This window comes from Pseudonocardia nematodicida (genome assembly GCF_040105385.1).
GTDB classification, from domain to species: domain Bacteria; phylum Actinomycetota; class Actinomycetes; order Mycobacteriales; family Pseudonocardiaceae; genus Pseudonocardia; species Pseudonocardia nematodicida.
Window position 1 is genome coordinate 1 of sequence record NZ_JBEDNQ010000017.1, and the last position, 97,551, is coordinate 97,551.

84 protein-coding genes and 1 pseudogene are annotated in these 97,551 nt (G+C 74.4%); 55 read left to right on the plus strand and 30 right to left on the minus strand.

All coding sequences use genetic code 11. From position 1 onward, the window contains the following. The first annotated feature begins 805 nt into the window (after positions 1–805). The 6 genes from WIS52_RS30100 (at position 806) to WIS52_RS30125 (ending at position 12,776) form a co-directional block, all read left to right on the plus strand. Entirely contained in the window at positions 806–1,378 is a 573-nt protein-coding gene (locus WIS52_RS30100) for a single-stranded DNA-binding protein (protein ID WP_349301809.1), read from the plus strand. Between the two features lie 19 nt (positions 1,379–1,397). Next, positions 1,398–3,074 (plus strand): energy-dependent translational throttle protein EttA, encoded by a 1,677-nt coding sequence (gene ettA / locus WIS52_RS30105; RefSeq protein WP_349301810.1) that lies wholly within the window; start codon positions 1,398–1,400, stop codon positions 3,072–3,074. A gap of 93 nt (positions 3,075–3,167) precedes the next feature. Then, complete coding sequence (locus tag WIS52_RS30110) at positions 3,168–6,755, plus strand: hypothetical protein (protein WP_349301811.1); 3,588 nt, start codon at positions 3,168–3,170, stop codon at positions 6,753–6,755. 121 nt (positions 6,756–6,876) lie between these two features. Further along, a complete protein-coding gene (locus WIS52_RS30115) occupies positions 6,877–11,682 on the plus strand; it encodes an NAD-glutamate dehydrogenase (RefSeq protein WP_349301812.1) in 4,806 nt (1,601 codons plus the stop codon). A 21-nt stretch (positions 11,683–11,703) separates the two neighbouring features. Beyond that, positions 11,704–12,129 (plus strand): acyl-CoA thioesterase, encoded by a 426-nt coding sequence (locus tag WIS52_RS30120; protein ID WP_349301813.1) that lies wholly within the window; start codon positions 11,704–11,706, stop codon positions 12,127–12,129. Beyond that, positions 12,126–12,776 carry a hypothetical protein gene (locus tag WIS52_RS30125; protein ID WP_349301814.1) on the plus strand — a complete coding sequence of 217 codons (651 nt, stop codon included), beginning with the start codon at positions 12,126–12,128 and terminating at the stop codon, positions 12,774–12,776. The genes WIS52_RS30120 and WIS52_RS30125 overlap by 4 nt, the downstream gene beginning before the upstream one ends. Positions 12,777–12,817: 41 nt before the next feature. Here WIS52_RS30125 and WIS52_RS30130 read toward each other — a convergent pair whose 3' ends face one another. From WIS52_RS30130 to WIS52_RS30150, 5 genes are all read right to left on the minus strand, one after another. Then, entirely contained in the window at positions 12,818–16,651 is a 3,834-nt protein-coding gene (locus tag WIS52_RS30130) for a hypothetical protein (RefSeq protein WP_349301815.1), read from the minus strand. 36 nt (positions 16,652–16,687) lie between these two features. Then, the gene (locus tag WIS52_RS30135) at positions 16,688–18,064 is read right to left on the minus strand and encodes a coiled-coil domain-containing protein (protein ID WP_349301816.1); all 1,377 of its coding nucleotides are present in this window, start codon (positions 18,062–18,064) and stop codon (positions 16,688–16,690) included. 180 nt (positions 18,065–18,244) lie between these two features. After that, complete coding sequence (locus WIS52_RS30140; protein WP_349301817.1) at positions 18,245–18,628, minus strand: globin; 384 nt, start codon at positions 18,626–18,628, stop codon at positions 18,245–18,247. 39 nt (positions 18,629–18,667) lie between these two features. Further along, positions 18,668–19,684, minus strand: coding sequence for a mechanosensitive ion channel family protein (locus WIS52_RS30145; protein ID WP_349301818.1), 1,017 nt, complete (start codon positions 19,682–19,684; stop codon positions 18,668–18,670). A 92-nt stretch (positions 19,685–19,776) separates the two neighbouring features. After that, on the minus strand, positions 19,777–20,442 hold the full coding sequence (locus tag WIS52_RS30150) for a pyridoxamine 5'-phosphate oxidase family protein (RefSeq protein ID WP_349301819.1): 666 nt from the start codon (positions 20,440–20,442) through the stop codon (positions 19,777–19,779). 66 nt (positions 20,443–20,508) lie between these two features. Between WIS52_RS30150 and pdxR the strand changes: the two genes are divergently transcribed. Then, positions 20,509–21,945: a MocR-like pyridoxine biosynthesis transcription factor PdxR gene (gene pdxR, locus WIS52_RS30155; protein WP_349301820.1), complete on the plus strand. Its 1,437-nt coding sequence runs from the start codon at positions 20,509–20,511 to the stop codon at positions 21,943–21,945. Between the two features lie 98 nt (positions 21,946–22,043). Next, positions 22,044–23,126: a D-alanine--D-alanine ligase family protein gene (locus WIS52_RS30160; RefSeq protein WP_349301821.1), complete on the plus strand. Its 1,083-nt coding sequence runs from the start codon at positions 22,044–22,046 to the stop codon at positions 23,124–23,126. A 10-nt stretch (positions 23,127–23,136) separates the two neighbouring features. Here the strand turns inward: WIS52_RS30160 and WIS52_RS30165 are convergent, their stop codons facing one another. Continuing rightward, positions 23,137–23,658: a DUF3515 domain-containing protein gene (locus WIS52_RS30165; RefSeq protein WP_349301822.1), complete on the minus strand. Its 522-nt coding sequence runs from the start codon at positions 23,656–23,658 to the stop codon at positions 23,137–23,139. A 29-nt stretch (positions 23,659–23,687) separates the two neighbouring features. After that, positions 23,688–23,924, minus strand: coding sequence for an Lrp/AsnC family transcriptional regulator (locus WIS52_RS30170; protein ID WP_020627802.1), 237 nt, complete (start codon positions 23,922–23,924; stop codon positions 23,688–23,690). Positions 23,925–24,024: 100 nt separating this feature from the next. Between WIS52_RS30170 and WIS52_RS30175 the strand changes: the two genes are divergently transcribed. Both WIS52_RS30175 and WIS52_RS30180 read left to right on the plus strand, forming a co-directional pair. Continuing rightward, positions 24,025–25,011 (plus strand): thiamine-phosphate kinase, encoded by a 987-nt coding sequence (locus WIS52_RS30175; RefSeq protein ID WP_349301823.1) that lies wholly within the window; start codon positions 24,025–24,027, stop codon positions 25,009–25,011. A 108-nt stretch (positions 25,012–25,119) separates the two neighbouring features. Further along, complete coding sequence (locus WIS52_RS30180; RefSeq protein WP_349301824.1) at positions 25,120–26,898, plus strand: L-lactate permease; 1,779 nt, start codon at positions 25,120–25,122, stop codon at positions 26,896–26,898. 54 nt (positions 26,899–26,952) lie between these two features. Here WIS52_RS30180 and WIS52_RS30185 read toward each other — a convergent pair whose 3' ends face one another. Then, positions 26,953–27,102 (minus strand): hypothetical protein, encoded by a 150-nt coding sequence (locus WIS52_RS30185; protein ID WP_349301825.1) that lies wholly within the window; start codon positions 27,100–27,102, stop codon positions 26,953–26,955. Between the two features lie 445 nt (positions 27,103–27,547). Between WIS52_RS30185 and WIS52_RS30190 the strand changes: the two genes are divergently transcribed. Continuing rightward, positions 27,548–28,129: a hypothetical protein gene (locus WIS52_RS30190; protein ID WP_349301826.1), complete on the plus strand. Its 582-nt coding sequence runs from the start codon at positions 27,548–27,550 to the stop codon at positions 28,127–28,129. Between the two features lie 41 nt (positions 28,130–28,170). Here WIS52_RS30190 and WIS52_RS30195 read toward each other — a convergent pair whose 3' ends face one another. The 5 genes from WIS52_RS30195 to WIS52_RS30215 form a co-directional block, all read right to left on the minus strand. Further along, the gene (locus WIS52_RS30195; protein ID WP_379612062.1) at positions 28,171–29,919 is read right to left on the minus strand and encodes an L-lactate permease; all 1,749 of its coding nucleotides are present in this window, start codon (positions 29,917–29,919) and stop codon (positions 28,171–28,173) included. A 55-nt stretch (positions 29,920–29,974) separates the two neighbouring features. After that, positions 29,975–31,288: a uracil-xanthine permease family protein gene (locus tag WIS52_RS30200; RefSeq protein WP_349301827.1), complete on the minus strand. Its 1,314-nt coding sequence runs from the start codon at positions 31,286–31,288 to the stop codon at positions 29,975–29,977. A gap of 145 nt (positions 31,289–31,433) precedes the next feature. Next, positions 31,434–32,783, minus strand: coding sequence for a (Fe-S)-binding protein (locus WIS52_RS30205; protein WP_379612087.1), 1,350 nt, complete (start codon positions 32,781–32,783; stop codon positions 31,434–31,436). Between the two features lie 70 nt (positions 32,784–32,853). Beyond that, on the minus strand, positions 32,854–34,017 hold the full coding sequence (locus WIS52_RS30210; protein ID WP_349301829.1) for an FAD-binding oxidoreductase: 1,164 nt from the start codon (positions 34,015–34,017) through the stop codon (positions 32,854–32,856). Between the two features lie 35 nt (positions 34,018–34,052). Continuing rightward, the gene (locus WIS52_RS30215) at positions 34,053–35,507 is read right to left on the minus strand and encodes an FAD-binding oxidoreductase (protein WP_349301830.1); all 1,455 of its coding nucleotides are present in this window, start codon (positions 35,505–35,507) and stop codon (positions 34,053–34,055) included. A gap of 183 nt (positions 35,508–35,690) precedes the next feature. Between WIS52_RS30215 and WIS52_RS30220 the strand changes: the two genes are divergently transcribed. The 10 genes from WIS52_RS30220 to mnhG all read left to right on the plus strand — a co-directional run bounded on the left by WIS52_RS30220 (position 35,691) and on the right by mnhG (position 46,651). Continuing rightward, positions 35,691–37,841, plus strand: coding sequence for a malate synthase G (locus tag WIS52_RS30220; protein ID WP_349301831.1), 2,151 nt, complete (start codon positions 35,691–35,693; stop codon positions 37,839–37,841). 193 nt (positions 37,842–38,034) lie between these two features. Beyond that, positions 38,035–39,309, plus strand: coding sequence for a cytochrome P450 (locus WIS52_RS30225; RefSeq protein WP_349301832.1), 1,275 nt, complete (start codon positions 38,035–38,037; stop codon positions 39,307–39,309). A 7-nt stretch (positions 39,310–39,316) separates the two neighbouring features. Then, positions 39,317–39,805 carry a GNAT family N-acetyltransferase gene (locus tag WIS52_RS30230; RefSeq protein ID WP_349301833.1) on the plus strand — a complete coding sequence of 163 codons (489 nt, stop codon included), beginning with the start codon at positions 39,317–39,319 and terminating at the stop codon, positions 39,803–39,805. A 177-nt stretch (positions 39,806–39,982) separates the two neighbouring features. Further along, positions 39,983–42,355 carry a hydrogen gas-evolving membrane-bound hydrogenase subunit E gene (gene mbhE, locus WIS52_RS30235; protein WP_349301834.1) on the plus strand — a complete coding sequence of 791 codons (2,373 nt, stop codon included), beginning with the start codon at positions 39,983–39,985 and terminating at the stop codon, positions 42,353–42,355. Continuing rightward, on the plus strand, positions 42,352–43,092 hold the full coding sequence (locus tag WIS52_RS30240; protein ID WP_349301835.1) for an MnhB domain-containing protein: 741 nt from the start codon (positions 42,352–42,354) through the stop codon (positions 43,090–43,092). The genes mbhE (WIS52_RS30235) and WIS52_RS30240 overlap by 4 nt, the downstream gene beginning before the upstream one ends. Further along, entirely contained in the window at positions 43,089–43,541 is a 453-nt protein-coding gene (locus WIS52_RS30245) for a Na(+)/H(+) antiporter subunit C (RefSeq protein ID WP_349301836.1), read from the plus strand. Before WIS52_RS30240 ends, WIS52_RS30245 begins: the two co-directional genes overlap by 4 nt. After that, positions 43,538–45,256: a Na+/H+ antiporter subunit D gene (locus WIS52_RS30250; protein WP_349301837.1), complete on the plus strand. Its 1,719-nt coding sequence runs from the start codon at positions 43,538–43,540 to the stop codon at positions 45,254–45,256. Before WIS52_RS30245 ends, WIS52_RS30250 begins: the two co-directional genes overlap by 4 nt. Before the next feature lie 17 nt (positions 45,257–45,273). Further along, the gene (locus WIS52_RS30255; RefSeq protein WP_349301838.1) at positions 45,274–45,945 is read left to right on the plus strand and encodes a Na+/H+ antiporter subunit E; all 672 of its coding nucleotides are present in this window, start codon (positions 45,274–45,276) and stop codon (positions 45,943–45,945) included. After that, positions 45,942–46,208 carry a monovalent cation/H+ antiporter complex subunit F gene (locus WIS52_RS30260; RefSeq protein WP_349301839.1) on the plus strand — a complete coding sequence of 89 codons (267 nt, stop codon included), beginning with the start codon at positions 45,942–45,944 and terminating at the stop codon, positions 46,206–46,208. Before WIS52_RS30255 ends, WIS52_RS30260 begins: the two co-directional genes overlap by 4 nt. Further along, positions 46,205–46,651: a monovalent cation/H(+) antiporter subunit G gene (gene mnhG, locus WIS52_RS30265; RefSeq protein WP_349301840.1), complete on the plus strand. Its 447-nt coding sequence runs from the start codon at positions 46,205–46,207 to the stop codon at positions 46,649–46,651. The genes WIS52_RS30260 and mnhG overlap by 4 nt, the downstream gene beginning before the upstream one ends. Here mnhG and WIS52_RS30270 read toward each other — a convergent pair. The 6 genes from WIS52_RS30270 to mbhE (WIS52_RS30295) are packed head-to-tail and all read right to left on the minus strand — an operon-like array spanning position 46,555 to position 52,258. Further along, positions 46,555–46,926, minus strand: coding sequence for a cation:proton antiporter (locus WIS52_RS30270; RefSeq protein ID WP_349301841.1), 372 nt, complete (start codon positions 46,924–46,926; stop codon positions 46,555–46,557). The two genes, mnhG and WIS52_RS30270, sit on opposite strands and share 97 nt — an antisense overlap. Continuing rightward, on the minus strand, positions 46,923–47,186 hold the full coding sequence (locus WIS52_RS30275) for a monovalent cation/H+ antiporter complex subunit F (RefSeq protein WP_349301842.1): 264 nt from the start codon (positions 47,184–47,186) through the stop codon (positions 46,923–46,925). The genes WIS52_RS30270 and WIS52_RS30275 overlap by 4 nt, the downstream gene beginning before the upstream one ends. Further along, positions 47,183–47,560 (minus strand): Na+/H+ antiporter subunit E, encoded by a 378-nt coding sequence (locus tag WIS52_RS30280; RefSeq protein ID WP_349301843.1) that lies wholly within the window; start codon positions 47,558–47,560, stop codon positions 47,183–47,185. Before WIS52_RS30280 ends, WIS52_RS30275 begins: the two co-directional genes overlap by 4 nt. Further along, positions 47,557–49,068 carry a proton-conducting transporter transmembrane domain-containing protein gene (locus WIS52_RS30285; protein WP_349301844.1) on the minus strand — a complete coding sequence of 504 codons (1,512 nt, stop codon included), beginning with the start codon at positions 49,066–49,068 and terminating at the stop codon, positions 47,557–47,559. Before WIS52_RS30285 ends, WIS52_RS30280 begins: the two co-directional genes overlap by 4 nt. After that, entirely contained in the window at positions 49,065–49,469 is a 405-nt protein-coding gene (locus tag WIS52_RS30290; RefSeq protein WP_349301845.1) for a sodium:proton antiporter, read from the minus strand. Before WIS52_RS30290 ends, WIS52_RS30285 begins: the two co-directional genes overlap by 4 nt. Then, positions 49,466–52,258, minus strand: coding sequence for a hydrogen gas-evolving membrane-bound hydrogenase subunit E (gene mbhE, locus WIS52_RS30295; protein ID WP_349301846.1), 2,793 nt, complete (start codon positions 52,256–52,258; stop codon positions 49,466–49,468). Before mbhE (WIS52_RS30295) ends, WIS52_RS30290 begins: the two co-directional genes overlap by 4 nt. A 257-nt stretch (positions 52,259–52,515) precedes the next feature. Between mbhE (WIS52_RS30295) and WIS52_RS30300 the strand changes: the two genes are divergently transcribed. The 7 genes from WIS52_RS30300 (at position 52,516) to WIS52_RS30330 (ending at position 58,573) form a co-directional block, all read left to right on the plus strand. After that, positions 52,516–53,418, plus strand: coding sequence for a dihydrodipicolinate synthase family protein (locus WIS52_RS30300; protein WP_349301847.1), 903 nt, complete (start codon positions 52,516–52,518; stop codon positions 53,416–53,418). 82 nt (positions 53,419–53,500) lie between these two features. Next, complete coding sequence (dctP, locus tag WIS52_RS30305; RefSeq protein WP_349301848.1) at positions 53,501–54,511, plus strand: TRAP transporter substrate-binding protein DctP; 1,011 nt, start codon at positions 53,501–53,503, stop codon at positions 54,509–54,511. Continuing rightward, positions 54,508–55,056, plus strand: coding sequence for a TRAP transporter small permease (locus WIS52_RS30310; protein ID WP_349301849.1), 549 nt, complete (start codon positions 54,508–54,510; stop codon positions 55,054–55,056). The genes dctP and WIS52_RS30310 overlap by 4 nt, the downstream gene beginning before the upstream one ends. Then, a complete protein-coding gene (locus WIS52_RS30315; protein WP_349301850.1) occupies positions 55,053–56,333 on the plus strand; it encodes a TRAP transporter large permease in 1,281 nt (426 codons plus the stop codon). Before WIS52_RS30310 ends, WIS52_RS30315 begins: the two co-directional genes overlap by 4 nt. A 1-nt stretch (position 56,334) precedes the next feature. Beyond that, positions 56,335–57,351 (plus strand): LysR family transcriptional regulator, encoded by a 1,017-nt coding sequence (locus WIS52_RS30320; protein WP_349301851.1) that lies wholly within the window; start codon positions 56,335–56,337, stop codon positions 57,349–57,351. A 20-nt stretch (positions 57,352–57,371) separates the two neighbouring features. Further along, positions 57,372–57,896: a gamma carbonic anhydrase family protein gene (locus tag WIS52_RS30325; RefSeq protein WP_349301852.1), complete on the plus strand. Its 525-nt coding sequence runs from the start codon at positions 57,372–57,374 to the stop codon at positions 57,894–57,896. Next, a complete protein-coding gene (locus WIS52_RS30330; RefSeq protein WP_349301891.1) occupies positions 57,893–58,573 on the plus strand; it encodes a uracil-DNA glycosylase in 681 nt (226 codons plus the stop codon). Before WIS52_RS30325 ends, WIS52_RS30330 begins: the two co-directional genes overlap by 4 nt. Before the next feature lie 3 nt (positions 58,574–58,576). On the opposite strand, the gene WIS52_RS30335 is transcribed toward WIS52_RS30330, so the two are convergent. Beyond that, entirely contained in the window at positions 58,577–60,043 is a 1,467-nt protein-coding gene (locus tag WIS52_RS30335; protein WP_349301853.1) for an alpha/beta fold hydrolase, read from the minus strand. Between the two features lie 169 nt (positions 60,044–60,212). Between WIS52_RS30335 and WIS52_RS30340 the strand changes: the two genes are divergently transcribed. Next, positions 60,213–60,815, plus strand: a complete 603-nt coding sequence (locus WIS52_RS30340; RefSeq protein WP_349301854.1) for a DUF1707 domain-containing protein — start codon at positions 60,213–60,215, stop codon at positions 60,813–60,815. An 88-nt stretch (positions 60,816–60,903) separates the two neighbouring features. Here the strand turns inward: WIS52_RS30340 and rpmB are convergent, their stop codons facing one another. Next, positions 60,904–61,095 carry a 50S ribosomal protein L28 gene (rpmB, locus tag WIS52_RS30345; RefSeq protein ID WP_349301855.1) on the minus strand — a complete coding sequence of 64 codons (192 nt, stop codon included), beginning with the start codon at positions 61,093–61,095 and terminating at the stop codon, positions 60,904–60,906. Between the two features lie 144 nt (positions 61,096–61,239). On the opposite strand from rpmB, the gene WIS52_RS30350 reads away from it, so the two are divergent. Beyond that, positions 61,240–62,973 (plus strand): DAK2 domain-containing protein, encoded by a 1,734-nt coding sequence (locus tag WIS52_RS30350; RefSeq protein WP_349301856.1) that lies wholly within the window; start codon positions 61,240–61,242, stop codon positions 62,971–62,973. Further along, entirely contained in the window at positions 62,974–65,139 is a 2,166-nt protein-coding gene (recG, locus tag WIS52_RS30355) for an ATP-dependent DNA helicase RecG (RefSeq protein WP_349301857.1), read from the plus strand. Between the two features lie 31 nt (positions 65,140–65,170). Here recG and WIS52_RS30360 read toward each other — a convergent pair whose 3' ends face one another. Then, positions 65,171–66,085 (minus strand): hypothetical protein, encoded by a 915-nt coding sequence (locus tag WIS52_RS30360; protein WP_349301858.1) that lies wholly within the window; start codon positions 66,083–66,085, stop codon positions 65,171–65,173. A 210-nt stretch (positions 66,086–66,295) separates the two neighbouring features. Here WIS52_RS30360 and WIS52_RS30365 point away from each other — a divergent pair, with 210 nt between their 5' ends. Beyond that, the gene (locus WIS52_RS30365) at positions 66,296–69,673 is read left to right on the plus strand and encodes a pyruvate carboxylase (protein WP_349301859.1); all 3,378 of its coding nucleotides are present in this window, start codon (positions 66,296–66,298) and stop codon (positions 69,671–69,673) included. Positions 69,674–69,752: 79 nt separating this feature from the next. Further along, positions 69,753–70,343: a 16S rRNA (guanine(966)-N(2))-methyltransferase RsmD gene (gene rsmD / locus WIS52_RS30370; protein ID WP_349301860.1), complete on the plus strand. Its 591-nt coding sequence runs from the start codon at positions 69,753–69,755 to the stop codon at positions 70,341–70,343. A 49-nt stretch (positions 70,344–70,392) separates the two neighbouring features. Here the strand turns inward: rsmD and WIS52_RS30375 are convergent, their stop codons facing one another. Next, on the minus strand, positions 70,393–71,064 hold the full coding sequence (locus WIS52_RS30375; RefSeq protein WP_349301861.1) for an HAD family hydrolase: 672 nt from the start codon (positions 71,062–71,064) through the stop codon (positions 70,393–70,395). A 13-nt stretch (positions 71,065–71,077) separates the two neighbouring features. After that, the gene (locus WIS52_RS30380; RefSeq protein WP_349301862.1) at positions 71,078–71,308 is read right to left on the minus strand and encodes a PTS glucose/sucrose transporter subunit IIB; all 231 of its coding nucleotides are present in this window, start codon (positions 71,306–71,308) and stop codon (positions 71,078–71,080) included. Positions 71,309–71,492: 184 nt separating this feature from the next. Here WIS52_RS30380 and WIS52_RS30385 point away from each other — a divergent pair, with 184 nt between their 5' ends. From WIS52_RS30385 to WIS52_RS30420, 8 genes are all read left to right on the plus strand, one after another. Further along, on the plus strand, positions 71,493–72,872 hold the full coding sequence (locus tag WIS52_RS30385) for a PTS transporter subunit EIIC (protein WP_349301863.1): 1,380 nt from the start codon (positions 71,493–71,495) through the stop codon (positions 72,870–72,872). A gap of 32 nt (positions 72,873–72,904) precedes the next feature. Further along, entirely contained in the window at positions 72,905–73,171 is a 267-nt protein-coding gene (locus WIS52_RS30390) for an HPr family phosphocarrier protein (RefSeq protein WP_349301864.1), read from the plus strand. Beyond that, entirely contained in the window at positions 73,171–73,962 is a 792-nt protein-coding gene (locus tag WIS52_RS30395; protein WP_349301865.1) for a glucosamine-6-phosphate deaminase, read from the plus strand. Before WIS52_RS30390 ends, WIS52_RS30395 begins: the two co-directional genes overlap by 1 nt. Before the next feature lie 41 nt (positions 73,963–74,003). Beyond that, positions 74,004–74,738 carry a GntR family transcriptional regulator gene (locus tag WIS52_RS30400; protein WP_349301866.1) on the plus strand — a complete coding sequence of 245 codons (735 nt, stop codon included), beginning with the start codon at positions 74,004–74,006 and terminating at the stop codon, positions 74,736–74,738. Between the two features lie 24 nt (positions 74,739–74,762). After that, on the plus strand, positions 74,763–75,248 hold the full coding sequence (coaD, locus tag WIS52_RS30405) for a pantetheine-phosphate adenylyltransferase (RefSeq protein WP_349301867.1): 486 nt from the start codon (positions 74,763–74,765) through the stop codon (positions 75,246–75,248). Positions 75,249–75,357: 109 nt separating this feature from the next. Next, positions 75,358–76,140, plus strand: a complete 783-nt coding sequence (locus WIS52_RS30410; RefSeq protein ID WP_349301868.1) for a DivIVA domain-containing protein — start codon at positions 75,358–75,360, stop codon at positions 76,138–76,140. Between the two features lie 101 nt (positions 76,141–76,241). Continuing rightward, a complete protein-coding gene (locus WIS52_RS30415) occupies positions 76,242–76,859 on the plus strand; it encodes an isochorismatase family protein (protein WP_349301869.1) in 618 nt (205 codons plus the stop codon). A 12-nt stretch (positions 76,860–76,871) separates the two neighbouring features. Continuing rightward, positions 76,872–77,954, plus strand: coding sequence for an LLM class flavin-dependent oxidoreductase (locus WIS52_RS30420; protein ID WP_349301870.1), 1,083 nt, complete (start codon positions 76,872–76,874; stop codon positions 77,952–77,954). Positions 77,955–77,961: 7 nt separating this feature from the next. On the opposite strand, the gene WIS52_RS30425 is transcribed toward WIS52_RS30420, so the two are convergent. After that, positions 77,962–78,321: a VOC family protein gene (locus WIS52_RS30425; protein WP_349301871.1), complete on the minus strand. Its 360-nt coding sequence runs from the start codon at positions 78,319–78,321 to the stop codon at positions 77,962–77,964. Between the two features lie 60 nt (positions 78,322–78,381). Between WIS52_RS30425 and WIS52_RS31815 the strand changes: the two are divergent. The 9 genes and pseudogenes from WIS52_RS31815 (at position 78,382) to WIS52_RS30475 (ending at position 85,670) form a co-directional block, all read left to right on the plus strand. Further along, a pseudogene (locus WIS52_RS31815) lies at positions 78,382–79,354 on the plus strand (IS5 family transposase). A gap of 205 nt (positions 79,355–79,559) precedes the next feature. After that, complete coding sequence (locus WIS52_RS30440; RefSeq protein WP_349301872.1) at positions 79,560–80,336, plus strand: helix-turn-helix domain-containing protein; 777 nt, start codon at positions 79,560–79,562, stop codon at positions 80,334–80,336. Positions 80,337–80,555: 219 nt separating this feature from the next. Continuing rightward, positions 80,556–81,512, plus strand: a complete 957-nt coding sequence (locus tag WIS52_RS30445) for a MinD/ParA family ATP-binding protein (protein ID WP_349301873.1) — start codon at positions 80,556–80,558, stop codon at positions 81,510–81,512. Between the two features lie 37 nt (positions 81,513–81,549). Further along, positions 81,550–82,119 carry a YceD family protein gene (locus WIS52_RS30450; RefSeq protein WP_349301874.1) on the plus strand — a complete coding sequence of 190 codons (570 nt, stop codon included), beginning with the start codon at positions 81,550–81,552 and terminating at the stop codon, positions 82,117–82,119. A gap of 59 nt (positions 82,120–82,178) precedes the next feature. Further along, positions 82,179–82,361 carry a 50S ribosomal protein L32 gene (rpmF, locus tag WIS52_RS30455; RefSeq protein ID WP_349301875.1) on the plus strand — a complete coding sequence of 61 codons (183 nt, stop codon included), beginning with the start codon at positions 82,179–82,181 and terminating at the stop codon, positions 82,359–82,361. Between the two features lie 7 nt (positions 82,362–82,368). Then, a complete protein-coding gene (gene rnc, locus WIS52_RS30460; RefSeq protein WP_349301876.1) occupies positions 82,369–83,127 on the plus strand; it encodes a ribonuclease III in 759 nt (252 codons plus the stop codon). A gap of 16 nt (positions 83,128–83,143) precedes the next feature. Further along, positions 83,144–84,025 carry a bifunctional DNA-formamidopyrimidine glycosylase/DNA-(apurinic or apyrimidinic site) lyase gene (gene mutM / locus WIS52_RS30465; RefSeq protein ID WP_349301877.1) on the plus strand — a complete coding sequence of 294 codons (882 nt, stop codon included), beginning with the start codon at positions 83,144–83,146 and terminating at the stop codon, positions 84,023–84,025. 113 nt (positions 84,026–84,138) lie between these two features. Then, complete coding sequence (locus WIS52_RS30470) at positions 84,139–84,459, plus strand: PadR family transcriptional regulator (RefSeq protein ID WP_349301878.1); 321 nt, start codon at positions 84,139–84,141, stop codon at positions 84,457–84,459. 14 nt (positions 84,460–84,473) lie between these two features. After that, positions 84,474–85,670 (plus strand): HAAS signaling domain-containing protein, encoded by a 1,197-nt coding sequence (locus tag WIS52_RS30475; RefSeq protein ID WP_349301879.1) that lies wholly within the window; start codon positions 84,474–84,476, stop codon positions 85,668–85,670. Between the two features lie 58 nt (positions 85,671–85,728). Here WIS52_RS30475 and corA read toward each other — a convergent pair whose 3' ends face one another. Both corA and WIS52_RS30485 read right to left on the minus strand, forming a co-directional pair. After that, positions 85,729–86,787, minus strand: coding sequence for a magnesium/cobalt transporter CorA (gene corA, locus WIS52_RS30480; protein WP_349301880.1), 1,059 nt, complete (start codon positions 86,785–86,787; stop codon positions 85,729–85,731). 91 nt (positions 86,788–86,878) lie between these two features. Continuing rightward, complete coding sequence (locus WIS52_RS30485) at positions 86,879–87,718, minus strand: CAP domain-containing protein (RefSeq protein ID WP_349301881.1); 840 nt, start codon at positions 87,716–87,718, stop codon at positions 86,879–86,881. Positions 87,719–87,740: 22 nt separating this feature from the next. Between WIS52_RS30485 and WIS52_RS30490 the strand changes: the two genes are divergently transcribed. The 3 genes from WIS52_RS30490 to smc all read left to right on the plus strand — a co-directional run bounded on the left by WIS52_RS30490 (position 87,741) and on the right by smc (position 92,175). Beyond that, a complete protein-coding gene (locus WIS52_RS30490) occupies positions 87,741–88,031 on the plus strand; it encodes an acylphosphatase (RefSeq protein WP_349301882.1) in 291 nt (96 codons plus the stop codon). A 65-nt stretch (positions 88,032–88,096) separates the two neighbouring features. After that, positions 88,097–88,498, plus strand: coding sequence for a VOC family protein (locus WIS52_RS30495; protein WP_349301883.1), 402 nt, complete (start codon positions 88,097–88,099; stop codon positions 88,496–88,498). 80 nt (positions 88,499–88,578) lie between these two features. Further along, positions 88,579–92,175: a chromosome segregation protein SMC gene (gene smc, locus WIS52_RS30500; RefSeq protein ID WP_349301884.1), complete on the plus strand. Its 3,597-nt coding sequence runs from the start codon at positions 88,579–88,581 to the stop codon at positions 92,173–92,175. Positions 92,176–92,179: 4 nt separating this feature from the next. Here smc and WIS52_RS30505 read toward each other — a convergent pair whose 3' ends face one another. Then, positions 92,180–93,481 (minus strand): DUF222 domain-containing protein, encoded by a 1,302-nt coding sequence (locus WIS52_RS30505; RefSeq protein ID WP_349301885.1) that lies wholly within the window; start codon positions 93,479–93,481, stop codon positions 92,180–92,182. Between the two features lie 220 nt (positions 93,482–93,701). Here WIS52_RS30505 and ftsY point away from each other — a divergent pair, with 220 nt between their 5' ends. Together ftsY and WIS52_RS30515 are read left to right on the plus strand one after the other, a co-directional pair. After that, complete coding sequence (gene ftsY, locus WIS52_RS30510) at positions 93,702–95,447, plus strand: signal recognition particle-docking protein FtsY (protein ID WP_349301886.1); 1,746 nt, start codon at positions 93,702–93,704, stop codon at positions 95,445–95,447. A gap of 107 nt (positions 95,448–95,554) precedes the next feature. Continuing rightward, on the plus strand, positions 95,555–96,832 hold the full coding sequence (locus tag WIS52_RS30515) for an MFS transporter (RefSeq protein ID WP_349301887.1): 1,278 nt from the start codon (positions 95,555–95,557) through the stop codon (positions 96,830–96,832). Between the two features lie 5 nt (positions 96,833–96,837). On the opposite strand, the gene WIS52_RS30520 is transcribed toward WIS52_RS30515, so the two are convergent. Together WIS52_RS30520 and WIS52_RS30525 are read right to left on the minus strand one after the other, a co-directional pair. Then, a complete protein-coding gene (locus WIS52_RS30520) occupies positions 96,838–96,996 on the minus strand; it encodes a hypothetical protein (protein WP_349301888.1) in 159 nt (52 codons plus the stop codon). 144 nt (positions 96,997–97,140) lie between these two features. Next, positions 97,141–97,431, minus strand: coding sequence for an alpha/beta hydrolase family protein (locus tag WIS52_RS30525; protein WP_349301889.1), 291 nt, complete (start codon positions 97,429–97,431; stop codon positions 97,141–97,143). Positions 97,432–97,551 lie beyond the last annotated feature (120 nt).

Genomic DNA, 97,551 nt, shown 5'->3' on the forward strand with positions numbered 1-97,551 from the left:
CTGCGCCGATGGTACTGCACTCGACAGGGTGTGGGAGAGTAGGTCGCCGCCGACATTCAACGTGAAAGATCAGAGACGCCCCCGGACTTGTAGTCCGGGGGCGTTTTCTGCGTTCGGGGTAGGCGCATGAAGGGTTCACCAGGGCTGTCGGGCGTGCGCGGACAGCGAGGTGGCCGGCAGCTCCCACCAGCGGCACCCGCTGCAGGACCGGCAGAGGGGTGCGCGCGCTCGCAGTGCGGCAGCGTCCCGCTCGAGGGGTACAGGAGAGTTGTCTTTTCATGATCAAACAGCTCTGGGGTGCCCCTCGCCGAAGCCCTCGCGGGCTGCGAGGACCGGCGCACTCGTAGTGAGGAGTACGGCTCACCCGCCGTCGGCTGGCGAGGCGGTCTCGTGGCGGTCTCGTCAGCCGAGGGCTCCGGGATCCCCGGACAGGTGTACACCACCTCGGCGACGGCCACGCCGCACCGTCGATCGTCACGCCGCAGGGCAGGGGGCCGGATGCCGGATCCGCCCGTCAGCGTGTCGATGCCGGCTGCTCGGGCACGAGCGGTGCGAGGCGAGGTGAACCCGAGCCGCGGTCCGCGTACAGGCGTCCGGCAGTGCCCGGGGACGGTGGGCGTCGGGTGCGGAGTTCCGGGGCGCTACCACGACAGCCCGACGATCTGGGCCCGGCGCGTGGCGAGGACGGCGTATTCATCCCCAGGTGCGCGAACGATCCACAGCCGGGAAAGACGGTCCGCCGGACGTCGTCCGCCGCGGGATTCTCGAGAGGACCGCACCGCAGGAGCGACCCCGGGAGGACCCCGTGACCGTCAACCAGATCACCGTCGTCGGCAACCTGACGCGCACGCCGACGCTGCGCTACACCCCGAGCGGCCATGCCGTCACCGAACTGACCGTCGCCGAGAACTACCGCCGCATGGACCCGACCACGCGGGACTGGCGTGACGTCTCCAGGACCTACTACTCGGTGACGTGCTGGCGGAACCTCGCGGAGCACGCCGTGCAGACCCTGCACAAGGGGCACCCCGTCATCGTCGTCGGACGGCTGTACCAGGACGAGTGGATCGGCCGGGACGGTTCGATGCGCCGCACCCTGCGCATCGACGCGGCCAGCGTCGGATACGACCTGAAGTACTCCGCCGCGCTCGTGCCGCAGCGGTCCGCGGCGCTCGTCGAGCGGGAGCAGCCGCCGGTCGGGGTGACGCCCGGGCGTAGCTGGGACGGCCTGCCCGAGGAACCGCCGGCCGAGCCGGTCGACGGCGAGGAGCAGGAAGAGGTCCTCGACGACCTGGACGCCCGGCACGACCTCGACGGGGACGCGACGACCGTCGGGCGCGAGCTCGCAGCCGTACCGGGCTCCGGCGACCGAGGGTGAGCGAACTACCATCGCTATCGTGGCAGACCTGATTTACACGATGCGGAACGTGCGCAAGGCGCACGGCGACAAGGTCATCCTGGAGAACGCGTCGATCAGCTTCCTGCCGGGGGCGAAGATCGGCGTGGTGGGCCCGAACGGGGCCGGGAAGTCGACCGTCCTGAAGATCATGGCCGGGCTGGAGAACGCGAACAACGGCGACGCGTTCCTCAAGCCTGGTGCGACGGTCGGCATCCTCCAGCAGGAGCCGCCGCTCAACGAGGAGAAGACCGTCCTCGGCAACGTCGAGGAGGGTCTCGGCGAGGTCAAGGTCAAGCTCGATCGGTTCAACGCGATCGCCGAGGAGATGGCGACCAACTACACCGACGAGCTGATGGAGGAGATGGGCAAGCTCCAGGAGGAGCTCGACCACGCCGACGCCTGGGAGCTCGACTCCCAGCTCGAGCAGGCCATGGACGCGCTGCGGTGCCCGCCCGGCGACGCCATGGTCACCCAGCTCTCCGGTGGTGAGCGGCGCCGCGTGGCGCTGTGCAAGCTGCTGCTGTCCCAGCCCGACCTGCTGCTGCTCGACGAGCCCACCAACCACCTGGACGCGGAGAGCGTCCTGTGGCTGGAGCAGTTCCTCGCGAACTACGGCGGTGCCGTCCTCGCCGTTACGCACGACCGGTACTTCCTCGACAACGTCGCCGGCTGGATCCTCGAGCTCGACCGTGGCCGGACCTTCCCCTACGAGGGCAACTACTCCACCTACCTGGAGAAGAAGGCCGAGCGGCTGGCCGTCCAGGGCAAGAAGGACGCGAAGCTGCAGAAGCGCCTGAAGGAGGAGCTGGCCTGGGTCCGCTCCAACCCGAAGGCCCGGCAGGCCAAGAGCCGGTCCCGGCTCGACCGCTACGACGAGATGGCGGCCGAGGCCGAGCGGCACCGCAAGCTCGACTTCGAGGAGATCCAGATCCCGCCGGGCCCGCGACTGGGCAACCAGGTCGTCGAGGTCTCGCACCTGGACAAGGGCTTCGAGGAGCGGCAGCTGATCAAGGACCTGTCCTTCACGCTGCCGCGCAACGGCATCGTCGGCGTCATCGGTCCGAACGGGGTCGGCAAGACGACGCTGTTCAAGACGATCGTCGGGCTGGAGAAGCCGGACTCCGGCGACGTGCGGATCGGGGACACGGTCCGGCTGTCCTACGTCGACCAGAACCGCGGCGGGATCGACCCGAAGAAGACCGTCTTCGAGGTCGTCTCGGACGGGCTGGACTTCATCCAGGTCGGCAACGTCGAGATGCCGTCCCGGGCCTACGTCGCCGCGTTCGGTTTCAAGGGCCCGGACCAGCAGAAGCCCGCCGGCGTCCTGTCGGGTGGTGAGCGGAACCGGCTGAACCTGGCCCTGACGCTCAAGCAGGGTGGCAACCTGATCCTGCTCGACGAGCCGACGAACGACCTGGACGTGGAGACCCTCGGCTCGCTGGAGAACGCGCTCGAGCAGTTCCCCGGCTGCGCCGTGGTCATCTCCCACGATCGCTGGTTCCTCGACCGCACCTGCACGCACATCCTGGCGTGGGAGGGCACCGACGAGAACCCGGCGGCCTGGTACTGGTTCGAGGGCAACTTCGAGGCCTACGAGAAGAACAAGGTCGAGCGGCTCGGCGCCGAGGCGGCGCGACCCCACCGGGTCACGCACCGTAAGCTCACCCGCGACTGAGCACCACCCCACCGGGCCACCACCCCAGTGGTCCGAAGTGGCGCGACGACGCGGCGCGGGCGGACCGGGCCCGGCGGTGTCACAGGAGGCGATGTGACGTCCGACCTGGTCCTCCGCGCCGACGGCGCGACCATGGCCGAGCTGCGGACCGCGGCGGCCCTGCGCTGGCAGCGGCCGCTGCTGACCGCAGAGCTCGCGACGCAGGCGTGCGCGCGTGCCGTCGCGGACGGCGACGACCGGCACTGGCTCCGCGCAGCCGGTTGGCTGCTGGACGGGCACGCCGCCGGGGGAGACGGCCGGGACGTCGCTGCGTCGCTGCTGGACGGGCTCACCGGACGGGTACGGGCGGACGAGCCCCCCGTCCCCGTCCCGTCGCGGCCGCCCGGCGGCGCGATGATCTTCGGCGAGGCCGGGGCCCGGCTGCGGGTCGGCCTCGCGGCCGTGGCCCAGGCCGACGGCGAGCTCGACACCGCGCGCGCACTCGTCGCGGACCTGCCGGAGTCGGGTCCCGACGAGGAGCCCGGGCTGCTGTTGCTGGACCGGCTGGCCGTCGAGGTGCGGTGTGCGCTCGCCGAACCACCGGGACCCGAGCTCGAACGGCTGCGTGGCGAGGTCGAGCGGTGCGGGGCACGGCTCGGCGGGGAGGCGTCCGCGCTGGCCGACCTGGTCGTCGGGTCGGTGCACCGGGCCGGCCGGGACCACGATGCCGCGGTCGCCTGCGCCCTGCGCGGGCTGGAACGGCTCGGCTGGTCCCCGGAGCGCACGACGGCGCGCCCGCTGTCGGCGCACCTGGCCGCGTCCCTGCTGAGCCAGTGGATCACCGCCCTGCTGGACGCGGGCCGTGACCCGCTCCGTGCGGTCGCTGCCGCCTCCGCCCACCGGGACACCCCGGGGGCCGGCCGGCAGGGCGTCCTCCTGCGGCTGACCCTGGCCCGCGCCGGAGCCGGCGGCGCGGACCACGCCGCGCGGGCACTGTCCGAGGCCGCCGCCGGAGCCGAGACGGCGGGCGTACCCGCACTCGTCGCCGCGTGCCGGACGGCCCAGTCGGAGCTCTTCGAGGGGTCGGGCCGTTATCGCGAGGCGCTCGGCGCGATGCGCGCCGCCGTCGAGGCCGACCAGCTGGACCGGGGACGCGGACGGCGCTTCCGTCAGGCCGTCGGCGCTCTCGAGCCCGCCGGCGGAACCGGTGCGTTCCGGCGGTCGCCCCGTCCGCGCACGGTCGAGCACCGTCCCGAGGGCGAGGACCACCGTCCCGTGACCGAACACTCCCGCTCGGCTCCGGCGATGACGGCGCTCCCGAGCTCGGCCGACCCCGCCGTCCCCCCGACCGGGACCGCCGTGAACGGAGCGGGACCCGCCGGTGGCGCGTCGGCGGAGCCGGGAGCCGGGAGCCGGAACGGGACGGCACACAGGACCGACGACCGACCCCGCAACGGGACCGGTGAGGTCGCCGTCACCCAGCGCATCGTGCTCGGTGCGAACGGCGCCGAGACCCGGCTGCGCGGCGTCGTCGGGTCGGGAGAGGACGTGGCCACGCAGGGCGGTGCCGGCGCGGACGTCGCCGCGACGGGCCGGATCCTCCGGGGATTCCGTGGGCCGGACGAGTCCGGGGTCGGTCCCGGGGGCTCGGAAGGTGCCCGGGCGGCGATCTCCGACGACGCCGGCACCGGCGGGACGTCCGGTGCGCGAGCGGGGCACGGCGCGCCGGCCGGCGCGAGCGGGATGCGGTCCTCGCGGCCGGGTGGATCGGACATCGACCCGGACGACCCCCTCGGCGTCGCCGGGCTGTTGCCGGCCGGCGGCGGGGCGGAACCACACCGGGACGGCCCGGACCCGGCATCCGGCGACCGGCCCACCGCCGGTGACCCCGGCGCTGCCGACCGTCCGGAGGACGATCTCACCGGTGCGGAGGACGGTGACCGGGACGGCGCCGCCGACCGGCCACCGGCGCGCTGGGACGAGACCGGCACGGGTTCTCCGCTCGCGGACGCACTGGTCGCCGAGCTGCGCGTCCGGGCGGCGGGTGCCGACGACCCGCTCACCGGCCCGCTGTCCGCCGCGCCCGCTCCCGTCCCGGCACCCGGCGCGCCGGTCGAGCGGGGCCCGGGCCGCGCGCACGACGGGGAACCGCCGCCCCGGACCCGTCCGGGCGGCGGGGCCGAGGACTGCGCCCCGGGGCGGGAGCTCGGCTCGACCGGCTCCGCCCGCAGTGCAGATTCCGGCGCGGGCGACGGAGGAACGGACCCCGGCGCCGGCCAGTCCGCCGGGGAGCAGGAGCGGGCGATCGTCGTGGATCTCGTCGACCCGTCGGGGAACCCGGTACCGGCCGACGTGGCCGGCGGAGCCCTGCAGGAGATCGCGGTGCGATCCCGGCGCCTGGTCCCGCCGTCCGGGACGACGGACACCGATTCCGATGCGGTGCGGATCAGCCTCCCCGACGCCGACCGGGTCACCGTCCTCCTGTGGGCCCGGTCGCTGGCCACCCACCTCGCCGACCGGGTGCGGCGCGGCGGCCTGCCCGACGACACGTCCCTGCGACTGCGTGCCGTCGGGCCGCACGGCGCGGAGGGCGACCCGGTCGTGCGCGAGCTGACCGGGCCCGACGAGCCCGCGCCGGTCGCCGGCCCCGCGACCGAGGAGCCGTCATCCGTGGCCACGCTCGCCGACGCCGGGCGCGGGCGGCGACGTCGCGCGACCGGTGAGGATGCCGGCGACCGGACCGGCGGGACGACGTCGGCCCTGGCCGCGGCGGGGGTCACGGTGCGGCCCGGTAGCGGCGGGCGCCGGCGCGCGGCCGATCGCGCGGACGGGGCCGGGCGGGACCTGCCCGGTCCCGACGGGGAGACCGGGGACGGGCGACTCGACGGAACCCGGCCGGACCCGGCGGACGCGCCCGCACGGACCCGGACCGGAACCGAGGAGGCGACGGGGGAGCAGCGGCCGGGCGACGTCCGGCCGGACTCGACGGGTCCGCGGGACGTGCGGTCCGGTGTGGACTCGACCGTATCGATCCGCACCGACGACGCCCGGTCCGGTGTGGACCTGTCCGCATCGATCCGCTCGGGCGCACTGCGCTCCGGTGCCGGCTCGTCCGGATCGGATGGTGCCGCCTCTGATCAGTCCGATGTGGACTCGACCATGAAGATCGCCCGGCGGACCGCGGGGCACGACGCCGAGCAGCGCGAGGACTCGGCCGAGCCGCCCCGGCGACGGGCACGACGGCGCAGTGCCGAACGCGGCGACGAGCGCGGTGCGGAACGCCCCGACGAGCGCGGTGCCGATCGCGGCGATGGGCGCGGTGCGGAACGCGGCGACGAGCGCAGTGCCGACGGTGGGGTGGACGCGACCGGGCGGCTGCCCCGGAGGGCGGGCGTCGCCTCCGTCACCGCCGTGCCGACCGCGGCCGTGCCGCCCGCCGGCGGATCGGCCGGCGGGACGACGCCCGGCGCCGCGACTCCCGATCCGGACGAGCGAGCCGAGCCGGGCACCGCCGCTGCCCCGGAGACCGGGTCGGCGGGCACCTCGGACGCGTCGGGGACCGCCGCGTCCGCGCCGTCGCCGGAGACCGGTGGACCGTCCGACGACGCCACGGGCGCCTCCGACGATCCGACGACGATCCCGGAGGACATGGGGCTGGCGGATCTCCTCGCGGGTGCGCTCGCCGCCTACCGCGAGATCTGACCCCGACCTGCGGACACGGCCGTCGGCGACGATCACGCGGGTCACCCGGCGGTCACCCGATCGTGTCGGACCCGGGCGTTAGGGTGGGATCGTCAACACACGCGTGGGGCCGGGGTGGAACGTGAGCAGCGGTACGAAGGGCGACACACAGGACACCGACGCGCGGGCCGGTGGTGATCCACGTCCGGGCAGCAGCGGCGCCGCCGAGCTGGTCCGCCTCTACACGCGGCACGTGCCGTCGGACGCGGAGCACGCCCCGGGGCCGGAGCTGCCGGGCACCGCGTCGGTCGTCGACTCCCACCTCGCGCTCGGGGCGCACCGGGAACCGGGCCGCGCGGTCGTCGCCGTGACCGGCGGGTCGGGTGACACGGTGACCGTGGAGATCGTCACCGACGACATGCCGTTCCTCGTCGAGTCCGTCCTCGCCGGGATCGGGCGCGCCGGCGGCACCGCCCGTCGCGTCCTGCACCCGATCCTCGTCGTGCGGCGCGACGCCGAGGGCGTGCTGACCGGTGTCGACGTCGACGCCGACCCGGCCCACCCCGGCGACGGGCTCGCCGAGTCCTGGATGCACCTCGACGTCGCCGCCGCGGAGGCCACCGACCCCGAGCAGTTGCGCGCCGAGCTGGAACGCACCCTGTCCGACGTCCGGCAGGTCGTCGACGACACCGCGGCGATGACCCTGCGCGCCCGGGTGCTGGCCGACGAGCTCACCGGCGCGGGGCCCGCGATGCACGCCGGCACCGGGGACGACGTGCAGCTGTCCGAGATCGCCGAGCTGCTGCGCTGGCTGGTCGACGACCACTTCGTGTTCGTCGGCTACCGGCACTACCTGCGCCGCGACGGCCGTCTGGAACCCGACACCGAGACCGGTCTCGGCGTGCTGCGCCCCGGGGACGCCGGCGCGGGCGCCTTCCTGCCCGAGCGGTCCGGCGGCGACACCGCGGGCGGGACGCTGCTGATCACCCGGGCCAGCGAGCGCAGCCGGGTGCTGCGGCCGGTGCACCCGTACTACGTCGGCGTCCGCACCCGGGACGCCGACGGCACCGTCACCGGCGAGCACCGGTTCCTCGGCATGCTCACCGTCCCCGCGCGACACGAGTCGGTGCTCGACATCCCGGTCGTCGCCGGCCGGATCCGCGGTGCCATCCGCCGGGCCGGGCTGCCGCTGGACTCCTACTCCGGGCAGCAGATGCTCGAGGTGTTCTCGGTGCTGCCCCGCGCGGAGCTGTTCACCTCGTCGGCGGAGCGGCTGCACGACACCGGCGTCGGGGTGCTGGAGGCCTCGGCGCGGCGCGGGGTGCGGGTGTTCGTCCACCCCGATCCCTACCGCCGCTTCCTGTCCTGCCTGGTCTACCTGCCCCGGGACCGCTACACCACCGACACCCGGCTGCGGGTCACCGAGATCCTGCGGCGCGGCCTCGGCGGGACCGACGTCACCTACACCGCGCAGATCGGTGACGCCGAGCTGGCGATGCTGCACCTGACGATCGGCACCGACCCGGATGCCGAACAGGTCTCCTACGACCTCGCCGCGCTGCAGGACGAGGTCGCCGAGGCGACCCGGAGCTGGGACGACCTGCTGGTCGCCGCCCTCGGCGACGCCGGGCCGGCCGCGCGCCCGCTGATCGCGGGTGTTCCCGAGTCCTACAAGGCGGGCGTCGCGCCGCACCGCGCCGTCGAGGACCTCCGCCGGCTGATGGCCCTGCCGGGCGAGGGGCCCGGCGCGTTCGACCTGCGCCTCTACCGCGACGGCGACGGCGAGATCCGGTTCGCGCTCTACCTCGGGGACGCGCCGGTCACCCTGACCCGGGTGCTGCCGCTGCTGCAGCAGCTCGACGTCGACGTCGTCGACGAGCGGCCCTACGAGTTCCGCCGGCCGGACGGGCGCCGGTGCTGGCTCTACGACTTCGGGCTGCGGACCCCCGAGCCGGCCGCGGCACCGGCGGTGCCGACCGTGACGGTCGAGGACGCCGGGACCCGGTTCGAGGAGGCGTTCGCCGCCACCTGGCGCGGGGACGCCGAGTCCGACCGGTTCTCCGCGCTCGTCCTGCGGGCCGGGCTGCACTGGCGCGAGGCCGCCGTGCTGCGCGCCTACAGCCGCTACATCCGCCAGGTCGGCGGTCCCTTCACCCTGCAGTACACGGCGAACGTACTGCTCGCCCACCCCGCGGTCGCGCAGGCACTGATCACCCTGTTCCGGACCCGGTTCGACCCCTCCCGCGCCGACGCCGGGGAGCGCGAGGCCGCGCACGCCCGCGCGCTCGACCACGTCACCGCGCTGATCGAGGAGGTCAGCGGGCTGGACGCGGACCGGATCCTGCGCGGCCTGCTCGCCGTCGTCGAGGCCACCCTGCGCACCAACTGGTTCCGCGGCCGGTCGTTCTTCTCGTTCAAGCTGGACCCGGCCGCGGTGCCGGACATGCCGCTGCCGCGGCCCCGGTTCGAGATCTTCGTGTACTCGCCGGCGATCGAGGGGGTGCACCTGCGCTTCGGGCCGGTCGCCCGTGGCGGGCTGCGCTACTCCGACCGGCAGCAGGACTACCGCACCGAGATCCTCGGCCTGGTCAAGGCCCAGGCGGTGAAGAACGCGGTGATCGTGCCGGTCGGGGCGAAGGGCGGCTTCGTGGTGCGCCGGCCCGCGCCCGACCCCGAGCACGTGCAGGACTGCTACCGGACCTTCATCTCCGGACTGCTCGACGTCACCGACAACCTGCGGACCCACCCGGACGGCAGCACCGAGACGCTGCCCCCGCCGGAGGTCGTGCGGCACGACGGCGACGACTCGTACCTGGTCGTCGCGGCCGACAAGGGCACCGCCACGTTCTCCGACCTCGCCAACTCGGTGGCCGCCGACTACGGGTTCTGGCTCGGCGACGCGTTCGCCTCCGGCGGGTCGGTCGGCTACGACCACAAGGCGATGGGCATCACCGCCCGCGGTGCGTGGGAGTCGGTGAAGCGGCACTTCGCCGAGCGCGGGGTGGACACCCAGACGTCGGAGTTCACCGTCGTCGGCGTCGGGGACATGTCCGGTGACGTGTTCGGCAACGGGATGCTGCTCTCCCGGCACATCCGGCTGGTCGCGGCGTTCGACCACCGGCACGTCTTCGTCGACCCGACGCCGGACGCGGCCACGTCCTACGCCGAGCGGCGCCGCATGTTCGACCTGCCGCGCTCCTCCTGGGACGAGTACGACCGGTCGGTGATCAGCCCCGGCGGCGGCGTGTGGCCGCGGACGGCGAAGTCGGTCCCGGTCGGGCCGGAGATCCGGGCCGCGCTCGGTCTCGGCGACGACGTCACCCGGCTCTCGCCGCCCGAGCTGATCCGGGCGATCCTGCTCGCACCGGCCGACCTGCTGTGGAACGGCGGCATCGGCACCTACGTCAAGGCCTCCGACGAGACGCACGCCGAGGTCGGCGACAAGGCCAACGACGCGATCCGGGTGGACGGCCGCGCACTGCGGGTGCACGTCGTCGGCGAGGGCGGCAACCTCGGCCTGACCCAGCGCGGGCGGATCGAGTTCGCCCGGCACGGGGCGCGCGGCGACGGCGGCCGGATCAACACCGACGCGATCGACAACTCCGCCGGGGTCGACTGCTCCGACCACGAGGTCAACATCAAGATCCTGCTGGACCGGCTGGTCGCCGACGGCACCCTGGACCGGCCCGCGCGCAACGAGCTGCTGGCCTCGATGACCGACGAGGTCGGGGAGCTCGTGCTGACCGACAACGTCGCGCAGAACGCCGTGCTCGGGGTGTCGCGGGCGCACGCGTCCGAGATGGTCGGCGTGCACGGCCGGATGGTGTCCGACCTGGCCGAGCGCACCGGGCTGGACCGCGAGCTGGAGGTGTTCCCGGACGAGGTCGGGTTCGACGCGCTCGCCGCGGCCGGGCTCGGGCTCACCGGGCCCGAGCTCTCGACGCTGCTCGCGCACACGAAGCTGGACCTGACCCACCGCCTGCTGCAGACCGACCTGCCGGACCGGCCGGCGTTCGCCGACCGGCTGCCCGAGTACTTCCCCCGGCCGCTGCGCGAGCGCTACGACCACGCCGTCCGCACCCACCCGCTGCGCCGGGAGATCACCGCGACCTCGCTGGTCAACGAGATGGTCGACGGCGCCGGGATGAGCTACGCGTTCCGGCTCGGGGAGGAGCTGGCCGCGGGCCCCGACGACGTCGTGCGTGCCTGGACCGTCACCACCCGGGTCTTCGAGCTGCCCGCGCTGTGGGCGGCGGTCCGCGACGCCGACGTGCCGGTCGAGGTCGCCGACGCCGTCGTCATGGAGTCCCGCCGGCTGCTCGACCGGGTCTCCCGGTGGTTCCTGACCAACCGGCCGCAGCCACTCGCGGTCGGGGCGGAGATCAGCCGGTTCGCCGCGCCGATCGCGGAGCTGCGTGCCGCCCTGCCGGAGCTGCTGCTGGGCCGTGAGCTGGGTGCCGTGGAGGACCGCGCGGGCTCGCTGCGCGCGTCCGGGGTGCCCGAGGCGCTGGTCGAACCGGCCGCGCTGTCGCTCTACGCCTACGGGCTGCTCGACGTCGTCGAGCTGGTCGAGCTCTCCGACCGGGAGAAGGAGCCGCGCCCGGCCGCCGAGGTCGCCCGGCTGTACTACGCGCTGTCCGAGCACCTCGGGATCGACCGGGCGCTGACCGCGACGAGCCGGCTCGACCGGGGTGACCGGTGGCACGCGCTGGCCCGGCTGGCGCTGCGCGACGACCTGTACGGATCGCTGCGGTCGATCACCCTGGACGCGCTGCGCGAGACCCCGCCCGGCACCGAGGTCGAGGAGGCGATCGCGGCCTGGGAGCAGGCGAACGCGTCCAAGCTGGCCCGGGCGCGCACCGCGCTGGAGGAGATCGGGGCGTCGGCGTCGCTGGACCTGGCGACGCTGTCGGTGATCTCCCGCCAGCTGCGTGGCCTCGCCCGCTGACCGTCGGGGAGACTGGACGGCATGGCACCGTTCGTCGCGCAGGTTCCGCTGCGCTGGACCGACCAGGACGCGTACCGGCACGTCAACCACGCCCGGATCGTCACGCTGATCGAGGAGGCCCGCGTCGCGCTGGCCTTCACCGGCGCCGGGGCGGAGGGGCTGACCGGCTTCGCGTCCGGGCTGCTGGTGGCGAACCTGCAGGTGGACTACCGTCGCCAGCTGCCGTGGCGGGCCGAGCCGGTGCGGGTGGAGATCACCGTGCGGGAGCTGCGCGCGGCGTCGTTCACGCTGTACTACGAGCTGCACGACGGTCCGGGCGCCGACGACCCGGTCGCGGTCACCGCGTCGACCCGGATGGCGCTCTACGACCTGGACGCGCAGCGTCCGCGGCGGCTCACCGAGGACGAGCGCGACTACCTGAAGCGACACCTGGAGGAGGTCTCGTGACGCTCCGGCTCGCCGATCCGACCGAGCGCGACGACCTGGGCGCCTTCACCGCCCGGGTGGTGCGGCTCGACCAGACCGCGGCGATCCGGCTGACGGCCTCGGCCGGGAGGGTCAGCGCCTGGGCGCGGACCCCGTTCGACGTGCTCGTGACCCGGTCGGTCGCCGGGGAGCTGGACCCCTCCGGCGCGGTCTCGGCGCACGCGTCGTCGTTGCTGACCGCGCTCGCCGTGGACCGCGCCGAGGCCGTCGACACCGGGCCGCCCGCGGTGTGGACCGACGAGCTTCCGCCGGTACAGGGCTGGGAACGGGTCGACGACGTCCCGGCCGACGAGCTCGACGGGCTGGCCGACCGGGGGCTCGCGCTGGCCCGCGAGCACGCCGGGCCGATGGGCCCGCCGGCGTCGCTGCTGGACCAGACGGTGCTGACCGTCTCGCCGCAGTCGGCCGGACGCCCGGTCACGGTGCCGATGCGGGTGCTGTTCGCGATGTCCGGGATGGGGTTCCTGGGTGCGGGCCCGGACGGCGGCGACGCGGGTGGCCCGCGGGTCCGGGTGTCGGCGGCCGGGTCGTGGGTGCGGCTCGACGCCCGCTACGGCGCCGTCGTGCGACGGCGGATCGTGTCGCTGCCGCTGATCGGGGCGACCTGAGCCGGCCCGGGGTGGCCTGAGCGGGTCCCTGTCCGGCGCGCTCAGGCCAGGTCGAGGACGCTGATCTCGCCGCGGCCGGCGACCCACCCGGTGCCGCCGTCCGGCGAGACGGCGACCCCGGCGGGGGACTCGGCCACGGCGACGGTGCGGACGACCTCCCAGGTGGCGGTGTCGACCACCCGCAGGCCCAGCCCGGTGCTGACGTAGAGGTGCGCGCCGTCCGGGGCGAACGCCAGACCGGACGGGCCGCCCGTCGTGCGGACGGTCGCGACCTGGGCGCCGTCGAGCGGGTCCAGCACCGTGACCGTGCTCGAGTCGGGACCCGCCAGCGCGACCAGGGGCTCCGGGAGCTCCGCGCCGGTGATGGCGACGAACTGCGCGCCGCCCGCGGCCGGGTACTCACCCGCGACGGCGAGGGTCTGCGGGTCGAGCTCGGCCAGCCCGCCGGCGTCGTCCCCGGTCGCGACGTGGATCCGCGCGGCCCGCTCGTTCGCGGTCGCGGCGAACGGGGTGCCGGCCACCGGGACGGACCGGGTGACGACCCCCGCGTTCGGGTCGACCTCCTCGACGACGCCGCCGGCGCGGGACGGCACGTAGAGGAAGCGCCCGTCGGCGCCGGTCACGGCGCCCGCGGGATCGCCGGCGACCGGGACGGTCGCGACGATCTCGCCTGCGGCCAGGTCGACGACGGCGAGCTGCCCGGCCGGGCCGTCGGCGAGGCTGACGTAGGCGAGGCTGCCGTCCGGCGAGGTCGTCACACCCTGCGGCGCGCCCGGCAGGGCGATCTCGGCCGTCACGGTGTCCGTGCCGGTGTCGAGCACGAGCAGCCGCGGGTCGTCGGCGACGGCGACGAGCGCGCTGCGGCCGTCGGGCGCGGCGGCGACGGCGACCGGGTCGGCCCCGCCCGGGACGGTCGCGCGCACCGTCGGGAGCTCGACGCTCGCCTGCACCGGGCCGATCTCGGGTCGGGGACCGAGGCCGGGTGCCGGTGCTCCGAGGGCAGGCTCCTCCGCCCCGGTGGGGGCGTTCTGCGGGGCCGGGGAGAACATCGCCCAGAAGGTCAGGCCGCCCAGCAGCAGGATCGCCAGCGCGATCGCCAGGCCCGCCGGCGACGGCGCGCGACGGCCGTTCCGCGGCGTCGCGCCCATGATCGCCTCACGGCGCGGGGTGATCGGCTTGGCCTGCGGCTCGGGCGCCGCGGTGGTCTCGGCCTGCACCGACGTCTGCGGTCCTGTCGTGGTGACGGTCCCGGGGTCGTTCCCGGCCGCGGCCCGGGCGGCGGCGACCGAGACGGCACCGACCGCGGCCGCCGCGGCGGCGTTGCGGGCGACGGGGTCCTGGCCGTCGTCGGTGCCGTCGTCCTCGGGCGCGGGGTGCGGTGCCATCCGGGCGGTGCCCTGCTCCGGTGCGCCCGGCACCGGTCCGGGCCCCTGCCCGGGCGGCGGCGTGGCGGGGCCGCCGTGCCGGGCGTGCCCGTCGGCGCCGACCGGCCGCATCACGACGGTCGTCTCGTTCGTCGACGTCTCCGTGAACGGGCGGCCGGGAGCGTGCGACGGTGCCGGCGGGCCATGGGCCGACGGTGGGGCCCAGGGCGAGCCGCCGGTCGGGGGGCCGCCGGGGTGTCGGTGCCCACCGGTGGCCGGGCCGCCCGGTGCGGGCGGGGCTCCGATCCCGGGCCGCCGGACGGGAACGGACCCGGTGGTGCTCTCGGTGCCCGGCCCGCCGTCGGTGCGGAACGCTCCGGTGCTGCCCGCGGCGGGTGCGCTGTGGCCGGGTGTGGAGTGTGCCCCGGTTCCGGCGCCGGCGGGTCCGTCGGCGGGTGCGTGGTGGCCCGGGGCGGGGTGCGCCCCGGTACCGGCGGTGGCCGGCCCACCCGCGGGGGAGCGGTGGCCGGTGGCCGGGTGCGACCCGGTGCTGCCGGCGCTGGGCACGCGGTACGGGCCGGTGGGCGCGCGGTGGCTCCCCGGACGCGTCGCCGGGACGTCGCCGCCCGGGCCGGTGCCCGCCGCGACATCGGTGTGGCCCGGTGCGGGGCGTCCGGTCCCGGAGTCACCGGTGGCGGGGCCACCACGTCCGGGGTCTCCGGTCGCGGGGTCGCCGTCGGCGCCGGAACGGTCTCCGGGCGGACCGGCCTCGCCCGGTGACCGGGCGTCGTCGGACCTCGGAGCGGCGAGCTCCTGCCGGGGCCTGGCGGGCAGGTCGCCGAAGCCGCGGCCGCTGCGCGCGCCGCCCGGGGCGGAGAAGAGCTCGTCGCCGGACAGCCCGGCCATCGCCGGTCCTCCCGCGCCACCGCCCATCGCCGGGCGGGGCGCCGCGGACCGGCCGTCGTCGGACGGGGTGGGCCTGCGGCGCCCGGGCATCGTGGGACGTCCGCTCCCCGCCGGTCGCTGCTCGTCCCGGTCGACCGGCTCGGGGGTCGCGCTCGGGTAGTGCCCGATCAGGGCGCCGGGCGGGAGGACGAGGGTCTCCGGTCCGTCGGGATCCGCGGGGCGTCCGAAACGCGGGGGCCACCGTTTGGTGGTCGCCGGGGCCCCGGCCCCCGTCGGCGTCCCGGCCGGGTCCGGGGTGCTCGGCCCGGAGCCGTCGACGTCCTCGGGCTCGTCGATCGGGCGGGGAGGCGGTGCGATCGGCGGTACGACCGTGGGCGTGCGCGCGGTGACGGGCACGCCGTCCGTGCCGGGGCCGGCGCCCATCCGGGGGCGCCCGGCGGCGGGGGTCTCCTCACCGGCCGGGCCCGGGTCGGTGCGGCTCGTCCCGGGGTCGGTGCCGTCGGTGGTGTGCGGGTCGTCGTGGCCGTCGGGGTGGGCCTCCGGGTCGCCGGGCCGGTCGTCCGCCGCCGTCCCGCGGCCGGCCGGTGCCCCGGGGTCGGCCGGTGCTCCGGGGTCGGCCGGTGCTCCGGGGTCGGCCGGTGCTCCGGGGTCGGTCGGGACGGCACGCTGGTCGCGGGACTCGCGGTCGTCGCCGCCGGGGGCGCCGCCGCTGCCGGTGTCGTCGCCGTGCCCGGTCGCGGGGCGGTCGGTCGCGTGGTGCTCGGGCGCGTGCGGGCCGGTTGCGTGCGGCTCGGCCGCGTGGGTGCCGGGGTCGGCGGTCGCGGCCGCGTGGTCGTCCGGCCCGGGGGTGCGGGAGTCGTCGTCGCCGGTGAGCGGGGCGAAGGCCGGCGGCGGGGCGAACCGGTCGGCGGGGGTGTGCAGCGGGTCGTCCGCGTGCGTGCCGGAGCGGTCCTCGCGGGCGGCGTCCCGGCCGTCGTCGGGCCCACATGTCGTCTGCTCGCCGGCGAGGGGCTGCGCGCCGGCGGCCGGGTCCGCCGTGTCGAGGACGGGGATCGGACCGACCCCCAGCGGGTCGTCGCCGAGGTCGCCGAGGTCGGCGTAGGTGTCGTCGAGCTCCGCGGGCTCGTCGGCCGGCGGGGTCGGCGTCGTGGCCCGCTGGTCCACCGGGGCCGGCTCCCGGTCCGGGTGGCCGGCGGGGCCGGAACCACCGGTCGTCCCCCGGTCCGGTCCGGAGCGCTCGTCGCCGTTCGCGGAGGCGGGACCGCTCGCGCGGTACGGCGTGTGGGCGACGAGGTCGGCGAAGCCCGTACCGCCGGGCGCGGTGGTCCGGGTGCCGTTCGACGGCCGACCGGTCCGGCCGGGTACGGGAGGTGCCGCGCCACCCGGCGCCGCACCCTCCTGGCGGTCCGAGCGGTCCTCCGAGCGGCGGTCCTCGGTGCGGTCGTCGGACGTCCCGGGGGTGCGGGCGGGACCCGACCGCATCACCAGGTCGACCAGCGAGCCGGGGACCACCGGTACGCGGCCGGTCCGGATCGCCTCGCCGAGACCCTCGGGGTCCGGTTCGCCTCCGTCGTCGGGGCCCGGGTGACCGGGCGCCGACGTCATGCGTTCTGCGACGGTCGGGTGCACATAACGATCTGATTATCGCGAGCGCCGCCCGGGGCCCGTACCCCGGGTCGGCCCCCGGTGCGTCCGGGACGCACCGTTCACCCCGTCCGTCCTGGTCCGGGCGTTGTCGCGCCCGGTGCCGAGCTCGCCGAACGGCAGTACCCCGATCGAGGTCAGCGAGACCGGCGGGATGTACCCGATGGTGGTGTTCTCGGGGTCCTCGTCGGCGGAGCCACCCGAGGCGGTCGCGTCACGGCGACCCGGCCCGGCGAGAAGCGTGCCGGGCGGGGTGTCCCGGTCCCCGCCGGCGGGGGAGTCGTCGCGGGAGTCGCCGGCCGGATCGCCGGCGTCGACGGCCGGTCCGGAACGGTCCGCGGTGTCCGGGCGGGTGCCGCGGCCCTCGGCGGTGCGGTCGGTCCCGGCGCCGTCCTGCGGAGCGCGGGCCGAGCGGGTGGCCGAGCCCCGCGCCGGGGTCAGCGTCGAGACGGTGGCGACCGCGCCGGTGTCGCCGGGCTCGGCCTCAGCCCGGGACGCCGGTGACGGGCCGAAGAGGGCGTCGTCGAGCGCCGCGGAGACCGGCTCGCGGGCCAGCTCGGCCGACAGCGTGCGCTGGACCCGGGTCAGCTCGGTGCGCACCTCGTCACGCAGCGCGGCGAGCCGTTCGACGTCCCGGACCACGCCGGCGCGGCGGTCGGCCGCGTCCCGCTCGGCGTCCCGGCGCACCGCGGTGGCCTCGTCACGGGCCGCGGTGAGCACGTCGTCGGCGTCGGTGCGGGCGGCGACCACGATCCGGTCCGCTTCCTCGACGGCCACCCGGACCCGCTTCTCGACGCCTTGCTCGCGGTCGTCGAGATCCTGCTCGCGACGGTCGACGGCGGTCTCGCGCTCGTCCATCGCGGTGCTGCGCGCGGTGAACTCGCGGTCCAGGGTGGCGGCCCGGCCGAGCAGCGCCTCCTCGGTCCGGGTGCGCCGCTCGTCGGCCTCGGCGCGGGCCCGCTCGACGATCTCCTCGGCCTCGGCCGTGGCCCGGTCGCGCAGCTCGGCGGCCTCCTGCTCCGCGGCCTGCAGGACGCGCTCGACGCGGCGTCCGAACCCGGCGTCGCCGCCGCGCTCGGTGGTCGCCGCCTCGACCTGCTCCTGCAGCCGTCGCACGTGCGCGCGGGCCGCGGACAGCGCGGACTCGGCCGACTCGGCACGCCGGATCTCGTCGTGGATCCGCCGGTCCAGGTCGGTCAGCCGGGTGTCGACCTCGGCCCGGTCGTAACCACGCAGGACCACGGTGAACCAGGCGCCGTCCTCGGGCGTGCCGCGGTCCGGCGCGGCGGCCCGGCGGGAGTGCCGGGACACGCCGCCGTGCACCGGATCCGGACGCTCCGGACCGGACGACGACGGCGAGGGCGATGCGCTCACGAGAGAACCCCCCAGACGGGTGACAGCATGCCGCCCGGAGTGCCCGCGGCGACGTCCCGTTCAACGAGGGCGTACGCGTTCGGTCACGACGACCGCCGGCGTCAGTGTCGCCCAATCTCCAACATCATCCATATGGCCGCATGACCGACGGCGCACCGTGCACGCCAGGTGACACGCTGGTCAGAACTCGGAGTTCTGCATGCTCAACGCCGCGTACTGCATGTAGTTCCACAGCTGCTCGCGGTGCTCGGGGGAGAGGTTCTCCTCGTCGACGGCGACCTGCATGCAGCGCAGCCACGCGTCCCGCTCGATCGGGCCGATCCTGAACGGGACGTGCCGCATCCGCAGCCGCGGGTGCCCGCGCTGGTCGGAGTAGGTCCGCGGGCCGCCCCAGTACTGCTCCAGGAACATCCGCAGCCGGTCCTCGGCCGGGCCGAGGTCCTCCTCCGGGTACAGCGGTCGCAGCACCTCGTCCTCGGCGACCTGCTCGTAGAAGCGGCGGACGATCCGGTGGAAGACCGGGGCGCCGCCCACCTCGGCGTAGAAGTTCTGCGGTGCACTCACGGACGCCATCGTCGCACTCCCCGGCCGTGCTCCCGGGTCTCAGCCCTGTTTCTGGATCGCCGGTCCGGCGGGGAACAGCATCGGGCGCGGGATGCCGTGGTCGTCGAAGGCGTCGGTGATGGCGCCGTTGAGCGCGCGCTGCACGGCCCACTGCCGGCCGGGGCTGGTCCGGACCGTGATCCGCAGGGTGATCCCCTCCGGCCCGATCTTGTCGACGCCGAGGACCTGCGGTGTCTCCAGCACATCGCCGGCGATGTCGTCGCGGGCGGCCCGCTCGGCCGCGGTGCGGCCGGCGAGGCTCGTGGCCTCCTCGACGTCGGCGCTGTGCGCGACCGGGAGGTCGATCACCGCGACGGCGTGTCCCTGGCTCATGTTCCCGACCCGCAGGATCTCGCCGTTGCGCACGTACCAGACGGTGCCCTGCAGGTCGCGGACCGTGGTGATCCGCAGACCGACGGCCTCGACCGTCCCGACGGCCTCGCCGAGGTCGACGATGTCGCCGACGCCGTACTGGTCCTCGAGCAGCATGAACATGCCGGACAGGAAGTCGCGCACGAGGTTCTGCGCGCCGAAACCGATGGCCAGGCCGAGCACGCCGGCGCCGGCCAGCAGCGGCCCGAGCGGGTACCCGAGCTCGCTCATGATCATCATGACGCTGACCAGCAGGACGACCGCCGAGACGATCGAGCGCAGCACCGAGCCGATGGTGCGGGCCCGCTGCATCCGCCGCTGCACCCCGGGCGGGGCGCCGGACCGGTCCGGCGCGTCGTCGGCGCGCCCGGACCGCCGGACGCGCCCGACCATCGTGGTGAACCGGCCCTCGGTCGCCCCGGCGACCAGCCGGGCGATCCCGCGGTGCGCGAGCCAGCGCAGCAGCACCGCGAGCACCACGATCACGGTGATCGAGACCGTGCGGTCGACGATGACGTCCGCGGAGCGCGCGAGGAAGTCGCTGTGCGTCCAGTCGTAGAAGACGGCACACCAGGACCCGGCGTCCTCGGCACAGGCGGGCATCAGCGCGGCGGCGTCGAACGACACCGGCGGATCGATGGGCACGCGTCCTCCTCGGGCGCATCGGGGAGTGCCGAACCGGCGCGGGACCGCCCGGGGAACGGGGGTGCCCGGCGTCCTCGGTGGACGAGGCTACGTCACCCGTACCGGTGATCGACCGGGTCCCCGGCGCGGTCGAGGTGTGCCGGCAACCGATGGTGTCCGCCCAGGTCAGGAGCGGGTTCCGGGGAGCCGGTCACGGTCCGGACCGGGACGACGCCGGCCCAGGCGAGATCGGCGGTGACGTCCGCCTCGTCGTCGGACGGCGGGCCGCTGCGGGTCTTCACCGAGGCCTCGCCGAGGTCCAGCGCGAACACCGCGGTGGCGGCCAGCTCGCGCCGCGAGGGGCGTCGGGCGTGGTCCCACGCGCCGGGGGTGAGGTGCTCGATGATCGTGCGCAGTCCGTGCAGGTGCCGCTCCGGGTCGTGGACGCGGTGGGCGACCCCGTGCACGACGGCGCTGCGGTAGTTCATCGAGAAGTGCATGACGGCACGCGCGTGCACGATCCCGTCGAGGTGGGTGACGGTCACGCAGCACGGCAGCTCGTCGTCGCGCAGGTAGCGGGCACCGGTCGAGCCGTGCAGGTAGAGGGTCTCGCCGTCGCGGCCGTAGGCGGTGGGCAGGACGACCGGGGCGCCGTCCCGGACGACGCCGAGGTGGCAGACCCAGCCCTCGTCGAGGACGGCGTGCAGGTCCGCCCGGTCGGTGGCGGCGCGGTCGGGCTTGCGGCCGAGGGTGCTGCGTTCGGTGGCGGAGAGGTTCACGCCGATCAGGCTCGCGCGTCGAGTGGCATCCTGGAACGGCCACTACGGACCGGAACGGGAGGGCCGATGGACGTGCCGCCGATCGCGCTCGACCGGGCGTCGCGCACCCCGCTGGCGGTGCAGCTCGCGGACGGTCTGCGCGCGTCCGCGGCCTGCGGGACGCTGCGGCCGGGGGACCGGCTGCCGTCCACCCGCGCGCTGGCGACGGCGCTCGGGCTGAGCCGCACCGTGACGGCCGCCGCCTACGACCAGCTGCTCGCCGAGGGCTGGGTCGCCGGCCGGGTCGGCTCGGGCACCTATGTGACGTCGGTTCCCGGCCGCGGAACCGCCGAGATACGGAGCAGCGGGAGTTCTCGATCTCCGGGGTCCGCTGGGCCGTATCTCGGCGGGGCTCGGCGGAGCGGCGGGGCGGCTCGGGGTGGCGTGCCGGAGGAGCGGTGGGTGCTCGACCCGGGCCGGCCCTGTGTGGCGGCCCTGGACCGCGCGATGTGGCGGCGCGCCTGGCGCGCCGCCGCCGACCCCGATGCGGACGACCGCCCCCGGCCCGGCGGGCTACCGGAGTTCCGGGGTGCCGTCGCCGAGCACCTGCTGCGGCACCGCGGGCTGGCCTCGGGCGCCGACGACGTCCTCGCGACCGCCGGGACCTCGGCCGCCGTCGCCGAGCTGGCCCGGCTGCTGCCGCCCGGCGCGGTCGTCGCGGTCGAGGAGCCCGGCTACCGGCGCGCCGTCAGCGCGCTGCGCGCGGCCGGATGCGTGATCGCCCCCGTCCCGGTCGACGACGACGGGCTGGTCGTCGACGCGATCCCGGCCGGCTGCGCGGCCGTCTACACCACGCCGGCGCACCAGTTCCCGACCGCGGTGCGGATGGCCGCCGCCCGGCGGGTCGCGCTGGTCGAGCGGGCCCGCGCGGAGAACCTGCTCGTCATCGAGGACGACTACGACGGCGAGCTCCGCTACGACGTCGCCCCGTTGCCGCTGCTCGCCTCGCTGGCACCCGGGTACGTCGTGCACCTGGGGACCGCGAGCAAGATCGTCAGCCCGACGCTGGGCGCCGGCTGGGCGGTCGCGCCGGAACCGGTCCGCACGGCGTGGCGGGAGCTGCGGTCGCGGACCGGGACGCGGCCGTCGCCGGCCGGGCAGCGGGTGTTCGCGGCCCTCGCGGCGCACGGTGACCTGGCCCGGCACCTGCGGCGGCTGCGGCGCGAGCTGAAGGAGCGCCGCGAGCTGGTGCTCGACGCCGTCGCGGCCGCCGGCTGGGCCGCGCACGGCGACCCGGCCGGGGCGCACCTGGTCGTGCGGGGGTTCGCCGGGGCCGAAGAGGAGATCGTCGCCGCGGCGGCCCGGGCCGGGGTCGGGGTGCGCGGGCTGGCGGGCTACCACGAGGGCCCGCCGCGGACGTCCGGCGTGGTTCTCGGCTACGCCGCGGGCACCCGGGCGGACCTGACCACCGCCCTCACCCGCCTCACGAGCCCCACTGGCCCCGCAACCGCCTTCTACTCATGACGCTTTAGCCCGGTCATGCCGGGCTAAAGCGTCATGAGTCGGGGCACGGGGCGGGGGAGCGGAGGTTGCCACGGGGATGGCGCCTACCCTCGGGGGCCATGAGCTCCGACCGGGTGAGGGTCGCCGTCGTCTTCGGCGGCCGTAGTTCCGAGCACGCCATCTCGTGCGTGTCCGCAGGCAGTGTGCTGACCCACCTGGACCCGGAGCGTTTCGAGGTCGTCCCGGTCGGGATCGCGCGGGACGGGGCCTGGGTGCTCGGCCCCGGCGACCCGCAGCAGCTGGCGATCTCCGGCCGCACGCTGCCCGAGGTCGACGGCTCCTCGGACGCGCTCGTCCTGCCCGGCGAGCCCGGCCGGGGCCTGGTCCGGCTGGACCGCGGCGCGGCGGGCGAGGCGCTGGGCCGGGTCGACGTCGTCTTCCCGATCCTGCACGGCGCGTTCGGTGAGGACGGCACCATCCAGGGCCTGCTGGAGATGGCGGGCGTCCCCTACGTCGGGGCCGGCGTGCTCGCCTCCGCGGTCGGGATGGACAAGGAGTTCGCCAAGAAGCTGCTGCGTGCCGAGGGGCTGGACGTGGCCGAGGGCGTCGTGCTGCGCCCGGGCACCGACATCGGGTTCGCCGACCGCGACCGGCTCGGGCTGCCGCTGTTCGTCAAGCCGGCCCGCGCCGGCTCGTCGATGGGCGTGACCCGGGTGACCGACCCCGCCGCGCTGGACGCCGCGATCGCGCACGCCCGCGAGCACGACCCGAAGGTGCTGGTCGAGGCGGCCGTCCCGGGCCGCGAGGTCGAGTGCGCGGTCCTGGAGTTCCCGGACGGCAGCGTCCGCGCCAGCCTGCCCGCAGAGCTCAGCTACCACGGCGAGTTCTACGACTTCGAGTCCAAGTACCTCGACACGTCCGAACTGGACATCCCGGCGAAGCTCGACGACCAGGTCACCGAGTCGGTGCGCGCGCAGGCGGTCACCGCGTTCCGCGCGCTGGACGTGCAGGGCCTGGCCCGGGTCGACTTCTTCGTCGACGACGCGACGGGCGCGATCACCGTCAACGAGGTCAACACGATGCCCGGTTTCACCCCGACCTCGGCGTTCCCGAAGATGTGGGCGGTCACCGGCCTCGACTACGGCGAGCTGCTGTCCACGATGGTCGAGACCGCGCTGGCCCGCGGCACCGGCCTGCGCTAGCGCACAGCGCCTACCGCACCTGGACGGGACGGGCCGGCAGCTGCGCCACGACCGCGTCGGAGACGGCCTGCAGCGGGCCGGGCCCGGTCTCGGCCGGGGCCGTCAGCTCGAGATAGACGTCCCGGTCGACGACGGCGTAGGTGGTGGACAGCGCGCCCTCCGGAGTGGGCAGCGGCAGCCAGTCCACCCCGTTCACCACGATCAGCGGCGACGACGGGCCCAGCTCCGGCGGCCGTTCGGTGCCGCAGCGCAGCACCACCGGTTCCGGCTCGGCGGCCCAGGCGCGGGCCCCGGGCGCGGCCGGGTCGAGCTCCCGGGGCTCCAGCGGGGCGGCGTCGCCGGGGAGTTCGGCGGGAAGGGCCGCGACGAGCGCGTCGCACCCGGCCGAGCCGGCCTGCGGCGCCGGCAGCGGCGCCAGGGTGAGCGGGCCGGTGTCCGGCCCGGCGGTGACCCGGCTGTAGATCCCGAGCCCGGCGACGACGAGGGCGAGCAGCAGGGGCAGCGCGATCGCCACCGCGACCGGTGGCGACACGCGCCGGACCCCCGCTGCCACGCCGGTTCTCAGCTCAGCTTGACGACGGGGCAGGTCAGCGTGCGGGTGATCCCGTTGACGTTCTGCACCCGCGCCACGACCAGCCGGCCGAGCTCGTCCACGTCGTCCGCCTCGGCGCGCACGATGACGTCGTACGGGCCGGTGACGTCCTCCGCGGAGACGACCCCCGGCAGCCCGCCGATCTCCGAGGCGACGGAGGCGGCCTTCCCGACCTCGGTCTGGACGAGGATGTATGCCTGCACCACGGCGTGCCCCTTTCCGGTTCGTGCCGACCTGCCGGATGGTTGGCGGCAGGAATATCGGACGCAGAACTTACCGGAGGCGGCAGCCGTGACCCCATCCCAGATGACGTCCGACAGCGGTGACGAGGCGAGCGTCTCACTCCGGGAGGCGGGCGAGTTCCGGATCATCGACCGGGTCACCGCTGGACGGGTGCAGCCGGGCACGACCCTGCTGGGGCCGGGGGACGACGCGGCGGTCGTGGCTGCGGCCGACGGCCGGGTGGTCGGCTGCACCGACGTCCTCGTCGAGGGCGTGCACTTCCGGCTCGACTGGTCGTCGCCGGAGCAGGTCGGGCGCAAGGCGGCCGCCGCGAACCTGGCCGACATCGCGGCCATGGGGGCGGTGCCGACGGCGCTGCTGGTCGGGCTCGCCTGCCCGTCGACCACGCCGGCGGCGCGGGCCGAGGCTCTCGCCGACGGGCTGTGGGCCGAGGCGTCCGCGGTCGGGGCCGGCGTCGTCGGCGGGGACCTGACGTCCGGGCCGGTCGTGGTGCTGTCGGTGACCGCGCTCGGCTCGCTGGAGGGGCGCGCGCCGGTGCTGCGTTCCGGGGCCCGGCCCGGTGACCGGGTCGCCTGCTGCGGCCGGCTGGGCTGGTCGGCCGCCGGCCTGGCGGTGCTGGGACGCGGGTTCCGCTCGCCGGTCGCGCTCGTGGACGCGCACCGGGTGCCGGCCCCGCCCTACGGTGAGGGCCCCCGGGCGGCGGATGCCGGCGCCACCTCGATGATCGACGTCTCGGACGGGCTGCTGGCCGACCTCGGGCACGTCGCGCGGGCCTCGGGGGTGTCGGTGCGGCTGCACTCGCGGGCCTTCACGGTGCCCGACCGGCTGGCCGAGATCGGCTCGGCGCTGGGCGTCGACCCGATGGACTGGCTGCTCACCGGGGGTGAGGACCACGCGCTCGTCGCCACCTTCCCGGTGGACGGCGAGCTCCCGGCGGGCTGGACCGAGATCGGGGCCGTCGAGCACCCGGGCGACGACGGACCGGTCGTCACCGTCGACGGTCAGGTCCACGAGGGCGACGCCGGGTGGCTCCACTTCGCGAAATATTGATTCCGTTCGGCTCTTGCGATGATCCGGTCCTGCTGACAGGGTCCGGATGTTCGTGCGCCGCCGGGGTTTTCGTCCCGTGGTGCCCGTGTCTCTCAGAGGAATGTCACCGTGGACAACCTGGGCGTTCTCAGCCTGCTCGCACTGACACCGATCCTGGTCGTCGCGATCCTGCTCGTCGGCCTGCGCTGGCCTGCCAAGTACGCGATGCCGTTGGGATTCGTCGCCGCCGCCCTCGTCGGAGCGCTGGTCTGGGGGATGAACACCACGACCATCCTGGCTGCAACGATCGAGGGCCTGATCATCGCGATCGGGCTGCTCTACATCATCTTCGGCGCGTTGCTGCTGCTGCAGACCCTGACCCAGAGCGGGGCGCTGGCCACGATCCGGGCCGGATTCACCAGCATCAGTCCGGACCGCCGGGTGCAGGCGATCATCATCGGCTGGCTGTTCGGGTCCTTCATCGAGGGCGCGTCCGGGTTCGGGACGCCGGCCGCCGTCGTCGCGCCGCTGCTGCTCGCGCTGGGCTTCCCGGCGCTCGGCGCCGTGCTGGTCGGCATGGTCATCCAGTCCACACCGGTGAGCTTCGGCGCGGCCGGTACACCGGTTCTGACCGGTGTCGGGCAGGGCCTCGCCGGGTCCGGTGAGGTCGAGGCGCGGACCGCGCTGCTGGGCCTGGACCAGGCCGGTTACCTCGCCTCGATCGGTCTCGAGATCGCGGTCCTGCACGCGATCGCCGGCACGCTGATCCCGCTGTTCATGGTGTGCCTGCTGACCCGGTTCTTCGGCGCCAACCGCAGCTTCGCCGAGGGTCTGGGCGTCGCGCCGTTCGCGATCTACGCCGCGTTCGCGATGACGGTGCCCTACGTGCTCGTCGCGGCGCTGCTCGGACCGGAGTTCCCGTCGCTGCTCGGCGGTCTGATCGGGCTCGCGCTGGTGATGTTCACCTCGAGCCGGGGCTTCCTGATGCCGAAGCAGACCTGGGACTTCCCGCCGCGGGAGAGCTGGCTGGACCGCTGGACGGGCACCATCGAGCCGGACACCTCGGTCGCCGGCGCGCGGATGAGCATCTGGCTGGCCTGGTCGCCCTACGTGATCGTCGCGGCGATCCTGGTGCTGACCCGTACCGTCGAACCGGTCAAGGACTTCCTGAGCGGGGTGACCGTCGGCCCGAGCGACATCCTCGGCACCGGCATCGACGAGACGCTGCAGCCGCTCTACTCGCCGGGCGCGGTGTTCCTGGTGGCCTGCCTGATCACCTACGGACTGCACCGGATGACCGGACGGCAGATCGGGACGTCCTGGGCGGTCTCGGCGAAGCAGCTCGCCGGCGCGGCGGTGGCCCTGCTGTTCGCGCTCCCGCTGGTCCGGATCCTGATCAACTCCGGGCCGGACTTCAACGACACCGGGCTGGCGTCGATGCCGCTCACCCTCGCCGAGGGCGCGGCCACGATCGCGGGGCCGGCCTGGCCGATCCTCGCCCCGTGGATCGGGGCGCTGGGCGCCTTCGTCGCGGGGTCGAACACGGTGTCCAACCTGACGTTCTCGCTGTTCCAGTTCGCGACCGCGGAGAACATCGGGGTGTCCCCGGAGACCGTCGTCGCGGTCCAGGCGGTCGGCGGCGCGGCCGGGAACATGATCACCGTGCACAACGTCGTGGCCGCCTCGGCGACGGTAGGCCTGCTCGGCAGGGAGGGCGACGTCATCCGGATGACGATCATCCCGACGACCTACTACTGCCTGCTGGCCGGCGGGCTCGCCTTCGTGATGATCTACGGCGTCGGGTTCAACCTCGGCACGTCGCTGCTGGTGCTGCTGCTGGTGGCCCTGGCCGCGGCCGTGGTCGGCATGAAGCGGTCGATGCCGGACGCGACCGCACCGCGCAGCTGAACGCGGACGGCGGGCCGGTCACCGAGGGGTGACCGGCCCGCCGTCGTGCCGGGCTCAGGCGCCGCGGCGCCAGAACAACAGGATCTGCCGCAGCCTGCGGCGCAGCGACGGGTGGCCGGGCTCGGACCGCTGCGGGACCGGGAAGTGGCGGAACTCCGCGGGCGGCGCGGTGAGGGCCGTCGCCGGGATCGTCGGCGGGTCCATCGCGACCAGGGTCGGCGGGAAGTGCCGGGCGGAACTGCGCGGGGTAGGGCTCGGGGGGTGCGGGCTCGGCTTCGGGGACTTCTCCTCCACGGCCGGTCCATCGCCGAGAGTCGTTGCTCCGTTACCGGGGTACTGCAGCACGTCCAGCCTCCTCACCGGGGACCCACGCGTGGCTCGTCGCGCGGGTGTCGTCGACACGCCCGCGCCCCGGATGCCCGGAGAGGGCGGTGCCGGAACGTGCGGTGACGCACGGCACGCCCGAGCGGACCGGCCGTGGCCGGCCCGGCGCCCGGGGAACGCGGAGGGCGGGGTCGCGGTCCAGGTTAGCGAGCACCCGTCGCCACCCGGTCGGGGTGGGGGCCCGCCCCCGGAGGACCGGGCGTCGCGCGCGTTCCGGCTACCGTGAGTGCGCCCCGGCCGAACCGGGGCGGGGAGCGGAGCGGTCGTGTCGGGTGTGGTGGCGGTGGTGGCCTGGGCCGCTCTGGCCGGGTGGATCACCGCCGGTGTGCTGCTCGTTCTCGCGCACCGCCGGCTCGAACGGCTGGAGCGGGCGCAGACGCTGCGGAAGTGGGAGATCGTCACGCTGCGTGCTGATCTCGGGCGGCTGCTGCGCGGGGCGGGCCACGCCGACGGAGTCGCGACCGGTCCGGTGCCGGACGGGTGCGGGGCGGAGGGCGATGCGGCCGGCCCGCCGGACCTGCCGGAGGCCCCGGAAAGTCCGCACGGCAATGGAGCGGTCGGCCCCGTCGGCCACGGAGCGGTCGGCCCCGTCGGCCACGGAGCGGCCGGCCCGTTCGGCAACGGCGTGGTCGGTCCGGATGACCCGGAAGCTCCGGAGGGCCACGGTCCCGTCCCGGTCGGCTCGAAGCAGGCCCCGGACGCGTCCGCCGGTCGGGGCGACCCGATCGCCGCGGCCGTGCCCGCCGAGGACGCCGGTCCCGGCGCGGTCCGCCGGGCGGTCGGCCCGAGCGCCTGGCGGAGGGCGCGCCGCGGGGTCGTGCGCCGCCGCCGTCGTCGCACGTACTGACCGCAAGTCGCACGTACTGGCCGGACGTCGGACGGACCGGGTCAGGGCAGCATCCACCCCAGCACCGGCGTCGCCTGCAGCGCGATCAGTGCCGACAGCACCACCAGCATGGCGAGGCTCCAGCCCAGCACCCGGCGCAGCAGCGTCCCCTCCTGACCCTCCAGGCCGACCGCGACGCAGGCGATCGTCAGGTTCTGCGGCGAGAGCATCTTGCCCAGCACGCCACCGGAGGAGTTCGCCGCCGCCAGCAGCTCCGGCGGCAGCCCGGCCCCGTTCGCCGCGGTCACCTGCAGCGACCCGAACAGCGCGTTCGCCGAGGTGTCCGACCCGGTGACGGCGGTCGCGAACCAGCCCAGCACGGGGGAGAGGAACCCGAGCGCGGCGCCCGCGCCGGCGATGAGCAGGCCGATCGCCGTCGTCTGCGCGGACGCGTTCATGACGTAGGCCAGCGCCAGCACCGCGGCCACCGTCACGATCGCCCACCGCAGGTCGTACACCGTGCGGCCCCAGACCCGCAGCGCGCGGGCGGCACCGACCCGCAGCAGCACCGCGACGATCACGCCGGCGATGACCATCAGCGTGCCGGCGGTGGACAGCCAGGTCAGCGAGTACGACATCGTGCTGGACGGCCGGCCCTGCGGGGTCAGCACGTTCAGCCCGGGCACGGTGAAGGCCAGCTTCAGCGAGTCGAGTGCGCCCTTGAGGCCGGGGATCTGCGCGACGGCGAACACCGCGACGATCACGACGTAGGGCAGGTAGGCCAGGCGGACGTCGCGCGGGGAGTCCTGCGGTTCGCGTTCCGCTCCGTCCGCCCCGCCGGACGTGCCGGGACCATCGGAGCCGCCGGCTCCACCCCGTCCGGCGTCGCCACCCGGGCCGCCGTCACCGGTCCCGGCGACGGCGGCGACCGGCGTCGTCCGCCGGGCCGCCCACACCGCGTGCGGCTGCAGCCGCGCCAGCCCGACGACGGCCAGCGCCGCGGCCAGCGACGCGACGATGTCGGTCAGCTCCACCGAGACGAAGTTCGACGTGGCGAACTGCCCGAGCGCGAACACGACGCCGGCGACCACCGCGGGCGGCCAGGCCTCCCGGATCCCGCGGGTACCGTCGACCAGGAACACCAGCAGCAGGGGCACGAACAGCGCCAGCAGCGGGGTCTGCCGTCCGACCACCGACGCGACCTGGTCCAGCGGCAGCGCCGTGACCTGCGCGAGTGTGATCACCGGGACACCCATCGCGCCGAACGCGACCGGCGCGGTGTTCGCGACCAGGGCCAGCACCGCGGCCTTGAGCTTGTCGAACCCGAGTGCGATCAGCATGACCGCGGTGATCGCGACCGGGGCGCCGAACCCGGCGAGGGCCTCCAGCAGCGCGCCGAAGCAGAACGCGATCAGGATCGCCTGGGTCCGCCGGTCCGAGGTCAGCGAGCCGAAGCTGCGCCGCAGCACGTCGAAGTGCCCGGTCGCGACCGTCATGTTGTAGACCCACAACGCGTTCACGACGATCCAGAGGATCGGGAACAGCCCGAAGAACGCGCCGTGCGCGGCGGCGAGCAGCGACTGCCCGACCGGCATCGCGAACCCGGCGACCGCGACCACGAGTGCCACGACCAGCCCGGACAGCGCGGCCCACTGGGCCTTCAACCGGAACACGCCGAGCAGCACGAACACCGTCGCCAGCGGGAGCACCGACACCAGCGCGGAGGCGACGAGCGAGCCGGCCACGGCCTGCGGGTCCTGCTGGTAGGGCGGGACCTGGAGCACCACGGACACCATTGACCGTTGCAGCATGCACCGCAGTGTGGCACTTGTGAGTGGTTGTCGCGGTCCCAGCCGCGACAACCACTCACGAGCGCGGCAGCGCCCTCCCGGGCAGCACCAGGTTCAGCCCGACGGCCACCACCGCCGCGACGACGACCCCGGACTCCAGCAGCGGCCGCACCTGGCCGGGCAGCACGTCCAGCAGGTCCGGCACGCTCGCCAGCCCCCGGCCGAGCCCGACCGACAGCGCGACGATCACCAACGCGCGCTGGTCCAGGCCGTCGGTGGTCAGCATCTGGATGCCGATCGCGCAGACCATCCCGAACAGCAGCACGACCCCGCCGCCGAGCACGGCCGGCGGTGTCGCGCCGATCACCGCGGCGGCCTTGGGCAGCAACGCCATCGCGACGAGGACGCCGGCCGCGATCGTCACCACGTGCCTGCTCATCTGCCGGGTGAGCGCGATCAGCCCGATGTTCTGGCTGAACATGGTGGTCGGCAGCGCGGAGAACATCGCTCCCAGTGCGGCGCTGCCGCCCTCGGCGAGGATCCCGCCGCGCAGCTCACGGCGGCTCGCCGGACGCCGGGCCCCGGCCTGGGTGACGGCGTTGACCGTGCCCACCGAGTCGACCATGTTGACGACGCCGACCACCGCCATCGTCAGGATCGCGACGACGTCGAAGCTCAGCCCGAACGCGAACGGGGTCGGCACCGCCACCCAGCCCGCCGGGCCGACACCGGCCAGGTCCACCCGGCCGAGCGCCAGCGCGACCAGGTAACCGATCACCAGCGAGATCAGCACCGCCGCGGTCCCCAGCAGGCCCCGGCCCCACCGGTTCAGCACGACCGCCAGCACCAGCACGAACGCGGCCAGACCCAGGTGCCCGGCCGCACCGAAGTCGTCGGCGGCGGCGCCGCCCGCCGACAGGGTGAGCGCCGAGGGCAGCAGCCCGAGCCCGATCACCAGGATGATCGTCCCGGTGACCAGCGGCGGGAACATCCAGGCGATCCGGTGGATGTTCAGCGCGATGACGACCTGGACGACGGCGGTGACCAGCACCGCGCCCCACACCGCCGCGAGCCCGCGCTCGGCGGCCAGCGGCACGGCGACCGAGATGAAGACGAACCCCGAGCCCATCATGATCGGGAGCCGGCCGCCGACGATCGAGACCCCGATCGTCTGCAGCAGGGTCGCCAGGCCCGCGCACAGCAGCGCACCCTGCACGAGGAGGGTGCGCTGTTCGGGCGTCGCCTCCACCGCCGTGGCCAGCAGGAACGCCGGGGTCAGGTTGCTCGCGAACATCGCGAGCACGTGCTGGAGCCCGAGCGGCACCGCCTCCTTCCACGGCGGCATCCGGTCCGGATCGGTCTGGAGCGTGGTCGGCTCGGTCGCGGTCATCGGCGATCAGTCCCCTCTGCTGGGGGATCACCGTCCCGTCCCTGCGTCACGACGACGTAACCGCTGGTCACCCGTCCGCAAGGGTGTGACTGTCTGCCGAACCGGACGGCCGGAACTCGTGCCGTGTGCCCTTGACCGCCCGTGACTACCGGTGCGGCACCGCCGCCCCGCGGATGCTCGCGTCGAGCAGTTGGACGGGGTGCAGCAGCGGCAGGTCCGGGGTGTCCCCGCCGTCTTCGGAGGGCAGGTACTTCGCGATCTGCAGCAGGCATCCCGGGTTCGCGGTGACGACGACGTCCGGGCGCGCGTCCCGGATCTTCGCGGCCTTCCGCTCGCCGAGCTCACCGGCCGCGTCGGGCATGATCATGTTGTAGATGCCGGCCGAGCCGCAGCACAGCGCGGCCTCGGCGATGTCGACGAGCTCGACCTCGGGGATCGTGCGCAGCACCTCGCGCGGCTGGGAGCGGACGCCCTGGGCGTGCCCGAGGTGGCAGGCGTCGTGGTAGGCGACCCGGCCCTGGACGGGGGTGCGGGGGGCGCGGGGGCCGCCGTCGTCGGACTCGGGGCGGGAGTAGAGGTCGGCGAGCACCTCGTGCACGTCGCGGCAGCGCGCGGAGAACGCGGCGGCGCGGTCGGCCCACTCCGGGTCGTCGGCGAGCAGGTGGCCGTAGTCCTTCATGGACGACCCGCAGCCGGCGACGTTGGTGACCACGGCGTCGACGTCGAGGGTCTCGAAGCGCGCGATCGTGCGCCGGGCCCGGTCCAGTGCCGACTCCTCGCGCCCGGCGTGCACCTCGAGGGCCCCGCAGCACTGCTGGTCGCGCGGGACGAGCACGTCGCAGCCCTCGGCGGAGAGCACCCGCACGGTGGCCTCGTTGACCCGGTGGAAGAACACGTCCTGCACGCAGCCGGTGAGCAGCGCGACCCGGGCCCGTCGGCGGCCGACCGCGGGGGTGTGCACCGGCAGCGTCGCGAACGCCTCGCGCACCGACACCGGCGGCAGCAGCGACTCCAGTGCGGCGAGCCGGCCGGGCAGCTTCTCGGCCAGCTTCCGGATGGCCGGGACGGCGCGCAGCTTCTGGTAGAGCGCGCCGGGCAGCGCGGCCACCCGCAGCCGGCGCTTGTAGGGGAACAACGCGAAGATCGCGTCGCGGAAGAGCTTGTCGGCCTTCGAGCGTGGCACGTTGCGCTCGATCTGCGGGCGCACCGACTCGAGCAGCTTGTCGTACTGCACCCCGGACGGGCAGGCGGTCACGCAGGCCATGCAGCCCAGGCAGGCGTCGATGTGCTCGGTGAAGGGGCCGTCGAGGGTGATGTCGCCCTTCTCGGCCAGGTCCATGAGCAGGATCCGGCCGCGCGGGGAGTCCATCTCCTCGCCCCACAGCACGTAGGTGGGGCAGGTCGGCAGGCAGAAGCCACAGTGGACGCAGTCGTCGAGCAGCTCGCGCTGCGGCGGGTGGACGTCGTCGAACGCGCTGGGCGCCGTCTGCGGGATCTTCGTCTCGGCCGAACCGGCGGGTGTGCCCTCGGTCCCGGGCTCGTTCGCGGTACTCGTCACGGGAGTCTCACATCCAGGGGTCGAAGCGGCCGGGGGCGAACCGGGCGTCCGGGTCGAGCCGGTCCTTGATCGCGCGCAGTACGGGCAGTGCGGACGGGGCGGGGCCCCAGGCGGGGGCGTCGAGCGTGCCGGGGCGGTCGCGCAGCACGCTGGTGCCGCCGACCGCGGCGACCGCGTCGTGCACCTCGCCGACCGACGCACCCGGCACGGTCACCGTGGCGACACCCGTGGCCAGGCCCGCGGTGACCGCGGTGGCGGGCAGCGCGGCGACGAGACCGGGGAGCGTGCGGGGCGCACACCCGATCCGGACGACGGCACCGTCCGGCGCGTCGGCGGCCGCCGGGTGCGCGGGCGAGCCGGTCCCGCCCTCGCCGGGCAGGCCGGCCGTGAGCGCGGCGTGCGCGTCCCACTCCCCGGCGTCGACCTCGCGGGCATCCTCGCCGAGCAGTTCGACGACGCGCTCGACCCGGGCCGGCAGGGTCTTCTCGCCGCCTTCGAGGCGGACCAGCAGGCGTCCCGGGTCGCCGGAGAGCCACTCGGCGGCGATCGGCTCCAGCGGGCTGGCCATCAGCGCGGCGACGTGCCCGGCGGCGGCGTCCACCGGCCCGTCGACGGCGACGCAGGCGCTCGCCTTCGGTACCGGGTGCAGCCGCAGCACGACCTCGACGACGACGCCGAAGGTGCCGTACGAGCCGTGCATCAGCTTGGCGACGTCGTAGCCCGCCACGTTCTTGATCACGTGCCCGCCGCTGCGGACCATCGTGCCGTCGGCGAGCACCGTCGTCGTGCCGATCACCAGGTCCCGCATCCCGCCGTAGACCAGCGCGGACGGGCCGGCGTCGGCGGTGGCGAGCAGGCCGCCGACCGTGGCGCCGCGGCGGGCCCGGGGAGCGTCGAGGGCGAGCCGCTGGCCGTGCCCGGCGAGCTCGTCCTGCAGGCTCCGCATCGGGGTGCCGGCGTGCACCGACACCGTCATGTCGCCGGGGTTGTGGGCGATCACCCCGGACAGTGCGGAGAGGTCGATCGTGGCGTCCACCTCGCCGAGGCGACCGGCCCAGTCGCGGGCCGTCCCGGCGCCGGTGATCGCGAGCCGGCCGGGGGTGTCCAGGACGGCGTCCCGAACCTCCTTCGCCGAGGTGGGGCGCAGCGTGGTGGGTGCGGCGCGGGTCATGGGTGTGGGGCCTTTCGGTGGTGGCGTCGCGGGCGTCAGAGGCGGTCGATCAGGCCCGCTTCCTCCAGGGGATGCGGCCGGTAGCGGCCGGGCTTCTCGCCGCACAGCCTCGGCGTCGGCAGCAGCTTGCCCGGGTTGCAGATGTGCTCCGGGTCGAACCCGGAGCGGATCCGGTCCATCACGGCCAGGTCGTCCTCGCCGAACATCTTCGGCATCGAGCAGGCCTTGTCGGTGCCGATGCCGTGCTCGCCGGACAGCGACCCGCCCATCTCCACGCAGAGCTCGGCGATACCGGCGGACAGGTCCTCGGCGCGCTCGGTCTCGCCGTCGGCGGCGGAGAACAGCACCAGCGGGTGCAGGTTGCCGTCGCCGGCGTGGAACACGTTCGCGACCCGCAGCCCGGCCTCGTTCCCCATCCGCTCGATCCGTTCCAGGACCTCGGACAGCCGGGTCCGGGGGACGACGCCGTCCTGCACGATGTAGTCCGGCGAGATCCGGCCGACGGCGGCGAAGGCGGCCTTGCGGCCCCGCCAGATGTTCGCGCGCTCCTCGGGGGAGGCGGCGACGTGCAGCCGGGTGCAGCCGTGCTCATCGCAGATCTCCTTGACCTGCGCGAACTGCTCGTCGCACTCCTCGACGGTGCCGTCGAGCTCGACGACCAGCGCCGCGGGGGTGTCCAGCGAGTAGCCCGCCCCGGTGGCGCCCTCGGCGGCCTCGATCGCCAGCGCGTCCATCATCTCCACCGCGGCCGGCACGATCCCGGCGGCGACGATGTCGGACACCACCTGCCCGCCGGCGGCGACCGACGGGAAGTCGGCCAGCAGCGTCCGCATGACCTCCGGGGTGCGCAGCAGCCGCACGGTGATCTTCGTGACGATGCCGAGGGTGCCCTCCGAGCCGAGGAACACCCCGCGCAGGTCCGGCCCGGACTGCTCGGCCGAGTCCGAGCCGAGGGTGACCAGCGAGCCGTCCGGCAGCACGACCTCCATCGACAGCACGTGGTTCGTGGTGAACCCGTACTTCAGGCAGTGCGCGCCGCCGGAGTTCTCCGCGACGTTCCCGCCGATCGTGCAGACCTGCTGCGACGACGGGTCCGGCGCGTAGTAGAGCCCGTGCGGCGACGCCGCGCCGGTGATCTCCAGGTTGGTCACCCCCGGTTCGAGGACGGCCCGGCGGTTCTCCGGGTCGATCTCCAGCACCCGGTTCAGCCGGTTCAGCCCGATCACCACGCCGTCGGCGACCGGCAGCGCGCCCCCGGACAGCCCGGTGCCCGCCCCGCGTGCGACGAACGCGATGCCGTGCCGGGCGCAGATCCGCACGCACCCGGCCACGCCGTCGGCGTCGCGGGGGAGCAGCACCAGCTCGGGGACCACCCGGTTGCCGGTCAGGCCGTCGCACTCGTAGGCGCGGGTGCGGACCGGGTCGTCGATCACGTCCGCGGCGCCCAGCAGGGCGACGAACTCCTCGCGGACGGGCGCGTCCAGGGGCATCTCTGCACTCCTCCGGCTCGGTGCGTCAGGCGTGGCGGGGCTCACGCGAGGGTACGTCGGCACGGTGGCCGATCGCCTGTCCGGCGCCGACGGTGATCTTCACACAGCTTCCATGATGCGGAAAAGATAATCCACTGGTAGAAATGAGCCAGCTTCCGCACACCACAGAGAGGGTGGTCACCGATGGCCGACAGCGCCGGGCTGCAGGTCGACCCGCACCTGAAGTCGTTCGTCGAGGACGAGCTCCTGGCCGACGTCGACGTGACGGCCGCCGACTTCTGGTCGACAGTGGCGCAGCTGCAGGAGCGGTTCGCGCCGAAGATCGCGCAGGCGCTGACCCGCCGCGACGAGATCCAGGCCGCCATCGACGCCTGGCACGCCGAGCACGGCGCCGGATCGCGCGACGACTACGAGAAGTTCCTGACCGACCTCGGCTACCTGGCGCCCGAGCCGTCGTCGGTGCGCATCGCCGTCGACCGGGTCGACCCGGAGATCGCCGAGATCCCGGGACCGCAGCTCGTCGTCCCGTCCACCGTCCCGCGCTACGCGCTCAACGCCGCGAACGCGCGCTGGGGCTCGCTGTTCGACGCCTTCTACGGCACCGACGCGCTCCCGCAGTCCGGCGAGCTCGCCACGGGCTACGACGAGCGCCGCGGCGCGCAGGTCATCACCGCCGCCGACGAGCTGCTCGACGAGCTCTTCCCGCTGGCGACCGGTTCGCACGCCGACGTCACCGCCTACCGGGCCGGGACCGACGGCCTCGTCGCGGACACCGCGAACGGCACCGTCGGGCTCGCGGACGCGGCGCAGTACAAGGGCTTCCGTCCCGCCGACGACGCCGGTCGCGCCGCCGTCCTGCTCGCCCGCAACGGCCTGCACCTCGAGCTGACCATCGACCCGACCGCACGGGTCGGGAAGCAGCACCACGCCGACGTCGCCGACATCGTGCTGGAGTCGGCGATCACCACGATCGTCGACCTGGAGGACTCGGTCGCCACCGTCGACGGCGAGGACAAGGCGCAGGCCTACCGCACCTGGCTCGGGCTGCTCACCGGGAACCTGGTCGCCGAGTTCGACAAGGGCGGGAAGACCGTCACCCGCCGGGTGAACCCGGACCGCTCCTACACCGCGCCCGGCGGCTCCGAGCTCACCCTGCCCGGGCGCTCGACGATGCTGGTCCGCAACTGCGGCCACCACATGACGACGAACGCGGTGCGCACCGCCGACGGCACCGAGGTCGCCGAGGGCGTGCTCGACGCGCTGGTGTCCGCCGTCGCCGGGCTCTACGACCTGCAGGGGAAGGGGCCGCACACCAACTCCCGGGCCGGCAGCGTCTACATCGTCAAGCCCAAGCAGCACGGCCCGGAGGAGGTCGCGCTGACCGTCGAGCTGTTCGCCGCCGTCGAGGAGGCGCTCGGGCTGGCCGCGAACACGCTCAAGATCGGCATCATGGACGAGGAGAAGCGGACCTCGGTCAACCTCGCCGCGTGCGTCGCCGAGGCGTCGCAGCGGGTCATCTTCGTCAACACCGGGTTCCTGGACCGGACCGGCGACGAGATCCACACCTGTTCGAAGGCCGGCCCGGTGCTGCGCAAGGGCGACATGAAGTCGACGACGTGGCTGCAGACGTACGAGGACCGCAACGTCGACGTCGCGCTCGCCGCGGGCTTCTCGCACGCCGCGCAGATCGGCAAGGGCATGTGGGCCAAGCCCGCCGCGATGGCCGAGATGCTCGAGCAGAAGGTCGGGCACCCGAAGGCGGGCGCGAACTGCGCCTGGGTGCCGTCGCCGACCGCGGCCACCCTGCACGCGCTGCACTATCTGCGGGTCGACGTGCACGGGGTGCAGCGCGAGATCGCGTCCCGCCCCGTCGCGGACCGGTCGAAGCTCCTCGAGCTGCCGCTCGGTGACGCGTCGGCGCTGTCGGCCGACGAGGTCACCCACGAGCTGGAGACCAGCGCGCAGTCGATCCTCGGCTACGTGGTGCGGTGGGTCGGGATGGGCATCGGCTGCTCGACCGTGCCGGACCTGTCCGGGGTCGGGCTGATGGAGGACCGCGCGACGCTGCGGATCTCCGCCCAGCTGCTCGCGAACTGGCTGGCCCACGGGGTCGTCGACGAGGCGACCGTGCGGGACACCTTCGCGCGGATGGCGGCGGTGGTCGACGACCAGAACGCCGGCGAGCCGGGTTACCCGCCGATGGCCAAGGACCTCGACGGCAGCGAGTCGTTCCAGGCCGCGCTGGAGCTGGTGTTCACCGGGGCGACCGAGCCGAACGGGTACACCGAACGCACGCTGACCCAGTGGCGGCAGCGGGCCAAGGCGAACGCCTGACGCCGCTACTCCGTACGCCCCGATCGGGCGTCACGATCTGTCCCTGCCGGGGCGGGAACGTGGCGCCCGATCGTCGTTGCGGGCCGGTGACCCTTCTCCGTGGAAGCCGGATGCCGGTGGACCGGCACCCGGGTTCCACGGAGAAGGATCATGGGCCGCGCCGACCGGCGTTGCCTCGCGTAACGTCGCAGGTGTGACCGCCGACACCACGGACGCCGACCTGCCTCGGCTGCCCTTCCCGCGCGACGACGTCGTCGACCCGCCCGCGCTGTTCGCCGAGCTCCGGGCGCGGGCGCCGGTCACGCCGGTGCGTACACCGGCCGGGGACGTGGCCTGGCTGGTGACCGGCTACCCGGAGGCGCGCGAGCTGTTCGCCGACCCACGGCTGGGGCGCAGCCATCCCGACCCGGACCGGGCGCCCCGGATCTCCGGCTCGGTGATCTTCGGCGGGCCGTCGGGGGGCTCGCCGGAGACCGAGCGGGAGCAGCACATGCTGATGCGCAGGCTGCTCGCGCCGGCGTTCTCGGCACGGCGGATGCAGCGGTTGACCGGCCACGTCGCCGAACTCGTCGCCGAGTGCCTGGACGCGATGGAGCGTGCCGGGCCGGGGGTGGACCTGCACGAGACGCTGTCGTTCCCGCTGCCGGTGCTGGTGATCTGCGAGCTCCTCGGCGTCCCGTTCGCCGACCGCGACCGGTTCCGGGAGTGGTCCGAGGGCCTGTCCCGGCTCGACGACCGGGGCCACGCCGAGGACTCGGCCGTCAAGCTGCACCGCTACGTGCGCGAGCTGATCGACCGGAAGGCGACCCGGCCGGGGGAGGACGTGCTGTCCGACTTCGCCGCGCTCGCCACCGACGACGCGGCGCGGGACCGGCTCGCGGGCCTGGGTTCGGGACTGCTGTTCGCCGGGCACGAGACGACGGTCGGCCGGATCGACGCGGGCACGCTGCTGCTGCTCGACCGGCCGGACGAGTGGGCCGCTCTGGCGGCGTCGCCGCAGCCGGCCGTCCCCGCGGCGGAGGCGGTGGCCGACGACGTGCCGGCCGGCTCGCCCGCGGCGGACCGGGTCGCCGCCGTCGTCGAGGAGATCCTGCGGATGGCCGCGCCGGGCGGCGCCGCGGGCGGCGTGCCGCGCTACGCGCACGCCGACCTCGACGTCGCCGGGGTGCGCGTCCGGACCGGCGACGCGGTGCTGCTCGCCCCCGGCGCGGCGAACCGGGACCCGCGGGAGTTCGCCGACCCGGACCGTTTCGACGCCGCCCGCCGGCCGGCCCACCTGGCGTTCGGGCACGGGCCGTACTTCTGCGTCGGCGCGAGCCTGGCCCGGGTCGAGCTCACCGAGGTGTTCCGCGCGCTGCCCGCCCGGTTCCCGACGCTGCGTCTGGCGGTGCCGCGGGCGGAGCTGCGGCCGCGTGCGGACGTGCTCACCGGTGGCCTGCGCTCGCTGCCCGTGGAGTGGGACCGATGATGTCCGGGTGCTCGAACTGCGTGTCGCCGCCCTGGACCATCCCGACGCCGTGCTCCTGAACGACGAGGTGCAGGCCTGGTACCGGCAGGTCTACGGCGACGGCGACGTCAGCCTGCTCGGCGTCGCGCAGTTCGCCGCGCCGCAGGGGGTCTACCTGATCGGCTACGACGAGCACGGCCGCGCGGTCGCGTCCGGCGCCTGGCGCCCCGTGGACGCCGACCCGGGCGACCCGGCCGTCCGCGACGGCGACGCGGAGATCAAGCGGATGTACGTCGTGCCGTCGGCGCGCGGACACGGACACGCGCGGACGGTGCTGGCCGAGCTGGAGCGCACCGCCGCGGTCGCGGGCCGGCGGCGCGCGATCCTCGAGACCGGAACGGAGCAGCCGGACGCGATGCGGCTCTACGCCGCGAGCGGGTACCACCCGATGCCGAACTTCGGTGCCTACCGAAACGATCTTCGCTCACGGTGTTTCTGCAAGCCCCTGGCGGAGTGAGCCTCGGTACGGTGGCGGGCGAAACGTCTGGTTGCGCCGATAGGATGACCGCGGCGTCGCCGGCGTGCCCCCGCCGGTGGTCGGCCGATCGTTCCGAATGGCGTTGCTCGCCGCTCCCCGGTTCCGGCCGCGACCCCGCCCGTTCGACCGACCGACCCTGACCCCCAGGAGGTGCCGGTGCTCGCCCTCGTGGCCGCCCATCTCGTCCTGGCGCTGTGCCTGCCCGCAGTCGCCCGGTACAACAGACGGCTGGCCTTCGCCGCCGGAGCGGTACTGCTGGCGGTGACTCTCGTCTGGGCGATGACCCAGGCGCCGGAGGCACTCGGCGCCGGCGTGACCGACGAGCTCGCCTGGGCGCCCGAGCTGGGACTCTCGCTGAGCCTGCGGCTGGACGCGCTCGCCCTCGCGATGATCGTCCTGGTGTCCGGGGTCGGCGCCCTGATCCTGATCTACGCGGCCTGGTACTTCGGCCCCCGCTCCACCGACGCCGCCCGGTCCGCGGCGCTGCTGGTGACCTTCGCCGGGATGATGCTCGGCCTCGTCCTGGCCGACGACCTGCTCACGCTCTACGTCTTCTGGGAGCTGACGTCGCTGACGTCGTTCCTGCTCGTCGGCCAGGGCGGCCAGTACCGGGAGAACCGCCGGGCCGCGGTGCAGGCACTGGTGGTCACGGTGTTCGGCGGGCTCGCGATGCTGCTGGGCATCGTGCTGCTGGGCCAGCTGGCGGGCACCTACCGCATCCCGGAGATCACCGAGGCGGCGCGGGCCGGCACGCTCGCCGTCGACCAGCCGGTCGCCCTGGGCGTCGCGCTGGTGCTGATCCTGCTCGGCGCGCTGACCAAGTCCGCGCAGCTGCCGTTCCACCCGTGGCTGCCCTACGCGATGGCCGCGCCGACACCGATCAGCGCGTACCTGCACGCCGCGTCGATGGTGAAGGCCGGCGTGGTGCTCGTCGCGCGGCTGTCGCCTGCGTTCTCGGCGTACGCGGTGTGGTGGGTGCCGGTGATGGTGCTCGGCCTGGCGACGATGCTGCTGGGTGGCTGGCGCGCGATGCGCCAGACCGACCTCAAGCGGCTGCTGGCCTTCGGCACCGTCAGCCAGCTCGGTTTCCTGATGGTGCTGTTCGGCGCGGGCTCGCGGGTGGCCGCGCTGGCCGGCATCGCGATGCTGCTCGCGCACGGGCTGTTCAAGGCCCCGCTGTTCATGGTCGTCGGCGCGATCGACAAGTCCTGCGGCACCCGTGACCTGCGCGAGCTGTGCGGGCTCGGGCGGCGCCGGCGCGACCTGGCGCTCGTCGCCGGGCTGGCCGGGATGTCCATGGCGGGCCTCCCGCCGCTGCTCGGCTTCGTCGGCAAGGAGGCCGCCTACGACGCGTTCGTCCTCGAGGGCGGCGCGCGCGGCTGGGTCGTCGCGATCGGCCTGCTCGCCGGGTCGCTGCTGACCGTCGGCTACACCGCCCGGTTCCTCTGGGGCGCGTTCTCCACCAAGGGCCTCGTGCCGACCGGCGGCGCCCCGGTGTCGCTGGGGCTGTCCGGCCCGGCCTGGGTGTGCGCGCTGACCGGCCTGGCCGCCGGCTTCTCGGCGCCGCTGGTGCAGGCGCTCGCCGGGGCGTACGCGGCACCGTTCCCCGCGGTCGGCGACGGCTACGCCGCGCAGTACGAGCTGGCGCTGTGGCACGGCTTCGGGATCGCGCTGCTGTTCTCCGCGATCGCCGTCGTCGGCGGTCTGCTGCTGCACCGCTACGGATCCGGCCTGACCGGGCACGCCAGCGTGCCGGGGGTGTCCGCGCAGCGCGGGTACGAGACCGTGGTGACCGGGCTCGAGCGGTTCGCGATCGCCGTCACCGGCCGGCTGCAGATCGGTTCCCTCCCGGCCTACCTCGCCTTCATCCTGATGACCCTGATCGCGCTGCCGGGGACCGTGCTGCTGCTGGCCGGCGAGCTCCCCGCGTCGCAGAGCCTCTGGCACTCGATCATGCAGGTGCCGGTCGGTCTGATGGTGATCATCGCGGCGATCGCGTTGACCCGGGCCCGCCGCCGGTTCACGGCGGTCGTGCTGGTCGGAGCGGTCGGTTACGGTATCGGCGGTCTGTTCATCATCGACGGCGGGCCGGACCTGGCGCTCGCGCAGTTCCTGGTCGAGACGCTGACGGTGGTCGTGTTCGTCTTCGTGCTCCGCCGGCTCCCGGCACACTTCGACGAACCGGACTCCGAGCGCCGCGTACGCCTGCCGAAGGCCGTGCTGGCCTCGGTCGGCGGGCTGCTCGTGGCCGGGATGGCCGTGGTGCTCTCCGGGGCCCGGACGGAGCCGGCCGCGACGACCGAGTCCTTCGTCGCGAACGCGCCGGAGGCGGGCGCGACCAACCTGATCAGCGCGATCCTGGTCGACTTCCGGGCACTGGACACGATCGGGGAGATCACGATCCTGCTGATCTGCGCGGCGGGCGCCGCCAGCCTGGTGCTGGCCACGCGCTACGACCGCAAGCGCGACGGACGGGTCACCGCCAGTGGATCCGGTTCGCCGCAGCACGAGAAGGAGGTCCTGGGATGACGACCGGGTCCAGAGGAGCTCCGGCGGAACCGGAGTCCGCGGCGCGTGGAGCGTCGGCGGGAGCCGACGGCGCCGCGGCGACGCAGGTCGCGGACACGTCGTGGGCCCGGTGGGACCAGCCCAGCGGGCGGTTCATGCTGCCCGGCAGGTGCGAGGACACCCGCGAGCGGACGCTGGTACTGGAGGCGGCGGCCCGGCTGCTGTTCCCGACCGTCCTGGTCTTCTCGGTGTACCTGCTGTTCGAGGGCCACTACGGCCCGGGCGGCGGGTTCTCCGGCGGGCTGGTCGCGGGACTGGCGTTCGTGCTGCGGCACATCGCCGGGGGCGACGACAACCTGGGGTCGAAGTTCCGGATCCGGCCACCGGTGATCGTGGGCACGGGGCTGAGCATCGCGGTCGTCACCGGTCTGGTCCCGGTGCTGTTCGGCGGGGCCGTGCTGGAGAGCGGGAAGATCACGCTGACCTTCGGGTCGTTCGGGTACATCGACATCGTCTCCAGCCTGTTGCTCGACGTGGGCGTCTACCTGCTGATCATCGGCGTGGTCTTGGACCTGCTGCGCTCGCTCGGATCGGGGATCGCCCGGGACGCGCGCGAGGCCGGCGAGATGACCGCGGCGGGCCGCGCGGACGGCACCGCGGCGGGCCGCGCGGACGGCACCCTCGCCGAGGACCCGGCCGCTGCCGGGACGACCGACGGTGCCCGTGCGCACCGGAGCGGGGGCGACCCGTGGACGTGACGATCAACCTGAGCATGGCGCTGGTACTGGCCGTGCTGTACTCCGTCGGCTTCTACCTGCTCATGCAGCGTTCCCTGATGCGCATCCTGATCGGGATCGTCGTGCTCGGGCACGGCGCGAACCTGCTCCTGCAGCTGGCGGGCGGACCGCCCGGCCGGGCCCCGATCGTGGGCCTGGTGGGGACCGCCGAGATGACGGACCCGCTGCCGCAGGCGCTGGCCCTGACCGCCATCGTGATCACCTTCGCGCTGACCACCTACCTGCTCGCCCTGGGCTACCGCTCCTGGGTGCTGAGCGGACACGACGAGGTACAGGACGACGTGGAGGACCGCCGGATCGCGGCCCGCCAGGCACCGGCCGGTGCGATGGAGGAGGGCACCGCCGAGGAGACCGAGCGCGGTCCCGAGGACACCGCCGACTCGCACGAGCTCGAGGAGGGCCGCAAGTGACCCTGCTCCAGGCACTCGTCGCGCTGCCGGTGCTGCTCCCGATGCTGGCGGCCGCGCTGAGCGTGATCGTCAGCCGCCGGGCGTCGCTGCAGCGCGCGGTCGGCGTGGTGACGCTGGCGATCGTCAGCGTGGTCGCCGGCATCCTGCTGGTGGCCGCGGACCGGTACGGCCCGGTCGTGGCCGAACTCGGCGGCTGGACCCCGCCGACCGGTATCGCGCTGGTCGCCGACCGGATGTCGGCGCTGCTGCTGCTGATCTCGACGCTGGTGACCCTCGCGGTGCTGGTCTACGCCATCGACCAGCGGATCTCCGACTACGGCCGGGACACCGCGAGCACGACCTTCCACCCGATCTTCCTGCTGCTCTCCACCGGTGTCTCGCTGGCCTACCTGACCGGTGACCTGTTCACCATGTTCGTCGCGTTCGAGATCATGCTGGCGTCCAGCTACGTGCTGATCACGCGGCGGACCTCGGTGTCCCGGGTCCGGTCCGGGATGACCTACGTGATCGTGTCGCTGATGTCGTCGCTGCTGTTCCTGACGGCGATCGGGCTCGTCTACGCCGCGACCGGGACGGTCAACCTGGCCGAGCTGTCCGGCCGGATCGAGCAGCTGCCGGACGGCCTGCGTTCGGTGCTGGCGCTGCTGCTGGTGGTGGTGTTCGGGATCAAGGCGGCGATCGTGCCGCTGCACTTCTGGCTGCCGGACAGCTACCCCAACGCCCCCGCGCCGGTGACCGCGCTGTTCGCCGGCCTGCTGACCAAGGTCGGCATCTACGCCCTGCTGCGCACCCAGACCCTGATCTTCCCGCAGGACCATCCGTCGATGCTGCTGCTGGTGATCGCGGCGATCACGATGGTGGTCGGCGCGCTCGGCGCCGTCGCGCAGGACGACCTGAACCGGTTGCTGTCGTTCCTGCTCGTCAGCCACATCGGCTTCATGGTGTTCGGGCTCGCGATCTACACCCCGGAGGGGATCGCGGGAACGGCGCTGTACGTGGTGCACCACATCACGGTGCAGGCGACGTTGTTCCTGGTCAGCGGTCTGATCACCCGGCGTACCGGGACCACGTCGATCAGCCAGATGGGCGGGCTGGCCCGCACCTCACCGTGGCTCGCGGTGCTGTTCGCCATCCCGGCGATCACGCTCGCCGGGCTCCCGCCGACGTCCGGGTTCGTCGCGAAGCTCGCCCTGCTGCAGGCCGGTGCCGGAGCCGGGCTGTCGACCGAGATCGTCGCCGGGTTCGTGGTGCTGGCCAGCCTGCTGACCCTCTACGCGATCGCCCGCGTCTGGGTCCGGGTGTTCTGGGGGACGCCGAAGGAGCCGATCGCCGACAACGACCCGAACGACGAGCTCGTGGTCGGGACCGCGCGCAGCGCGCGCGGGATGTACGTCGGTGCCGCGTCGCTGATCGGGGTGAGCACCGTGATCGCGGTGTTCGCCGGGCCGCTGTCGAGTGTGACCGCCCGTGCCGGGGAGGACCTGGACACCCGCGAGGGATACGTGGTCGCCGTGCTCGATCCCGGGGTCGGCACCGGTGCGCCCGTGACGACGGCGGACGCTCCCGGCGCACCGGACGGCGAGGGCCCCGCAGCGCCGGACGGCGGCGAGGGCCCCGCAGTGCCGGACGGCGGCGAGGGCACCGCAGTGCCGGACGGCGGCGAGGGCACCGCGATGGCCGAGCAGGCGCACGGGACCGCGGAGGTGACGCCGTGAGCGAGGAGCGCAGGGACGTGAGCCGCAGCGCCGAGGACCACACGCCCGCCGGTGTCCCACCCGCGCGCCCGGAGACGACCACCGAGCCGATGGGCGGCGGCGGCCGGATCGGGAGCTGGCGGCGCCGGATCCCGCAGGTCGTCACGCTCGCCGTGGTGTGGGTGCTGCTGTGGGGCAGCCTCACCCCGATGGCGATCATCGGCGGCCTGCTGATGGGGCTCGCGGTGACGGCGCTCTTCCCGCTGCCGCTGCTGCCGGAGCGGCTGCCGGTGCGGCCGGTGAAGCTGCTGCGGCTGGCCGGGTTCCTCGCGGCCGACCTGGTCGTGTCCGGGATCCGGGTGAGCCTGGTGACCCTGCTGCACGGCCGGCGCGCGACCGCGGGGATCGTCGGGCTGCCGCTGTGCACCGGCTCGGACCGCACCGTCACGACGATCATCGCCACCTGCGCGCTGTCCCCGGGCAGCTTCACGTTGCAGGTCGACCGGCAGCGTCGTCGCTGGTACGTCTACGCGCTCGGGCTGCACCGCGACGGTGCGGTGGAGCGGGTCCGGCGGGACATGATGAACCTGCAGATGCGGGTGATCGACGCGATCGGCAGCGAGGAGGACGTCCGGCGCTGCCGGGTCGCCGTCGAGGAGGTCGCCACGGGCCGGGACCCGGGGCGCGTGGCGGGGGAGGGAACCCGGTGAGCGTCGTCTACGCAGTCGTCCTGGCCATGCTGGTGACGGGTTCGGCGATGGTCCTGTGGCGGCTCATGAAGGGGCCGACCACGCTGGACCGGATCGCGGCCCTCGACGTCTTCGTCGTGCTGATCGTGGCGGCCGCCGCCGTCTACGCCGCGATCTACACCGACGGCACGAACATCCCGCTGCTGGCCGCCGTCGCGCTGATCGCCCTGGTCGGCTCGGCGACGGCGGCCCGGCTGGTCGAACAATGGGAGCGACACCGGTGAGCGTGGCCGACATCGTCTCCGCCGTCCTGATGCTGGTCGGCGGGCTGTCCTGCCTGCTCGGCGCCCTCGGCCTGGTCCGGCTGCCGGACCTGCCGGCGCGGCTGCAGGCCACCACGAAGCCGCAGACCCTGGGCCTGCTGCTGATCCTGCTCGGTGTGGCCGTGCAGCTGGAGTTCGAGAACTCCTCGACGCTGCTGCTGGTCGTGCTGTTCCAGGTGCTGACCGCGCCGGTGATCTCGCAGGTGGTCGGCCGCTCGGCCTACCGCAGCGGGGCCATCGACCGGGACTCGCTCGTCGTCGACGACCTGGCCGACCGGATGGCCGCGGACGCCCGCGCCGTCCCGGCTCAGTCCGCGTCGGAACGGCCCGGGGTGTCGACCGACGGGGGCTCTCCGGAGTCCTCCCGCAACGTCGACGGGGTCGACGGGGCCTCCGACCGATAGGCGGCGTGCCCGATCGCGAAGCTCGCGATCGGGATGGTGAACAGCTGCAGGGCGATCGCGACGCCCAGGACCATCAGCACCCCGGGTTCCGGCACGAGCACGGCGGCCCCGACGAGCAGCGCGACGATCCCGAGCCCGGCCGCCTTGGTGACGGCGTTGGTGCGGTTGTAGACGTCGGGCAGCCGCAGCAGCCCCACCGCGCCGGCGACGATCAGCAGCACCCCGGCGCCGGCGATGATCCCGCCGAGGGTGTTCTGCACGAGCCCGCCGGTCACGCGTTCGCCCAGATCAGCCGGGCGAACGCCACGGTGGCCAGGAACCCGACCAGGGTGGCGACGACGACCAGGTCCAGCATCGCCGCCGAGTCCAGCCGCAGCGCGAGCAGCACGACGAACGCGACGACGACCACGAACCCGTAGTCGACGGCCAGGCCGCGGTCGGCCTCGGTCGGTCCGGCCAGGACCCGGTACAGCGCGACGAGCAGGCTCGCCGCGAGCAGGACCAGCCCGGCGTCGAGCAGCAGGATGCCGATCACGGGGTCTCCTCCTCGTCCTGGTGCTCGTCGGCCGGGGTGCGCAGGCAGGCCAGCAACCGGTCCTCCAACTCCCGCACGCTCGCCCGGAGCGTCTCCGGGTCCGCGGCGTGCATGCCGTGCACGGTCAGTTCCGGGGACCGCGACCCGGTGGTGAGGTTCAGCGCCAGCGTGCCGGGGGTGAGACTGAGCAGGCTCATCAGCGAGGCGATCTCGATCCGGCTGCGCGAGCGCAGCGAGACCAGCACGATCGCCGGCTCGACCGAGTGCCCCGGGGTGAGCACCTCGCGCAGCACCACGGCGTTGGCCCGGACGAACTCGGCCGAGAACCAGCCCAGGAAGCTCAGCCCGGCGGTGATCCGGTTGCGGGGCCTCATCCGCCCACCGCCCCGGCGTAGGTCGTGGCGTCGACGAGCCCGTCCGCGGCGACCAGGCACAGGCTCAGCAGCGGTTCCGCGGCGAGGCCGAGCAGCAGGCTCAGCCCGCCCAGCGCCAGCGCCGGCGCGACCGCGCGGGCGGGGACCCGCAGCGACACCACGGTGCCGGTCGACCCGGCGGACCCGCCGGCCTCCCCGGGATCGGGGGCCCGGTCGCCCCAGAACACGCCGTTCCAGATCTTGAGCATCGACAGCAGGGTGACCACGCTGACCCCGATCGCGACGAGTGCGGCGACGATCCGCCCGGCGTCCACCGCGCCGACGACGAGCACGAGCTTGCCGACGAACCCGGACAGCGGCGGGATGCCCGCCAGCGACAGCGCCGACACCGCGAACGCGACCGCGGCCGCCGGGGAGTGGGCGGCGAGCCCGCCGAGCCGCGCGAGCTCGCCGGTGCCGGCATGTTGCTCGACCGCGCCCGCCACCATCAGCAGCGCGGCCTTGACCAGCACGTACTGCACCATGAAGAAGATCGCCGCGGCCAGCCCGAGCGGGGTGAAGATCGCCAGGCCGAGGACGATGTAGCCGATCTGGCTGACCATGTGGAAGGTGAGGATGGTGCGCATCCCGCCGGCCCCGACCGCGCCCAGGACACCGATCACCATGGTCAGCAGCGCGGCCACGAGGATGATCGGCAGGAAGCGCGGGTCGCCGTCGTAGACCACGGCGTAGATCCGGAACAGCGCGTAGACGCCGACCTTGGTGAGCAGGCCGGAGAACAGCACGGTCACCGCCGCCGGTGCCGCGCCGTAGGCGCGCGGGAGCCAGTTGTGCACCGGCACCAGGGCGGCCTTCACCGACAGCGCCAGCAGGATCACCGCGGTCGCCGCGGCGAGGGCCGGGTCGTCGGCGGCGGCACCGGCGAGGTCGCCCAGCTGCACGGTGCCGGCCACGCCGTACACCAGCCCGAGCCCGGCGAGGAACACCGTGGAGGCGAGCAGGTTCACGGTGAGGTAGAGCCGGGACGCGGCGATCCGGTCGGGGCCGCGGCCGGTCGCGATGAGCACGTAGCTCGGGACCAGCATGACCTCGATGAACACGAACAGGTTGAACAGGTCCCCGGTGAGGTAGGCGCCGTTCACCCCCGCCAGCAGCAGCAGTGACTGCGGCAGGAAGGCGCGGTCGCCGTCGGCGTCGTTCAGCGCGGCGTAGGCCAGGCAGGCGATGCCCAGCACCCCGGTGACCAGGAGCATCACCGTGCCGAACGCGTCCGCGACCAGCGGGACGGCGATGCCGTCCGGCCAGCCGCCGAGCCGCTGGACGATCACCTGGCCGTCGGAGGTGGCGGCGAGCAGTACCGCGGCGACGGCGGTGCCGGCGACGACCGTGCTGAACGCGACGGCCCGGCGGGCGGCCGCCGTCATGCGGATCCCGAACAGGATCAGCGCGCCGCTCGCGGCGAGCGGGACGGCGATCGGCGCGATCAGCAGCGCCTCGAGCCCGGTCATCGGTCGCCCCCGTTCGCCCCGGCGGATCCGTCCGCGGTTCCGGTGTCGCCGGCCGTGTCCGGGCCGCCGTCCCCGTCTCCGGAGCCGTCCGGCTCGGCGCGGCGGCCGTCGTCGTCCGCGTCACCGGCCTTGAGCAGGGACAGCAGGTACACGGTGATCGCGAAGGCGATCACGATCGCGGTCAGCACGAACGCCTGCGGGAGCGGGTCGGCCATCGCCGCCCGGTCCTGCTGCCCGAGCAGCGCGGGCTCCCGGTTCGCCATCCCGCCCGCGGAGATGATCACGACGTTGACGCCGTGGCCGAGCAGGATGAACCCGAGCACCACGCGCAGCAGCTCGCGCTGCAGGATCAGGTACACCCCGCCGGAGACCAGCACGGTGACGACGAGCGCGGCGGTCACCGGCCCACCTCCGGCCGCGCGCCGTGCCGGTCGGCCTGGTCCTCGCGGACGTCACGGTGGTGCACCGGGCCGAGTGAGGACCCGGCCCGGGTCCCTCCACCGAGCCGGTCGACCGCGGCCACCATCAGTCCCACCACCATCGAGAAGATCCCCAGGTCGAACACGAACGACGACAGCAGCACCTCGCCGGGCAGGTACACCGGTGTCAGGAAGGGCAGGCCCAGCGGCATGACCGCGAGCCCGGTCAGCAGGCTGAGCAGCAGCCCGGCCCCGACCAGCGGCTCGGGCCGCAGCCGCAGCGGCCACGAATCGCCGCGGTGCGCCAGCCGCAGGAACAGCACCGCGACCCCGGCGACCAGCGACGCGATGAAACCGCCGCCGGGCTCGTCGTGCCCGCGCCAGAGCAGGAACAGCGACAGCGCGCCCATCAGCGGGGCCAGCACCAGGCTGCCCACCCGCATCACGACGGTGTCCGCGGGGCCGTCGCGGGCCACCCGCGGCCGGGCGTCGGCGCCGGCCTCGGTCCGCCGGATCAGCACCAGCAGCCCCAGCGCCGCGGCCCCGACGACGACGGCCTCGCCGAAGGTGTCCATCCCGCGGAAGTCCACCAGGATCGTGTTGACCACGTTCGTGCCGCCGACCGCGGGCTCGGCCGTGTCCAGGAGGTAGTTCCCGACCGCCGACGGTTCCCGCCGTCCGGTCAGCGCCAGCGTGCCGGCGCCGAGGGACAGCCCCGCGGCCAGCGCGGTGACCGCGGCCGGGATCCGGCGCCACCGGGTGGGCCGGTGCAGCCGCACCCCGCGGCCGCGCAGCACGAGCACCGCGACGACCGTCGTGAGGATCTCGACCAGCAGCAGGGTGAGCGCGACGTCCGGGGCGCCGGCGAGCAGCAGCCACAGCGCCGTCGTCAGCCCGGCGAAGCCGGTGGTGGCCAGCGCGGCGACCGGCGAGCGGGTGAGCGCCGCGCCCAGCACCACCGCCAGGACCAGCCCGAGCACCACCCAGTCCAGCCCGCGCACGACGGGGCCGGGGTAGGCCGGTACCGCCGGCAGCAGGACGCCGGCGGCGACGGCGAGCACCGGCAGCAGCAGCACCGGCCGGACCAGCACCGCGGCCGGGGCCGGGTCGGTGTCCGGCCGCCCGACGAGCGCGCCGAGATCGAGAACCCGGGCCCGGATCCGGTCGAACACCGCCGCGCCGTCGGGCACCCACAGCCGGCCCAGGAGCGCGTCGACCCGGTCCCGCCAGTGGAACAGCGCGTACCCGGCGGCCACGGTGACCAAGGACAGGAACAGCGCGGGGGTGATCCCGGGCCAGAGCTCGAAGGTGACGGGCTCGGCGCCCGGGTCGAGATCGGTGGTGGCCCGATCGGTCAGCGGGTTCAGCACGGAGACGAGCGGGCCGAGCAGCACCCCGAGCAGCGCGGCGACCGCGGCCGGGGCGAGGAACGCGTACCGCGGCTCGTAGAGGTCCGGCTGGGACAGCGTCCCGAAGAACGCGCCGTAGACGATCCGCGCGCTGTAGGCGAAGGTCAGCACCGAGGCGATCACCGCGGCCGTCGCGGCGACCGGGCCGGCGCCGGGCGCGAAGTCGGCCTCCAGGAAGCCCTCGAACAGCGTCTCCTTCGACACGAACCCGATCAGTGGCGGGATCCCGGCCATGGACAGCGCGGCGATCCCGGTGAGGGTCGCGGTCACCGGCATGACCTGCCGCAACCCGCCGAGCTCGCGGACGTCGCGGCTGCCCGCCTCCTTGTCGATGATCCCGACGAGCATGAACAGGGTGGCCTTGAACAGTGCGTGCGCGAAGGTGTGCAGCACCGCCGCGGACAGGGCGTAGGAGGTCCCGACGCCGATCGCGGCGGTGATCAGGCCCAGCTGGCTGACCGTGGAGTGCGCGAGGATCGCCTTGAGATCGTGCTCGCGCAGCGCCAGCACGGCCCCGACCACGGCGGTGAGCAGGCCGAGCGGCACCAGCACGGTCGACCACGCCGTCGTCGGCACGTAGACCGGGGAGAACCGCATCAGCAGGTAGATGCCGGCCTTCACCATCGTCGCGGCGTGCAGGTAGGCCGAGATCGGGGTCATCGCGACCATCGCGCCGGGCAGCCAGAACGTGAACGGCAGCTGCGCGGACTTGGTCGCCGCGGCCAGGATCAGCAGCGCCGCCGCCGGCACCGCCAGCGGGCTGGACAGCACCAGCGCGGGGTCGGCGGTGATCACGCCGAGGTCGGTGGTCCCGGCCGCGACGCCGATCATCACCACGGCGCCGAGCAGCGCGAACCCGCCCATCGCGGTCACGATCAGCGCCCGCCCGGCCGGTGCGGCCGCCTTCGGCCCCGCCGTGTTGATCAGCAGGAACGACAGGACGGTGGTGAGCTCCCAGAACACGTAGAGCAGCACCAGGTCGTTCGCGGTGACCAGGCCGATCATCGCGGCGGCGAACCCGGTGAGCAGCCCGTAGACGGTCGCGACCGGGTAGTGGTCGTCGAGGTAGCTCGGGCAGTAGGCCAGCACCAGCGCGCCGACGCCGAGCACGATCGTCACGAACAGCAGGCTCAGCCCGTCCATCCGCAGCCCGAACGAGATCCCCAGCGAGGGCATCCAGGCGTAGGAGGCGGTGAGCACGTCGCCGTCGACGATCCGGCCGGCGGAGGTGTTGGCCAGCACGGCGAGCGCGGCGAGCCCGGCCGCGATCGGGTATCCGGCGTTGCGGCCCATGAAGCGGGCCAGCAGCGGGCCGAGCAGCGCGAGCGCGGCGGCGCCGCCGAGGACGATCAGGGAGATCACCGCGGGAGATCCTCGGGGTGGGACGGGGGCGTCGGCACGCGGCCCTGTACCCGCGGCGCGGCTGCGGAAAACCGGACGAAGGGGGCATTGCGGTCCGGCTCGTTTTGTGTCACCGGATCGCCGCAGCCATCTCCCCCGCGGATGGTCATGATCGGAATCATGCGCTTCACGGAACGTGCCCCGCCCGACAGGCTGAACCGGCCGGCGCCGGTGGACACGGAGGTTCCCGGCCGTAGTCGAGAGGAACCCGCGCACTCATGGCCACTGTGGACTTCACCGGGATCATCCCGCCGATCGTGACCCCCTTCCACGACGACGAGACCGTCGACACCGAGGCGCTGCGCCGCGAGGTCGACCACCAGCTCTCCGCCGGGGTGCACGGCATCTGCGTGACCGGGACGACCGGTGAGGGGCAGACGCTGTCGGTGACCGACAGCACCGAGGTGGCCCGCACGGTCGTCGAGCACGTCGGCGGCCGCGTCCCGGTGATGGCCGGGATCATCCAGAACTCCACCCGCGCGTGCGTCGAGTACGGCCGGGCGCTGGCCGACGTGGGCGTCGACGGGCTGCAGGTGACGCCGGTGCACTACCTGTTCCAGCCGGGCCAGGACGAGATCATCGGGCACTACCGCGCCGTCACGGAGGAGACCGGCAAGCCGGTCATCATCTACAACGTCGTGCCGTGGGCGATGGTCGACGTCCCGACCCTGGTGCGGATGGTCACCGACGTGCCGGCGGTCGTCGCCGTCAAGCAGAGCGGCGGGGACCTGCACAAGGTCGCCGACCTGCTGGCCGCCCTCGACGGCGCCCCGACCCGGGTGCTCTCCGCGGTGGACGACCTGCTCTACCCGTCGTTCACGCTCGGCGCGCACGGCTCGGTGTCCGGGACGTCCTCGCTCGCCCCGGGCCTGGTCGTCCGGCTGTGGGAGGCGGTCCGGGCCGAGGACCACGCGACCGCCCGCGAGCTGCACCGGGTGATGCTGCCGCTGTGGCGGTCGGTCGAGGGCGCCAACATGCCCGCGCTGATCAAGGAGTGCCTGCGCCTGCAGGGCCGTGTGGTCGGCGTCCCGCGGCGCCCCTGCGACCCGCCGACCCCCGAGCAGACCGAGCGGCTGCGTGCCGCCGTCTCCGGCGCCGGCCTGCTCGCCGTCGCCGCCTGAGCCACTCGTCCCGACCCGCTCCCGTCCCGCTCCGACCCGCTCCGTCCCGCTCCCCGAGAGCTCCCCCCAGAGAGGTCCCCCGATGAGGCACCGGACACTGGCGTCCGTCGCGCTCTCCGCCGCGCTCGCCATCACCCTCACCGCCTGCGGCTCCGGCCCCGCCGGAGACGGCACCGTCTCCATGCGGTTCGGCCACCTGTACGAGGTCGACCACCCGTTCCACCGGTGCGGTGCCGAGCCGCTCGCCCAGGCACTCGCCGACGACGGCATCGACCTGCAGATCTTCCCCGGCGCGCAGCTCGGCGGCGAGCAGGAGCTCGTGCAGTCCACCGAGTTCGGCGACCTGGACATGAGCATCGCCGGCCCCGGCGCGGTCGCGAACTGGCACGCCCCCTGGGGCGTGCTGGACGCCGCGTACGCGGTCGACGACTGGGACCACATGGAGCAGGTGTGGGCCGGCCCGGTCGGCGAGGAGCTCCGGCAGGGGCTGACCGAGGACAGCGGGATCCGCGCCGTCGACCTGTGGCTCTACGGCACCCGGCACCTCACGGCCAACGTGGAGGCCCGCTCCCCGGCCGATCTCGCCGGGCAGAAGATCCGCGCCATCGACACCCCGGTCAGCCTGGCGAACGCCCGCGCGCTGGGCAGCGAGCCGGTCCCGGTCGCGTTCGCCGAGCTGTACCTGGCGTTGCAGCAGGGCGTCGTCGACGGCCAGGAGAACCCGATCCCGACGATCCAGTCCGGACGCTTCTACGAGGCCCAGAGCACGCTGAACCTCACCGGTCACCTGGTGCAGGCCACCGTGCTGATGGTGTCGCCCGACGCCTGGGAGTCGCTGAGCCCGGCGCAGCAGGAGGCCTTCGGCGCCGAGCTGGAGACCGCCGGTGCCGCCGTGCGCGAGTGCGTCGAGACCGAGGAGCAGGAGCTGCTCGCCGAGTGGGAGGGCTCCGGCGCGTTCGGCACGATCGTGACCGCCGACGAGATCGACCGCGACGCCTTCCGGGCGAAGGCCGAGGCCGAGGTGCCGGGCCAGTTCGAGGCGCAGTGGGGCGAGGGCCTCTACCAGCGCGTCCGGGAGACGGCGTCGTCGTGAGCAGCCCGACCCGGCCGGCCCGGCGGCGCTGGGACGAGCGGCTGATGACGGTGGAGGCCTGGGTCGCGACGGCGTTCCTCGTCGCGCTCGTCGTGCTGGTCGGCACCCAGGTCGTCACCCGCTACGTCCTGGCGCGGCCACCGGTGTGGACCGAGGAGACCGCGCGCTACACGCTGATCTGGCTGACGTTCGTCGGCGCGGCCCACCTGGCCGGCCGGCGACGGCACCTCACCGTGGCGACGTTCGACCGGTTCCTGCCGCCGCGCGTGCTGGCCTGGACGATCGCCGTCGCGGATCTGGTGATCGCCGGGCTGGCCGGGTTGCTGGTGTACGCCAGCATCGACTACCTCGAACGGGTCTCCCGCCAGACCACCGCCGCCGGTGGGCTGCCGATGAGCTGGGTCTACGGCGCGCTGACCGTCGGCCTCGCCCTGGTCGCCCTGCACTGCGTGGTCGGCGCGGTCCGCGACCTGCGCGTCCTGCTCACCGGCGGGATCCCGGTGCTGCCCAGCGCGGCCGAGGCCGCCGAGGAGGTGGCGGCGTGACCGTCGCGCTGCTGGTCCTCGGGCTGTTCGTCGGGCTGTTCGTGCTCCGGCTTCCGGTGGCGTTCGCGCTGCTGCTGCCGTCGGTGGGCTACATCCTGCTCACCGGCAACGTCTCGTTCTCGATCGCGTTGCAGCAGGTCACCGGCGGGATCGACAGTTTCGTCCTGCTCGCCATCCCGCTGTTCATCCTGATGGGCAACCTGGCGAACGCCGCCGGGGTGACCGACCGGATGTTCAGCGGCGTGCAGGCGGTGATCGGGCACGTGCGGGGCAGCTACGGCTACACCAACGTGCTGGTGTCGCTCGGGTTCTCCTGGATGAACGGCTCCGCGCTCGCCGACATCGCGGGCGCCGGGAAGATGCAGGTGCCGGTCATGGTCCGGGAGGGCTACGGCCGGCGCTACACCCTCGGGCTGACCGGTGCGGCGTCGATGATCGGCCCGATCATGCCGCCGAGCATCCCCGCGGTGCTGTTCGCGCTGACCGCGGGCGTCTCGATGGGCGGCATGCTCATCGCCGGCGTGCTCCCGGCACTGCTGATCACCGTCGTCCTGCTGGTCACCGTCTGGTGGATGTCGCGGTCCTGGGAACACCTGCGCTCGCCCCGGCCGGCGCCGCGGGTGGCCGCGCGCCGGGTGCTCACCGCCGCGCCGGCGCTGATCACCCCGCTGATCCTGCTGGGCGGCATCCTCGGCGGCGTCTTCACCCCGACCGAGGCGGCCGCCGCCGCGGCGGCCTACATGCTGCTGCTCGGCGTGGCCTACCGGTCGTTCTCCTGGTCGGCGCTGCGCGACACCCTGCGGTCCACGGCGGACACCACCGCCGGCGTCATGGTGATCATCGCGTCCGCCACCCTGTTCGCGTGGATCCTGTCGCTGGAGCGCGCTCCGGACCTGCTGGCGCAGTACCTGGTCGGTGCGATCGACCAGGCCTGGGTCTTCCTGCTGGTGGTGAACCTGCTCCTGCTGCTGTTCGGCGCGGTGATGGAGACCGGCGCGCTGATCCTCATCCTGGTGCCGGTGCTCCTGCCGGCCGCGGAGGCGTTCGGCATCCACCCGCTGCACCTGGGCGTCGTCGTGGTGTTCAACCTGATGCTCGGGCTGCTGACGCCCCCGATGGGGCTGGTGCTGTTCGTGCTGGACGCGGTGACCGGGTCCGGGTTCAACGAGGTCGTTCGCGGGGTCGCGCTGTTCGCGGCGCCGCTGCTCGGCGCGCTCGCCCTGGTGACCTACGTCCCGGTGCTCAGCACCGGGCTGCCGGGCCTGCTGGGATTCTGAGGTGACCGGCGGGAGCGGCGCGCAGACCTGGTGGAGCGCGCGGAACATGACGCTCGACTCGCTGATCAGCTTCCTGGCGGTGGTGGAGTTCGAGGGGTTCGGCCGCGCGGCGCAGGCCCTGCACCGGTCGCAGTCCCGGGTGAGCACGCACGTGTCCGAGCTGGAGCGGGCGCTGGGGGCGCCGCTGTTCGACCGGCGGACCCGGCCGACCGCGCTGACCGACACCGGAGAGGCGTTCGCCGAGCACGTCCGGGCAGCGCTCGGCCATCTGGAGTCCGGCACCGAGCACGTGCGCGCGCTGATCGACGTCGAGCAGGGCGAGGTCCGGATCGGCAGCTACGCCAGCGCCAGCATCGGGTTCGTGCCCGGCGTGCTGGCCGAGTTCACCGGCCGGTACCCCAAGGTGCAGGTCGTCCTGCACGAGGCCGGGGTGCGGGAGCTGGAGGAGGTGCTGCTGGAGGGCGAGGTGGGGCTGGCCGTCCGGCCGGTGCAGCCCGAGCGGCTGCACCGCGACCTGGCCGAGGAGTCGCTGTGGCGCGAGGAGATGCAGCTGGTGCTGCCCGCCGACCACCCGGCGGCGGGCGAGCGGGACCCGGCCGGCGACGACGACGCGGTGGCCCGGCTGCTCGGTGACCGGGTGATCTCGGTCGGCAACCCCCGGCGGCGCAGCGCGATGGCGGCGGAGTCGCTGGACACCGACGTCGTGCTGGAACGGGCCGGGGTGGACCGCTCCCGGGTGCTCTACACCCAGCACCCGCAGGCCGTCGTGGCGATGGTGGTCGCCGGGCTGGGGGTCGGTGTCGTGAACGGGCTGGCGCTGGCGACCAGCGACACCGGCGGCGTCGTGGTCCGGCCGGTGCTGCAGCGCGAGGTGCACCGCGACGTCGCGCTGTGCTGGCACCGGCAGCGTTACCACTCCGCCGCCGAGCGCCGGATGATGGAGATCGTCCGGGCGGCCCCGGCTCCGCCCGGCACCCGCTCGCTCCGGCCGATGGGCCCCGCGGCGCCGGCCGTCTGATCGCTTCGTACCCTGCGGGTGTGCCTGTGTACGCGCTCGGTGACGCCGAACCGGACATCCATCCGACCGCCTACGTCCATCCGGACGCCGTCGTGATCGGCAACGTGACGATCGGCCCGGAGTCGACCGTCTGGCCGACCGCGGTGCTGCGCGGCGACGACGGCCGGATCGAGATCGGCGCCCGGACCAGCGTGCAGGACGGCACGATCGTGCACACCACCCTGCGCGCGCCGACGATCATCGGCGACGAGGTGACGGTCGGGCACAACGCGCACATCGAGGCCGCGACGATCGGGAACCGCGCCCTGATCTCGTCCGGCTCGGTGGTGCTGAACGGCTCCCGGATCGGGGAGGGCGCGATCGTCGCCGCCGGCGCGGTCGTCTCGCCGGACGCCGACATCCCCGCCTACCGGATGGCGCTCGGCGTCCCGGCCCGGGTCCGGGAGTCCTACGAGGTGCCCGCCGACCGCTGGCGGCACTCGGTGGAGTCCTATGTCGACCGCGGACGCCGGTTCCGCGCGCAGCTGCGGAAGCTGGAGGGCTGATGGCCAAGCCGTTGCACGAGGTCGTCGAGGCCGGCTGGGCCCAGGCCCTGGAGCCGGTCGCCGAGGCGGTCACCGGGATGGGCGAGTTCCTGCGCACCGAGATCGCCGCCGGCCGGCGCTACCTGCCCGCCGGGGCGAACGTGCTGCGCGCGTTCCAGCAGCCGTTCGACGCCGTCAAGGTGCTGATCGTCGGGCAGGACCCGTACCCGACGCCGGGGCACGCCGTCGGGCTGTCGTTCTCGGTCGCGCCGGAGACCCGGCCGCTGCCGCGCTCGCTGCAGAACATCTTCCGCGAGTACGCCGAGGACCTCGGGCACCCCGCCCCGTCCTCCGGTGACCTCACCCCGTGGACCGAGCAGGGCGTGCTGCTGCTCAACCGGTGCCTGACGGTCGCGCCGGGTGAGCCGGGCTCGCACCGGAACAAGGGCTGGGAGGAGATCACCGAGCAGGCGATCCGGGCGCTGGTGGACCGGGACGCCGAGCCGATGGTGGCGATCCTCTGGGGCCGCGACGCCCGGAACCTGGTGCCGCTGCTGGAGGACGTGCCCACCGTCGAGTCGGCGCACCCGAGCCCGATGTCGGCCGACCGCGGGTTCTTCGGGTCCCGGCCGTTCAGCCGGGCCAACGACCTGCTGGAGGAGATCGGCGGGGAACCCGTCGACTGGAAGCTGCCCTGAGGGTCAGCCGCAGGTGCCGTCGTCGGTGCGGCCGTGCCGGAAGAACTCGATCGCCCGGGCGCCGCAGTCGGGGATGCGGCTCAGCGTGCCGTGGCCGTCGTCCTCCACGGTGAGGAGCGACCCGCCGATCCGGCGCTGCATCTGCCCGGCCCACTCGTACGGGGTGACCGGCTCGTGCCGGTGCCCGGCCAGCTGCAGGGCACTGTCGCCGTGGGTGAGCTCGTGCCAGGGCTGCGCGGGCAACGGCCAGCCGGCGCACCAGTTCTCGTAACCGGCCGCCCAGCCGAACAGCGGCGACGCGGCCCGGCGCTGCTGGTGCTCGTGCCACAGCGTGCCGGCGTCCGGGTCGGGGCCCTGGTCGTTGCAGAACACCGAGACCTGCATGAACCGTGAGCCGCGGGGGTCGTCGCGCAGGCCCAGGCCCGGCGTGCCGTGCGCGGGGTCGAGCAGCGGCGGCAGCTCCCCGTCGCGCAGCGCCCGCACGCTCCCGGCGATCTCCGGCCAGTCCCGCTGCGGGTGACCGAGCATCATCCGCAGGTCCCCGCCGTCGATCTCGACCTGCTCGCCGTCGGGTGTGGTGACGACCAGTGGTGTCGCGTCGAGCTCCCGGACCAGCGCGTGCACCGTCGCCGAGACCTCCGCCGCGGTGTCGCCGAGCCCGTCGTGCCCGCCGCCGGCGACCCAGCCGGTGAAGCGGTCGAGGTTCGCGTCGGCGGCCCGGGGCACGGCGTCGTTCATCTCGCGCAGCGAGAAGTCCGGCGTGATCACCGAGTCGAGCAGCATCCGGTCGACGTGGTCGTCGAACAGGCTGCGGTACACCGCCCCGAGCGCGGTGCCCCAGGAGACGCCGTAGAAGCTGATCCGCTCCTCGCCGAGGGCCTGCCGGATCGCGTCCACGTCCCGGGCGACGGTGTTCGTGGACAGGCCGGCGACGAACTCCGGGTCGGCGCCGGCGCAGGTCGCGTTCCGGTGGGCGAACTCGGCGTGACTCCGGCGGAAGTCCTGTTCGGACACCGGCGCCGGGTCGAGGTCCCCGCCCGCCCGCAGGTCGCACTCCTTGCCCTCGCTGGTGTGGACGCCGCGCGGGTCGAACCCGATCAGGTCGTGGTCGGTCGCGAGGTCGCCGACGGCCGACCCGGCCAGCGTCGCCGGCATCGAGAGCCCGGGGTGACCCGGGCCGCCCGGGTTGGTGACGATCACTCCGCGGCGCCGCTCCGGGGAGGTGGCCGGGCGCCGGCTGACCATCAGGTCGAGGGTGCGGCCGTCCGGGGCGTCGTAGGACACCGGCACGGTGACCGTCCCGCACCCGGTGCGCGCGTCGCCGGCGTCCCAGTCCTCGACGACGTCCCGGCACGGGGCCCAGGAGATCGCCGTCGGCGGGGCCGGTGCGGCCGTCGGCGCGGGTACCGCGGCGAGTCCGACGCCGGCCGCGGCGGCCAGCAGGGCACCGAGCAGCGGTGTGGGGGGCATGGGGTCCTCGTCTCGCTCGCCGGAGGTCGGTCGGGCGCAGCCTGCCGCCGCGGGCCCCTGTCCCGCCTCGGCCCGGGAGCCGATCATCTCCGGTCGCGGCTCGTCCTCACGGCCGATGCCGGGGCCGGGTCCGGCCGGTCGACGGGGGTCCTGAATTAGGGTGGTCGGTGTGACCGATCCGGGGGAGATGCGCATATCCGACGCCGACCGGGAGGCGGCCGCGAAGCGGCTGCACGACGCGGTGGGCGAGGGCCGCATCACCCTGGCCGAGCTCGAGGAGCGGCTCGACGTCGTCTACGCCGCCCGCACCGCGAACGAGCTGCGCCCGCCGCTGGCCGACCTGCCCGGGGCTCTGCCGGGGACCGTCGTCCCCACCGGGCCCGCCGCGGCCCCCGTGCCCGCCGGGCAGCGGGTGCACCTGCGGACCGGCGGGGGGTCGCTGAAGCGGACGGGTGACTGGCGGGTGCCGGCCGCGCTGAAGCTGACGACGAGCATGGGGTCCATCCACCTGGACCTGTCCGAGGCGCGGGGGGTGCCGCAGCGGATCGACGTCGAGGTGGCCGTCGGGATGGGTGAGGTCGTGCTCGTGCTGCCCGAGGGCGGCACCGCCGACGTCGACGGGGTGAGCGGCTCGTGGGGCGAGGTGAACTCGAAGGTGCCGCAGACGGCCGGTACCAGCGGGCCACACCTGGTGGTGCACGGCAAGGTCGGGATGGGGTCGCTCACCATCCGCGGCACCCGCACGGGGTGGTGGAAGACCGTCCTCGGCTGAACATTCCCCGGACATGACGAGAGGCCCGGTCCCTGGGGACCGGGCCTCTCGTGTGGTTCGGGGTCTCGCCGCGTCGCGGCACCACCCGTCAGACCTTCGCGACCTTCCCGCCCTTGATGCAGGAGGTGCAGGCGTTGATGCGGCGGCGGTTGCCACCGTTGATCGCGGCCCGGACGGTCTGGATGTTCGGGTTCCAGCGGCGGTGGGTGCGGCGGTGCGAGTGCGAGACGGACATGCCGAAGCCCGGACCCTTGCCACAGACGTCGCAGACGGCAGCCACGTCGGACACTCCTCAGGTTGGGAATACTTCACGAAGCCCGGGTGTGCCGGGGCTCGGCCGTCGAGTCTAGCCGCCCGTGCACCGCCCTCCACCCCGGGGCCCGTGGTCCGACCGCGGCCCGGCCCGCGCACCTACCCTGGAGGGGTGCCCCCGACGTTCGACCCCGCGCTGCTGCGCCGCTGGATCGACGCCGTCGCCGAGCGGCTGACCGCCGGCCGGGCCGAGATCGACCGGATCAACGTCTTCCCGGTCGCCGACCACGACACCGGGTCGAACCTGCTGCTGACCGCGCGGGCGGCCGCGACGGCGCCGCTGTCCGGCGGCCCGGCCGGTGCGGCGGCGGCGCTGGCGGCCGCCGCGGTCCGGGGTGCGCGGGGCAACTCCGGGATCATCCTCTCCCAGCTGTTCCGCGGGCTGGCCGAGGAGCTCGCCGCCGTGCCACGGACGTCCGGGGCGGCGGGGGAGCTGGCCGGGGCGCTGCGCCGGGCGGCCGCGCTGGCCACCACGGCGATCTCCACGCCGCGGACGGGGACCGCGCTGACCGTGCTGGAGGCGGCGGCCGCGGCGCTCGCGACCCGCGCGGGGGCCGGGGCCGGCACGTCGTCGACCGCGGAGACGGAGGCGGCCACATCGCCGCCTGCACTGCGCCCGCCGCAGCGGGGTTCGGTCGCGTCGCCGCCGGAACCGGGTTCCGCCGTGTCGCCGGCGGGGCCGGCCGAGGGGCTGGCCGAGGCCGCACACCGCGCGGCGGGTGCGGCCCGGGCCGCGCTCGCCCGGGCGGCCGGGCGCCCGGCGGAGCTGGTCCGTGCGGGGGTCGTGGACGCAGGCGGGCTGGGGCTGGTCGTCGTGCTCGACGCCCTCGTCGCCGCCGCGGGCGGCACCCCCGCCCCCGCACCCCCGACCACACCCGCCTCCGCCCCCGGCACCGAGCCCGCCGTCGAGCCCGCCGCCGCGCCCAGGCCGGGGTCCGGGGGACCGGGTGCGGTGCACGAGGTGACCTATCTGCTCACCGTTCCCGCCGAGGGGGCGGCGCCCGCCGTGGCGGCGCTGCGGGACCGGCTGGCGGAGCTGGGGGACTGCGTCGCCGTCGCCGAGGACGGCGAGGGCGGCCGGGTCGTGCACGTCCACACCTCCGACGCGGGGCCCGCGATCGAGGCCGGGCTGGCCGCCGGGCGGGTGTCCGGGATCCGGGTCGAGGCGCTGCCGCCGTCCGTGCCGTCCCGGGCCCGGGCGGTGCTGCTGCTCGTCGAGAGCCCGGGCGCGGGGGACCTGGCCCGGCAGGCGGGCGGGGACGTCCTGGCCGCCGACACCGACCCCTCCGCCGACGACGTGCTGGCCGCGATCCGCGCCACCGGCGCCGCGCACGTCGCGGTGCTGCCCTGCGCGGAGCACCGCCGGACGGTCGCGGAGACCGCGGCCGGGCGGGCGCGCGGGGCGGGCGTGGAGGTCGTCGTCGTACCGTCGGTGTCGGTGCCGCAGGGCCTGGCCGCACTCGCCGTGCACGATCCGGACCGGCGGGCCGCCGACGACGTCGTCGCGATGGCCGAGGCCGCGGCCGGCACCCGCACCGGTGGCCTGCGGATCGCCGAGACCGAGGCGCTCACCTGGGCCGGCCCCTGCCGGCCCGGGGAGGTGCTCGGCCTGGCCGACGGCGAGGTGGTGCTGATCGCCCCGGATCTCGCTGTCGGTGCCCTGTGGTTGGCTCACCGCATGCTCACGGCGGGAGGGGAGCTGGTGACCGTGCTGCTGGGTGCGGCGGCGGAGGACGGGCTCGGGGAACAGCTGGCGGAGGACCTGCGGCGCACCCACCCGGAGGTGGACGTCGTGGTGCACCGCGGTGGGCAGACGGACTTCCCGCTGGTGCTGGGGGTGGAGTAGATGGAGCGCTGGGACCTCGACAGCACGCTGGTCGGCCCGATCGGGAAGAAGGGCGCGGACCCGCTGGCGACGCTCGGGCTGGAGACGGTCGGCGACTTGCTGCGGCACTACCCGCGCCGGTACGTCGACCGGGGCCGGCTCTCCGACATCGAGGGGCTGGTCGTCGGCGAGCACGCGACCGTCGTCGCGAAGGTGGCGAAGGTCGAGATGCGCGACATGCGGCAGCGGCGCGGGAAGATACTCAAGGCCGTCGTCCGGGACGAGAAGGGCGGCGAGCTGGACTGCACCTTCTTCAACGGGTGGAAGCTGCAGGGCTTCGTCAAGCTCGGGGCCGTCGGGGTCTTCTCCGGGAAGGTGGGCGTGTTCAACAAGCGCCTGCAGCTGACCCACCCGCAGTTCGAGGAGATCGACGAGACCGAGTCGCTGCGCCCGTTCCTGTCGGTCTACCCGGCGAACTCGAAGATCTCCTCGCAGGCGATCGCGCGCTGTACGCGACAGCTGCTGGAGCAGGTCGACGCCCCCACCGACCCGCTGCCCGAGTCGTTGCGCGAGCGGGAGAAGCTGCCCGAGCTCGGCCAGGCGCTGCGGCGGATCCACGTGCCGGAGTCCGAATCCGATCTCTACGCCGCGCGGCACCGGCTGGTCTGGGACGAGGCGCTCGGGGTGCAGCTGGCGCTGGCCCTGCGCCGCCAGGACGCCGTGTCCCGCCCGGCGCCGGCCTGCCCGCGGCTCGACGGCGGGCTGCTCGACGCGTTCGACGCCGACCTGCCCTTCCCGCTCACCGAGGGCCAGGAGACGGTCGGACAGGAGATCGCCGCCGACCTCGCCCGCGAGCACCCGATGAACCGGCTCGTGCAGGGCGACGTCGGCGCCGGCAAGACGATCGTGGCGCTGCGCGCGATGCTGCAGGTCGTCGACGCCGGCTCGCAGGCCGCGATGCTCGCCCCCACCGAGGTGCTCGCCGCCCAGCACGCCCGCTCGCTGCGCGCGATGCTCGGCGCGCTGGGCCGGGGCGGGGAGCTCGACGGCGCCGAGGGCGCCACCGCGGTCACCCTGCTCACCGGGTCGATGAACGCCAAGGCGCGGCGCAAGGCGCTGCTGGACGCGCAGTCCGGGGCGGCCGGGATCGTCGTCGGCACGCACGCGCTGATCCAGGACACCGTCGGGTTCGCCGCCCTCGGGCTGGTCGTGGTCGACGAGCAGCACCGGTTCGGCGTCGAGCAGCGGGACGCGCTGCGCGCCCGGGGCGAGCAGGCCCCGCACATGCTGGTGATGACCGCGACCCCGATCCCGCGCACGGTGGCGATGACCGTCTACGGCGACCTCGCCGTCTCCGAGCTCAAGGGGCTGCCGCGCGGCCGGTCCCCGGTGACGACGACCGTCGTCCCGCTCGCCGAGCACCCGAAGTGGATGGACCGGGTCTGGCAGCGGATCAGCGAGGAGGTCGAACGCGGTCACCAGTGCTACGTGGTGTGCCCGCGGGTCGGGGACACCGAAGCCACCGACGCGGAGCTGGACGAACCGCCGCCCGACGAGGGTGACGAGGACCGGCGGCCACCGCTGGCCGTCCTCGACGTCGGTCCGATGATCTCCGAGAGGCTGTCCGGGCTGCGGGTCGGGATCCTGCACGGCAAGCTCCCGGCGGACGAGAAGGACGCCGTGATGCGGGCCTTCGAGCGGGCCGAGCTGGACGTGCTGGTCGCGACCACGGTGATCGAGGTCGGTGTCGACGTGCCGAACGCCACCGGGATCGTGCTGCTCGACGCCGACCGGTTCGGCCTGTCCCAGCTGCACCAGCTGCGCGGCCGGGTCGGCCGGGGGAGCGCACCCGGGATCTGCCTGCTGGTCACCGAGATGCCCGCGGCGACGGCGTCCCGGGAGCGCCTGGACGCGGTCGCCTCGACCACCGACGGGTTCGAGCTCGCCCGGCACGACCTGGAGCTGCGCCGCGAGGGCGACGTGCTCGGCGCCAGCCAGTCCGGGTCCCGGTCCGGGCTGAAGCTGCTGTCGCTGCTGCGGCACGAGGAGGTCATCGCGAAGGCGCAGGTGTACGCCCAGGACCTGGTGGCCCGGGATCCCGGCCTGCACGAGCACCCGCGGCTGCGGGCCCTGGTGGGGGAGACCCTGGGCGACGAGGAGCGCGCCGCGTTCCTCGACAAGACCTGAGACAGGCCCCGAGACGGGACCTGAGCCGGGCTCAGGAGCCCGGCAGCTCCCCGCGGGCCCGCGCGTCGAGCTCGGCCCGGGCGGGCCGGGGCAGGTGGATCACCCCGGCCCGGTCGAGCCGGGAGAGCTCGGTGCGGGCCCGGGAGTAGGCGGCGAGGCGTTCCGGCTCGGAGTCCGAGTCGCGGGCGGTCGTGAGCAGCTTGAGCACCCGCTCGACGGTGCGCCGCTCCTCGGGCGAGAACCCGGCCAGCCGGATCCGGTCGGCCGCCTCGGTCGCCGCCTCCCAGGAGCGCCGCGCCTGCTCGGCCGCCCGGACGTAGGAGGTGGCGGTGTGCTCGCCGGGGAAGTCGTCGGTGTCGAGGGCCTGCGCGGCGGCGAACGCGTCGACGAACCGGGCGGTGCTGGGCACCGACACGTCGGACAGCGCGGGCCGGCGCAGCACCTCGGACGGGTCGATCTCGTGCGCGGCGTAGGCGGCCCGGACCTGCGCGAAGTCGGACCGCGCGCGTCTCCATGCCTCCTCGGCGCGCTCCCGCCGGTAGCGCAGCGCGTGGTCGGACTCGGTGTCGGTGTCGGCGGCGGGGGACGTCGCCGCCCGCAGCGCGTTGTGGATGCCGAACGCCAGCAGGCCCACGACCAGCAACAACATCACCTGGGCGACCACGAATGCCACCGCCATTCCCACCGCACTCCCGACCAGGACGACCGCGCCGGAGACGATCACCATGCGGACCAGCGGCGCGGGCGGTCCGGGCGGACCGCCGCGCCGCCGGAGCCGCCGCTCGCGGCGGTGGTCGTACCGGGCCGCCCGGTACGCGTCCCGCGCCGCCCGCCGGGCGAGACGTGCCCGGTCGCCTCCGTGCCCCCAGGACCCGCCGTAGCCGTACGACCCCGCGTGCCCGTGGCCGTACAGGTGGCCGAGCCGGCCGTGCCCGCCGCGTCTCATCTCTCCTTGCTACCCCAAGTCGGGTCGCCGTGGTGTGAGCCGGACGGGCGGTCGGACGTCCGCAATCCGCGGTTCACCGCGGAACGGACCGGGCACCCGTCCCGACGGGTGGTCGGATGGTGGTCCCGCGGCCGTCCCACGTGCCAGGATCACGCGTCCGGTGCCTGGGAACCCCAGCGCCGGGCGCCATCTGGAGAGCTGAGGAGACACATGTTCCGCAAGGTTCTGGTGGCCAACCGGGGTGAGATCGCGATCCGCGCGTTCCGGGCGGCGTTCGAGCTGGGGATCCACACGGTCGCCGTGTTCCCGTACGAGGACCGCAACTCGCTGCACCGTGCGAAGGCCGACGAGTCGTACCAGATCGGTGAGCCCGGCCACCCCGTGCGCGCCTACCTCTCGGTCGACGAAGTGATCAAGGCGGCCAAGAAGGCCGGTGCCGACGCGGTGTACCCGGGCTACGGGTTCATGTCCGAGAACCCGGACCTGGCGCGGGCGTGCCGCGAGGAGGGCATCACCTTCGTCGGGCCGCCGACCGAGGTGCTGCACCTGACCGGCAACAAGTTCCGGGCCGTGGCCGCCGCCCGCGAGGCCGGCGTGCCGGTGCTGGAGTCGTCGGACCCGTCGTCGGACGTCGAGGAGCTGCTCTCGGCCGCCGAGGGCATCGACTTCCCGGTGTTCGTCAAGGCCGTCGCCGGAGGCGGCGGGCGGGGCATGCGCCGGGTGAGCGAGCCGGACGCGCTGCGTGACGCGATCGAGGCCGCGATGCGCGAGGCGGAGTCGGCGTTCGGCGACCCGACGGTGTTCCTCGAGCAGGCCGTGGTGAACCCCCGGCACATCGAGGTGCAGATCCTCGCCGACGCCGACGGCAACGTCGTGCACCTGTTCGAGCGGGACTGCTCGGTGCAGCGCCGGCACCAGAAGGTCGTCGAGATCGCCCCGGCGCCGAACCTGGACCCGGAGATCCGGGAGCGGATCTGCGCGGACGCGGTGAACTTCGCCCGCCAGATCGGCTACGTCAACGCGGGCACCGTGGAGTTCCTGCTCGACGAGCGCGGCAAGCACCACTTCATCGAGATGAACCCGCGGATCCAGGTCGAGCACACGGTGACCGAGCAGGTCACCGACCGCGACCTGGTGATCGCCCAGCTGCGGATCGCCTCCGGCATGACGCTGCCGGAGCTGAACCTCACCCAGGACGAGATCACGCTGACCGGTGCGGCGATGCAGACCCGCATCACCACCGAGGACCCGGCCAACGAGTTCCGGCCCGACGTCGGCACGCTGTCGGTCTACCGGTCCCCGGGCGGCCCGGGCGTGCGCCTGGACGGCGGCACCGTGCACGTCGGCGCGGAGGTCTCGGCGCACTTCGACTCGATGCTGGTGAAGCTGACCTGTCACGGGCACGACTTCGCCAACGCCGCGCGCCGGGCCCGCCGGGCGCTGGCCGAGTTCCGGATCCGCGGCGTCGCCACCAACCTGCCGTTCCTGGCCGCGGTGCTGGAGGACGACGACTTCAAGGCCGGCCGGGTCACGACGTCGTTCATCGAGGAGCGCCCGCACCTGCTCAAGGCGCGGCCGTCGGCGGACCGCGGGTCGCGGATCCTGCAGTACCTGGGCGAGGTGACGGTCAACCAGCCGAACGGGCCGCGCCCGGTCGTCGTCGAGCCGGTGGACAAGCTGCCGGTGATCGACGTCGAGGCGCCGGTGCCGGACGGGTCGGCGCAGCTGCTCCGTGAGCTGGGCCCGGAGGGTTTCGCGGCCCGGCTGCGTGCACAGGCCGCGGTGGCGGTCACCGACACCACGTTCCGGGATGCGCACCAGTCGTTGCTGGCCACCCGGGTCCGGACCCGCGACCTGGTCGCGGTGGCGCCGTACGTGGCGCGCACGATGCCGCAGCTGCTGTCGCTGGAGTGCTGGGGCGGGGCCACCTACGACGTGGCGCTGCGGTTCCTGGCCGAGGACCCGTGGGAGCGTCTGGCCGCGATCAAGGCCGCGGCGCCGAACATCTGCACCCAGATGCTGCTGCGCGGGCGTAACACCGTCGGTTACACGCCGTATCCGACGGAGGTGACCGACGCGTTCGTCGCCGAGGCCGCCGAGACCGGGATGGACATCTTCCGGATCTTCGATGCGCTCAACGACGTCTCCCAGATGCGCCCGGCGATCGACGCGGTGCGCAGCACCGGGACGGCGCTGGCCGAGGTGGCGCTGTGCTACACCGCGGACCTGGCCGACCCGGCCGAGGAGCTCTACACCCTCGACTACTACCTGCGCCTGGCCGAGCAGATCGTCGACGCCGGCGCGCACGTGCTGGCGATCAAGGACATGGCCGGGCTGCTGCGCCCGCCGGCGGCCCGGAAGCTGGTCACCGCGCTGCGGGAGCGGTTCGACCTGCCGGTGCACCTGCACACCCACGACACCGCGGGCGGGCAGCTCGCCACGCTGGTCGCGGCGATCGACGCCGGGGTGGACGCGGTCGACGGTGCGGTCGCGTCGATGGCCGGGACGACGTCGCAGCCCTCGCTGTCGGCGCTGGTGGCGGCCACCGATCACACCGAGCGGGAGACCGGGTTGTCGCTGCAGGCCGTGGGGGACATGGAGCCCTACTGGGAGGCGGTGCGCAAGGTCTACGCGCCGTTCGAGTCCGGGCTCGCCTCGCCCACGGGCCGCGTCTACCACCACGAGATCCCCGGTGGTCAGCTGTCCAACCTGCGCCAGCAGGCGATCGCGCTCGGTCTGGGGGACCGGTTCGAGCTGATCGAGGACTGCTACGCCGCCGCGGACCGGATGCTGGGCCGGCTGGTGAAGGTGACGCCGTCGTCGAAGGTGGTGGGCGACCTGGCCCTGCACCTGGTCGGGGCCGGGGTCGACGCCGCGGACTTCGAGAAGGACCCGGCGTCGTTCGACATCCCGGACTCGGTGATCGGGTTCCTGCGCGGGGAGCTGGGTTCGCCGCCGGCCGGGTGGCCCGAGCCGTTCCGCACCCGGGCCCTGGAGGGCCGTAGCCCGGAGGCGGAGAAGGCCGAGCTGACCATCCCGGACCGCCGGGGCCTGCGCGAGGAGCGCCGCCGCACCCTGAACCGGCTGCTGTTCCCCGCCCCGACCAAGGAGTTCGACTCCCACCGCGAGCACTACGGCGACACCGCGGTGCTGTCGTCGAAGGACTTCTTCTACGGGCTGGAGGAGGACCTCGAGCACACCGTCGAGCTGGAGCCCGGGGTCACCCTGCTGATCGAGCTGGAGGCGGTCTCCGAGCCCGACGAGCGCGGCTACCGCACCCTGCTGACCACGCTCAACGGGCAGCTCCGCCCCGTCGCGGTGCGCGACGAGTCGGTGGCGACCGAGGTCAAGGCCGCGGAGAAGGCGGACAAGGGCAACGACGCGCACGTCGCGGCCCCGTTCGCCGGGGTGGTCACCGTGGCGGTCGGCGAGGGCGACACCGTCGACGCCGGGCAGACCGTGGCCACCATCGAAGCGATGAAGATGGAGGCCTCGATCACCGCGCACCGGGCCGGGACCGTCAAGCGGCTCGCGATCGGGGAGGTGCAGCAGGTCGAGGGCGGTGACCTGCTCGTCGAGTTGGAGTAGGCGGCTGCGCCACCTGTGAGTACTTTTCGGGGTCCTGACCCCGAAAAGTACTCACAGGCCCGCAGGGCACCATGGGCCCGTGACGAGGTTGATCGCGGGACGCGCGGGCGGGCGGCGGCTGGACGTGCCGCCGTCGGGCACCCGGCCGACCTCGGACCGGGTGCGGGAGGCGCTGTTCTCCGCGCTCGACCACGACCCGGGGCTGGACGGGATCGCCGTGCTCGACGTGTGTGCCGGGTCCGGGGCGCTCGGGCTGGAGGCGCTGTCCCGGGGCGCCGTGGACGCGGGGTTCGTCGAGTCCGACCGGCGGGCGGCCGGGGTGCTGCGGCGCAACGTCTCCGCCGTCGGGCTCGGCGGGACGGTGCTCGCCGGGAAGGCCGGCGCCGTGCTGGCGCGGCCGGCGCCGCGGGTCTACGACGTCGTGCTCGTCGACCCGCCCTACGCGGTGGCCGACACCGAGATCGCCGGCTGGCTGGTGACGGCCGCGCGGAACGGCTGGCTGGCCCCGGACGCGGTCGTGGTCGTGGAGCGGCCGCGGTCGTCCGGGGGGTTCGGCTGGCCCGCGGGCTTCGAGGCCGGTCGCGAACGGCGCTACGGCGACACCGTGCTGCACACCGCGCACCGGCTGCCGACGGCGCCGTCCGCCGGCGCCTGCCACCCGGCGACCTGATCGCCCGGAGCGGGCCCCGGCCGGCGTGCCCGATCACGGGCGCGTCCGTTCAGTCCGCGGGGGCGAGCAGCCGTCCGGGGGCCAGGTCCGGGACCGTCCGGTGCGCCCCGGCCGCCTCCAGCCCGGCCGCGCCGGTCGTCGTGCGCACCCCGACGACCGTCCCGATCCCGGCCGCGACCACGGCGGCGACCCCGGCGGGGGAGTCCTCGAAGGCGACGCACCCGGCCGGGTCGACGCCCAGGGACCGGCACGCGGTCAGGTAGCCCTCGGGATCGGGTTTGCCGCGGACGACGTCCTCGGCGGCCACGACGAGCTCGATCAGGGCCGCCACCCCGAGCACGTCGCCGAGGATCTTCTCCGCCCAGCCACGGCGGGCGCTGGTCACCACCGCCAGCCGGTGCCCGCGGGCGGCCAGGGCCGTGACCAGCTCCGTCGCCCCGGGGACGGCCTCGACCGCACCGGCGAGTGCGGTGCCGTGCGCGACCAGCTGCCCGGTGAGCTCGTCCGGGTCGGCGTCGCGCCACGGGCCGTCGACCTCGCGCAGCGCGTCGTCCGCCCGCCGGCCGAGGAACTCCCGCCGGTAGGTGTCCTCGTCGACGGCGGCGCCCCAGTCGTCGAAGAACCGGAACCAGGTCCGCCGGTGGACGTGCTCGCTGAGCACCAGGGTGCCGTCGAGGTCGAACACCACGGGCGCGCCGGGAGCCGGGAAGGCCGGCGTCACGGCGTCCAGCGGGTCACAGCAGGTCCCGGATGTCGTCGCAGAGGTTCTCGGCCTCCGGCCCCAGCACCACCTGCACGACGGTCCCTGACCGGACCACGCCGTGCGCTCCCGCGGCCTTCAGCGCGGCGTCGTCCACGAGCCCGGGATCGCCGACCTCGGTCCGCAGCCGGGTGATGCACGCCTCGATGTCGGTGATGTTGGTGGCCCCGCCGAGGCTGGCCACGATGTCGTCGGCCCTGCTCATGTCGGCTCCTCGCGCTTCGCGACGGTCCGTCCGGAACCGTCGCCGTTGCCGGTAACAACTGGTTCCTACCAGTGTCTTGACAGTAGGTCCAGCCATCCGCACCCTTACTGGTTATAACCAGACCGTACCGGCCGTCGCGGCCGGCCGGTTCCGACCATCCACACCCGACCAGGAGTGCGTGACCATGAGCGCAGTCACCTCCGCACCGGAACCGGTGAAGCGACGAGCCGGACTCGCCGGGCTGCAACGGCTCGGCCGCAGCCTGATGCTGCCGATCGCCGTGCTGCCCGCGGCCGGCCTGCTGTTGCGGCTCGGCCAGGACGACCTGCTCGGCCGGTTCGGGCCGCTCGAGCAGGTGGCGGCCGTGCTGGCCGCGGCCGGCGGGGCGCTGTTCGACAACCTGCCGATGATCTTCGCCGTCGGCATCGCGATCGGCTGGGCCCGCAAGGCCGACGGCTCCACCGCGCTGGCCGCGCTCGTCGGCTACCTGGTGATGGACGGCGTCTTCACCGCGATGAGCCCGGTCGTCCTGCCCGGGGTGCTCGACGCCGACGGCGAGCAGGCGACCGTGAACTTCGGGGTGCTGGGCGGCATCGTCGCCGGTCTGGTCGCCGCGCTGCTGTGGCAGCGCTTCTACCGGACCACGCTGCCGACCTTCCTCGGCTTCTTCAACGGCCGGCGGCTGGTCCCGATCCTCACCGCGGCGACGATGATGGTGATCGCGGCCGCGCTGAGCCTGATCTACCCGGTGTTCAACACCGGCCTGACCGGCCTCGGCGACGCGGTCGGGGAGAACGCCGTCGTCGGCGGCGGGGTCTACGGGTTCGTCAACCGGCTGCTGCTGCCGGTCGGCCTGCACCACATCGTCAACTCGGTGGTGTGGTTCGTCCTCGGCGAGTACGAGGGTGCCCAGGGCGACCTGAACCGGTTCTTCGCCGGCGACCCGGCCGCCGGCGCGTTCATGACCGGCTTCTTCCCGATCATGATGTTCGCGTTGCCCGCCGCCGCGCTCGCGATCTGGCACGAGGCCCGCCCGGAGCGGCGCAAGCTCGTCGGCGGGATCATGGTCTCGGTCGCGCTGACCTCGTTCGTCACCGGCATCACCGAGCCGCTCGAGTACGCCTTCGTCTACGTGGCCTGGCCGCTCTACCTGATCCACGCGCTGCTGACCGGTACCTCCCTGGCCCTGGTGAACGCGCTCGACATCCACCACGGGTTCGCCTTCTCCGCCGGTGCCATCGACTACGTGCTGAACTTCGGCCTGGCCACCCGGCCGCTGCTGCTGATCCCGATCGGGCTCGGGTACGCCGCCGTCTACTACGTGCTGTTCCGGTGGGTGATCCGGCGCTGGAACCTGCGCACGCCGGGCCGCGAGGACGACGAGGCCGTCGCGACCACCGAGACCACCGAGACCACCGAGACCACAGCGACCACAGCGACCACCGCGACCACCGCGACGTCGCCGGCCGGCGCCGACACCGCCCGCACCGGCACCGCCGGCACCACGGACGCCACCGTGGAGCCCGGGCGCGGGACGGGCGACGGCCCGTCCGACCGCTCGTGAACCGTTCCGACGAGAAGCCGCAGGAGACCGTCATGCACTCGCGCACCGCCGTCGTCGCGTCGAAGGTGGGCCTGCACGCCCGCCCGGCCGCCCTGTTCGCCAGGGCGGCCGGCGCCGCCGGGGTCCCGGTGACCCTCTCGGTGCCGGGCAAGGACCCGGTCGACGCCCGCAGCGTGCTCGCGCTCATGACGCTCGGTGTCGGGCACGGACAGCAGGTGGTGCTCGCCGCCGACGGCGAGCACGCCCCGGCCGCCCTGGACGAGCTCGTCGCGATGCTCGAGACGGATCTCGACGCGTGATGGACGTCGTCGTCCGGCCGGATCCGGCCGCGTGCGGGCGCGCGGTGGCCGATGCCGTGGCCGGTGCCCTGGCCGCCGCGGCCGGCCGGCCGGTGAACCTCGGGCTCGCCACCGGCAGCTCACCGGTGCCGGCCTACGCCGAGCTCGTCCGCCGGCGCCGGGACGAGGGGCTGAGCTTCCGCGCGGCGCGGGCGTTCCTGCTCGACGAGTACCTCGGCCTGCCCGCCGGCCACCCGGAGTCCTACCGCCGGGTCATCCGGCGCGAGCTGACCGACCACCTCGACATCGACCCCGGCGAGGTGCACGCACCGGACGGCGCGCGCGCCCACCCGGCCGCGGCCGCGGCCGACTACGAGCGCCTGCTCGCCGCCGCGGGCCCGATCGACGTGCAGGTCCTGGGCATCGGCACGAACGGCCACATCGGCTTCAACGAACCGGGCTCGCCGCGGGACTCGGGGACCCGCGTCGCGACACTGACCGAGCGGACCCGGCTCGACAACGCCCGGTTCTTCGGCCGGCTCGACGACGTCCCGCGGCACGTCCTCACCCAGGGGCTGCGCACGATCACCGCGGCCCGGCGGGTGGTCCTGGTCGCGACCGGGCCCGGCAAGCGCGCGGCGGTCGCGGCGGCGGTCGACGGCCCGGTCACGACGGCGGTGCCGGCCTCGGTGCTGCAGGAGCATCCGCACTGCACCCTGGTGCTGGACCGGGACGCCGCGGCGGGCCTCACCCGGACGGTGCCGGCCGGTGTGGTGTCCGGGCCCTCGCGCGCCGGCGGCGACTACCGTTGATCGGGCACGCGTCGGCGTCGCCGGGCCGGGGAGGAACGATCATGAGCCGCGCAGTCCGGATCGGGGACGGGATCGTGCCCAAGCACGAGCAGCTCCGCACCCTGCTCTCCGAGACGATCGCGCGCGACTTCGCCCCGGGCGACCCCTTCCCCAGCGAGCGGCAGCTGTGCCTCGACCACGGGGTGAGCCGGGTGACGGTGCGGGCCGCGGTCGGCGAGCTCGAACGGGACGGGCTGCTGACCCGGGTGCGGGGCAAGGGCACCTACGTCGCCGCCCGGACCGCGCGCTCGCGGCTGCACCTCGCGTCCTTCCACGACGACATGCGCCGGCTCGGCCTGACGCCGAGCACGGTGGTGCTGGAGGTGGACCACACCGTCCCGCCGCCGGACGCGGCGCGGGCGCTGGCGCTCGGGCCGGGCGGGCGGTGCTACCGGGTGCGCCGGTTGCGGGTCGCCGACGGTGTGCCGATGTCGATCGACGACGCCTTCTACGACGCCGAGCGCGTCCCCGGCCTCGACGCCCACGACCTGAGCCGCTCGATCTATCAGATCCTGCAGGAGCACTACCAGCTGCCGATCGACCGGGCGGAGCAGACGGTGGCCGCCCGGGAGTCCGACGAGGCGTCCGCGGTCCTGCTCGGGATCCCGCCCGGCTACCCGATCCTGGTGTTCGACCGGACGGCCTCCTCCGGTGGCCGGCCGGTGGAGTACACCGTGTCCCGCTACCGCGGCGACCGCTACGAGCTGCACATGTCGCTCGACCGCGACTGGACCTGATCACCGGCTGGTACGTTCCGCCGCATGACCCAGGTCCGCCGTGCGGTGTGCCCCGGTTCCTTCGACCCGCCGACGGTCGGGCACCTCGACGTCGTCGAACGCACGGCCGCGTTGTTCGACGAGGTCTACGTCGCGGTCCTGGTGAACCCGCGCAAGCAGGGCCTGTTCACCGTCGCCGAGCGGGTCGAGATGCTCGCCGAGATCACCCTGCACCTGCCCGGTGTCCGGGTCGAGGCGTTCTCCGGTCTGGTCGTGGACTACTGCCGCGAGCGCGGTGCGGAGGCGCTGGTCAAGGGGCTGCGCGGGGCCACCGACTACGACTACGAGCTGCCGATGGCGCACATGAACCGGCACCTGAGCGGCGTCGAGACGTTGTTCCTGCCCGGGGCCGCCGGCCAGGCCTACGTGTCCAGCTCGCTGGTCAAGGAGGTCGCCCGCGGGGGCGGCGACGTCACGCCGTTCCTGCCGCCGTCGGTGCACGCCCGGCTGGCCGCCCGGCTGGAGGGTTGAGTCCCGCAGCGTGATCCCGCTCGTGTGGGGGTCACTCGATGGCGACTTGACACGCGCGACCGGCGCGTAATAGCGGCCGCAGCGGCGGTCGCGGGGGACAATCACCGGCGTGTACCGGGTCTTCGAGTCGCTGGACGCGCTGGTGACGATCGTCGAGGAGGCGCGCAGCGTCCCGATGACGTCCAACTGCGTCGTGCCGCGCGGCGACGTGCTGGAACTCCTAGACGACGTCCGCGAGGCCATCCCCGGCGAGATGGACGACGCGCAGGACGTCCTCGACCGCCGCGACGAGGTCGTCTCCGAGGCCGATCGGGAGGCCGAGGAGACGCGCTCGGCGGCGTCGTCGGAGGCCGAGGAGTCCCTGGCGAACGCCCGCACCGAGGCCGAGCGACTGGTCTCCGAGGCCCAGGAGGAGGCGGCCCGGACGCTGGCCGAGGCCCGGCACGAGGCGGAGCGCGCCGTCGCCGAGGGCCGCCGGCAGTACGCCGAGCTGACCGACCGCGCCCGCGACGAGGCCGAGCGGATGACCCACGCCGGGCGCGCGGCGCACGACCGGCTCATCGCCGACGGGCAGAACGAGCAGATCCGGCTGGCGTCCGAGACCGAGGTGGTCCGGGCCGCGCACGCCGAGGCCGGCCGCACCGTCGACGCCGCGCACGCCGAGTCCGACCGGCTCCGGCGCGAGTGCGACGACTACGTCGACGCCACGCTCGGCGAGCTGGAGACCACGCTGAACAACGCCCTCGGTGTCGTCGGTCGGGGGCGCAGCCAGATCTGGCGCGGCGGCGGCCAGCACGGGGGCGGGCAGTACGCCGGGGGGCGCTACGACTCCTACGACGGCGGCTACCCGGCCCACGGCAAGAGCGGCACCGGGATGGACCTGATCGACTGACGCCGGGTGTCCGGCCCGGAAATCCCTCCGCCGGTGATCTAGGCGCGGCGCCACTCCCGCGCATAGGTTGACCACACGGTCGTCGGACGAGGGCGGTGGTCATGGGCAACCCGCACGGGGCACCGTTCGCAGGCCGCGTCGGCTGGGGCTCTTCGCCCGCGCTCGTGGTGGTCGACCTGGTCCGGGCCTACACCGAACCCGGTGCCCCGTTCGACCTCGGTCGTGCGGAGGTCCGTGACCGGGTGGTGTCCGGCTGTGCGCAGGTCGTCGACGCGGCCCGGCGCGGCGACCGTCCGGTGATGTGGACGGTGGTCCGCTACCGGCCCGATCTCTCCGACGCCGGGCACTTCGCGGCCAAGGTCCCGGCCCTGCGCTGCTTCGCCGACGGTGCTCCGGGCGGGTGGGGTGAGCTCGTCCTGACCCCGGGCCCGGACGAGCCGGCGGTGGTCAAGCAGCACGCGTCGGCGTTCGCCGGCACCGCACTCGCCGACCGGCTCCGGGAACGGGACGTCGACACCGTCGTCGTCGCCGGGGTGTCCACCTCCGGCTGCGTGCGGGCCACCGCGACCGACGCGCTGGCCGCCGGGTTCCGGCCGATCGTCGTCGCCGATGCGTGCGCCGACCGTTCGGCCGACCTGCACCGACGCAACCTCGACGACCTCGACGCCAAGTACGCCGACGTCGTCGACCTCGCCACCGCGGTCCGGCATCTGTCCTGAGCAGGAGGAAGCATGCAGTTCGGTGTGTTCATCCCCAACGCCACCAACGGCTACATCATCTCCACCGGCAGCCCGCAGTACCGGCCGAGCTTCGCGCACAACGTCGCCATCGCCCAGGAGGCCGAGCGGCAGGGGCTCGACTTCCTGCTGTCGATGATGAAGCACCGCGGCACCGGCGGGCCGTCGGACTTCTGGGGCGAGTGCCTGGAGTCCTTCACGCTGTTCGGCGGGCTCGCCGCGGTGACCGAGCGGATCGGGCTCTATCCCTCTGTGACGACGCTGGCCACCCACCCGATCATGGCCGCCCGGATGGTCGCGACGATCGACGAGATCTCCGGTGGACGCTGCGGGCTCAACATCGTGACCGGCTGGAACAAGCCGGAGTACACGCAGATGGGGTTGTGGCCGGGCGACGACTACTTCGACCGGCGCTACGAGTACGCCCGGGAGTACGTCGAGGTGCTGCGGGCGCTGTGGAGCGAGGGCCCGACGACGTTCCACGGCGAGTTCTTCGACTTCGACGACGCGGACATGCGCCCGAAGCCGCTGCACACCCCGACGGTCGTCTGCGCCGGGCAGTCGCCCGCCGGCCAGGCCTTCACCGCCCGGCACGGCGACCGGAACTTCATCATGGCCGAGCGCTCGCAGGTCGGGGACATCGCGGCCGGGGTGAAGCGGCTCGGCGGTGAGCAGGGCCGCGACGTCGGCACCTACGCGCTGTACTGCATCATCGCCGAGGAGACCGACGCCGAGGCCGACCGGCTCTGCGCGCACATCGTCGAGAACGCCGACCTCGACGCGATCGCCCACATGACCACCGGGGCGTCGCTGGACAGCAATCCGGACGGCACCTCGGCCCGGCTGCTGGAGTCGCTGGAGCGGCCGGCGGCGGAGGGCAACATGGCGTTCCTGTCGCTGCCGGTGGTGAAGGGGTCCTACGAGCGGGTCGCCGCCCAGCTCGACGAGATCGCCGTGACCACCGGCATCGACGGCGCGCTGCTGACCTGGCCGGACTTCGTCGACGGGGTCACGAAGTTCGGGGAGCGGGTGACGCCGCTGCTCCGGGACGCGGCGCAGCCGGCGGCGTCCGGATGAGCGCCGCTCAGCCCTGCTGCGCCGCCCACTCGGCGACCCGGCGCCCGCTCTCCTCCGGGGACAGGTCCTCGACCCGGGTCATCACCGCCCAGCGCACGCCGTAGGGGTCGACGACGGAGGCGAACCGGTCACCGGACACGAACGTCGTCGGCGCCTCCCGGATCGTCGCGCCGGCCTGCGCCAGGACGGCGACGGCCGCGTCGACGTCGGGCACGTAGACCGCCAGCGACATGCTGACCGGGTGGTCGCCGGGCTCGGCGGCGACCAGGCCGTATCCGGGCATCGGGTCGCTGACGGTGAACCGGCCCGCCGCCAGCTCCAGCTCGGCGTGCCCGACCAGCCCGCCCATCTCGGTGGTCGAGACCACCCGCGCGCCTTGGGAGTGTCTGCCGGATCTTGATCGGCGGTGTCGGTCATGATGTTGATCGTGAGTGGTCGACAGGTGGTCTCTGACAAGGCTTGGGCGGTGCTGGAGCCGTTGCTGCCTGACCGGACACCACGTCGTGGTGGGCGGTGGCGTGATCATCGGCAGGTGATCGAGGCGATCGCGTGGAAGTACCGGACCGGGGCGGCGTGGCGGGAGATACCGGTCGAGCGGTTCGGGCCGTGGCAGACCGCCTATGAGCGGCTCAACCGCTGGAGCCGGGACGGCACGTGGGCGCGGGTGCTGGCCGCGGTCCAGGCCCGCGCCGATGCTCGGGGCGAGCTGGACTGGGTGGTGGCCGCGGACTCCTCGATGGTGCGCGTGCACCAGCACGGTGCCGCGGCGCGCCGCTTCGGCGGCAACGCCGCGACCGCGCCGGGGCCGGGCCCGGACACTGCCGCGCTGACTGGTCCGGACACAGGAGGCTCGGTCGAATCACAACAAATCTCGCGGTGATCAACGATCGCACCCGTCGGTGGTCGAGCCCGCGGATCGTGCGATCGGCCGGTCCCGGGGCGGGTTGACCACGAAGGTCCACGCCTTGGTCGATGGCCGGTGCCGTCCGCTGGTGCTCACCTTGACCGCCGGCAACGTCAACGACACCACTCAGTTCGGCCAGCTCATGGACGGACTACGCGTGGCTCGGCCCGGTCGCGGGCGCCCTCGGACCCGCCCGGATTACCTCCTTGCCGACAAGGGCTACAGCTCACGCGCCAACCGCGAGGTGCTGCGCCGGCGCGGGATCGCCCACACGATCCCCGAACCGGCCGACCAGCAGGCCAACCGGCGGCGCCGTGGCAGCAAGGGCGGGCGCCCGGCCGGGTTCGACCGGGCTCGCTACAAGCACCGCAATGTCGTTGAGCGAGGCTTCTGCCAGCTCAAACACTGGCGAGGTCTGGCCACCCGCTACGACCGTCTTGGCCGCAACTACCTCGGCGGGGTCCAACTGGCCGCGATCCTGGCCTGGCTTCCATGATCCGGCAGACACTCCCTAGGGCCCGGGAGTACAGTGCGATCGCCTCGCGGGCGGGGGAGGCGACGACGTGCGGGGTCAGCGAGGTGCTGACGTGCGGGCGGCCGTCGGTGGTGTGCGTGCCGGTGGCGGCGACGGTGTCGGTCATTCCCCGAGCCTCCTCGGGAGTGGCGCCGGGTTCTTGAAGATTCCCGACAGGGGGCGAGCGATGGTCGACTCGCGCGGGCACCTGAACCCCGGGGACCCGGACGTCCGGCTGTCCCGGTTCCCGATCGGGCTCGACGAGCTCGTGCGCTGGGTGTGGGTCTCCCGCTGGGACGTGCCGCCGGGCCGCACCCGGCCGCAGCGGGTGCTGCAGTACCCGGCGTTCAACCTGGTCACCGATCCGGTCGCGGCGACCCTGTACGGGCCGCGGACGGTCGTCGACGTCCGGGAGCTCGCGGGGACCTCATGGGTGGTCGGGGTGCTGCTGCGCCCGGCGGCGACCCCGTTGCTCACCACGACGGCACCGGCGGCGCTGCGCGGCGGCGAGGAGCCGTTCCCGCAGGCTCCGGTCGGCGAGGTGGCGGCGGCGGTGCACGACGATCGCGCGGTCGCCGACGTGGTGCGAGGGTGGCTGGCTCCGGACGCGGGCCGGGTCGGCGACGCCGGGCGGCTGGTCAACCGGGCCTGTGCCCTGGCCGAGGAGCGGCCGGACATCGTGCGTGCCGACGAACTGGCGGACGCTGTCGGTGTCGCCCCGCGGACCCTCGAACGGCTGGTCCGGGCGCACATCGGCCTCACCCCGTTCTGGCTGATCGAGTGCCGCCGGCTGCAGCACGCGGCGACGGTGCTGCGTCGCGAACCGGACGCCGACCTGGCGGGGCTGGCCGCCGACCTCGGCTACGCCGACCAGGCGCACTTCACCCGCCGCTACCGCGCCGTGATCGGCGAGACCCCCGGCACCACCCGCCGCCTCGCCCGCGCCGCGGTCGCCCGGACCTGAGAACGCGCGCGAGATCGGAGAACGCGCGCCCGATCGGGCGCGCGTTCTCGGAACCGGCGCGCGTTCTCCGAAGCGTTGCGCGGGCCGATGCGATCCCGTGTCGCAAGGGATCTTCACCGGGGGCGATGATCGTATTACGCTCCGGAGATGCCGAGCCGGCCCGAGCCCGATCCCTCGACCTGGTGGGAGCGGTACGGGCACCGGTTGGAGGGATCGCCCGTGCCACCGCGTCCTGCCGAGCCGGAACAGCCCGGGGAACCGGAGGAGCTCCTCGAGGACGAGGTGCTCCGCCCCCAGACGGACCGGCCGCGCAGCGGGTGGCGGCGCGCCCTGCACGACGTCACCGGCGGGCGGATCAACCCCGGCCCCGGGGCGGCGGAGGAGCTGCGGACCGGGCTGCTGCACCGGGTCCGTGGCCCGCTGCCCGGCGCGCACCGGGTGGCGGTCATGTCGGTCAAGGGCGGGGTCGGCAAGACCACCGTCGCCGCCGGGCTGGGGCTCACGCTCTCCGAGCACCGGGGTGACCGGGCCGTCGTGCTCGACGCCAACCCGGACGCCGGCACGCTCGCCGACCGCCTCACCGGCGACTCCCGGGTGACGGTGCGGGAGCTGCTCGACGACCTCGACGAGGTCGCCACCTGGACCGACGTCTCCCGCTACACCAGCCTGGCCGGCCGGCTGCAGGTGCTCGCCTCCGAGCAGGACCCCGCCTCGGGCGACGCCTTCCGCCGCGACGAGTACGAGCGGGTCTGCGACCTGCTGGGCCGCTTCTTCAACATCATCGTCACCGACTCGGGCACCGGGCTGGTCCACTCGGCGATGGCCGGGACACTCGCGCGCGCCGACTCGGTCGTCGTGGTCGGCGCCCCCACCGTGGACGGCGCCGGGCGGGCCGCCAAGACGCTGGACTGGCTGGTCGCGCACGGGCACAAGGGACTGGCCCGCGACGCCGTCGTCGTGCTGACCTGCGACCGGCGCAGCCCCGAGGTCGACGCCGGCCGGATCGGCGACTACTTCCGCGGCCGGACCCGCGGCGTCGTCGAGGTCCCGCCGGACCCGCACCTGGCCACCGGCGGCCGGATCGACCCGGCCCGGCTGCGGCCGGCGACGGCGGACGCCTTCCTCGAGCTGGGCGCGCTGGTCGCCGACGGGTTCGACGTCCGCCGGAGCGCCTGAGAACGCACTGGACTCCGCGCGTACCGTGGTACCGGTCATGAGCACCAAACATCCCCGCCCCGACGACAACCCCTGGGTCTTCAGCACCCGCGAGCTCGGTCGCCGGCCCGGTACCCAACGCACCGTCCAGCGCACGGTCCCGGCCCCCGACGGCGACGCGGAGATCGGCCTGGCCGGCGTGATCACCATCCCCGGTGGGTCGGACGTCGAGCTCGACCTGTCCTTCGAGTCGGTGACCGAGGGCGTCTACGTCTCCGGGACCGCGCACGCGCGGCTGGAGGGCGAGTGCTCCCGCTGCCTCGACCCGATCTCCGACGAGGTCGACATCCGGATCGGCGAGCTGTTCGCCTACCCGGACTCGGCCACCGAGGAGACCACCGACGCCGACGAGATCCCCCGGCTGGTCGAGGAGCGGATCGACCTCACCCAGCAGGTGCGCGACGCCGTGGTCACCGACCTGCCGATGGCGCCGCTGTGCACGCCGGACTGTCCGGGACTGTGCGCCGGCTGCGGCGCCCGGTGGGCCGATCTCCCGCCGGATCACGGGCATGAGACACTGGATCCTCGTTGGGCCGCGCTCACGGAGCGGCTGCCCACCACCGAGTGAGGCGTTCCCGCGCCTCCCGCGTGATTACCTGATCGTTCGAAGTACCGAGGAGTGTCATCATGGCCGTTCCCAAGCGCCGGATGTCGCGGTCCAACACGCGGGCTCGCCGGTCGCAGTGGAAGGCCACTGCGCCCGTGCTGGTCGCCTGCAACAACCGCGCCTGCCGCGAGCCGAAGCTGCAGCACATCGCCTGCCCGACCTGCGGTCAGTACGACGGCCGGCAGGTCACCTCCCCGGCCTGATCCCGGGGTGGGCGACAAGAGCGTGACCGGTCCGGTGACGGACCGGTCTCCTCTGCTGTCCGCACTCGGCGTCGAGCTGGACCCCGAGCTGCTGACCCTCGCGCTCACGCACCGCTCGTACGCCTACGAGCACGGTGGCCTGCCCACCAACGAGCGCCTGGAGTTCCTCGGGGACTCGGTGCTCTCCATCGTCGTCACCGAGCGGCTCTACCGGGACCACCCGGACCTGCCCGAGGGTCAGCTCGCGAAGCTGCGCGCCAGCGTGGTGAACATGCACGCGCTGGCGGGCGTCGCCGCCGCGTTGCCGGCCCCGGAGGGACCCGCCGGGACGGGCCTGGGTGCCTACCTCTCCCTCGGCCGCGGCGAGGAGCTCACCGGCGGCCGGACGAAGGCCAGCATCCTGGCCGACGCCACCGAGGCGCTGCTGGGTGCGGTCTACCTCCAGCACGGCCTCGAACCGTCCCGCGAGCTGGTGCACCGGCTGTTCGCGGACCTGCTGCACGGCGCGCCGCTGCTCGGCGCCGGCCTCGACTGGAAGACCAGCCTGCAGGAGCTCACCGCCGCCGGCGGGCACGGCGTGCCCGAGTACCGGATCGACGAGGAGGGCCCGGACCACCTCAAGGTGTTCACCGCGACCGCCGTCGTCGGCGGGCGGGACCTCGGCAGCGGGGAAGGGCGCACCAAGAAGGAGGCCGAGCAGAAGGCGGCCGAGATCGCCTGGCGCGCGCTGTCCGACACCGGCAGCGAGGCCCCGGCCGGGCAGTGACCCCGGTCGTCCCGCCGTGCCCGAGCTGCCCGAGGTCGAGGTCGTCCGCCGTGGTCTGGCCGACCACGTCCTGGACCGGCGGATCTCCGCCGTCGAGGTGCGGCACCCACGTGCGGTCCGCCGGCACCCGGCCGGGGCCGAGGACTTCGCCGCCCGGCTGACCGGGCGGACGATCACGGCCGCCGTCCGCCGGGGCAAGTACCTGTGGCTGGAGCTCGACACCCGCGAGCCCGGCGACGACGCGCTGCTCGCGCACCTCGGGATGAGCGGGCAGATGCTCGTCGCGACCGCCGACTGGCCCGACGAGAAGCACCTGCGTGTGCGGCTGCGGTTCGACGACGACGGCCCCGAGCTGCGGTTCGTCGACCAGCGCACCTTCGGCGGGCTCTCGGTGCACCCGCTGGCCCCCGCGACCGGCGGCGGGCTCGTCCCCGAGCCGGTCGCGCACATCGCCCGCGACCCGATGGACCCCGCGTTCTCGGCCGAGGACGCCGTCGCCGCGCTGCGCCGGCGGCGCACCGAGATCAAGCGGGCGTTGCTCGACCAGACCGTGGTGTCCGGGATCGGCAACATCTACGCCGACGAGGCGCTCTGGCGGGCCCGGCTGCACGGCACCCGGCCCACCGACCGGCTCACCCGCGCGCAGGCGCACGCCGCGCTCGACGCCGCGACGACGGTGATGACCGAGGCACTCGCCCAGGGCGGGACGTCGTTCGACGCGCTCTACGTCAACGTCAACGGGGCGTCGGGCTACTTCGACCGCTCGTTGAACGTCTACGGGCAGGCGGATCGGGCCTGCCCGCGGTGCGGGACGCCGATCCGGCGCGACCCGTTCATGAACCGGTCGTCCTACACCTGCCCGCACTGCCAGCCGGCCCCACGCCCGCGCCGCAGCTGAGCCCCGACGCCGAATCGTGATCCGCCGGATGGTGCAGCGCTGTCGACGGTACTGCGGATCGCGTAGTACTGTGTGGTGCGGTACTGCGGTGCGGTCCGGAAGAAGGAGGGGGCTTGGACACCAGTCAGCTGCTGAAGGGGGTCCTCGACCTGGCGGTCCTCGCGGTGCTGGATCAGCAGGACGGCTACGGCTACGAGGTCGTCCGCGCGTTGCGGACGGCCGGGCTCGACGAGGTCGGGGACGCGTCGGTGTACGGCACGCTGCGCCGCCTCTACGGGGCCGGCCTGCTGACGTCGTACGTGGTCCCGAGCGAGGAGGGGCCGAACCGGAAGTACTACGCGATCAACGAGCCCGGCCGGGAACGGCTGCGGGAGACGACCGAACGGTGGCGGCGATTCGCCACGACGATGGAAGGCCTGGTGGCGACACGATGACCGGGGAGACCGACATGAACGACTCGACGACCCGGATCGCGGACCCGACCACCGGCCGCGACGTGACCACCGCGGAGTACCTCGGCGGGCTCCGCGCGGCGCTGCACGACCTCCCGGCCGTCGAGCTGGAGGAGATCGTCGAGGACGCCCGCACCCACCTCTCGGACCTGGCCGCCGAGCTGGGCGAGGGGTACGACCGCGACGCCGTGCACGCCCGACTCGGGACGCCCGTCTCCTACGCCGCCGAGCTGCGCTACGCCGCCGGGTTCCCGGCGCCACCCGCGCCGCCTGCGCCGCCCGCGCCGGGCGGGAGCCGGTCGAACCGCAACGCCTGGATCGCGCTGCTGGCCCTGGCCGGTGCGACGTTCCTGGCCGCCGTGGCCGGCGCACCCGGTGCGGGCGGCGCCGGTGGGATCGTGCTGCTGTTCCTCGCGCTCGTCGTCGCCGGGGCCGGCGTGCTCGCGGTGCAGGCGGACGGGCCGCGGTTGCCCTCGGTCACGGCCGTCGACGTCGTCGACCGGTTCCGCCGCGGTGTCGCCTCGGGCACGCGGGACGGTCTCGGGTCGTTCCTGGCCGGCCTCCAGCCCGCGTGGTGGGTGCTGCGCGGTCTCGCGGCGGCCTGGTTGCTGGCCTCGGTGTTCTTCACGAGATCCGGGGTGACCGGGTTCGTGTTCCTGGTGATCGTGAGCCTGGTCGCGGTACCGGTGTCGGTGCTGCTGGGCTCCCGCACCCGGGCCGACCGGCGCCTGCTGTGGCTCGTCGTCCCGCTGAACGCGTTCGCTGCCACGGTGCTGATCGCCGCCGCGAGCGACCTCGTGTCCGGGCCGGGGAGCACCGCGGGGACGCAGGACTTCACGCCGTCGGGGCTGATGCTGGACGGGACCTACATCTCCGACATCCGCCCGTTCGACGCCGAGGGGAACCCGCTGGAGGGGGTCTACCTGTTCGACCAGGACGGCCGGCCGATCAGTGCGGAGAACTACGGCGACTGCACGGTCGGGGAGCGCGCCGCCGACGGGCCCGGCCCGTACCCGCGCGGCGAGCAGACGCTCGACCCGCAGACCGGGGAGTGCGTGACGACCCCGCCGGCCCCGCTCGTCGTGACGATCCCGGGAGATGCCCCGACGACCGCGTCCGCGACCCCGGAGACACCCGCTCCGGACGCACCGGCTCCGGACGCACCGGCTCCGGAGGAGCAGACCACCGGCTGAGGGGAGCCGGTCGAGAAGGCCGGGCGCGCCGCTGGGGAGCGGGCGTGCCCGGCCCGTCTCACAACCAGTCGTTGTGCTTGAACCAGGCGTAGAGCCCGACGGCCAGCAGCACCATCAGCCCGAACGCCATCGGGTAGCCGTAGGTCCAGTGCAGCTCCGGCATCAGGTCGAAGTTCATCCCGTAGACGCCGGCGATCAGGCTGGGCGCGAACAGGATCGCCGCCCAGGACGACACCCGCTTCATCTGCTCGTTCTGCTGGTACCCGGCCTCGGACAGCCGGGTCATCTCCTCGTTCTGGCGCTGCGCGACCAGCGTGGAGTTGACGGTCAGGATGTTGCCCAGCAGGTCCCGGAAGCCGTCGACCCGCTCCCGGACCCGGGTGGCGTGGTCCATCACGTCGCGCATGGCGCGGCGCAGCTCCAGGTCGGGGGTCGCCCCGGTCTTGCCGAACCGGCCGCGCAGCTCCAGGAACAGCTCCTGCAGCGGCTCCACCGCCCGCTGGAAGGTGATCACCTGCCGGGTGAGCTCGTAGATCCGGCGGGACACCCCGGGGTCGCCGTGGAAGACCTGCTCCTCGATCTGGTCGATGTCGTCCTGCAGCCCCTCGACGACGGGCGCGTAGTCGTCGACGACCCGGTCCAGGATCGCGTAGAGCACCGCCATCGGGCCGTGCGCGAGCAGGTCCGGGTCGGCCTCCAGCCGCTCGCGGACGGTGCCCAGATCGGGCTCCTCGGCGTGCCGCACGGTGACCACGAAGTCCGGTCCGAGGAACAGGTGGATCTCGCCGATCTCCACCGTCTCGGCGGCGTCGACGTAGCGGGCCGGTCGCAGCACGACGAACTCGGTGTCGCCGTAGCGCTCCAGCTTCGGCCGCTGGTGGGCGTTGACGGTGTCCTCGACGGCGAGTGCGTGCAGCTGGAATTCCTCGGCGACCGCCTTGATCTCCGACTCGTCCGGCCGGAGCATGCCGATCCAGCAGAAGCTGTGCGGCTCGCCCTCCCCGGAGACCGCGTGGTCGCGGCGGCAGCGGTGCAGGTGCTCGAGCGCGCCGTCGACCGAGTCGGGCGCGGCGGCCCGCTTCCCGTCGACGTACACCGCGTTGTCGATCACCGACATGCGGACCAGCGTAGTCGCGCCGGGTGGACCCGGCCCCGCGAGCGGACCATGACGTGGGAGGGACGCCCGCGGGGCCGGAGTTCTGTGCGGGTTACCGGCCGAAGTTCTGGGTCCAGTAGCCGTCGGCCAGGCCGACCCCGATCGTCGTCAGCGAGCAGTTCAGGATGTTCGCCCGGTGCCCCGGCGAGTCCATCCAGGCCTGCACGACGGACTCGGCGTCCGGCTGGCCCATCGCGATGTTCTCCGCGCCGGGGGAGGGGTAGCCGGCCTCGGAGATCCGGTCGGCGAAGTCGCGGCCGTCCCGGCTGTCGTGGTCGAAGTAACCGTTGCGGGCCATGTCCTCGCTGTGGCCCTGCGCGGCGGCGTTGATCCGCGGGTCCACCCGCAGCGCCCCGCAACCGGCGGCGGACCGCTGGGCGTTGGTCAGCTCGACGACCCGGGCGAGCTCGCCGGACAGGCCGGCGGACGGGGCGGGCGCGGCCGGCCGGGGACCCGTCGTGGACCGGTCGTCGGCGCGGTCCCCGGCCCCGCCGCCCGCCCCGTCGGCCCCGGCCGCAGCGGACCGGGCCGCGGCCGTCGCGTCGCGGTAGGAGTCCAGCGCAGCCAGCGCCGCGGACGCGGCCGAGCCGGGATCCGGCGGCACCACGGCCAGCGCCATACGGGCGGCCGAGGCGATGTCGAGCGCGTCCGGGACGTCGGCCAGGGCGGCCGGGCCGGGTCCCGCGGTGAGGGCATCGGCCGTGGGGAGTGCGGTCGACGCGGCACCGGCCAGCCGTAGCGGGGCGGTCCGCTCGCCCGTGCCCGGATCGGGGAGCGACGCGCCCAGCGGGGCGAGCGGCGCGGTCATGGCCAGCATCGCGCCGGCCCCGACCCCGCCGAGCACCCGGCGCGCGGGGCGCGGAGCACGGCGTCGTGTCACGGGGAGCGTCACGACCGGGTAACGTACCAGCACTGTGAGTAGCAGCACAGATGCGTCCGTTCGGCTTACCGTGTGGGTCCAGGGGGAGGTGCAGGGCGTCGGTTTCCGCTGGTGGACCCGGTCACGGGCGCTTGAGCTGGGGCTCACCGGGCAGGCGCGCAACCTGTCCGACGGGCGGGTGGCGGTGACCGCGGAGGGTGAGCGCGCCGCCTGTGAACAGCTGCGTGACCTGCTGCGCGACGGCGACACCCCGGGCCGCGTCCGCTCGGTGTCCGAGCAGTGGGGCGACGCCACCGGATCCTTCACCGGATTCGTCGAGGCGTGAGCGATGAGTTCCGGGCGGGACCCCGGTCAGCAGCGGTGCACACCCACTGAACCAGGAGGCCCGCGATGACGGTCCGGCTCAACCCCTACCTGCACTTCGACGGCAGCGCGCGGGAGGCGATGGAGTTCTACCGCTCGGTGCTGGGCGGGGACCTGCAGGTCATGACCTTCGGGGACATGGGCGCGGAAGGGCCTGTCCCGCCGCCCGAGGGCGTCATGCACGCCCAGCTGGACACCCCGGACGGCTTCGTCCTGATGGGCTCGGACGGCGGTGACGCGACGACCGAGGGGAACGGGGTGTCGGTGAGCCTGTCCGGCGACGACCTGCCGACCCTGGAGCGCTGGTTCGCCGCGCTGTCCGAGGGTGGCGTCGTCGACGTGGCCTTCGAGAAGCAGATGTGGGGCGACGTGTTCGGCCAGGTGACCGACCGCTTCGGCGTGCGCTGGCTGGTGAACGCGGCCGGCTGAAGCGCTGCGCGCCTGTGAGTACTTTTCGTGGTCAGGACCACGAAAAGTACTCACAGGCCGCGTGCGGCACACTTCCCCCCGTGCACCTGAAGACGCTGACGATGAGGGGCTTCAAGTCCTTCGCCTCGGCCACCACGTTCCGCCTGGAACCGGGGATCACCTGCGTCGTCGGGCCGAACGGGTCGGGGAAGTCGAACGTCGTCGACGCGATCAGCTGGGTGCTCGGCGAGCAGGGCGCCAAGGCGCTGCGCGGCGGCAAGATGGAGGACGTCATCTTCGCCGGCACGTCCGGGCGCGCGGCGCTGGGGCGGGCCGAGGTCACGCTGACCATCGACAACTCCGACGGCGCGCTCCCGATCGACTACTCCGAGGTCTCGGTGACCCGGCGGATGTTCCGCGACGGCGCCGGCGAGTACGAGATCAACGGTTCGCGGGCCCGGCTGCTCGACGTCCAGGAGCTGCTCTCGGACTCCGGCATCGGCCGGGAGATGCACGTCATCGTCGGGCAGGGCCAGCTCGACGGGGTGCTGCAGTCGCGGCCCGAGGACCGGCGCTCCTACATCGAGGAGGCGGCCGGGGTCCTCAAGCACCGCAAGCGCAAGGAGAAGGCGCTGCGGAAGCTGGACGCGATGCAGGCCAACCTCACCCGGCTGACCGACCTGACCGCCGAGCTGCGCCGCCAGCTCAAGCCGCTGGGCCGGCAGGCCGAGATCGCCCGCAAGGCGCAGTCGGTGCAGACCGAGCTGCGCGACGCCCGGTTGCGGCTGGCCGCCGACGACCTGGTGACCCTCCAGTCCGAGATCACCCGCGAGGAGGCGGACCAGGACCAGGCCCGCCGGCGCCGCGCCGAGGTCGAGGAGCAGCTCGCCACCGCGCGGGAGCGCCAGCAGGAGCTGGAGACCGCGCTCGCCGCGGACGCCCCGCGCCTGGCCGCCGCGCAGGACACCTGGTATCAGCTCTCCGCGCTGGCCGAGCGGCTGCGCGGCACCGTCCGCCTGGCGCAGGAGCGGGTCCGGCACCTCGACTCGTCGGCGGCGGCCGAGCGCACCCCCGGCCGGGACCCGGACGAGACCGAGGCCGAGGCCGACGCGATCGCCGAGCAGGAGGAGGAGCTGGTCGCCGGCGTCGCCGAGGCCCGTCGCCGGCTCGACGAGGTCGTCACTGAGAAGGCCGAGCGCGAGCGCACGCTGGCCGCGGCCGAGCGCGAGCACCTGGCGGCGGTCCGCGCGCTCGCCGACCGCCGGGCCGGGATCGCGACCCTCGCCGGGAAGGCCGACGCGCTGCGGTCCGGGGTCGCCGCGACCGCCGAGGAGATCGAGCGGCTGTCCGAGGCCCTCACCGAGGCCGGAGCCCGCACGTCCGAGGCCGAGACCGAGCTGGAGGCGGCCCGGGAGGAGCACGGGATCGAGGGCGGGGACGACGCCGGGGACGCACTCGCCGGCCGGGTCGAGCAGGCCGAGTCCGCGCTGCGCGTCGCCAAGGACCGGGTCGCCGAGCTCGCCGCCGCCGAGCGGGACGCCGAGCAGCGCCGCACGCACTGGCGGGCCCGGGTCGACGCGCTGGGAGTCGGGCTGGTCCGCCGGGACGGCGCCGGCGCGCTGCTGGAGTCGGGTGACGCGGACGGGGTGCTCGGCGCGGTCGCCGAGCTGGTGGTCGTCGAGCCGTCCGGCCGGGCGGCGGTCGCCGCCGCGCTCGGGGAGGTCGCCGAGGGCGTCGCGGTGTCGTCGGTGCCGTCCGCGGCCGCGGCGCTGCGCGCGCTGCGCTCCGGCGACGCCGGCCGGGCGGCGCTGCTGGTCGGCGCGCCGGGAGGTACCGGTCCCGCGACGCCGGTGCCGGTCCCGGACGGCGCCCCGCCCGCCGGGCGGTGGGCCGCCTCGCTGGTCACCGCCCCGCCCACCCTGGGAGCGGCGCTGGCCGCGCTGCTGCGTGACGTCGTCGTCGTCGACGACCTGGACGGTGCGGCCACCGCGCTGGCCGCGCGACCCGAGCTCACCGCCGTCACGACCGACGGCGACCTGCTCACCGCGCACTCCGCGCACGGCGGCGCGGACGCCGGGCAGGGCGCACTGGAGCTGCAGGCCGCGGTCGACGACGCGATCGCCGCCCGGGACGCCGTCGACACCGAGCTGGAGTCGCTGCGCCCGACGGCCGAGGGCGCGCGGGCCGAGGAGCAGGCCCGCGCGGCCGACCTGGAGCAGGCCCGCGCCGCCGTCGCCGACGCCGACCGGCGCCAGGCCGCGGCCGCCGCCCAGCTCGGCCGTCTCGAGCAGGTCGTCGCCTCGGCCCGCGCCGAGGCCCAGCGGCTGCGGGAGCGCCGCGACGCCGTGGAGTCCCGCCGGTCGGACTCGCTGCTGGAGCTGGAGGCCGCGGAGCACCAGCTCTCGATCGCCTCCGACGCCCCGGTCGACGACGAGCCGGACACCGAGCTGCGCGACGAGGCCGCCGAGCGGGTCGAGGAGGTCCGCTCCGAGGAGGTCGAGTGCCGGCTCGCGCTGCGCACCGCCGAGGAACGCGCCCGCGCGATCGCCGGGAAGGCCGAGTCGCTGCGCCGGCAGGCGCACTCCGAGCGGCTGGCCCGCGAACGGGCCGCGGCGGCCGCCACCGAGCGGGAGCGGGCCGGGGAGATCGCCCGGCTGGTCGCCGACTCCGGCTCGGTCGCGACCGAGCGGATCGAGGTGTCGCTGGCCGCGGCCGCCGCCGAGCGGGACGAGGTGCAGGCCGCCCGCGCCGAGCGGGAACGTGGGCATGCCGAGGCCCGGGACGCGACGACCCAGCTCACCGCGCTGCTGGAGAAGCTCACCGACGCCGTGCACCGCGACGAGATGGTGCGCCAGCAGACCCGGATGCGGCTCGAGCAGCTGACCGAGAAGATCCTCTCCGACCACGGCATCGGGGTCGACGACCTGGTCGCCGAGTACGGGCCGGACGAGCCGGTGCCGCCGTCGGAGGCCGACGTCGCCGAGTACGAGTCCGCCCGCGAGCGCGGCGAGCAGGTCGCCGCACCGACCGGCGTGCCCTACGACCGCGCCAGTCAGCAGCGCCGGCTCAAGCGGGCCGAGAAGGACCTGTCATTGCTCGGCAAGGTCAACCCGCTGGCGCTGGAGGAGTTCGCCGCGCTGGAGGAGCGCTACCGGTTCCTGTCCACCCAGCTCGAGGACCTCAAGAACACCCGGCGCGACCTGCTGACCGTGGTCCGCGAGGTGGACGACCGCATCCTGGAGACGTTCACCACCGCCTACCACGACGTCGCGCGTGAGTTCGAGACCGTGTTCGCGACGCTCTTCCCGGGTGGCGACGGGCGGCTGGTGCTCACCGACCCCGAGGACATGCTGACCACCGGCATCGAGGTGGAGGCCCGGCCGCCGGGCAAGAAGGTCAAGCGGCTCTCGCTGCTGTCCGGCGGGGAGCGGTCGCTGACCGCGATGGCGCTGCTGGTGGCGATCTTCCGGGCGCGGCCGTCGCCGTTCTACGTCCTGGACGAGATCGAGGCGGCCCTCGACGACGTGAACCTGCGCCGGCTGATCTCGCTGATGGAGGAGCTGCGCGCGACCAGCCAGCTCATCGTCATCACCCACCAGAAGCCGACGATGGAGGTCGCCGACGCGCTCTACGGCGTGTCCATGCGCGGCGACGGCATCACGCAGGTGATCTCGCAGCGGCTGCGGCCCGCGTCCTGAGCGGCTACCCGGGCGGTGCGTTCGGGTAGGTGTGCCCGGTGGGCGTGGTCGTCTGGACGCCCTCGGGGGTGTGCTCGACGGTCCAGCCGGGTTGTTCGCGCAGGTAGTTGTGGAATTCGCAGGTCCCGCGGCCCTGGTCGAGGGTGGTGGTTCCGTGGTCGGCGGCGCGGGTGATGTGGTCGATGTGGTGGATGGGGGCGTCGCAGTAGGCCTCGGTGCAGCGGTTGCGGGTGCGGGCGCGGATGAGTTCGTCGAGGAAGCGGGTGAAGCGGCGTTGGCGGGTGTCTCCGCCGATGACGATGCCCTGGCGGGTGATCAGCCGGCGTAGCGTCGTGCGGCCGCCCGCGGTGGCGAGCAGGTCGGCGGGGACGGGTCCGTAGCCGGGGATCTCGGCCGGGAGCGGGGACTCGGGGTCGATCAGCGCCTCGACCGGCACCATGACCTGCACGTGCAGGTCGATGTCGGTGGCGTGGGTCTTGCCGGTGAGGCGTTCGACGAGGGTGTCGGCCATGACCTGCCCACGGGTGCGGGTCAGCGGCTCGGGACTGGCCGAGAGGTCGCGGTGAGCCTTGTCCAACGCGGCCACGCAGCCGACGGCCTGCTCGACCGGCAGGTGCGCGGTCAGGAACGCCATCCCGTCCGCGGCGGGGCGCACGGTGACCCGGCGCGTCTTCTTCGCCGCCTCGCACCGCTTCGCGAAGTCGGCGGGGGCGATCTCGGCGACCAGCCGCCGGGTCAGATCCCGCAGGCGTCCGATCCCGAGGCGGGTGAGGTTGTGTTCGGCCAGGCGCCGGTCGAGTTCGGCGCGCTGCTCGCGGGTCAGGGTGTCGGCGGCGGTGACGATCGCCGAGACCTTGTCGGCGTCGAGTTCGCCGGCGAGGAACAGGGAGTGCAGGTGGTCGAATCCGTTGTGCAGGTCCCGGGCGACGCGGATCCGGGTGCGGCCCTGGTGGACCGAGGTGCGGCAGGCCAGCGCGATCTGGGCGGCGACGCTCTGTTCGAGCTTGTCCGGGTCGAGTGTTTCGGCGGCCTGGGCGCCGGCGGTGTCGATGCGCGCGGCGACGTGGGTGCGTGCGAAGTCGTGGGCGGTGTCGTGCAGGGCGGCGTCGAGGCGGTTGAGCTGGGTCTTGATCCGGCGGATCCGGTCGATGCTCTCGGGGGCGGTGCGCCCGGCGCCGGCCGAGGCCAGGAGCCGATCGAGGGCTGCTTCGACGAAGACCAGGTCGAGGTCGTCGTCGGGGAAGGTGGGCAGCTCCTCGTCGTCCGGGTCGAGTGCCCAGATCGGGGGTTCGAGGAGCGCGGTCATGGACCTCATATTACTCGAACGTGTGTTCGCCGTCGCGCGATACCCGAAAATGTTTGCGATCGCAAAGACGGGCTGAGCTGCGCGAACCCGCCTGCCCGAGCCCGGCGAGCGGCGGGCCGGCGTCAGGGAACCGGGCCGCCGCCGCTGCCGCACGTGGCGACCCCCGCTCGGCCGCGGTGTCGGGCGCATCGGGCCGGACCCGGCGTGGCACTGTGGTGCGGTGACCACGCAGACCCTCTGGATCATCGTCGCGGTCGTCGTGGCGGTGCTGCTGATCGCGGTCGTCGCCGGGGTGGTGATCGCCCGCAAGCGGCGGATCAGCCTCCGCGCCGACGACGAGCGGCGCGAGCTCGAGCAGAAGGAGCCGCCCAAGGGCGGCAGCTACCAGGCCGGTGGCGGGTTCTCCTTCGCCTCCGGCACGGCGACCGCCCCCGAGCGACCCCGGGGTCCGGACGCCGGCGCCCCGCCGGTACCGGCGCCGGACACCGTCACGGGCAGCGGCCCGGAGGCGACGCCCGTCGAGGACACCACGCCGACCGCGGACGAGGTCCGCACCCCGCCCGGCGGCACTCCGGTCGTCGGCGGCGCCACCGAGGCCCGCACGCCGCCCGGCGGCATCCCGGTGAGCACCGCGCCGCCGGTCACCTCCGACCGCGGCCCGAGCGGACCGACGGTGCCGACCGAGCGCCGCGACCCGGGGGCGCCCGCGGCGCCCACCGAACCGAGGGTGATCGACACCGAGGAGGCCAGCAAGGATCCGGCCACCCGGCAGATCCGGCGGCCCGGCGGGGCCGGGGGAGCCGGTGCGGCGACCGAGCAGCTCCCGACCGGCGCCGAGGCGACGACGACGGCGATCCCGGCCCCCGCCGCCACCGAGGCCCCGACTGCGCCGACCGAGGCTCCGACCACCGCGATCCCGGCCCCGGGCAGCACCGGCGCCCCGACCACGGCGATCCCGGCGCCCGGCACCACCGAGCCCGGCACGGCCGCCCCCGCCGCCGACCCCGCGGCACCGGTCACCCCCGGCGCCCCGGCCGAGGAGATCGCCCCGGCCGAGGGCCGGATCGGCCGGCTGCGCGGCCGGCTGTCCCGCTCCCGTTCCGGGCTCGGCCAGAGCCTGCTGGGCCTGCTCGGCGCCGGCGACCTGGACGAGGAGTCCTGGGAGGACGTCGAGGCCACCCTGCTCCAGGCCGACCTCGGCCCGGACATGACCGCCGAGATCACCGCGACGCTGCGCGAGCAGCTGGCCACCCGCGGCGTCCGCACCGCCGACGGGGTCCGCCAGACCCTGCACGACGTGCTCAGCGAGGCCCTCGACACCGGCCAGGACCGGTCGGTGCACGCGCTTCCGCACGAGGGGCGCCCGGCGGTCCTGCTGGTCGTCGGCGTCAACGGGACGGGCAAGACGACGACCACCGGCAAGCTCGCCCGGGTGCTCGTCGCGGGCGGGCACCGGGTCACCCTCGGCGCCGCCGACACCTTCCGCGCCGCGGCCGCCGAGCAGCTGGTGACCTGGGGCGAGCGCTCCGGGGCGGGCGTCGTCCGCGGTCCGGAGGGCTCCGACCCCGCCTCGGTCGCGTTCGAGGCGGTCAAGCGCGGCACCGACGACGGCGTGGACGCCGTCCTGCTCGACACCGCGGGCCGGCTGCACACCAAGACCGGCCTGATGGACGAGCTGGGCAAGGTCAAACGGGTGGTCGAGAAGCAGGCCAGGGTCGACGAGGTGCTGCTCGTGCTCGACGCGACCACCGGCCAGAACGGGCTCACCCAGGCCCGGGTGTTCGGCGAGGTCGTCGACGTCACCGGGATCGCGCTCACCAAGCTCGACGGCACCGCCAAGGGCGGGATCGTGTTCCGGGTGCAGCGCGAGCTGGGCGTGCCGGTGAAGCTCGTCGGGCTCGGCGAGGGTCCGGACGACCTCGCCCCGTTCGAGCCGAAGGCGTTCGTCGACGCGCTGCTGAACTGAGCACCCCGCGCTGGAGTGATCTGACCCACACCGGAGCCCCCGTGGCTTGAGCGTGCCGCAGCGGCACGGACTTCCCTCGCAGAGGTACGACAGCGAGGGAGGACTCCATGACGACGCCGCGGACCGTGCGGTCCAGTCCCGCACTCTGGTTCGTCTCCTACGGGTTCACCCTGCTGGGGGCCGGGATCGGTGCGGCCGTCCTGCCACTGCTGGTGCTGGAGCGCACCGGCGACGTCCTCGCCGCCGGTGTGCTCGCCAGCGTCACGACCGCGGCCTCGGCCGCCACCGGGCTGGTGTCCGGGCTGCTGGTGGACCGGATCGACCGGCGGACCGTCGCCGTCGTGTCCGGGCTGATCGGCGCGTCCGCGACCGCCGCGCTGCCGGTCGTCGACGTCCTGTGGGGCCTGGACATGACCTGGTTCCTGATCCTGGGCGTGCTCGGCGCGGTCGCCCGGCTGCCCGGCATGACCGCGCAGGAGACCCTGCTGCCGGTCCTCGCCCGGCTCGGCGACCCACGCCCCGGCCGGCTCGACCGGCTGATCGCGGCGCGGGAGAACGTCGGCAACGTGCTGCTGCTCGCCGGCCCCGGCGTCGGCGGCCTGCTCGTCGCGCTGCTCGGCCCGTCGTCGGCGGTGCTGCTGGTGACGGCGGCGACGAGCCTGCTCGCCGCGCTCACCACGCTCGCCGTCGACCCGCGGGCCGGTGCGATCCCGGTGCCCGAGCCCGGACCGGCCCGGGGCGCGGTCCGGCGGGCCGTCGGCGACCTGGTCGCCTCGTGGCGGTTCCTCGCCCGGACCCGGATCGTGCTCGGTGCGACCCTGGTGTCGGCGGTTCTGGTCGCGGTGATCGCCTCGTTGCAGACCACCGTGATGCCCGCCTACTTCGTCGCCGCGGACCTGCCCGCGCTGACCGGTCTGACGCTGAGCGCGCTCGCCGCCGGCAGCGTCGTCGGCTCCGCGCTCTACGCCGCCCTGATCGGGCGGGTGTCGCGGCGGACCTGGTTCGTCCTCGGCATGGTCGGGTTCGGGATCGGGTTCGCCCTGGTCGGGAGCCTGGCCGCGCCGTGGGTGGTGCTCGCCGCGGCCGCGCTGGTCGGGCTCACCAACGCGCCGGTGTCCGCCGTCCTCGGCATCCTGATCATCGAGGCGACGCCGGACGCCATGCGCGGCCGGGTGCTCGGTGCCCAGAACACCCTGCTGCTGGCCGCGCCGGCACTGACCAGTGTCCCGATCGCGGCGGTCGCCTCGGGGGCGGGGCTCGGCACGGCCGGCGTGCTGCTCGCCGGCGCGGCCGCGTTCACCGCGGTGCTCGCGCTGCTCGCCCCCGTCTTCCGGAACCTCGAGAGCGTGCCGGCCGAGGAGCCCGTACCCGCCGGTGCGCCCTGAGGGGATCAGGAGCGATCGCGCCGGATGGCCGCCTCGACGGCGGTGCCGATGCGCTGCAACGCGGCGAGGTCGTGCGGCCCGAGCTCGTCGACGAGGAGCCCGTCGGACTCCAGGCGTCCGGCCACATGGGACAGCCGGGACTGCGACGCCGCGGTCCGGCCCACGTCGCCGAGATGATCGTGCTGATGCGGAGCGGGGCCATCGCCCGGACGTCCGACGACCTCGCGACCGTCCTGGGCGGGCACCCCGCACGTTCGAGGACTACGTGCCGCGGACCGCGGTGACGGGCGCCTGGGGACGCTGAGGCGTCACGTCCGGGTCCGCCCGCCCAGGTGCTCGGCCAGGTGCCGCTCGATGGCCCGGTAGAGCCGCAGGCGGTTCTCCGGGTTCTCGAAACCGTGGCCCTCGTCCTCGGCCAGCAGGTACTCCACCGGCACCCCGCGCTCGCGCAGCGAGGCCACGATCCGGTCGGACTGCTCCTGCGGCACGCGGACGTCGTTGGCGCCCTGGGCGACCAGCAGTGGCGTCCGGATCTCCTCGGCCATGGTGATCGGCGAGCGGGCGGACAACTCGGCCTCCTGCTCCGGGATCTCGGTCAAGTCCTGTGGCGTGGTGTGTGACGGCTGACGCGTGATCTTGCTGGGTCAGGCGCTCAGCGCCGGGATCGTCGGGGTGGGTGCAGCCTCCTGCTCGGTGGTCGGTGAGGGGTCAGTGGCGGC

Excerpts from the sequence above, each read along its gene's own strand:
- recG (WP_349301857.1), top strand. The coding sequence starts at position 62,974 with ATGGAGCGCTGGGACCTCGACAGCACGCTGGTCGGCCCGATCGGGAAG.
- WIS52_RS30360 (WP_349301858.1), bottom strand. The coding sequence starts at position 66,085 with ATGAGACGCGGCGGGCACGGCCGGCTCGGCCACCTGTACGGCCACGGG.
- WIS52_RS30220 (WP_349301831.1), top strand. The coding sequence starts at position 35,691 with ATGGCCGACAGCGCCGGGCTGCAGGTCGACCCGCACCTGAAGTCGTTC.
- WIS52_RS30130 (WP_349301815.1), bottom strand. The coding sequence starts at position 16,651 with ATGACGTCGGCGCCCGGTCACCCGGGCCCCGACGACGGAGGCGAACCG.
- WIS52_RS30300 (WP_349301847.1), top strand. The coding sequence starts at position 52,516 with ATGGCCACTGTGGACTTCACCGGGATCATCCCGCCGATCGTGACCCCC.
- corA (WP_349301880.1), bottom strand. The coding sequence starts at position 86,787 with ATGTCGGTGATCGACAACGCGGTGTACGTCGACGGGAAGCGGGCCGCC.
- WIS52_RS30280 (WP_349301843.1), bottom strand. The coding sequence starts at position 47,560 with ATGAGGCCCCGCAACCGGATCACCGCCGGGCTGAGCTTCCTGGGCTGG.
- WIS52_RS30380 (WP_349301862.1), bottom strand. The coding sequence starts at position 71,308 with ATGAGCAGGGCCGACGACATCGTGGCCAGCCTCGGCGGGGCCACCAAC.
- WIS52_RS30390 (WP_349301864.1), top strand. The coding sequence starts at position 72,905 with ATGCACTCGCGCACCGCCGTCGTCGCGTCGAAGGTGGGCCTGCACGCC.
- WIS52_RS30415 (WP_349301869.1), top strand. The coding sequence starts at position 76,242 with ATGGGCAACCCGCACGGGGCACCGTTCGCAGGCCGCGTCGGCTGGGGC.
- WIS52_RS30385 (WP_349301863.1), top strand. The coding sequence starts at position 71,493 with ATGAGCGCAGTCACCTCCGCACCGGAACCGGTGAAGCGACGAGCCGGA.
- WIS52_RS30395 (WP_349301865.1), top strand. The coding sequence starts at position 73,171 with ATGGACGTCGTCGTCCGGCCGGATCCGGCCGCGTGCGGGCGCGCGGTG.
- WIS52_RS30200 (WP_349301827.1), bottom strand. The coding sequence starts at position 31,288 with ATGACCGCGACCGAGCCGACCACGCTCCAGACCGATCCGGACCGGATG.
- WIS52_RS30475 (WP_349301879.1), top strand. The coding sequence starts at position 84,474 with ATGAACGACTCGACGACCCGGATCGCGGACCCGACCACCGGCCGCGAC.
- WIS52_RS30515 (WP_349301887.1), top strand. The coding sequence starts at position 95,555 with ATGACGACGCCGCGGACCGTGCGGTCCAGTCCCGCACTCTGGTTCGTC.
- WIS52_RS30210 (WP_349301829.1), bottom strand. The coding sequence starts at position 34,017 with ATGACCCGCGCCGCACCCACCACGCTGCGCCCCACCTCGGCGAAGGAG.
- rpmF (WP_349301875.1), top strand. The coding sequence starts at position 82,179 with ATGGCCGTTCCCAAGCGCCGGATGTCGCGGTCCAACACGCGGGCTCGC.
- coaD (WP_349301867.1), top strand. The coding sequence starts at position 74,763 with ATGACCCAGGTCCGCCGTGCGGTGTGCCCCGGTTCCTTCGACCCGCCG.
- WIS52_RS30240 (WP_349301835.1), top strand. The coding sequence starts at position 42,352 with ATGACGACCGGGTCCAGAGGAGCTCCGGCGGAACCGGAGTCCGCGGCG.
- WIS52_RS30120 (WP_349301813.1), top strand. The coding sequence starts at position 11,704 with ATGGCACCGTTCGTCGCGCAGGTTCCGCTGCGCTGGACCGACCAGGAC.
- dctP (WP_349301848.1), top strand. The coding sequence starts at position 53,501 with ATGAGGCACCGGACACTGGCGTCCGTCGCGCTCTCCGCCGCGCTCGCC.
- WIS52_RS30450 (WP_349301874.1), top strand. The coding sequence starts at position 81,550 with ATGAGCACCAAACATCCCCGCCCCGACGACAACCCCTGGGTCTTCAGC.
- WIS52_RS30505 (WP_349301885.1), bottom strand. The coding sequence starts at position 93,481 with ATGACCGCGCTCCTCGAACCCCCGATCTGGGCACTCGACCCGGACGAC.
- WIS52_RS30185 (WP_349301825.1), bottom strand. The coding sequence starts at position 27,102 with ATGGACCCGCCGACGATCCCGGCGACGGCCCTCACCGCGCCGCCCGCG.
- WIS52_RS30175 (WP_349301823.1), top strand. The coding sequence starts at position 24,025 with ATGACGTCCGACAGCGGTGACGAGGCGAGCGTCTCACTCCGGGAGGCG.
- pdxR (WP_349301820.1), top strand. The coding sequence starts at position 20,509 with ATGGACGTGCCGCCGATCGCGCTCGACCGGGCGTCGCGCACCCCGCTG.
- WIS52_RS30365 (WP_349301859.1), top strand. The coding sequence starts at position 66,296 with ATGTTCCGCAAGGTTCTGGTGGCCAACCGGGGTGAGATCGCGATCCGC.
- WIS52_RS30440 (WP_349301872.1), top strand. The coding sequence starts at position 79,560 with ATGGTCGACTCGCGCGGGCACCTGAACCCCGGGGACCCGGACGTCCGG.
- WIS52_RS30160 (WP_349301821.1), top strand. The coding sequence starts at position 22,044 with ATGAGCTCCGACCGGGTGAGGGTCGCCGTCGTCTTCGGCGGCCGTAGT.
- WIS52_RS30420 (WP_349301870.1), top strand. The coding sequence starts at position 76,872 with ATGCAGTTCGGTGTGTTCATCCCCAACGCCACCAACGGCTACATCATC.
- WIS52_RS30400 (WP_349301866.1), top strand. The coding sequence starts at position 74,004 with ATGAGCCGCGCAGTCCGGATCGGGGACGGGATCGTGCCCAAGCACGAG.
- WIS52_RS30215 (WP_349301830.1), bottom strand. The coding sequence starts at position 35,507 with ATGCCCCTGGACGCGCCCGTCCGCGAGGAGTTCGTCGCCCTGCTGGGC.
- WIS52_RS30335 (WP_349301853.1), bottom strand. The coding sequence starts at position 60,043 with ATGCCCCCCACACCGCTGCTCGGTGCCCTGCTGGCCGCCGCGGCCGGC.
- WIS52_RS30285 (WP_349301844.1), bottom strand. The coding sequence starts at position 49,068 with ATGACCGGGCTCGAGGCGCTGCTGATCGCGCCGATCGCCGTCCCGCTC.
- WIS52_RS30495 (WP_349301883.1), top strand. The coding sequence starts at position 88,097 with ATGACGGTCCGGCTCAACCCCTACCTGCACTTCGACGGCAGCGCGCGG.
- WIS52_RS30195 (WP_379612062.1), bottom strand. The coding sequence starts at position 29,919 with ATGCTGCAACGGTCAATGGTGTCCGTGGTGCTCCAGGTCCCGCCCTAC.